Origin of the sequence: Pseudomonas sp. SORGH_AS_0211 (assembly GCF_031453455.1) — a bacterium.
Classification (GTDB): domain Bacteria; phylum Pseudomonadota; class Gammaproteobacteria; order Pseudomonadales; family Pseudomonadaceae; genus Chryseomonas; species Chryseomonas aestiva.
The window spans coordinates 57,672-170,986 of sequence record NZ_JAVIZV010000001.1 but is presented as its reverse complement, the minus strand read 5'-3'; the positions used below and the strand labels follow the sequence as shown (position 1 = coordinate 170,986).

106 protein-coding genes, 1 tRNA gene, 1 pseudogene and 1 riboswitch (1 of these 109 only partly in view) are annotated in these 113,315 nt (G+C 66.3%); of the genes and pseudogenes, 54 read left to right on the top strand and 54 right to left on the bottom strand.

Translation table 11 applies throughout. The features are described from left to right. From QE393_RS00805 to QE393_RS00785, 5 genes are all read right to left on the bottom strand, one after another. Positions 1-352, bottom strand: partial view of an EAL domain-containing protein gene (locus tag QE393_RS00805; RefSeq protein WP_310041625.1) — the 5' portion only. Its footprint begins 1,388 nt before the window's first position; 352 of the gene's 1,740 nt are visible here — the first part of the coding sequence; its start codon is at positions 350-352; its stop codon lies beyond the left edge, outside the window. A 143-nt stretch (positions 353-495) separates the two neighbouring features. After that, positions 496-1,206, bottom strand: coding sequence for a tRNA (guanosine(46)-N7)-methyltransferase TrmB (trmB, locus tag QE393_RS00800; protein WP_273810139.1), 711 nt, complete (start codon positions 1,204-1,206; stop codon positions 496-498). Between the two features lie 68 nt (positions 1,207-1,274). Further along, positions 1,275-2,057, bottom strand: a complete 783-nt coding sequence (locus tag QE393_RS00795; protein ID WP_133861468.1) for a thiazole synthase — start codon at positions 2,055-2,057, stop codon at positions 1,275-1,277. A gap of 19 nt (positions 2,058-2,076) precedes the next feature. Further along, positions 2,077-2,277: a sulfur carrier protein ThiS gene (gene thiS, locus QE393_RS00790; RefSeq protein WP_017640999.1), complete on the bottom strand. Its 201-nt coding sequence runs from the start codon at positions 2,275-2,277 to the stop codon at positions 2,077-2,079. 93 nt (positions 2,278-2,370) lie between these two features. Further along, a complete protein-coding gene (locus QE393_RS00785) occupies positions 2,371-2,748 on the bottom strand; it encodes a DUF423 domain-containing protein (RefSeq protein WP_273810141.1) in 378 nt (125 codons plus the stop codon). Positions 2,749-2,816: 68 nt separating this feature from the next. Here QE393_RS00785 and mtgA point away from each other — a divergent pair, with 68 nt between their 5' ends. Both mtgA and QE393_RS00775 read left to right on the top strand, forming a co-directional pair. Next, entirely contained in the window at positions 2,817-3,518 is a 702-nt protein-coding gene (gene mtgA, locus QE393_RS00780) for a monofunctional biosynthetic peptidoglycan transglycosylase (protein WP_273810142.1), read from the top strand. Then, the gene (locus QE393_RS00775) at positions 3,515-3,952 is read left to right on the top strand and encodes a GNAT family N-acetyltransferase (protein ID WP_273810143.1); all 438 of its coding nucleotides are present in this window, start codon (positions 3,515-3,517) and stop codon (positions 3,950-3,952) included. Before mtgA ends, QE393_RS00775 begins: the two co-directional genes overlap by 4 nt. Before the next feature lie 186 nt (positions 3,953-4,138). On the opposite strand, the gene rpoH is transcribed toward QE393_RS00775, so the two are convergent. The 4 genes from rpoH to ftsY form a co-directional block, all read right to left on the bottom strand. Next, complete coding sequence (gene rpoH / locus QE393_RS00770) at positions 4,139-4,993, bottom strand: RNA polymerase sigma factor RpoH (protein ID WP_064309252.1); 855 nt, start codon at positions 4,991-4,993, stop codon at positions 4,139-4,141. 161 nt (positions 4,994-5,154) lie between these two features. Next, complete coding sequence (gene ftsX / locus QE393_RS00765) at positions 5,155-6,165, bottom strand: permease-like cell division protein FtsX (protein WP_273810145.1); 1,011 nt, start codon at positions 6,163-6,165, stop codon at positions 5,155-5,157. Beyond that, positions 6,162-6,836, bottom strand: a complete 675-nt coding sequence (ftsE, locus tag QE393_RS00760; RefSeq protein WP_183633667.1) for a cell division ATP-binding protein FtsE — start codon at positions 6,834-6,836, stop codon at positions 6,162-6,164. The genes ftsX and ftsE overlap by 4 nt, the downstream gene beginning before the upstream one ends. Beyond that, on the bottom strand, positions 6,833-8,293 hold the full coding sequence (ftsY, locus tag QE393_RS00755; RefSeq protein WP_273810146.1) for a signal recognition particle-docking protein FtsY: 1,461 nt from the start codon (positions 8,291-8,293) through the stop codon (positions 6,833-6,835). Before ftsY ends, ftsE begins: the two co-directional genes overlap by 4 nt. Positions 8,294-8,495: 202 nt before the next feature. On the opposite strand from ftsY, the gene QE393_RS00750 reads away from it, so the two are divergent. The 6 genes from QE393_RS00750 (at position 8,496) to QE393_RS00725 (ending at position 13,801) form a co-directional block, all read left to right on the top strand. Beyond that, positions 8,496-9,857 carry a pitrilysin family protein gene (locus QE393_RS00750; RefSeq protein ID WP_273810147.1) on the top strand — a complete coding sequence of 454 codons (1,362 nt, stop codon included), beginning with the start codon at positions 8,496-8,498 and terminating at the stop codon, positions 9,855-9,857. Continuing rightward, positions 9,854-11,293: a pitrilysin family protein gene (locus tag QE393_RS00745; protein WP_273810148.1), complete on the top strand. Its 1,440-nt coding sequence runs from the start codon at positions 9,854-9,856 to the stop codon at positions 11,291-11,293. Before QE393_RS00750 ends, QE393_RS00745 begins: the two co-directional genes overlap by 4 nt. Before the next feature lies 1 nt (position 11,294). Then, positions 11,295-11,864, top strand: coding sequence for a 16S rRNA (guanine(966)-N(2))-methyltransferase RsmD (gene rsmD / locus QE393_RS00740; protein ID WP_273810149.1), 570 nt, complete (start codon positions 11,295-11,297; stop codon positions 11,862-11,864). Continuing rightward, positions 11,861-12,865, top strand: coding sequence for a hydrolase (locus QE393_RS00735; protein ID WP_273810150.1), 1,005 nt, complete (start codon positions 11,861-11,863; stop codon positions 12,863-12,865). Before rsmD ends, QE393_RS00735 begins: the two co-directional genes overlap by 4 nt. 99 nt (positions 12,866-12,964) lie before the next feature. Beyond that, on the top strand, positions 12,965-13,450 hold the full coding sequence (gene coaD / locus QE393_RS00730) for a pantetheine-phosphate adenylyltransferase (protein ID WP_007161641.1): 486 nt from the start codon (positions 12,965-12,967) through the stop codon (positions 13,448-13,450). Between the two features lie 99 nt (positions 13,451-13,549). Further along, positions 13,550-13,801, top strand: a complete 252-nt coding sequence (locus tag QE393_RS00725) for a YfhL family 4Fe-4S dicluster ferredoxin (protein ID WP_007161640.1) — start codon at positions 13,550-13,552, stop codon at positions 13,799-13,801. A gap of 23 nt (positions 13,802-13,824) precedes the next feature. Here QE393_RS00725 and QE393_RS00720 read toward each other — a convergent pair whose 3' ends face one another. From QE393_RS00720 to QE393_RS00635, 18 genes are all read right to left on the bottom strand, one after another. After that, positions 13,825-14,181 (bottom strand): multidrug transporter, encoded by a 357-nt coding sequence (locus QE393_RS00720; RefSeq protein WP_273810153.1) that lies wholly within the window; start codon positions 14,179-14,181, stop codon positions 13,825-13,827. A gap of 85 nt (positions 14,182-14,266) precedes the next feature. After that, the gene (lgt, locus tag QE393_RS00715; RefSeq protein ID WP_310041616.1) at positions 14,267-15,079 is read right to left on the bottom strand and encodes a prolipoprotein diacylglyceryl transferase; all 813 of its coding nucleotides are present in this window, start codon (positions 15,077-15,079) and stop codon (positions 14,267-14,269) included. 19 nt (positions 15,080-15,098) lie between these two features. After that, positions 15,099-15,878 carry a sulfite exporter TauE/SafE family protein gene (locus QE393_RS00710; protein ID WP_273810345.1) on the bottom strand — a complete coding sequence of 260 codons (780 nt, stop codon included), beginning with the start codon at positions 15,876-15,878 and terminating at the stop codon, positions 15,099-15,101. 76 nt (positions 15,879-15,954) lie between these two features. Then, entirely contained in the window at positions 15,955-18,234 is a 2,280-nt protein-coding gene (gene ptsP / locus QE393_RS00705) for a phosphoenolpyruvate--protein phosphotransferase (protein WP_133861481.1), read from the bottom strand. Between the two features lie 111 nt (positions 18,235-18,345). Continuing rightward, positions 18,346-18,819 carry an RNA pyrophosphohydrolase gene (locus QE393_RS00700; RefSeq protein ID WP_007161635.1) on the bottom strand — a complete coding sequence of 158 codons (474 nt, stop codon included), beginning with the start codon at positions 18,817-18,819 and terminating at the stop codon, positions 18,346-18,348. Between the two features lie 191 nt (positions 18,820-19,010). Beyond that, complete coding sequence (locus QE393_RS00695) at positions 19,011-20,534, bottom strand: MFS transporter (RefSeq protein ID WP_273810159.1); 1,524 nt, start codon at positions 20,532-20,534, stop codon at positions 19,011-19,013. Between the two features lie 110 nt (positions 20,535-20,644). After that, positions 20,645-21,658, bottom strand: coding sequence for an Ldh family oxidoreductase (locus QE393_RS00690; RefSeq protein WP_273810161.1), 1,014 nt, complete (start codon positions 21,656-21,658; stop codon positions 20,645-20,647). Positions 21,659-21,750: 92 nt separating this feature from the next. Next, on the bottom strand, positions 21,751-22,818 hold the full coding sequence (gene hemE, locus QE393_RS00685) for a uroporphyrinogen decarboxylase (RefSeq protein WP_273810163.1): 1,068 nt from the start codon (positions 22,816-22,818) through the stop codon (positions 21,751-21,753). 359 nt (positions 22,819-23,177) lie between these two features. Next, positions 23,178-24,596 (bottom strand): FAD-dependent oxidoreductase, encoded by a 1,419-nt coding sequence (locus tag QE393_RS00680; RefSeq protein ID WP_273810165.1) that lies wholly within the window; start codon positions 24,594-24,596, stop codon positions 23,178-23,180. A 90-nt stretch (positions 24,597-24,686) separates the two neighbouring features. Continuing rightward, positions 24,687-29,135, bottom strand: a complete 4,449-nt coding sequence (gene gltB, locus QE393_RS00675; RefSeq protein WP_273810167.1) for a glutamate synthase large subunit — start codon at positions 29,133-29,135, stop codon at positions 24,687-24,689. Between the two features lie 216 nt (positions 29,136-29,351). Then, positions 29,352-30,950 (bottom strand): AAA family ATPase, encoded by a 1,599-nt coding sequence (locus tag QE393_RS00670; RefSeq protein WP_273810169.1) that lies wholly within the window; start codon positions 30,948-30,950, stop codon positions 29,352-29,354. Between the two features lie 18 nt (positions 30,951-30,968). Further along, complete coding sequence (gene aroB, locus QE393_RS00665) at positions 30,969-32,063, bottom strand: 3-dehydroquinate synthase (protein WP_273810171.1); 1,095 nt, start codon at positions 32,061-32,063, stop codon at positions 30,969-30,971. Positions 32,064-32,115: 52 nt separating this feature from the next. Next, positions 32,116-32,634 (bottom strand): shikimate kinase AroK, encoded by a 519-nt coding sequence (gene aroK, locus QE393_RS00660; RefSeq protein WP_133861489.1) that lies wholly within the window; start codon positions 32,632-32,634, stop codon positions 32,116-32,118. Positions 32,635-32,639: 5 nt separating this feature from the next. Beyond that, a complete protein-coding gene (pilQ, locus tag QE393_RS00655; protein ID WP_405046218.1) occupies positions 32,640-34,889 on the bottom strand; it encodes a type IV pilus secretin PilQ in 2,250 nt (749 codons plus the stop codon). Beyond that, entirely contained in the window at positions 34,890-35,408 is a 519-nt protein-coding gene (locus QE393_RS00650; protein WP_133861491.1) for a pilus assembly protein PilP, read from the bottom strand. After that, positions 35,405-36,058 (bottom strand): type 4a pilus biogenesis protein PilO, encoded by a 654-nt coding sequence (gene pilO, locus QE393_RS00645; protein WP_133861492.1) that lies wholly within the window; start codon positions 36,056-36,058, stop codon positions 35,405-35,407. The genes QE393_RS00650 and pilO overlap by 4 nt, the downstream gene beginning before the upstream one ends. Beyond that, the gene (locus tag QE393_RS00640) at positions 36,055-36,642 is read right to left on the bottom strand and encodes a PilN domain-containing protein (RefSeq protein ID WP_017641026.1); all 588 of its coding nucleotides are present in this window, start codon (positions 36,640-36,642) and stop codon (positions 36,055-36,057) included. Before QE393_RS00640 ends, pilO begins: the two co-directional genes overlap by 4 nt. Continuing rightward, positions 36,643-37,707, bottom strand: coding sequence for a pilus assembly protein PilM (locus QE393_RS00635; protein WP_183633703.1), 1,065 nt, complete (start codon positions 37,705-37,707; stop codon positions 36,643-36,645). 167 nt (positions 37,708-37,874) lie between these two features. On the opposite strand from QE393_RS00635, the gene QE393_RS00630 reads away from it, so the two are divergent. After that, positions 37,875-40,295: a penicillin-binding protein 1A gene (locus QE393_RS00630; RefSeq protein WP_273810176.1), complete on the top strand. Its 2,421-nt coding sequence runs from the start codon at positions 37,875-37,877 to the stop codon at positions 40,293-40,295. Positions 40,296-40,348: 53 nt separating this feature from the next. Here the strand turns inward: QE393_RS00630 and QE393_RS00625 are convergent, their stop codons facing one another. The 3 genes from QE393_RS00625 to rpmE form a co-directional block, all read right to left on the bottom strand. Further along, positions 40,349-41,617, bottom strand: coding sequence for a malic enzyme-like NAD(P)-binding protein (locus QE393_RS00625; RefSeq protein ID WP_133861496.1), 1,269 nt, complete (start codon positions 41,615-41,617; stop codon positions 40,349-40,351). A gap of 112 nt (positions 41,618-41,729) precedes the next feature. Then, a complete protein-coding gene (locus tag QE393_RS00620; protein WP_273810178.1) occupies positions 41,730-42,557 on the bottom strand; it encodes a thermonuclease family protein in 828 nt (275 codons plus the stop codon). Beyond that, complete coding sequence (rpmE, locus tag QE393_RS00615; RefSeq protein ID WP_133861498.1) at positions 42,557-42,772, bottom strand: 50S ribosomal protein L31; 216 nt, start codon at positions 42,770-42,772, stop codon at positions 42,557-42,559. The genes QE393_RS00620 and rpmE overlap by 1 nt, the downstream gene beginning before the upstream one ends. 157 nt (positions 42,773-42,929) lie before the next feature. Between rpmE and QE393_RS00610 the strand changes: the two genes are divergently transcribed. The 6 genes from QE393_RS00610 (at position 42,930) to QE393_RS00585 (ending at position 50,292) form a co-directional block, all read left to right on the top strand. Further along, positions 42,930-45,143 (top strand): primosomal protein N', encoded by a 2,214-nt coding sequence (locus tag QE393_RS00610; protein WP_273810180.1) that lies wholly within the window; start codon positions 42,930-42,932, stop codon positions 45,141-45,143. Between the two features lie 96 nt (positions 45,144-45,239). Beyond that, positions 45,240-46,997: an arginine--tRNA ligase gene (gene argS / locus QE393_RS00605; RefSeq protein ID WP_310041612.1), complete on the top strand. Its 1,758-nt coding sequence runs from the start codon at positions 45,240-45,242 to the stop codon at positions 46,995-46,997. Positions 46,998-47,015: 18 nt separating this feature from the next. Beyond that, positions 47,016-47,753, top strand: a complete 738-nt coding sequence (locus tag QE393_RS00600) for an SPOR domain-containing protein (protein ID WP_273810185.1) — start codon at positions 47,016-47,018, stop codon at positions 47,751-47,753. A 100-nt stretch (positions 47,754-47,853) separates the two neighbouring features. Beyond that, on the top strand, positions 47,854-48,387 hold the full coding sequence (gene hslV / locus QE393_RS00595) for an ATP-dependent protease subunit HslV (protein WP_017641034.1): 534 nt from the start codon (positions 47,854-47,856) through the stop codon (positions 48,385-48,387). Between the two features lie 19 nt (positions 48,388-48,406). Then, positions 48,407-49,756: an ATP-dependent protease ATPase subunit HslU gene (gene hslU, locus QE393_RS00590; protein WP_310041610.1), complete on the top strand. Its 1,350-nt coding sequence runs from the start codon at positions 48,407-48,409 to the stop codon at positions 49,754-49,756. A 164-nt stretch (positions 49,757-49,920) separates the two neighbouring features. Beyond that, positions 49,921-50,292 (top strand): DUF971 domain-containing protein, encoded by a 372-nt coding sequence (locus QE393_RS00585; protein WP_310041609.1) that lies wholly within the window; start codon positions 49,921-49,923, stop codon positions 50,290-50,292. Between the two features lie 6 nt (positions 50,293-50,298). Here QE393_RS00585 and QE393_RS00580 read toward each other — a convergent pair whose 3' ends face one another. Further along, on the bottom strand, positions 50,299-50,577 hold the full coding sequence (locus QE393_RS00580; protein WP_310041608.1) for a polyhydroxyalkanoic acid system family protein: 279 nt from the start codon (positions 50,575-50,577) through the stop codon (positions 50,299-50,301). Positions 50,578-50,728: 151 nt separating this feature from the next. On the opposite strand from QE393_RS00580, the gene ubiE reads away from it, so the two are divergent. From ubiE to QE393_RS00535, 9 genes are all read left to right on the top strand, one after another. Next, entirely contained in the window at positions 50,729-51,499 is a 771-nt protein-coding gene (ubiE, locus tag QE393_RS00575) for a bifunctional demethylmenaquinone methyltransferase/2-methoxy-6-polyprenyl-1,4-benzoquinol methylase UbiE (protein WP_017641038.1), read from the top strand. Further along, positions 51,499-52,134 carry an SCP2 sterol-binding domain-containing protein gene (locus QE393_RS00570; protein WP_310041606.1) on the top strand — a complete coding sequence of 212 codons (636 nt, stop codon included), beginning with the start codon at positions 51,499-51,501 and terminating at the stop codon, positions 52,132-52,134. The genes ubiE and QE393_RS00570 overlap by 1 nt, the downstream gene beginning before the upstream one ends. Beyond that, entirely contained in the window at positions 52,131-53,729 is a 1,599-nt protein-coding gene (gene ubiB / locus QE393_RS00565) for a ubiquinone biosynthesis regulatory protein kinase UbiB (protein WP_158890937.1), read from the top strand. The genes QE393_RS00570 and ubiB overlap by 4 nt, the downstream gene beginning before the upstream one ends. Positions 53,730-54,058: 329 nt before the next feature. Beyond that, a complete protein-coding gene (gene hisI, locus QE393_RS00560; protein WP_133861506.1) occupies positions 54,059-54,460 on the top strand; it encodes a phosphoribosyl-AMP cyclohydrolase in 402 nt (133 codons plus the stop codon). After that, positions 54,453-54,785: a phosphoribosyl-ATP diphosphatase gene (locus tag QE393_RS00555; protein ID WP_007161606.1), complete on the top strand. Its 333-nt coding sequence runs from the start codon at positions 54,453-54,455 to the stop codon at positions 54,783-54,785. Before hisI ends, QE393_RS00555 begins: the two co-directional genes overlap by 8 nt. Positions 54,786-54,812: 27 nt before the next feature. Beyond that, positions 54,813-55,079, top strand: coding sequence for a twin-arginine translocase TatA/TatE family subunit (locus tag QE393_RS00550; protein ID WP_273810196.1), 267 nt, complete (start codon positions 54,813-54,815; stop codon positions 55,077-55,079). A gap of 9 nt (positions 55,080-55,088) precedes the next feature. Then, a complete protein-coding gene (tatB, locus tag QE393_RS00545; RefSeq protein ID WP_273810198.1) occupies positions 55,089-55,445 on the top strand; it encodes a Sec-independent protein translocase protein TatB in 357 nt (118 codons plus the stop codon). Beyond that, positions 55,442-56,239, top strand: coding sequence for a twin-arginine translocase subunit TatC (gene tatC, locus QE393_RS00540; RefSeq protein WP_273810199.1), 798 nt, complete (start codon positions 55,442-55,444; stop codon positions 56,237-56,239). The genes tatB and tatC overlap by 4 nt, the downstream gene beginning before the upstream one ends. Then, positions 56,236-56,946: a 16S rRNA (uracil(1498)-N(3))-methyltransferase gene (locus QE393_RS00535; protein WP_310041602.1), complete on the top strand. Its 711-nt coding sequence runs from the start codon at positions 56,236-56,238 to the stop codon at positions 56,944-56,946. The genes tatC and QE393_RS00535 overlap by 4 nt, the downstream gene beginning before the upstream one ends. A 70-nt stretch (positions 56,947-57,016) precedes the next feature. On the opposite strand, the gene mdoH is transcribed toward QE393_RS00535, so the two are convergent. The 4 genes from mdoH to pip form a co-directional block, all read right to left on the bottom strand. Continuing rightward, on the bottom strand, positions 57,017-59,614 hold the full coding sequence (mdoH, locus tag QE393_RS00530) for a glucans biosynthesis glucosyltransferase MdoH (protein WP_273810203.1): 2,598 nt from the start codon (positions 59,612-59,614) through the stop codon (positions 57,017-57,019). Further along, the gene (locus QE393_RS00525) at positions 59,607-61,127 is read right to left on the bottom strand and encodes a glucan biosynthesis protein G (RefSeq protein ID WP_178121676.1); all 1,521 of its coding nucleotides are present in this window, start codon (positions 61,125-61,127) and stop codon (positions 59,607-59,609) included. The genes mdoH and QE393_RS00525 overlap by 8 nt, the downstream gene beginning before the upstream one ends. A gap of 213 nt (positions 61,128-61,340) precedes the next feature. After that, the gene (gene dtd, locus QE393_RS00520) at positions 61,341-61,778 is read right to left on the bottom strand and encodes a D-aminoacyl-tRNA deacylase (protein ID WP_310041601.1); all 438 of its coding nucleotides are present in this window, start codon (positions 61,776-61,778) and stop codon (positions 61,341-61,343) included. Continuing rightward, positions 61,775-62,740, bottom strand: coding sequence for a prolyl aminopeptidase (pip, locus tag QE393_RS00515; protein WP_310041598.1), 966 nt, complete (start codon positions 62,738-62,740; stop codon positions 61,775-61,777). The genes dtd and pip overlap by 4 nt, the downstream gene beginning before the upstream one ends. A gap of 131 nt (positions 62,741-62,871) precedes the next feature. Here pip and QE393_RS00510 point away from each other — a divergent pair, with 131 nt between their 5' ends. Next, on the top strand, positions 62,872-63,675 hold the full coding sequence (locus tag QE393_RS00510; RefSeq protein WP_310041596.1) for a hypothetical protein: 804 nt from the start codon (positions 62,872-62,874) through the stop codon (positions 63,673-63,675). Between the two features lie 17 nt (positions 63,676-63,692). Here QE393_RS00510 and QE393_RS00505 read toward each other — a convergent pair whose 3' ends face one another. From QE393_RS00505 to QE393_RS00475, 7 genes are all read right to left on the bottom strand, one after another. Then, on the bottom strand, positions 63,693-64,187 hold the full coding sequence (locus QE393_RS00505; protein WP_273810208.1) for a YbhB/YbcL family Raf kinase inhibitor-like protein: 495 nt from the start codon (positions 64,185-64,187) through the stop codon (positions 63,693-63,695). Positions 64,188-64,204: 17 nt separating this feature from the next. Then, positions 64,205-64,768 (bottom strand): lipocalin family protein, encoded by a 564-nt coding sequence (locus QE393_RS00500; protein WP_208693824.1) that lies wholly within the window; start codon positions 64,766-64,768, stop codon positions 64,205-64,207. Then, on the bottom strand, positions 64,765-65,019 hold the full coding sequence (locus QE393_RS00495; RefSeq protein WP_133861518.1) for a hypothetical protein: 255 nt from the start codon (positions 65,017-65,019) through the stop codon (positions 64,765-64,767). Before QE393_RS00495 ends, QE393_RS00500 begins: the two co-directional genes overlap by 4 nt. A 64-nt stretch (positions 65,020-65,083) precedes the next feature. Then, a complete protein-coding gene (gene speA, locus QE393_RS00490; protein ID WP_133861519.1) occupies positions 65,084-66,997 on the bottom strand; it encodes an arginine decarboxylase in 1,914 nt (637 codons plus the stop codon). 86 nt (positions 66,998-67,083) lie between these two features. Continuing rightward, complete coding sequence (locus QE393_RS00485; RefSeq protein ID WP_273810213.1) at positions 67,084-67,428, bottom strand: translation initiation factor Sui1; 345 nt, start codon at positions 67,426-67,428, stop codon at positions 67,084-67,086. Between the two features lie 143 nt (positions 67,429-67,571). Next, positions 67,572-68,123 carry an NUDIX hydrolase gene (locus QE393_RS00480; RefSeq protein WP_273810214.1) on the bottom strand — a complete coding sequence of 184 codons (552 nt, stop codon included), beginning with the start codon at positions 68,121-68,123 and terminating at the stop codon, positions 67,572-67,574. Continuing rightward, positions 68,123-69,139 carry a DUF2333 family protein gene (locus QE393_RS00475; protein ID WP_158890967.1) on the bottom strand — a complete coding sequence of 339 codons (1,017 nt, stop codon included), beginning with the start codon at positions 69,137-69,139 and terminating at the stop codon, positions 68,123-68,125. Before QE393_RS00475 ends, QE393_RS00480 begins: the two co-directional genes overlap by 1 nt. A 268-nt stretch (positions 69,140-69,407) precedes the next feature. On the opposite strand from QE393_RS00475, the gene QE393_RS00470 reads away from it, so the two are divergent. From QE393_RS00470 to QE393_RS00415, 12 genes and pseudogenes are all read left to right on the top strand, one after another. Further along, on the top strand, positions 69,408-71,021 hold the full coding sequence (locus QE393_RS00470) for a PleD family two-component system response regulator (protein WP_273810215.1): 1,614 nt from the start codon (positions 69,408-69,410) through the stop codon (positions 71,019-71,021). 56 nt (positions 71,022-71,077) lie between these two features. Then, positions 71,078-72,850, top strand: a complete 1,773-nt coding sequence (dsbD, locus tag QE393_RS00465) for a protein-disulfide reductase DsbD (protein WP_310041592.1) — start codon at positions 71,078-71,080, stop codon at positions 72,848-72,850. A 116-nt stretch (positions 72,851-72,966) separates the two neighbouring features. After that, the gene (gene aroQ, locus QE393_RS00460) at positions 72,967-73,413 is read left to right on the top strand and encodes a type II 3-dehydroquinate dehydratase (protein WP_273810220.1); all 447 of its coding nucleotides are present in this window, start codon (positions 72,967-72,969) and stop codon (positions 73,411-73,413) included. A gap of 53 nt (positions 73,414-73,466) precedes the next feature. Next, positions 73,467-73,925, top strand: a complete 459-nt coding sequence (accB, locus tag QE393_RS00455) for an acetyl-CoA carboxylase biotin carboxyl carrier protein (protein ID WP_183633753.1) — start codon at positions 73,467-73,469, stop codon at positions 73,923-73,925. A 16-nt stretch (positions 73,926-73,941) separates the two neighbouring features. Further along, positions 73,942-75,288: an acetyl-CoA carboxylase biotin carboxylase subunit gene (gene accC / locus QE393_RS00450; protein ID WP_158890976.1), complete on the top strand. Its 1,347-nt coding sequence runs from the start codon at positions 73,942-73,944 to the stop codon at positions 75,286-75,288. Between the two features lie 213 nt (positions 75,289-75,501). Continuing rightward, on the top strand, positions 75,502-76,377 hold the full coding sequence (gene prmA, locus QE393_RS00445) for a 50S ribosomal protein L11 methyltransferase (protein WP_310041589.1): 876 nt from the start codon (positions 75,502-75,504) through the stop codon (positions 76,375-76,377). 109 nt (positions 76,378-76,486) lie between these two features. Next, positions 76,487-77,906 (top strand): annotated as a pseudogene (locus QE393_RS00440) (DUF3426 domain-containing protein). Positions 77,907-78,061: 155 nt separating this feature from the next. Beyond that, positions 78,062-79,054, top strand: a complete 993-nt coding sequence (gene dusB, locus QE393_RS00435) for a tRNA dihydrouridine synthase DusB (protein WP_273810225.1) — start codon at positions 78,062-78,064, stop codon at positions 79,052-79,054. Continuing rightward, entirely contained in the window at positions 79,051-79,368 is a 318-nt protein-coding gene (gene fis / locus QE393_RS00430) for a DNA-binding transcriptional regulator Fis (protein ID WP_026083845.1), read from the top strand. The genes dusB and fis overlap by 4 nt, the downstream gene beginning before the upstream one ends. A 66-nt stretch (positions 79,369-79,434) precedes the next feature. Next, positions 79,435-81,027 (top strand): bifunctional phosphoribosylaminoimidazolecarboxamide formyltransferase/IMP cyclohydrolase, encoded by a 1,593-nt coding sequence (gene purH / locus QE393_RS00425; protein WP_273810231.1) that lies wholly within the window; start codon positions 79,435-79,437, stop codon positions 81,025-81,027. Between the two features lie 85 nt (positions 81,028-81,112). Beyond that, positions 81,113-82,396: a phosphoribosylamine--glycine ligase gene (purD, locus tag QE393_RS00420; RefSeq protein ID WP_263259272.1), complete on the top strand. Its 1,284-nt coding sequence runs from the start codon at positions 81,113-81,115 to the stop codon at positions 82,394-82,396. 94 nt (positions 82,397-82,490) lie between these two features. Further along, positions 82,491-85,265: a hybrid sensor histidine kinase/response regulator gene (locus tag QE393_RS00415; protein WP_273810233.1), complete on the top strand. Its 2,775-nt coding sequence runs from the start codon at positions 82,491-82,493 to the stop codon at positions 85,263-85,265. On the opposite strand, the gene QE393_RS00410 is transcribed toward QE393_RS00415, so the two are convergent. Then, the gene (locus tag QE393_RS00410) at positions 85,249-85,644 is read right to left on the bottom strand and encodes an acyl-CoA thioesterase (RefSeq protein ID WP_064309293.1); all 396 of its coding nucleotides are present in this window, start codon (positions 85,642-85,644) and stop codon (positions 85,249-85,251) included. The two genes, QE393_RS00415 and QE393_RS00410, sit on opposite strands and share 17 nt — an antisense overlap. A 152-nt stretch (positions 85,645-85,796) precedes the next feature. Next, positions 85,797-85,939, top strand: a riboswitch (S-adenosyl-L-homocysteine riboswitch). 22 nt (positions 85,940-85,961) lie between these two features. Between QE393_RS00410 and ahcY the strand changes: the two genes are divergently transcribed. The 3 genes from ahcY (at position 85,962) to QE393_RS00395 (ending at position 90,343) form a co-directional block, all read left to right on the top strand. Continuing rightward, positions 85,962-87,368 carry an adenosylhomocysteinase gene (gene ahcY, locus QE393_RS00405; RefSeq protein ID WP_208693809.1) on the top strand — a complete coding sequence of 469 codons (1,407 nt, stop codon included), beginning with the start codon at positions 85,962-85,964 and terminating at the stop codon, positions 87,366-87,368. 52 nt (positions 87,369-87,420) lie between these two features. Then, positions 87,421-88,257 (top strand): methylenetetrahydrofolate reductase [NAD(P)H], encoded by an 837-nt coding sequence (gene metF, locus QE393_RS00400; RefSeq protein ID WP_133861534.1) that lies wholly within the window; start codon positions 87,421-87,423, stop codon positions 88,255-88,257. 184 nt (positions 88,258-88,441) lie between these two features. After that, a complete protein-coding gene (locus QE393_RS00395; RefSeq protein WP_310041583.1) occupies positions 88,442-90,343 on the top strand; it encodes a DEAD/DEAH box helicase in 1,902 nt (633 codons plus the stop codon). Between the two features lie 299 nt (positions 90,344-90,642). Here QE393_RS00395 and QE393_RS00390 read toward each other — a convergent pair whose 3' ends face one another. The 3 genes from QE393_RS00390 to QE393_RS00380 all read right to left on the bottom strand — a co-directional run bounded on the left by QE393_RS00390 (position 90,643) and on the right by QE393_RS00380 (position 92,068). Then, positions 90,643-90,930, bottom strand: a complete 288-nt coding sequence (locus QE393_RS00390) for a PA4642 family protein (protein ID WP_273810237.1) — start codon at positions 90,928-90,930, stop codon at positions 90,643-90,645. Between the two features lie 116 nt (positions 90,931-91,046). Next, positions 91,047-91,517, bottom strand: a complete 471-nt coding sequence (locus tag QE393_RS00385) for a WbuC family cupin fold metalloprotein (protein ID WP_273810239.1) — start codon at positions 91,515-91,517, stop codon at positions 91,047-91,049. After that, positions 91,514-92,068 carry a hypoxanthine-guanine phosphoribosyltransferase gene (locus QE393_RS00380; protein WP_273810240.1) on the bottom strand — a complete coding sequence of 185 codons (555 nt, stop codon included), beginning with the start codon at positions 92,066-92,068 and terminating at the stop codon, positions 91,514-91,516. The genes QE393_RS00385 and QE393_RS00380 overlap by 4 nt, the downstream gene beginning before the upstream one ends. A 255-nt stretch (positions 92,069-92,323) precedes the next feature. Here QE393_RS00380 and upp point away from each other — a divergent pair, with 255 nt between their 5' ends. Together upp and QE393_RS00370 are read left to right on the top strand one after the other, a co-directional pair. Beyond that, complete coding sequence (gene upp / locus QE393_RS00375; RefSeq protein ID WP_017641072.1) at positions 92,324-92,962, top strand: uracil phosphoribosyltransferase; 639 nt, start codon at positions 92,324-92,326, stop codon at positions 92,960-92,962. 2 nt (positions 92,963-92,964) lie between these two features. Further along, on the top strand, positions 92,965-94,230 hold the full coding sequence (locus tag QE393_RS00370) for a uracil-xanthine permease family protein (RefSeq protein ID WP_405046217.1): 1,266 nt from the start codon (positions 92,965-92,967) through the stop codon (positions 94,228-94,230). 19 nt (positions 94,231-94,249) lie between these two features. On the opposite strand, the gene QE393_RS00365 is transcribed toward QE393_RS00370, so the two are convergent. Together QE393_RS00365 and QE393_RS00360 are read right to left on the bottom strand one after the other, a co-directional pair. After that, complete coding sequence (locus QE393_RS00365; RefSeq protein ID WP_273810241.1) at positions 94,250-95,305, bottom strand: ferrochelatase; 1,056 nt, start codon at positions 95,303-95,305, stop codon at positions 94,250-94,252. After that, on the bottom strand, positions 95,302-96,210 hold the full coding sequence (locus QE393_RS00360) for a TIGR01777 family oxidoreductase (RefSeq protein WP_273810243.1): 909 nt from the start codon (positions 96,208-96,210) through the stop codon (positions 95,302-95,304). Before QE393_RS00360 ends, QE393_RS00365 begins: the two co-directional genes overlap by 4 nt. Before the next feature lie 65 nt (positions 96,211-96,275). On the opposite strand from QE393_RS00360, the gene QE393_RS00355 reads away from it, so the two are divergent. The 4 genes from QE393_RS00355 to QE393_RS00340 all read left to right on the top strand — a co-directional run bounded on the left by QE393_RS00355 (position 96,276) and on the right by QE393_RS00340 (position 100,822). Then, on the top strand, positions 96,276-97,373 hold the full coding sequence (locus QE393_RS00355; protein ID WP_273810244.1) for an NAD(P)/FAD-dependent oxidoreductase: 1,098 nt from the start codon (positions 96,276-96,278) through the stop codon (positions 97,371-97,373). A 125-nt stretch (positions 97,374-97,498) separates the two neighbouring features. After that, complete coding sequence (locus tag QE393_RS00350) at positions 97,499-98,470, top strand: DUF523 and DUF1722 domain-containing protein (protein WP_273810246.1); 972 nt, start codon at positions 97,499-97,501, stop codon at positions 98,468-98,470. 10 nt (positions 98,471-98,480) lie between these two features. Then, positions 98,481-99,404 (top strand): MerR family transcriptional regulator, encoded by a 924-nt coding sequence (locus QE393_RS00345; protein ID WP_273810248.1) that lies wholly within the window; start codon positions 98,481-98,483, stop codon positions 99,402-99,404. Next, positions 99,401-100,822: a deoxyribodipyrimidine photo-lyase gene (locus QE393_RS00340; protein ID WP_310041576.1), complete on the top strand. Its 1,422-nt coding sequence runs from the start codon at positions 99,401-99,403 to the stop codon at positions 100,820-100,822. The genes QE393_RS00345 and QE393_RS00340 overlap by 4 nt, the downstream gene beginning before the upstream one ends. Positions 100,823-100,850: 28 nt before the next feature. Here the strand turns inward: QE393_RS00340 and QE393_RS00335 are convergent, their stop codons facing one another. The 6 genes from QE393_RS00335 to hemA form a co-directional block, all read right to left on the bottom strand. After that, complete coding sequence (locus QE393_RS00335) at positions 100,851-101,375, bottom strand: acyloxyacyl hydrolase (RefSeq protein WP_133861545.1); 525 nt, start codon at positions 101,373-101,375, stop codon at positions 100,851-100,853. 152 nt (positions 101,376-101,527) lie between these two features. Then, positions 101,528-102,319 (bottom strand): glutamate racemase, encoded by a 792-nt coding sequence (gene murI / locus QE393_RS00330; RefSeq protein ID WP_273810253.1) that lies wholly within the window; start codon positions 102,317-102,319, stop codon positions 101,528-101,530. After that, on the bottom strand, positions 102,312-103,067 hold the full coding sequence (locus QE393_RS00325; RefSeq protein WP_310041573.1) for a molybdopterin-synthase adenylyltransferase MoeB: 756 nt from the start codon (positions 103,065-103,067) through the stop codon (positions 102,312-102,314). Before QE393_RS00325 ends, murI begins: the two co-directional genes overlap by 8 nt. Beyond that, positions 103,061-103,891, bottom strand: a complete 831-nt coding sequence (prmC, locus tag QE393_RS00320; protein WP_310041571.1) for a peptide chain release factor N(5)-glutamine methyltransferase — start codon at positions 103,889-103,891, stop codon at positions 103,061-103,063. The genes QE393_RS00325 and prmC overlap by 7 nt, the downstream gene beginning before the upstream one ends. Positions 103,892-103,893: 2 nt before the next feature. Then, positions 103,894-104,976: a peptide chain release factor 1 gene (gene prfA / locus QE393_RS00315; RefSeq protein ID WP_310041569.1), complete on the bottom strand. Its 1,083-nt coding sequence runs from the start codon at positions 104,974-104,976 to the stop codon at positions 103,894-103,896. Continuing rightward, on the bottom strand, positions 104,973-106,241 hold the full coding sequence (gene hemA, locus QE393_RS00310; RefSeq protein ID WP_133861550.1) for a glutamyl-tRNA reductase: 1,269 nt from the start codon (positions 106,239-106,241) through the stop codon (positions 104,973-104,975). Before hemA ends, prfA begins: the two co-directional genes overlap by 4 nt. Before the next feature lie 245 nt (positions 106,242-106,486). Here hemA and QE393_RS00305 point away from each other — a divergent pair, with 245 nt between their 5' ends. The 8 genes from QE393_RS00305 to ychF all read left to right on the top strand — a co-directional run bounded on the left by QE393_RS00305 (position 106,487) and on the right by ychF (position 113,276). After that, positions 106,487-108,211 (top strand): tetratricopeptide repeat protein, encoded by a 1,725-nt coding sequence (locus tag QE393_RS00305; RefSeq protein ID WP_310041568.1) that lies wholly within the window; start codon positions 106,487-106,489, stop codon positions 108,209-108,211. After that, on the top strand, positions 108,208-108,828 hold the full coding sequence (lolB, locus tag QE393_RS00300; protein WP_017641087.1) for a lipoprotein insertase outer membrane protein LolB: 621 nt from the start codon (positions 108,208-108,210) through the stop codon (positions 108,826-108,828). Before QE393_RS00305 ends, lolB begins: the two co-directional genes overlap by 4 nt. Next, entirely contained in the window at positions 108,825-109,685 is an 861-nt protein-coding gene (ispE, locus tag QE393_RS00295; protein WP_310041565.1) for a 4-(cytidine 5'-diphospho)-2-C-methyl-D-erythritol kinase, read from the top strand. The genes lolB and ispE overlap by 4 nt, the downstream gene beginning before the upstream one ends. Positions 109,686-109,710: 25 nt before the next feature. Then, positions 109,711-109,785, top strand: a tRNA-Gln gene (locus QE393_RS00290). A 41-nt stretch (positions 109,786-109,826) separates the two neighbouring features. Next, a complete protein-coding gene (locus QE393_RS00285; RefSeq protein WP_007161553.1) occupies positions 109,827-110,768 on the top strand; it encodes a ribose-phosphate pyrophosphokinase in 942 nt (313 codons plus the stop codon). A 122-nt stretch (positions 110,769-110,890) separates the two neighbouring features. Continuing rightward, positions 110,891-111,514, top strand: coding sequence for a 50S ribosomal protein L25/general stress protein Ctc (locus tag QE393_RS00280; RefSeq protein ID WP_273810263.1), 624 nt, complete (start codon positions 110,891-110,893; stop codon positions 111,512-111,514). A 34-nt stretch (positions 111,515-111,548) separates the two neighbouring features. Continuing rightward, complete coding sequence (gene pth, locus QE393_RS00275) at positions 111,549-112,133, top strand: aminoacyl-tRNA hydrolase (protein WP_308709789.1); 585 nt, start codon at positions 111,549-111,551, stop codon at positions 112,131-112,133. 42 nt (positions 112,134-112,175) lie between these two features. Next, positions 112,176-113,276, top strand: a complete 1,101-nt coding sequence (ychF, locus tag QE393_RS00270) for a redox-regulated ATPase YchF (protein WP_310041558.1) — start codon at positions 112,176-112,178, stop codon at positions 113,274-113,276. Positions 113,277-113,315: the final 39 nt, after the last annotated feature.

Below are 113,315 nucleotides of genomic sequence, written 5' to 3'. Positions count from 1 at the left end.
GGCTGATCTCCATCGGCGTCGCGCGCTTGGCCGAGACATGGAAACTGGCCTCGGACAGCGCGTAGCCGTGGCGCTCGAAGGCCTGGATGGCCGCCTCGGGCAGCTTGATGTAATGCGAGAGGTACTGACCCGACACGCTCTTGCCAGCGCTGAGCATCAGTTTGCACAGCGCCTCGTTGGCCTCGATGATCTGGCCGCTTTCACTGAGCACGGCCATGGCATCGCGGCACAGCGCGAAGGCCGAGGCCATCAGGTCCAAGGAGCGCTCGGTACGCTGGCGGGCGCTGCGCTCGACCTCCAGCTGGCGCAGGGCGTCCATTTCGGCCAGGGTACTCTCCGACCGATGGATCACCGTCCAGGCCCCGGCAGTTCGTGCTTATCGGCTGACATCTCGCTTGTCCATACACATGACGACAGGCTCAGCCCATCAAGGCAAAACGCCATCATGCCAATAGCCTGCCGACGGCTCAACCCCTGCTCATCAGCGACGCGCGGTCAGTCGAGTCGTTCGAACTTCAAATCCCAGACCCCATGCCCCAGCCGCTCGCCACGGCGTTCGAACTTGGTGATGGGTCTTTCCTCGGGGCGCGGCACATAGCCCGAGGCGTCGCCGAGGTTACGGTAACCCGGGGCGGCGTTCATGATTTCGAGCATGTGTTCGGCATAGGCCTGCCAATCGGTGGCCATGTGCAGGACCCCGCCGACCCTGAGCTTCTGCCGGACCAGTTCGGCGAAGGCCGGTTGGACGATACGGCGCTTGTGGTGACGGCTCTTGTGCCAGGGATCGGGAAAGAACAGCAGCACCCGATCCAGACTGGCATCGGCCACGCACTGCCGCAGCACCTCGAGGGCATCGCAGCTGTAGACCCGCAGATTGGTCAGTCCCTGGGTCATGGCACCATTGAGCAGCGCGCCCACGCCCGGGCGATGCACCTCGACACCGATGAAATCCTGCTCCGGCGCAGCAGCAGCCATTTCCAGGGTGGAATGCCCCATGCCGAAGCCGATCTCGAAGGTGCGCGGCGCCTGGCGCCCGAACACCTGATCGAAATCCTGGAGGCCGTCGGTCAGCTCCAGACCGAAACGCGGCCAACCCTGGTCGAGACCGCGTTGCTGGCCTTCGGTCATGCGGCCGGCGCGCATCACGAAGCTCTTGATGGTGCGCCGGGGGCGGTCGGGAGTCTGGTCGTCTTGATGATCGGTCATGGCGTTATCGATAGTGGGAAAAAGAGACGCCCGGCACAGGCCGGGCGCGTGACAGAAGGCGCCAGGTCCTAGTTGACCAGGCCGTCCAGCGGCGAGGAGGCCGTGGCATAGAGCTTGCGCGGCATGCGCCCGGCCAGATAGGCCAGGCGACCGGCGACGATGGCGTGCTTCATGGCTTCGGCCATCAGCACCGGCTCGCGAGCATGGGCGATGGCGCTGTTCATCAGCACCGCTTCGCAACCCAGCTCCATGGCGATGGTGGCGTCGGAGGCGGTACCCACCCCGGCATCCACCAGCACCGGCACCTTGGCCTCTTCGAGGATGATGCGCAGGTTGTAGGGATTGCAGATGCCCAGGCCCGAGCCGATCAGACCGGCCAGCGGCATGACGGCGATACAGCCGATGGCCTCCAGCTGGCGCGCCACGATCGGATCGTCACTGGTGTAGACCATGACGTCGAAGCCGTCGGCGACCAGCGTCTCGGCGGCCTTGAGCGTCTCGATGACATTGGGGAACAGGGTCTTCTGGTCGGCCAGGACTTCCAGCTTGACCAGGTTGTGACCGTCGAGCAACTCGCGCGCCAGGCGGCAGGTGCGCACCGCTTCCACCGCGTCATAGCAGCCGGCGGTGTTGGGCAGGATGGTGTAGCGCTCGGGCGAGATCACGTCGAGCAGATTGGGCTCGCCGGGAGTCTGGCCGATGTTGGTGCGACGCACCGCCACGGTGACGATCTCGGCACCGGAGGCCTCGATGGCCACGCGGGTCTCTTCGAGATCGCGGTACTTGCCGGTGCCGACCAGCAGGCGCGACTCATAGGTGCGCCCGGCCAGGGTAAAGGGAGTGTCTTTCATCTGGATTCCTCTTGCGCGGCTAGCCGCCGCCGATGGCGTGGACCACTTCCAGCCGGTCGCCGTCCACTAGGGCGGTGGTGGCGTGCTGGCTGCGCGGCACGATGTCGAGGTTGCGTTCCACCGCCACTCGCCGCCCGGTCAGGTCGAGACGCACGAGCAGGTCGGCGACGGTGGCGCCGTCCGGCAATTCAAGGGATTCGCCGTTCAACAGGATCTGCATGGCAAAGGCATCGTCACGGGGTGAGCCGGCATTCTACGCCGGTCGGGCGTGCATTGCAGCGGCGCCGGGCCGGGACCGACGGCCAGCGCGCGGTCAGAGGCTGCCCAGCCGCCAGGCCAGGATGGCCAGGCAGGCCCAGCCGGCGAGAAAGCACAGCCCGCCGAAGGGGGTGATGATGCCCAGCCGCGCGATGCCGGTCAGCGTCAGCAGATAGAGGCTGCCGGAAAACAGCAGGAAGCCGGCGATGAAGAAGCCACCGGCCCAGACCACCAGGCGCCCCTGGAAGTGCAGCGACAGGAGGGCGACGCCGAACAGCGCCAGGGCATGGATGAGCTGATAAAGCACGCCGGTCTGGAACACGGCCAGGTAGTCGGCGCTCAGCCGGCCCTTGAGTCCGTGGGCGGCGAAGGCGCCGAGTCCGACACCGGTGAAGCCGGCCAGGGCCGCGAACAGCAGGAAGAGACGCAACATGGGTTTTACCGGGCGATGGAAGAGCAGCGCTGGTTATAATGGCCCGCTAACCGCCAAAGACCAAGCCGATGCTGCTCACCCTCCTCCGCCGTCTCCTGCGTATCGCCCTCTGGTTCGCCGTCCTCAGCGCCGCCCTGGTGCTGATCCTGCGCTGGGTGCCGCCGCCGGGCAGCATGCTGATGGTGGAGCGCAAGGTCGAGTCCTGGATCGACGGCAAGCCCATCGATCTGCAGCGCGACTGGCGACCCTGGAAGGAGCTGCCGGACGATCTCAAGATGGCGGTGATCGCCGGTGAAGACCAGCACTTCGCCGAGCACTGGGGCTTCGACATGGCGGCGATCCGCCATGCCTTCAGCCACAACGAAGCCGGTGGCTCCCTGCGCGGCGCCAGCACCATCAGCCAGCAGACCGCCAAGAACCTCTTTCTGTGGAGCGGCCGCAGCTATCTGCGCAAGGCCTTCGAAGCCTGGTTCACCGTGCTGCTGGAAACCTTCTGGTCCAAGCAGCGCATCCTCGAGGTCTATCTCAACAGCGTGGAATGGGACGACGGCGTGTTCGGCGCCGAGGCCGCGGCCCGTCACCATTTCGGCATAGGCGCGCCCTACCTCTCCGACCGCCAGGCCAGCCTGCTGGCCGCCGTGCTGCCCAATCCCCGCGAATGGAGCCCGAGCCGCCCGAGCGCCTACGTCGCCGAACGCGCCGCCTGGATCCGCCAGCAGGACCGCCAGCTGGGCGGCAGCGACTACCTGCGGCGGATGACCGGGCAATGATCCAGGTTGGTTCGCCAGCGGATTTCGCACGCCTGCTGGTGGTCTGGGAGGATTCGGTGCGGGCCACTCATGACTTTCTCGAGGAGGCTGACATTGCTTCCTTACGTACCTTGATCCGCGACCAGGCCTTGCCTGCCGTTCAGCTACGGATCTATCGCGATGACCAGGGCATCATCCAGGGTTTCGCCGGTATCGACGGCGATTCCCTGGAAATGCTCTTCGTCTCAAGTGCAGCCCGAGGCACCGGGATTGGCCGGCAACTGGTCGAAAGGGTCATCGCTGAACTTGGCATTCGGCGCGTCGCGGTAAACGAGCAAAATCCTCAGGCACTGGGCTTCTATCGTCGCCTGGGCTTTGAGCAGGTTGGCCGGTCCCCGGTTGACGGTCAGGGCCGCCCTTTTCCGCTGTTGCTTCTGCGTCTGACAAGAACATAGCGTGAAAACCGGCATAGCTTTTTCCACAGCCGTACAGCTCAAGCAAGCAAACCGTCTAGCGCTACGGATCGCACTTGGAAAACGCTGCGCGGTTTTCCACGCTACCCGAGCATTCGACCGCGACGGTCCTTCTCCCGGGCATAAAAAACCGCACCCTGGGGCGCGGCTTTTCGATCAAGAACTGGATCAGGCGGCGATATTGCCCTTGAGCTTGTTCATCGCGTTCTTTTCCAGCTGACGGATACGCTCCGCCGAGACATTGTACTTGGCCGCCAACTCGTGCAGCGTCGCCTTTTCCTCGGCCAGCCAGCGCTGGTAGAGGATGTCGCGGCTGCGATCGTCCAGGTGTTCCAGCGCCTCGTGCAGATTGGCCGTGGAACTGTCGGTCCAGTCGGCTTCCTCCAGCTGACGCGCCGGATCGTAACGGCTGTCTTCCAGGTACTGGGCCGGCGACTGATAGGCCGCGTCGTCATCGGCATCGCTGGCCGGATCGAAGGCCATGTCATGCCCGGTCAGGCGACTTTCCATCTCGCGCACTTCCCGGGGTTCGACACCCAGGGTTTCGGCCACGCGATGGACCTCGTCGTTGTTCAGCCAGGCCAGTCGCTTCTTCTGACTGCGCAGGTTGAAGAACAGCTTGCGCTGCGCCTTGGTGGTGGCGACCTTGACGATGCGCCAGTTGCGCAGAATGAATTCGTGGATTTCGGCCTTGATCCAGTGCACGGCAAAGGACACCAGGCGTACGCCCATTTCGGGATTGAAGCGCTTCACGGCCTTCATCAGGCCGACATTGCCTTCCTGGACCAGGTCGGCCTGGGCCAGACCATAGCCGGAATAGCTCTTGGCGATATGCACCACGAAACGCAGATGCGCGAGCACCAACTGCCGGGCGGCCTCGACGTCTTCCTTGTAGAAGAGGCGCTCAGCCAGTTCACGCTCCCGCTCCGGCGTGAGCAGCGGAATGCTGTTCACCGAATGCACATAGGCTTCCAGGCTGGCGCCGGGGACCAATGTGGGAACAGGTTGCAACGAAGTGGTCATGCGAATCCTCCGATTCACTAAGCACTGGGCAGTCTAACACTGATTTTTTGGACAGCGCCAGACTAGCCGAGGTTCCCTTAACCCCAGCTGAAAAAGGCCATGAAATGCTTGTGTCATCAGGGGTTTAGACCGTTTCCGCAGGTCTCGGAAACGGCCATTCGTCAGCGTGGGGCGAGTTCGCGCAGGTGGCGGGCAACCGCCAGCCAGGCGCCGATGTAGCCGAGCAGCACGGCGCCGATCAGCAGCTGCAGCCCGTCCTCGACGGCGACGCTGCCCAGGGCGAAATCACTGCCGTAGAGGCCGGCCAGATCCAGCACCGCGGCGTTGAGCCAGCTCAGGCCGAACACCAGCAGGGCCCAGGCGGCGACGCCGGCGCCCAGGCCGAACAGCGCCCCCATGTAGAGGAAGGGCCGGCGCACATAGCCATCGGTGCCGCCCACCAGCTTGACCACCTCGATCTCGGTGCGGCGATTCTCGATGGCCAGGCGGATGGTGTTGCCGATCACCAGCAGCAGGGCGATCACCAGCACCACGGTCAGGCCGAAGACGAAGCGCTCGCCGAGCTTGAGGATGGCGGTGAGCCGCTCGACCCACTGCATGTCCAGCTGCACCTGCTGCACGCCGTTCATCTCGGCCAGCTGGCTGCGCAGCATGTCGAGACGACTCTTGTCGATTTCCCTGGGCGTCACGGCGATGACGCCGGGCAGCGGATTCTGCGGCAATTCGCGCAGCGCCTCACCCAGGCCGGCGTCCTGCTGCAATTCCTTCAGGGCATCGTCCGGACTGATCCAGCGCGCCTCGGCCACATCGGGCAGGACCTTGATCTGGCTCATCAGCACCTCGGCCTGGTCCTGACCGGTGCGCAGGTCGAGGAACACCGAGATCTGCGCCGCGCGCTGCCAGGAGCCGCCGAGTCGCTCGACGTTCTTCAGCAGCAGCGACACGCCCATGGGCAACGCCAGGGCGATGCCCATCACCAGGCAGGTAAGGAAGGTGCCTATGGGCTGCTGCACCATGCGCCTGAGGCTGTCCCTCAGACCGGTGCGGTGGGCTTCGAGGTAGGCATGCAGCGGGCTGCGCCAGTCGCTCTTGGGTTTCTGCGGGGCCTGGCGCTGCGGACGCTGGGGCTTGCCGCCCTGTTCCTGGCCACGGGGCAGTTCGTTGCCACTCATGACTGGCTCTCCTCTTCGTCACCGATCAGGCGACCGCGCTGCAGGGTCAGCATGCGATGGTGCAGGCGGGCGATGAGCGCATGGTCGTGGCTGGCGATCAGCACCGTGGTGCCGAGGCTGTTGATGTCCTCGAAGACGCCCATGATCTCCGAGGCCAGGCGCGGATCGAGGTTGCCGGTGGGTTCGTCGGCGAGCAGCAGGGCCGGACGATGCACCACGGCGCGGGCGATGCCGACCCGCTGTTGCTGGCCGGTGGACAGCTCGGCCGGATAGTCGTCGAGCTTGTCCTTGAGGCTGACCCGCTCCAGCGCCGCGGCGACGCGCTTGGCGATCTCGGGCTTGGACAGGCCGAGGATCTGCAGCGGCAGGGCGACGTTGTCGAACACGGTACGGTCATGGAGCAGCTGGTGGTTCTGGAAGACCACGCCGATCTGCCGGCGCAGAAAGGGAATCTGCGCATTGGTGATGCGCGAGATGTCCTGGCCGGCCAGGGTCAGCTTGCCGCCGGTGGGCCTTTCCATGGCCAGGATCAGTCGCATCAGGGTGCTCTTGCCGGCGCCGGAATGACCGGTGACGAAGAGGATCTCGCCACGTTCGGCACGGAAGCTCAGTTCCTGCAGGCCGACGTGACCGTTGGGATAGCGCTTGGAGACGCGGTCGAACTGGATCATGAGACGCCCCGCTCCGCGAACAGGGCCTGGACGAAGGGGCGCGCCTCGAAGGGCCGCAGGTCGTCGATGCCTTCGCCGACGCCGACATAGCGGATCGGCAGGGCGCTCTGCTTGGCCAGGGCGAAGATCACCCCGCCCTTGGCGGTGCCGTCGAGCTTGGTCAGCGCCAGGCCGGTCAGGGGCACCGCATTGTGGAACTGCCTGGCCTGGTTGAGGGCGTTCTGGCCGGTACCGGCGTCCAGCACCAGCAGGGTCTCGTGGGGCGCCTCCGCGTCCAGCTTGCCGATCACCCGGCGCACCTTGCGCAGCTCTTCCATGAGGTTGTCCTTGGTGTGCAGCCGGCCGGCGGTGTCGGCGATCAGCACATCGATGCCGCGGGCCTTGGCGGCCTGGACGGCATCGAAGATCACCGAGGCGGAATCGGCGCCGGTGTGCTGGGCGATCACCGGGATGCGGTTGCGCTCGCCCCAGACCTGCAGCTGCTCGACCGCCGCGGCGCGGAAGGTATCGCCGGCCGCCAGCATGACCTTCTTGCCGTCGTTCTGCAGCCGCTTGGCCAGCTTGCCGATGGTGGTGGTCTTGCCGGCGCCGTTCACGCCGACCACCAGGATGACGTAGGGCTTGTGCGAGGTATCGATCACCAGCGGCTGCTCCACCGGCAGCAGCATCTCGGTGAGCTCCTGCTGCAGCGCCTGGTAGAGGGCCTCGCTGTCGGCCAGCTGCTTGCGCGCCACCTTCTGGGTCAGGTTGCGCATGATGACACCGGTGGCCTCGACGCCGACGTCGGCGGTCAGCAGGCGGGTCTCCAGCTCTTCGAGCAGGTCGTCGTCGATGGCCTTCTTGCCGAGGAACAGGCTGGCCATGCCCTCGCCGAGACTGGCGCTGGTCTTGGACAGGCCCTGGCGCAGGCGCGCGAAGAAGCCCAGCTTGGCGGGTTCGGTCGGCGTGGCGGCGACGGCTGGCGGAGCGGGCTCAAGCTCGGGCTCGGGCTCGACCACCACGGGCTCGGGACGGAGCGGGACAAGGGGCGCTACCGGTATGGCCGGGACGGGAGCAGGCTCAGGCTCAGGCGCCGGCACAACCGGGGGCAGCGGCGCGACCGGCACAGCTAATGGCTCGGGCTCTACCTCCGGCGCCATCAGCGGCTCGACCTCGACCGGCGGCACGATGGGATCGGCCACCAGTGGCTCGACCAGCGCCGTGAGCGCCACCGGCGACGGCGCCTCCTCTTCGGCGACCGGCACCGGGGTCAACGAGGGGATCGCCTCCGGCGGCTCGGGCACCGGCTCCGGGTGCTGCACCGGCTCGCTGGCCAGCGAGCCGGGCAGGCGCTCCTCGGCCTCGGGCGCGGGGGCTTCGGCAGGCGTCTCTACGGGTTCGGCAGTCTTCTTGCGGAACCAGCCGAACAGGCCTTTCTTCTCCGTGGGGGGAGACTTCTTGTCGTCGGATCCAAACATGCAGGGCTCTGTATCGAACGGACGAGCCGGCTGCGGGAGCTCCGCCAGGCGGGGCTCGACCGTCAGGCATGGCCGTCGGGAAAAGGGATGCGTATCCTAGCAGCCTGCCGGGCGGAAGACCTCCCCGTCGGCGAAAAACGCGCGACCGTCCCCAGGACGCAGCCGCTTCGTCCCCTACCGCGCTACAAGGCCTGCTCTCGCGATGCCCGCCTCCCGCTCCCGTCGGACCGCCCTGGTCGTCCTGCTCAGCCTGCTCCCCACCCTCGCCCTGGCCACGGCCAGCCGGCAGAACACCGAGGAATTCACCCTCGACAACGGCCTCAGGCTGGTGGTCCGCGAAGATCACCGGGCGCCGGTCGCCGTGGTGCAACTCTGGTATCGCGTGGGTTCGAGCCTGGAGGCGCCCGGTGCGACCGGCTTGTCCCATGCCCTGGAACACCTGATGTTCAAGGGCAGCCGCAAGCTCGACGCCGGCGAGGCCTCGCATCTGCTGCGCGACCTGGGCGCCGAGGAAAATGCCTTCACCACCGACGACTACACCGTCTATTACCAGCTGCTCGCCCGAGATCGCCTGCCGGTGGCCCTGGAGCTGGAAGCCGATCGCATGCAGCACCTGCGGCTGACGCCCGACGAGGTCAGTCGCGAGCTGGAGGTGATCAAGGAGGAACGCCGGCTGCGCACCGACGACCGCCCCGAGGCACTGTCCTTCGAACGCTTCAAGGCCGCCGCCTACCCGGCCAGCGGCTATCGCAACCCCACCATTGGCTGGCCCCAGGACCTGCAGCGCCTCGGCGTGGACGACTTGCGCCGCTGGTACCAGACCTGGTACGCGCCCAACAACGCCACCCTGGTGGTGGTCGGCGACGTCGACCCCCAGGCGATCCGTGCCGAGGTGCAGCGCTGGTTTGGCACCATCCCGCGCAGCGACCTGCCCGCGCCGCACCGCCCGCTGGAACTGCCGGCGCCGGGCGAGCGCCGCCTGGACCTGCAGGCCCGCGAACTGCCCAGTCTGCTGATGGGCTTCAACGTGCCCAGCCTGGCCACCGCCGCCCAGCCGCGCGATGCCTATGCGCTGCAACTGCTGGCCGCCCTGCTCGGCGGCGGCTCGGGCGCACGGCTGCCCAGTCGTCTCGAACGGGGGCAGGAAGTGGCCAGCAGCGTGCGCGCCGCCTATGGCGCCTACACCCGTGGCGACAGCCTCTTCCTGCTCAGCGGCACCCCCAACACCCAGCGCGGCAAGACCCTCGACCAGCTGGAAGGCGCCTTCTGGGCGCAACTGGACCTGCTCAAGCGCGAGCCGCCCAGCACCGAGGAACTGGCCCGGGTCCGCGCCCTGCTGGTGGCCGGGCTGGTCTATGGCCGCGACTCCATCACCGCCCAGGCCAGCAGCATCGGTCAGCTGGAAAGCGTCGGCCTCGGCTGGCGCCAGGGCGATCGGTTGCTCGACGAACTGGGCCGGGTCACCCCCGACGACCTGCGTCGGGTGGCCCGCACCTACTTCACCCGCGAGCGCCTGACCCTGGCCCAGCTCAAGCCCACAGCCACCGCGGAGAATCGTCCATGAAACCGCTGCTCTGGCTGTCGCTGTGCCTGCTCGCCGGTTGCCAGTCCCCTACCCCGGCCGGCGACCTGGCGCGCGCCTATCCGGCCGTGGACAGCCTCAGGACGCTCAAGGACGCACCGCCCCTGGGTCGCCAGCTGGACATCCAGCGCTGGCGCACCGCCGAGGGCGCCCAGGTGCTGTTCGTGCCGGCGCCGGAATTGCCGATGTTCGACGTGCGCCTGATCTTCGCCGCCGGCAGCAGCCAGGACGGCGCCACCCCGGGCCTGGCCATGCTGACCAACGGCCTGCTCAACGAAGGCACCCCGGGACGCGATGCCGGCGCCATCGCCGACGGCTTCGAGCGCCTGGGCGCCGATTTCAGCAACGGCGCCTATCGTGATCAGGCGGTGGTCGGACTGCGCACCCTCGCCGATCCGGCTCACAGCGAACCGGCCCTGGCGCTGCTGGCCGAGGTGGTCGGTCGTCCGACCTTTCCCACCGAGGCCATCCAGCGCATCCGTGACCAGCTGCTGACGCTGATCGCCGCCAGTCGCCGCGAACCGGCCAGCCTGGCCGGCGAAGCGCTGCAGGAGCGCCTCTACGGCAATCACCCCTATGCCCATTCGCCACAGGGCAGCGCAGCCGGAGTGGCCCATCTCGATGCGGCCAGCCTCAGGGCCTTCCATGCCCGTGCCTATGCCGCCGGCAATGCGGTGATCGCCCTCACGGGCGACCTGGATCGAACTCGCGCCGAACAGATCGCCGCCCGGCTGTCGCGCGCCCTGCCCCGCGGCCCGGCGCTGCCGCCACTGCCGGTGCCAGCGCCTGTCGAACCGGTCCGGGTGCAGCTGGAGGTCCCGGCCCAGCAGACGCGCCTGCTGCTCGGCCAACTCGGCATCACCCGCCGCGATCCCGACTACGCCGCCCTCTTCGTCGGCAACCAGATCCTCGGCGGTGGCGGCTTCGGCAGTCGGCTGATGACCGAATTGCGCGAACGCCGCGGCCTCACCTACGGCGTCAGTTCGGGCTTCACCCCCATGCGTCAGCCGGGTCCCTTCACCATCGGCCTGCAGACCCGCGCCGAACTGGGCGATGCCACCCTGGCGCTGGTCCGCGACCTGCTGCGCGACTACCTGGCCCAGGGCCCCACCCAGGCCGAACTGGACCGCGCCAAGCGGCAGATCGAAGGCAGCTTCCCGCTGGCCAACGCCAGCAATGGCGCCATCGTCGCCCAACTGGGCAACATCGGCTTCTACGACCTGCCCAGCAGCTACCTGGACGACTTCCTCCAGCAGGTGCGCCGCCTGACGGTGGAACAGGTGCATGCCGCCCTGCAGCGCCATCTGGACCCGGAAAAGTTAGTCGTGGTCAGCGCCGGCCCACGGGTCGCCCAGCAGCCGCTACCGCCGCCCCGCCCTCTTCCCAATCTGCCGCCCTGCGGCGTTCCGGAGCACTAGCATGGCCCAGAAGACCGCCAACCAACTGCGCATCATCGGTGGCGACTGGCGCAGCCGGCGCTTCGTCTTTCCCGATGCCCTGGGCCTGAGACCCACCCCGGACCGGGTCCGCGAGACCCTGTTCAACTGGCTGGCCGCCGTCACCCCGGGCGCGCGGGTGCTGGATCCCTTCGCCGGCAGCGGCGCCCTGCTGCTGGAAGCCCTCTCCCGCGGCGCCGGTCAGGCGCTGGCCTTCGACCTCAATGCCCAGGCCGCCAACGCCCTGCGCGGCCATCTGCAGGCCCTCGGCTGCGCCCACGCCGAGGTGCGCCAGACCGATGCCCTGCAGGCGCTGGGCAAGCCGGCGGAGGCGCCCTTCGACCTGGTGTTTCTCGATCCGCCCTTTGGCAAGGACCTGCTGGAGCCGGCCTGCACGGCCCTGGAAACCCGGGGCTGGCTGGCCGCGGACGCCTGGATCTACACCGAGAGCGAGACCCAGCCCTCGCGCCTGGCCCTGCCCGCGACCTGGCAGCTGCACCGCGAGAAGAAGACCGGCAACGTCCACTACGCCCTCTGGCACCGCCAGGCGTGAACAGCGCACCCTTTCGCCCGGCGCGCTGGCTGCCCGGCCCGCACCTGCAGACCCTCTGGGGCTCGCTGTGGCGCCGCCTGCCGCCCATCACCCGGCCGCGGGAACGGCTGTGGCTGGAGGACGGCGACTTTCTCGATCTGGACTGGTACCACGCCGAGGATCCGCGCGCGCCGCTGGTGCTGATCGCCCACGGCCTGACCGGCAGCTCCGGCTCCCACTACGTGCTCGGCCTGCAATTCGCCCTGGCCGCCCGCGGCTGGGCCAGCGTCGGCCTCAACTGGCGAGGCTGCTCCGGCGAGCCCAACCGCCTGCCGCGCGGCTATCACTCCGGCGTCAGCGAAGACCTGGCGGCGGTGGTGCGCCATCTGCAGGCCAGTCGTCCGGAGGCGCCGCTGTATGCGGTGGGCTTTTCCCTTGGCGGCAACGTGCTGCTCAAGTACCTGGGCGAGCGCGGCGTTGACAGCGGTCTCACCGCCGCGGCGGCGGTCTCGGTGCCCTTTCGCCTGGACCTCTGCGCCGATCGCATCGGCCTCGGCTTCTCGCGCATCTATCAGCGGCACTTCATCCGCGAACTGGCGCGCTACGTGCGCGACAAGCAGGCGCTGTTCGACCGTGAGCGCCATCCCGAGCAGCACGAGATCCTCGCGCGCCTGGGGCCGCCCGAGGGGCTCAAGACCTTCTGGGACTTCGACGACCGCTACACCGCGCCCCTGCACGGCTTTCGCGATGCCCGGGACTACTATCGCCAGGCCTCCAGCCGCTACTACCTGGGGGGAATCCGCATCCCCACCCTGCTGATCCAGGCCGAGGACGACCCCTTCATCGGCACCGACGCCCTGCCCGCCCGCGCCGAACTGGCGCCCGACACCCTGTTCGAGCGCCTGCCCCATGGCGGCCACGTGGGTTTCGTCGGCGGCGCCTTCCGCGACCCGGACTATTACCTGGAAAGGCGCATCCCCGACTGGCTGGTCAGCCAGCGGGCAGCGCCATCCGGCCGATAAACGCCCACGGGTCGGCGATCCCGGCGGCTGTCGCCTTGGCCTCACTCCGCCCCTGAGCTACCATCCAAGCCCCAACAGCTTCGCCCCCAGGACAGCGTCATGAACCGAGTGCTATACCCCGGCACCTTCGACCCCATCACCAAGGGCCATGGCGATCTGGTGGAGCGCGCCTCGCGGCTGTTCGACGAAGTCGTGGTGGCGGTGGCGGCCAGCCCCAAGAAGAATCCGCTGTTTCCGCTGGAGCGCCGGGTCGAGCTGGCCAAGGCGGTGACCGCGCACCTACCCAACGTCGAGGTGATCGGCTTCAGCTGCCTGCTGGCCACCCTGGTGGAGCAGCAGAAGGCGACCATCATCCTGCGCGGCCTGCGCGCCGTGTCGGATTTCGAATTCGAATTCCAGCTGGCCAACATGAACCGGGTGCTCGCGCCCCAGGCGGAAAGCATGTTCCTGACCCCGTCGGAACACTATTCCTACCTGTCCTCCACCCTGGTGCGGGAGATCGCGGCGCTCGGCGGTGACGTGACCAAGTTCGTCCATCCCACCGTGCATCAGGCGTTGCTGGAGCGTTTTGCCCCGGCCAGCTGATTAACCCCAAGGACTGTCGGGTGCAGCCGGCGCGCGGATGGGGCAAAATGCGCGCCTGACTTTTGGATCGCTGCGCGTTCGCGCGGCGTGGAGCCGACGATGTCCCTCATCATTACCGACGATTGCATCAACTGCGACGTGTGCGAGCCCGAGTGCCCGAACGGCGCCATCTCCCAGGGTGCGGAGATCTATGTGATCGATCCGAACCTGTGCACCGAGTGCGTGGGCCACTATGACGAACCCCAGTGCCAGCAGGTCTGCCCGGTGGACTGCATCCCCCTCGACGAGAACCATGTCGAGACCAAGGAGCAGCTGCACGACAAGTATCTGAAGATCAGCGGCCAGGCCTGAGCGACCTGGCCTGGCGCCAGGGCCTATTCGGTACGCCCGTACCCGCTCTGGGTGCACCCCAGGCAGCGCACGAAGGCCGCCTTGCCCGGCTCGACCACCAGCGCCTTGCCGGCCTTGCCGATGTTACCGCCGGCGGCGGTGAACGGCAGACTGACCACGAAGACGCCCGCACCGATCACGGTGGCGGCGATGAGTAGTGGTCGCGCGATCAGCAGATCGCCGATCATGGAAAAGGCGGCGGGAGCCTGGGCCTCACCGAACGCCTGGTCGGCGGTCTGATATTCGGTGACGTCACCCTGGGCCTGTTGCGCCTGCGCCGGCAGGACCTGCATCGTCAGGGCCAGCGCCAGCGCGGCAGCCAGGCTACGGAACGGATTCATACGGCTGATCCCTTGCGCGGTTGTGATGGTGTTCCCTGAACTATAACAGGCCGCCCGCACTTGTCATGCGGGCGGCCCCCAGACGTCATTCGGCGCGGACGACCGGCTGCGGCGCACGGCGGTAGGCATAGACCATCAGCGCGATACCGCCGAGCACCATGGGTACGCAGAGTACCTGTCCCATGGTCAGCCAGCCCCAGGCCAGATAGCCGAGCTGGGCATCGGGCACCCGGACGAATTCGACGATGAAGCGGAAGATGCCGTAGCAGAGCACGAACAGGCCGGACACGGCCATGGTCGGCCGCGGCGTGCGCGAGTACAGCCAGAGAATGACGAACAGCGCCACGCCTTCCAGGGCGAACTGATAGAGCTGGGAGGGGTGGCGTGGCAGCTGGGCCGGATCGCTGTAGGGCGGGAAGATCATCGCCCAGGGCACGTCGGTGGGCTTGCCCCAGAGTTCGGCGTTGATGAAGTTGCCGATGCGGCCGGCACCGAGGCCGATGGGTACCAGCGGCGCGATGAAGTCCATCAGCTCGAAGAAGCCCTTGTTATGGCGCTTGCCGAACCACCAGACCGCCAGGATCACTCCGAGCAGGCCGCCGTGAAAGGACATGCCGCCCTTCCAGACCTCGAAGATCAGCGTCGGATTGGCGATGTACTCCGCCAGGTTGTAGAAGAGCACGTAGCCGAGCCGGCCCCCGGCGATGACCCCCAGCGCCACCCAGAACACCAGGTCGGACAGGGTCTCGCTGGTCCAGCGCGGATCGAAGCGATCGAGTCGCCGCTTGGCCAGCCACCAGGCACCGCCGATGCCCACCAGGTACATGAGCCCGTACCAGTGGATCTTCAGCGGCCCCAGCGACAGGGCCACCGGGTCTATTTGCGGATACGGCAGCATGGTGCCTCCTTGAAAGGGATCAGAGTAAGAAGTTGAGACCGACGCCGAACAGCAGCAGGGCGAACAGGCGCTTGAGCAGCCGGGGCGAGAGGCGATGGGCCAGTCGCGCACCGAAACGGGCCGAGAACATGCTGGTCAGGGCGATGCCCAGCAAGGCCGGCAGATAGACGTAGCCCAGACTCCAGGCGGGCAGACCCGGCTGCTGCCAGCCGACCAGGATGAAGGACAGCGCCCCGGACAGGGCGATGGGCAGGCCACAGGCCGCCGAGGTGGCCACCGCCTGCTGCATCGACAGGCTGCGCCAGACCAGGAAGGGCACGGTGAGCGAACCGCCGCCGATGCCGAAGATCGCCGAGGCCCAGCCGATCACCACCCCCGCCACCGTCAGCACCGGCTTGCCGGGCTCGCCGGCCTGGCGCCTGGGGCGCAGGTCCAGCGCCAGCTGGAGGGCGATGAGAACGGCGAAGGTGCCGATGATCTTTTGCAGCAGCGGGCCATGGATGGCGGCGGTCAGGGCGCCCAGGGCGCTGCCGAAGACGATCCCCAGGGCCATCCAGGCGAACAGCCGCCAGCGGACGGCGCCCAGCCGATGATGGGCCCAGACGGAATTCAGCGAGGTGAAGACGATGGTGGCCAGCGAGGTGCCCACCGCCAGGTGGGTGAGGATGTCCGGATCGAGGCCCTTGGCGGTAAAGCTGTAGACCAGCACCGGCACGATGATCAGGCCACCGCCGACCCCGAACAGACCGGCCAGCAGCCCGGCGCAGGCGCCGAGCACCAGGAAGAGCAAGAGATCCATCATCACCTCGGGCGCAAGAGGCGGCATGGTACGCCGCTACCTGTCAGGCGGGAAGCAGCCTTCCCGCCTGACACGCTCAGCTCTGGACGCTGGCTGCCGGGTTGATCACCCGGCCCAGTCCGAGATTGCGCAAGGCCAGGTGCAGGGCGCTGTGGATGACCTGGGGATTGTCGATCTGGCGCATCTGCTGCACCAGCTCGCGGGCCTTTTCCAGGGTGACCTGGCGCAGCAGCCACTTCACCTTGGGCAGGTTGGTGGCGTTCATCGACAGGGTATCGAAGCCCATGCCCATGAGCAGCACCGCCGCCGCCGGATCGCCGGCCATCTCGCCGCAGATGCTGACCGGCACCCCTTCGGCATGGGCGCCGTCCACCACCTGCTGCAGCGCCTGCAGCACCGCCGGGTGGAAGTAGTCGTAGAGGTCGGCCACCCGCGGGTTGTTGCGATCCACCGCCAGCAGGTACTGGGTCAGGTCGTTGGAACCCACGGAGATGAAGTCCACCTGGCGCGCCAGGTCGCGGGCCTGGTAGACCGCCGAAGGCACCTCGACCATGACGCCCACCGGCGGCATGGGGATGTCGACGCCTTCATCACGCACCTCGCACCAGGCGCGGTGCAGCAGGTGCTGGGATTCCTCCACCTCGTGCACGCCGGAAATCATCGGCAGCATGATGCGCAGGTTGTTCAGGCCTTCGCTGGCCTTGAGCATGGCGCGGGTCTGCACCAGGAAGATTTCCGGGTGGTCCAGGGTGACGCGGATCCCGCGCCAGCCGAGGAAGGGATTGTCTTCCTTGATCGGGAAATAGGACAGCGCCTTGTCCCCGCCGACGTCCAGGGTGCGCATGGTCACCGGGGCCGGGTGGAAGGCGGCCAGCTGCTCGCGATAGATGGAGAGCTGTTCCTTCTCGCTGGGAAAGCGCTCGTTGACCATGAAGGGCACTTCGGTGCGATACAGCCCGACGCCTTCGGCGCCGCGCTGCTGGGCACGCGCCACGTCGGCCATCAGGCCGGTGTTGACCCACAGCGGCATGCGGTGGCCGTCGAGGGTCTCGCAGGGCAGGCTGCGCAGGGCGTCGAGGCCCTGGGTCAGCTGGCGCTCCTCTTCCACCACGTCGCCATACTGCTTGATCAGCGTCGGCGACGGATTGGTGAAGATCTCCCCATGGTAGCCATCGACGATGAGGTCGATGCCGTCCACCTTGGAATACGGCAGGTCCACCGCGCCCATGACGGTGGGCACGCCCATGGCGCGCGCCAGGATGGCGACGTGGGAGTTGCCCGAGCCAAGCACCGAGATCAGGCCGACCAGACGCCCTTCGGGCACCTCGCCGAGCATGGCCGGCGAGAGCTCCTCGCTGACCAGGATGGTGTTTTCCGGATAGATCAGGCAGGCCTGGTGGGCCTGCTGCAGATAGGCCAGCAACCGTCGACCGAGGTCGCGCACATCGGCGGCGCGTTCGCGCAGATAGGCGTCGTCCATCAGCTCGAAACGCTGAACGTGCTCCATCACCACCTGGCGCAGGGCGCCCTGGGCCCACTGGCCGCTCTTGATGATGGTGGTCACCTCGTTACCGAGGGCGGCGTCGTCGAGCATCATCAGATAGACGTCGAACAGCGCCTGCTCTTCCTTGCGCAACTGGGTGGACAGGCGCTTGGACAGCGCCTTCATGTCCGCCCGTACGCCTTCGATGGCGGTGCGGAACAGCTGCAACTCGGCATCGATGTCGGTCACGGTCTTGTCCGGGACCACTTCCAGGTCGGCCGGTGGCAGGACCACCACGGCCTTGCCGACGCCGACTCCGGGCGAACCGGGGATGCCGACGAAACGGGCCTCCTGGATACCCCGGCCCTGCCGGTCCAGCCCGCGGATGGTTCCAGTGGCCTCGGCATGGGCGATCACCCCGGCGAGCTGGGCGCTCATGGTCACCAGGAAGGCCTCCTCACCCTCGTCGAACTGGCGACGCTCCTTCTGCTGCACCACCAGCACGCCCATGACGCGCCGGTGGTGGATGATGGGCGCGCCAAGAAAGGAGGCATAACGTTCTTCGCCGGTCTCGGCAAAGTAGCGAAAGCGCGGGTGACTGGCGGCGTCTTCGAGATTGAGCGGCTCTTCACGGGTCCCGACCAGGCCGACCAGGCCCTCGTTGGGGGCCATGCTGACGCGACCGATGGACTTCTTGTTGAGGCCTTCGGTGGCCATCAGCACGAAGCGGTTGGTGTCCGGATCCAGCAGATAGACGGAGCAGACCTGCGACTGCATGGCCGCGCGGACGCGCTGCACGATGATGGACAGTGCCGACCCCAGATCCTTGGCGGCATTGACCTCCTGGACGATCTTGCGCAGAACTGCAAGCATCTAGCGCCTCCGCAGCCGACGCCCGGCAGAGCCGCCGGCGTGCATCACGTGTCGTTCATCCTGCATGACCACAGCTTCTCCTCACCTCTTTCGCACCGGCCGTACCGGTAATCAGGCCAGCAAGCGGGGTGCCAACTCCTTGAGCGCCCGCCGATAGACCTCTCGCTTGAAGGTCACCACCTGGCCCAGTGGGTACCAGTAGCTTACCCAGCGCCAGCCATCGAATTCCGGCTTGCCCGTCACATCCATCCGCACCCGCTGCTCTTCCGCGGTCAGCCGTAGCAGAAACCACTTCTGCTTCTGGCCGATGCACAGCGGACGGCTGTGGGTGCGCACCATGCGCTGCGGCAGACGATAGCGCAACCAGCCCCGGGTACAGGCCAGGATGCGGACGTCATCGGGGCTCAGCCCCACCTCTTCGTTCAGCTCCCGGTACAGCGCCTCTTCGGGCGTTTCCCGGTCGTCTATCCCACCCTGGGGGAACTGCCAGGCATCCTGATTGATGCGGCGGGCCCACAGTACTTGGCCGGCATCGTTGGCGAGAATGATGCCGACATTGGGGCGAAAACCATCAGCGTCGATCACGGCTGCCACCCTTGAAAAATGTCGTTGCCCGCATTGTTCCACAAAGCCCGACAGCCCAGCAATGCAAGCTCCGGACCGACTGGGGCGCGGCCGACCGGCGCAGGCTCCCGGCGGCTGCCGCGACCTGCAAAAGCCCGCATTATGGTGGTCGCTAGCTGAACGTCGGCTTAAGGGCCGGCAAACGTCGCGCTTCAGCGAAAATGCCGTTGCACGGCCATGTAGAGGGCCAGTGCCAGACCGATCCAGCCGACCAGCCAGAAATAGTCGAGATAGCCCAGCACCTGGCTCTGGCGGGTGACCAGACTGGAGATCTGCGCCAGGGCGCTGTCGGCGCCGGTGGCTTGCCGATAGCGTTCGCCATAGGCCTGGTAGTTCTGCGCATAGGGATTGATCGCGGCGCTGAGCACCGAGGCGTGAAAGGCGTCGCGCCACTGCAGGAAGACGTTGGAGAGCACGATGCCCATGGGCATGACCAGTTGCTGGGTCATGTTCTTGATCTGGTAGGCCTGGCTGAAATAGGCCGGCTCGACGCGCATGAAGGTGTACATGATGATCACCGCGAAGGTGCCGATCAGGTAGGTGCCATGCATCATCAGCCCCGGGACCAGCTGCTGGTAGAGGGGCACGTCGGCGTGCTGGCGCACCATCCAGAAGCCATAGCCGGCCAGCAGCAGATAGCCCGCCACCAGGTACTTGCGAAAGCCGCCCCAGGGAAAGCGCTCGCGCAGCCGCACCGAGGTGATCATCAGCAGCGGCGCCAGACCGCACAGCCAGCCCAGCGCCATGACGCCCCCGGCGGTATAGACCGGCAGTTGCAGGCCGTTGACCACGTACTGGGGGATGATGAAGTTGTAGGCGCCGAGCAGGAAGTAGTTGAGCATCATGAACAGCATGCCGGCGAGAAAGCCCGGGGTGATGGCGTGCTTGAAGTCCAGAGTCGGCCGCGCCAGGCCGCGCTCGTAGTAGACATAGAGTCCGAGGATGGCCGTTCCCAGCAGCAGCTCCAGGGCTAGCCACAGCCCATCGCTGAAGAAGTCGAAGGCCAGTCGCTGGGTGGTGGTGGTCAGCAGCAGGCTGCCAACCGCCAGCAGCACCATGGACGCCAGCGAAGGCGCTCCGGAATTCTGCAGCGGATGGGAGCGCCGCGGCAGCGACAGCCAGACGCACACCGCCACCAGCGCGCAGGCCAGCGCCGGCACCATGAAGATGGCGCGCCACTGATGACCTTCCAGCAATTCCGCGGTGGTAAAGGACGCGAGCGCACCACCCAGGGGCACGCCGGAGGCGAAGGCGCGGATCCCGGTCGGCAACTGGGGACCGGAGAAATACATCTGCACCAGTACCCGCGCCCCGGCAAAGAAGGTGGCGGCGCCGGCGCCCATCAGCACTCGCCCGACGATGAAAGTCGGCAGATCGGTGGCAACCAGGCAGCACACCTGGCCGACCAGGTGGATGCCGACGGCGGCGAAGATCAGGTTGCGATAGCCCAGGCGCTGGGCGAACCACTGGTGCGGGGCGCTGGTGACGATGACCGCGGCGCTGTAGCAGGCGGTGGCCAGGGTGTAGCTGCGCGGGTCGATACCCAGGCCGCCGTAGACATAGCGATTGGCCAGGGCGATCGACAGGTTGTCGAGAAAGTACACCAGCACCATCAGGGTGATGCTCAGCAGCAACAGGCCGCGGTGATGGGGGCGATCGGTGTCGTCGGCGTACATGAAGACCCAGGCTGGCACTAAGGGGGCCAGTCGTGGACCCTGCGTCCGGGGCGGGGTTCAGAGACCGCGTTGTCGCAGCCTCCTCCAGGTGATGCGCATCGCGTCCCGGCTCAGCCGGGTAGCAGGGCCCGGACGTCGGCCAGGAGTTCGTCCGGCACCTCCACCCAGCCACGGGTGGTATTGCGAGCCCGCGCCTGGTAGCGGCGCTGTGACGGCAGGCGGGCGCCCTGGGCCTCGATGCCGGCGAACAACTGCTCGGCGCGCTGCTGGTAGTCGGCTACCGCGGCGCCGAGAAAGCGCTGGGGATCGAAGGCCAGGATGAGTTCGCCGTGATAGGGCAGCCCGCCCGCGCCGGCGTCGACAACGGAGGACTCCGGACTGGTGAGATCGCCGATCAGCGGGCCGGCGAGCAACTCGATCATGGCCGACAGCGCCGAGCCCTTGTGACCGCCAAAGGTGAGCATGGCACCCTCCTCCAGCACGGTGCGGGCATCGCTGCTGGGAACCCCCTCGGCGTCCACGCCCCAGCCCTCGGGCAGGGCCTTGCCGGCGCGACGATGCAACTCGATCTCGCCGCGGGCCACGGCGCTGGTGGCGAAGTCGAAGACGAAAGGCGGCCCTTCCGGCCGTGGCCAGCCGAAGGCGATGGGATTGGTCCCGAACAGCGGGCGACGACCGCCGGCCGGGGCGACATAGGCCTGGGTCGGATTGCAGGCCAGGGCCACCAGCCCCCTGGCAGTGAGGGCTTCCATCTCCACCCAGAGCGCCGAGAAGTGCACGCAGTTGTTGATCGCCAGGGCCGCCAGACCACAGGCACGAGCCTTGGCTTCCAGCAACGGCAGGCCCGTGTGAAAGGCCAGCGGCGAGAAGCCACCCCCGGCATCGACCCGGACGATGGCCGGAGCCACGTCTTCTACCGTCGGCTCGGCATCCGCCACCACCTTGCCGGCCTTGAGCGTCTTGACGATGCCCAGCAGCCGATAGATGCCGTGGGAGGCGCAGTCGTCACGCTGGCCGGCCACCATCATGGCGGCGATGGCCGCGCGCTGCGGCTGGCTGAAGCCATGGGCCGCGAGCACCTCTTCGGCCAGGTGCTGCAGCTCTTCCGGGGTCATCTGGGCCATGGCGGCGCTCCATCGGGGAAACCCCGACTATGCCGTAACCGGCCACGACCCGCTCGTTCGACTTGGGACCGGTCGTGCCGATCCCGGCACAGTCAGCCCTGGTGGTAGCGCTCCGACAACTCGTGGACGGCTTCGATGAAGGCACCGGCATGGGCCGGGTCCACCTCGGGGGTGATGCCATGGCCCAGGTTGAAGACGTGGCCGCTGCCCTGGCCATAGCTTTCCAGGATACGTCCCACCTCGGCGCGGATGGCCGTCGGCTTGGCGTAGAGCACGCTGGGATCCATGTTGCCCTGCAGGGCGACCTTGTTACCGACTCGCCGGCGGGCTTCGCCGATGTCGCAGGTCCAGTCCAGGCCCAGGGCCTCGGCACCGCTGTCGGCCAGGCTTTCCAGCCAGAGACCGCCATTCTTGGTGAAGAGGATCACCGGTACCTGCCGTCCTTCATGCTCGCGGATCAGCCCGGCGACGATCTTGCGCATGTAGGCCAGGGAAAATTCCTGGTAGGCCGCAGCGGACAGGTTGCCGCCCCAGGTATCGAAGATCTGCACCGCCTGGGCGCCGGCGCGAATCTGGCCGTTGAGGTAGGCGGTGACCGATTGGGCCAGCTTGTCCAGCAGCAGGTGCAGGGCCTCGGGGGTGTCGTAGAGCATGGCCTTGGCCTTGCGGAAATCCTTGCTGGAGCCGCCTTCGATCATGTAGGTGGCAAGGGTCCAGGGGCTGCCGGAAAAGCCGATCAGGGGTACCCGGCCGTCCAGCGCCGTACGGATGGTGCGCACGGCGTCCATCACGTAGCCCAGGTCGGATTCGGCATCGGGGATCGGCAGCGCCTCGATGTCGGCCGGCGTGTTGATCACCTTGCGAAAGCGCGGCCCCTCGCCGGTCTCGAAATAGAGGCCCTGACCCATGGCGTCGGGAATGGTGAGGATGTCGGAAAAGAGGATGGCGGCATCCAGCGGATAGCGCTCCAGCGGCTGCAGGGTCACCTCGCAGGCGAATTGCGGGTTCTTGCACAGACTCATGAAGTCACCGGCGCGGGCCCGGCTGGCGCGGTACTCGGGCAGGTAGCGCCCGGCCTGGCGCATCATCCACACCGGGGTGACGTCCACCGGCTGCTTGAGCAGGGCACGCAGGAAACGGTCGTTCTTCAGGGCAGTCATGGCGACATCCGGCAGCAAAAGTGCCGGCATTGTCGCAAAGCGGCTGGCAAAAGGCACGGCGCCAGGCAGAGCCTTTTGTCTATCGGGGTGATGGAGAGCCGCTGGGTGACGGCACTCAGCGCGGCCGGCACGACACGCATGGAAAACTCTGCTCGATTTTTAATCCTACGGCTCGGCGGGCAATCGCGGCCATGCCGGTGCGCCGTAGCGACCGCTCCTACAGAGTGATGCTTTTCGCAGGAGCGGCCCATGGCCGCGATTGCTTGGCGGAGACTGCACGGAATCCCGTGCCGACAGGATCCCATCCACAAAAAAGCCGACCGGCTTGCAGCGGTCGGCTCCTGTCCAACGGCCTGGGCTCAGACGCCCAGGTAGTCGAGGATGCCCTCGGCGGCGTTGCGGCCTTCGAAGATGGCGGTCACCACCAGGTCGGAGCCACGCACCATGTCGCCACCGGCAAAGATCTTCGGGTTGCTGGTCTGGTGCTTGAACTCGTGCAGCCCAGGGGCGACGACGCGCCCCTGGCTGTCGAGGTCGATGCCGAACTGCTCGAACCAGGGCGCGGGACTTGGGCGGAAACCGAAGGCGATGACCACCGCATCGGCCGGCAGGATCTCCTCGGAGCCCGGAATCGGCTCGGGACTGCGGCGACCGCGGGCATCGGGCTCGCCCAGGCGGGTCTCCACCACCTTGACGCCTTCCACCTTGTCCTCGCCGATGATGGCGATGGGCTGGCGATTGAAGAGGAACTTCACGCCCTCTTCCTTGGCGTTCTTCACTTCCTTGCGCGAGCCTGGCATGTTGGCGGCGTCGCGGCGGTAGGCGCAGGTCACGCTCTTGGCGCCCTGGCGAATGGAGGTGCGGTTGCAGTCCATGGCGGTGTCACCCCCCCCCAGCACCACCACGCGCTTGCCCTTCATGTCGACGAAGTCGGCCGCATCCTTTTCGAAGCCCAGGTTGCGATTGACGTTGGCCACCAGGAAATCCAGGGCGTCGTGCACCCCGGGCAGGTCTTCGCCGGGGAAGCCGCCCTTCATGTAGGTGTAGGTGCCCATGCCCAGGAAGACCGCATCGAATTCCTCGAGCAACTGGTCCATGGTCACGTCCTTGCCCACCTCGGTGTTGAGGCGGAATTCCACGCCCATGCCGCCGAAGACCTCGCGGCGGCGGCTGAGCACGGTCTTTTCCAGCTTGAATTCGGGGATGCCGAAGGTCAGCAGGCCACCGATCTCGGGGTGCTTGTCGAATACCACCGGGGCCACGCCGTTGCGTACCAGGATGTCGGCACAACCCAGGCCGGCCGGACCGGCACCGATCACGGCGACGCGCTTGCCGGTCGGCTTGACCTTGGACATGTCCGGGCGCCAGCCCATGGCGAAGGCGGTGTCGGTGATGTACTTCTCCACCGAACCGATGGTCACCGCGCCGAAACCGTCATTGAGGGTACAGGCGCCCTCGCAGAGCCGATCCTGCGGGCAGACCCGGCCACAGACCTCGGGCAGGGTGTTGGTCTGGTGCGCCAGCTCCGCCGCCGCCAGGATGTTGCCTTCGGAGACCAGCTTGAGCCAGTTGGGAATGAAGTTGTGCACCGGGCACTTCCATTCGCAATAGGGGTTGCCGCACCCCAGGCAGCGGTGCGCCTGCTCGGCGGCCTGCTGCGGCTTGAAGGGATCGTGGATCTCGACGAATTCCTTCTTGCGCTGGCGCAGCAGCTTCTTCTTCGGATCCTTGCGACCGACCTCGATGAACTGGAAGTCGTTGTTCAGACGTTCAGCCATTTCCAAACCTCTTGAAGCGACGCCCCTTCAGCAGGGCGCCACGAGCTATCACGGTGAAACCGGCGCCTTGAGGCGCCGGCATCGAAGTCGTTATTCCGGACGGGCGCGAGTGCTGACCAGCAGCGACGCCAGGCTGGCCGCCTTGGGCTTCACCAGCCAGAACTTGCGCAGGTAGTCGTCCAAGTTCTCATGGAGATGGCTGCCCCAGGCACTGCCGGTCTCGCGCACGTATTCGGCCAGCACCCCTTCCAGGTGGCTGCGATAGGCTTCCATGGCCTCGCTGTTGATGCGCTGGATCTCCACCAGTTCGTGGTTGACCCGGTCATAGAAACCGTTGTCCAGGTCCAGCACATAGGCGAAGCCGCCAGTCATGCCCGAACCGAAGTTGTAGCCGGTCTTGCCCAGCACGCAGACGAAGCCGCCGGTCATGTACTCGCAGCAGTGGTCGCCGGTGCCTTCCACCACCGTGTGGGCCCCGGAGTTGCGCACCCCGAAGCGCTCACCGGCGGTGCCGGCGGCGAACAGCTTGCCACCGGTGGCGCCATAGAGGCAGGTGTTGCCGATGATGGCCGATTCCTGGCTCTTGAAGCCCGCGCCCTGGGGCGGGGTGATGACCAGCTTGCCGCCGGTCATGCCCTTGCCCACGTAATCGTTGGCATCGCCTTCCAGATACATGTGCAGGCCGCCGGCGTTCCAGACGCCGAAGCTCTGGCCAGCGGTGCCCTTGAAGCGGAAGGTCAGCGGCGCCTTGACCATGCCCTGGTTGCCGTGACGCCGGGCGATTTCGCCGGAGACACGGGCACCGATGGAGCGGTCGCAGTTGCCGATGCTCAGGCTGAAGTCACCGCCTTCGAGCTTTTCGATCCCGGGCAGCGACAGGCGCACCATTTCTTCGGCCAGCAGGCCCTGGTCGAACGGCGGGTTCTTTTCCACCTGGCAGTATTGCGGCTTCTCGGCCGGGATGTGATCGCTACCCAGCAGCGGCGTGAGATCCAGGTGCTGCTGCTTGGCGGTCTCGCCCGGCAGGATTTCCAGCAGATCGGTACGGCCGATCAGCTCGCCCAGGCTGCGCACGCCCAGCCTGGCCAGCCACTCGCGGGTTTCCTCGGCGATGAAGGTGAAGAAATTCATCACCATCTCCACCGTGCCGATGAAGTGCTCCTTGCGCAGCCGGTCGTTCTGGGTGGCGACGCCGGTGGCGCAGTTGTTCAGGTGGCAGATGCGCAGGTACTTGCAGCCCAGGGCGATCATCGGCGCGGTGCCGAAGCCGAAGCTCTCGGCGCCGAGGATGGCCGCCTTGATCACGTCCAGGCCGGTCTTGAGGCCGCCGTCGGTCTGCACCCGCACCTTGCCGCGCAGGTCGTTGCCGCGCAGGGTCTGGTGCGCCTCGGCCAGGCCCAGTTCCCAGGGCGAACCGGCGTACTTGATGGAGGTCACCGGCGAAGCGCCGGTACCGCCGTCGTAGCCGGAGATGGTGATGAGGTCGGCATAGGCCTTGGCCACACCAGCCGCTACCGTGCCCACGCCGGGCTCGGACACCAGCTTGACCGACACCAGCGCCTTGGGGTTGACCTGCTTGAGGTCGAAGATCAGCTGCGACAGGTCTTCGATGGAATAGATGTCGTGGTGCGGCGGCGGCGAGATCAGGGTCACGCCGGGTACCGCATAGCGCAGCTTGGCGATCAGGCCGTTGACCTTGCCGCCGGGCAGCTGACCGCCCTCGCCCGGCTTGGCGCCCTGGGCCACCTTGATCTGCAAGACCTCGGCATTGACCAGGTACTCGGGGGTGACGCCGAAGCGGCCGGTGGCCACCTGCTTGATCTTGGAGCTCTTGATGGTGCCGTAGCGCGCCGGATCCTCGCCACCCTCACCGGAGTTGGAGCGCCCGCCCAGGCGGTTCATGGCCTCGGCCAGGGCCTCGTGGGCCTCCGGCGAGAGGGCGCCCAGGGAGATGCCGGCCGCGTCGAAGCGGGTGAAGATGTTGGCCAGCGGCTCGATCTCGTCCAGGGCCAGGGGCTGGTCGCTGGTCTTGACCTTGAGCAGGTCGCGGATCATCGCCACCGGGCGCTGGTCCACCAGCGCGGTGTATTCGCGGAACTTGGCATAGTCGCCCTGTTGCACGGCGGCCTGCAGCAGATTGACCACGTCCGGGTTGTAGGCGTGGTACTCGCCGCCATAGACGAACTTGAGCAGGCCACCCGGCTGGATCGGCTTGCGGTTGTTCCAGGCTTCGCCGGCCAGCAGCTTCTGCTCGGCCTCCAGGTCGACGAAGCGCGCGCCCTTGATGCGGCTGGTGACACCGGGGAAGCAGAGGTCGGTGACCTCGTCCGCCAGGCCCACGGCCTCGAACAGCTGGGCGCCGCGGTAGGAGGCGACGGTGGAGATGCCCATCTTGGAGATCACCTTGAGCAGGCCCTTCGTGATGCCCTTGCGGTAATACTTGAACACCTCGTAGAGGTCGCCCAGCACCTCGCCGGTGCGGATCAGATCGCCCAGCACCTCATAGGCCAGGAACGGATAGACCGCGGTGGCGCCGAAACCCAGCAGCACGGCGAAGTGGTGCGGATCACGGGCGGTGGCGGTCTCCACCAGGATGTTGCTGCTGGTGCGCAGCCCCAGGTTGACCAGGTGGTGATGCACGGCGCCGGTGGCCAGCACCGCATGTACCGGCAGCTTGCCCGGCTCGATGTGGCGGTCGGTCAGCACCAGCAATACCTTGCCGGCGCGCACGGCCTCCTCGGCCTGCTCGACGATGTTGCGCAGCGCCGCCTCGAGGCCCATGGACTCGGGATAGTTGAGGTCGATCTTGACATGCTCGAAGCCGGGCTTGGGCATGTTGAGGATGGTCCGCCACTTGGCCGGCGAGACCACCGGACTGCTCAGGATGGCGCGATCGGCGTGCTCGGCGGTTTCCTCGAAGACATTGCGCTCGGCGCCCAGGCAGGTCTCCAGGGACATGACGATGGACTCGCGCAGCGGGTCGATCGGCGGGTTGGTGACCTGGGCGAACTGCTGGCGGAAATAGTCGTAGGGCGAGCGGATGCGCCGCGACAGCACCGCCATCGGGGTGTCGTCGCCCATGGAGCCCACGGCTTCCTGACCCTGCTCGCCCAGCGGCCGCAGCACCTGGTCACGCTCCTCGAAGGTGACCTGGAACATCTTCATGTACTGGCGCAGCTGATCCTGGTCGTAGAAGGCCGAACCGTGATCGTTGTCGTCCAGGGTCGCCTGGATGCGCATGGCGTTCTTGCGCAGCCACTGCTTGTAGGGATGGCGCGCCTTGAGGCGGTTGTCGATGTCGTCGGTCTGCAGCACCTCGCCGGTCTCGGTGTCCACGGCGAGGATCTGCCCCGGGCCGACCCGGCCCTTGGCGATGACGTCGTCGGGCTGATAGTTCCAGACGCCGACTTCCGAAGCCAGGGTGATGTAGCCGTTCTTGGTGGTCACCCAGCGCGCCGGGCGCAGGCCGTTGCGGTCGAGCAGGCAGACCGCGTAGCGGCCTTCGGTCAGGACCACGCCGGCCGGACCGTCCCAGGGCTCCATGTGCATGGAGTTGAATTCGTAGAAGGCGCGCAGATCGGCGTCCATGGTCTCGACGTTCTGCCAGGCCGGCGGAATGATCATGCGCACGGCGCGGAACAGATCCATGCCGCCGGTCACCAGCAGTTCCAGCATGTTGTCCATGCTGGAGGAGTCGGAACCGACGCGATTGACCAGCGGACCGAGCTGGTCGAGATCCGGGATCAGTTCGTTGACGAACTTGGTCCGCCGCGCCTGGGCCCAGTTGCGGTTGCCGGTGATGGTGTTGATCTCGCCGTTGTGGGCGAGATAGCGGAAGGGCTGCGCCAGCGGCCACTTCGGCAGGGTGTTGGTGGAGAAGCGCTGGTGGAACACGCAGATGGCGGTGGCCAGACGCGGATCGCCGAGGTCCGGATAGAAGGCGGCGAGATCCGCCGGCATCATCAGGCCCTTGTAGACGATGACGCGGGACGACAGGCTGCAGATGTAGTGCTCGGTATCTTCGGCGTTGCGCACCGAGGAACGGCGGCGGGCGGAGAACAGCTTGACCCCGAACTGCTGGTCGTCGAGGCCCGGACCGGCGACGAACACCTGCTCGATGCGCGGCAGGCGGGCCAGGGCCAATTCACCCAGCACCGAGGTGTCGATGGGCACCTTGCGCCAGCCGACCAGGGTCAGGCCGGCGGCCTCGATCTCCAGGTTCATGTTGGCACGGGCCCGTTCGGCACGGGCCTCGTCCTGGTTGAAGAACACCACGCCGGCAGCGTACTGCTCGGGCAATTCGGCGCCGAACTGCTCCCGGGCGATGGCGCGCAGGAAGGCGTCCGGCTTCTGCATGAGCAGACCGCAACCGTCACCGGTCTTGCCGTCCGCGTTGATACCGCCCCGGTGGGTCATGCAGGTCAGGGCTTCAATGGCCGTTTCCAGCAGGTCGTGGCTGGGCTCGCCCTGCATATGGGCGATCAGGCCGAAGCCGCAGTTGTCCTTGAAGCTATCGGGATTGAACAGGCCTGCTTTCATAGCGCTCTCACCGGCAATCAGGTTATTGCGAAGGCATCACAAAACGGTCCGCTTATTTGAACTTTTTTCGGACAGTCAAAGGCTGACCAGTGTAGCGAAAAAATCGCTTACGACAAACACTGATGACACCTGATGAAAACTTGGTGACGCAAAAAAGAAAGCCCCGGCATCACGCTCGTGATAGCACCGGGGCTTTATTTGCATCTCGGGCAAGAATCAGCGACTGGTGGCGATGTCCTGCTGGATGCTGGCGAAGGTCCGCGGCCAGGGTTTGCTGGCCTGTACCTTGGCTGGCAGCTGCTTGACCGCCGCTTCCGCCGCCGCCCGATTGGCGAAGTTGCCGTAGGTCACCACATAGAGCGCCTTGCCCTGGTAGCTCTTCTTGAAATAGCGGAAGTTGCCACTGTCGGCCTGGGCGGCGATGAAGTCCTGCGCGGCCTTTTCGGTGCTGGTGCCCACCACCTGCAAGGCGTATTTGCTACCGGCCTGGCTGCCGTACCAGCCCGCCGCGGCGCTGCCGGCGTGAGCAGGCGTCGCCGTCGGGGCCGGCTTGGCCGGTGCCGGCGCGGCGGCAGCCGCAGGCGCAGTATGCCGGGGCGCCGGGGCGGCCACTGCCGGCGCGCTGGGCGCCGGCGTGCGTGCCGGCGTCCGGCTGGGCAGTTCGTCTTCGTCACTGACCGGCGGGGCCTCGGTGGTCACGGTCGGCGGCACGCCGCCAGCGCCCATGTCGTTACCCGCCGCGGTACCCGCCTGCCGGCCACCGGCCGCTTCCGCCAGGGGTTCACGGATGACCGGCTGCGACTCACCCACCAGCGGCAGGGGCAGTGGCTTGGAAGAGCCGTCGAACTGGATGGGCGCCCCCTGGGCGTCCTTGCCGGCAGAGGCGGTGTTCTGGCCGCCCATGGGCAGGTCCTGTCCGGCCGTGCCGGTGGCCGGGGTCTCGCTCTTGCCGCCCTTCAGCGACAGCGCCGCGGCGCCGACAGCCAGCACCACCACCCCGAGAATGACCAGATGCTTGCGCGGCAGCGCCGCCAGCAGATTGCGTGAGCCTTTCGCCGGTGCGGCGGCCTTCTTGCGCCGGGCGCTCATGCCAGCCACCAGGACATCCCGGGCTTCTTCGTTGAGCCGACCGGGCCAGCCGCCGGAGCGCTGGTGGATGGTCGCGAGTTGCTCGTCGGTAAAGATCTCCAGACCCTGACCGGCACCCTCCAGGCGCTGGGCCAGGTATTCCTCGGCCTCGCTCTCGCTGTAGGGCAGCAACTCGATGGCGTGATAGCGCTCTTCGCCCTGGGCGATGTCTTCCAGGCGCATCACCACTTCCGCTTCGCCGAACAGGAAGACGTGTAGGCGCTCCTTTTCGCCGCCACCCGCCAGTTCCAGCAGGGCTTCCAGCGCGGGGGTGGCCAGCGCCTCGGCATCATCCACCAGGATGTAGACCTCCTGCCCCGCCAGGCGCACTTCCGCCGCCTGCGCGAGAATGGCCGCCGGGGTCTGGCTGTCGGCGCCCACGCCCTTGGCGACCTGGGCCAGCACGGTGCGAGCGTCGCCACCGTTCTGCGCGGAAATCACCACGCAGTGCACGGCTTCCTTCTTGGTGCTGGCCGCCAGCGCCTGGCGCAGCAGCGTCTTGCCACTGCCCTCGGGGCCGCTGACCACCAGCAGCAGCTGGCTGTAGCGAGCCAGATGATGCAACTGGCCCAGTACCGGCTTGCGCTGCGCCGGAAAGAATTTGAAACCGGGAACGCGGGCGGCGAACGGGTCGTGAGTGAACTGATAGTGACCGAGGAAGGCTTCGTCGGCGTGCAGATTGGACATGGGACTCTCTTGTTCTCCTTACTGGGCGGTCAGCGCTTGGTAATCGGTACGCAGCGTCTGCTCGAGAATGTCGCGGGCGAAGTCGGCGGTCACCACGGCCTGGCCCAGATCACTGAGCAGTACCAGCCGGAGTTGTCCATCCAGGACCTTCTTGTCCACCGCCATGAGGCGTTCGAAATCGGCCGGCTGCATGTCCGCCGGCGGTACCACGGGAAGCCCTGCCCGGACCAGCAGGCGCAGGGCGCGGTCGCGCTGGGCAGCCGTGAGCCAGCCCAGCAGCAGGGACATCTGCAATGCCATTACCATGCCGGCGGAAACCGCCTCGCCATGCAGCCAGACGCCATAGCCCTGGTGGGTCTCGATGGCGTGACCGAAGGTATGGCCGAGGTTGAGAATGGCCCGTAGGCCCGACTCGCGCTCGTCGCTGCCGACCACCTGGGCCTTGGCCGCGCAGGACCGCTCGATGGCTTCGGTGAGGGCCCGCTGGTCCAGCGCCAGCAGCGCCTCGACATGCTCTTCGAGCCAGCCGAGGAAAGGTTCGTCGCAGATCAGGCCGTACTTGATGACCTCGGCCAGACCCGCCGACAGTTCGCGCGCCGGCAGGGTCGCCAGGCTGTCGGTGTCGATGACCACGGCCTTGGGCTGGTAGAAGGCGCCGATCATGTTCTTGCCCAGCGGGTGGTTGATGCCGGTCTTGCCGCCCACCGAGGAATCGACCTGGGACAGCAGCGTGGTGGGCACCTGGATGAAGTCCACCCCGCGCTGATAGCAGGCCGCGGCGAATCCGCCCATGTCGCCGATCACCCCGCCACCGAGGGCGATGAGGGTGGTCTTGCGATCATGGCGATCCTGCAGCAGGCCGTCGAAGATCAGCTGCAGGGTTTCCCAGTTCTTGTGCGCCTCGCCATCGGGCAGCACGATCGAGCTGACCTGGCGGTCGCCGAGGGTGCGCAGCAGGCGCTCCAGATAGAGCGGTGCGATGGTTTCATTGGTGACGATCGCCACCTTGCGCCCGGCGAGATGGGGCAGGAAGCAGTCCGGTCGATCCAGAAGGCCCTGGCCGATGTAGATCGGGTAGCTGCGCTCACCGAGCTCGACGTGAAGAGTCCGCATGCCGTCACCTTGATTCAAAGGGCGCCTAGCATAGCGCAGAACGCTTGCGGCTTTAATGCGGCGCCAGGGCTTTCAGACGGTCGAGTATCTGCAGCACGACCAGCCGGGGTGGCCGCTCGTCGGTCTCGATGATGATATCGGCGATCTCGCGGTACAGCGGGTCGCGCATGGCCATGAGATTGCGCAGCACCGCCGCGGGATCGGCGGTCTGCAAGAGGGGACGGTTGCGATCGCGGGAGGTACGCTCGATCTGCTGCTCGATGGAGGCATGCAGATAGATGACGCGCCCGCCGTGCTTGAGCGCCTGGCGATTGTCCTCGCGCAGTACGGCACCACCGCCGGTGGCCATCACCAGGCCGTTTTCCGCGCACAGTTCGGCGATCGCGGCGCGTTCGCGCTCGCGAAAGCCCTGCTCGCCTTCCACATCGAAGATCCAGGGGATGTCGGCACCGGTGCGTTCTTCGATTACCTTGTCGGAATCCTTGAACGGCAGCCGCAATTCCTTCGCCAGGAGCCGGCCGATGGTGCTCTTGCCCGAGCCCATCGGTCCTACGAGAAACAGATTACGCACTTATGTCATCGACCAACCGCTATCGCCTGGTTGTTCATGATACGCGGCGTGAGGAAGATCAGCAGCTCGACTTTGCTGTCGGTGACCGAATCCCGGCGGAACAGGCGGCCGACATAGGGAATATCCCCCAGCATCGGCACCTTGGTGGTGGACTTGGTCTGGGTATTGGAGAACACCCCGCCCAGCACGATGGTCTCGCCATCGCTCACCAGCACCTTGGCATTGACCTCGTTCTTGCTGATCGGCGGCACGCCATTGAGCGCATTCTGGTAGTCAGGCGCATCCTTGTTGACCTTGACCTCCATGATGATGCGGTTGTCCGGGGTGATCTGCGGCGTGACCTCCAGCGACAGGGCGGCCTGCTTGAAGCTGGTGCTGGTGGCACCGCTGGAGCTGGCTTCCTGGTAGGGGATCTCGGTACCGCGCAGGATCTTGGCGGTCTCCTTGTCCGAGGTCACCACCTTGGGCTGGGAGATGATCTCGCCATTGCCGCTGGATTGCAGGGCGGACAGCTGCAGGTCGAGCATCTTGCCACCGACCATGAAGCCGACGCCGATGCCCGAGGTACTGCCGGAGACGCCCATGTCGACGAAGGGGGTGGGCGCCACACCACTCGCGGAGGTGAAGCTGCCTACGGTACTGGTGCCCGGCAGGAAGACCTGACCGGTGGTGGAATCGACGGTGGTAGCGCCGTCCTTGCCATAGACCGCGAAGTTGCCAGAACTGGCGTTGCCGCCCCAGCGCACACCCAGCTGCTTGCTGTAGTCGACGTTGGCTTCCACCAGCCGCGCCTCGATCATTACCTGGCGCACCGGGATGTCCAGCTGCGAGACGATGCGCCGGAGTTCGTCCAGGCGATTCTGGGTCTGGTAGGCGATGATGCTGTTGGTGCGTTCGTCCACCGAGATGGAACCGCGCTCGTCGGCGGTCTTGTCGGCGCTGGTCACCGACTGGAACAGCTTGGCGATATCGGCGGCCTTGGCGTAGTTGACCTGGATCAGGTCGCGACGCAGCGGGGCCAGCTGCTGGATCTGCTTTTGGGATTCCAGCTCCTGACGCTCACGGGCGGCGATCTCGTCGGCCGGTGCCACCAGCAGCACGTTGCCGATCTGACGCTTGTCGAGACCCTTGGTCTTGAGGATCAGATCCAGCGCCTGGTCCCAGGGCACGTTCTGCAGGCGCAGGGTGATGTTGCCCTGCACGGTGTCGCTCGCCACCAGGTTGAGGTTGGTGAAGTCGGCGATCAGCTGCAGCACCGAGCGGACGTCGATGTCCTGGAAATTCAGCGACAGTTTCTCGCCGGTATAGGTGAAGCGATCGGCTGCGCGCTTTTCCTTTTCCTCGGTGGTGAGCGGCTTGACGCTCAGGGTCAGACGATTGTTGGTCTGGTAGGCCAGGTAGTCGTAGGTCCCGGTCGGTTCGATGACGATGGACGCCCCGCCGCTGTCAGCGGAGGCGTTGACGAACTGCACGGGGGTGGCGAAGTCCTTGACGTCTAGGCGTACGCGCAGCTCTTCGGGCAGCTGGGTACCGGCGAAGGTCAGGCGAATCTTGCCGCCCTGCTCCTGGATATCCGGGTTGATGCCGGTCTCGCTCAGGTCGATGACCACGTTGCCCTCGCCCTGGGGACCCCGCTGGAAATCGATATGGCGGATCGCCTTGCCGCGCAGTTGCGGCCGCGGCGCGGTCATGGCCGCCACGGTGGAGGTGGCCTGGGTCGGCGGCAGCGGCGTGCGGGCGACCGCGCCGGGCAGGGGTGCGGCCGAAGGTGCGGTCACCGTGGCAGGCGCGGCGGCGCGTGGCAGGTTGGGCGTCAGATTGGCCTGGGCGTTGGCCACCTGGCGACCCGCGGTGCCCCCGATGGTGACGAACAGGTTGCGACCGTCGGCCCGGGTGTCGTAGCTGGCCAGGTTGGTGAGGTTGATGATCAGGCGGGTGCGATTGCCCGCCTCCACTACCGTCACGCTGCGGGCATTGCCATTGCCCAGCTCGCGGCTCTTGGTGCCCAGCTTGTTGGCCACGCCGGGCAGGTCCAGGGCGATCCGCGCCGGCTGCTCGATGGTGTAGCCCTTGGGCACCGGCACCGGCTGATCGAAGGTCAGCTTGAGTTCGATGCGATCCCCGGGCAGGGAGGCGACGTTCAAAGCCTGCAGATCGGCTGCCAGGGCCTGACCGGCCAGGCTGCTCAGCAGCAGGGCCAGGCCCAGCCCCAGTCGTCCCGCGATAGTAGTGTTCACAGTGCTCGCCCTGCCCATTTAAGTCTTTTCCTTCAAGGTGATGGTGCGCGGCCGTTCCAGCCAGCCACCCTCGCCATCCGGGACGATTTCGATCACGTCGATCTCGCCATCGGTAATCTTGGTGATGCGTCCGTCGTTGCGCCCCAGGTAGTCGCCCACCTTGACGCGATGCACGCCCCCGGCGCCGTTGACCAGCGCATAGCGGCCGCTGGCATTGGCCAGGATGCCGACCATGCTGAAGGTCTCGATGTTGAAGCCTTCGAGAAACTGCTTGGGTCGATTCGCGTCCGGCTTGATGTTGCCGGTTCCGCGCTGGCGCACCGTGGGATCGATGCGTACCGGCGCCTGGAAGGGGCTGCGCAGCGCCGCGGCGGCGTAGGTGAAGGGTTCGTAGGCGCGAAACTGCGGCAGCGGCTCGATGGAACCGCGCGGCTTGGCCCGGGTTTCGTCCATGAAGGCCTGCAGATCGCTGGTATCGCTGGAACCACAGCCGACCAGCACGCCGGTCAGCAGACAGAGCAACAGGGGCGTCCTCATTTGCCGAGCCCCTTGTCGTTGTACCTATAGGTCTTGGCCAGGACGTTCATGCGCAACTTGCCACCGCCTCCGGAGACCGTACCGCCGCCATTGGCATTCTTGTCGTCCACCGGCTTGAGGTCGAAGTCGTGCAGGGTGACGATGCGCGGCAGGCTGGAGACGCTGCTGACGAAGGTCGCCAGGTCGTGATAGTTGCCCACCACGGTGATCTGGATCGGCAACTCGACATAGAACTGTTGGGTGACTTCGGGCAGGAGCTTGATCTGCTCGAATTCCAGGCCGCTGCCGAGACCGGTGCGGGTGATGTCCTCCAGCAGCGCCGGCACCTCCGTATCGCCGGGCAGTTGCCGCAGCAGGGCACCAAAGGACTCCTCCATCTCCACCATCTGCTGCTTGTAGGCATCCAGATTGGCGGCCTGGAAGGCCTTGCTGGCGTATTGCTGCTTGAGCGTCTCTTCCTGGTTGCGCTGGCTGTCCAGCTGGGCCTGCATGTCGCTGAGATGGAACTGATAGCCAAGCAGGAGCACCACCAGCACGATCAGCAGGCAGGCGATGACCTTGACCGGCTTGGGCCAGGAACCGAGGTTCTCCAGGCTGAGTTCGTTGATATCGACCTTGCGCAGGCTGGCCAGGGAATCGGCGAGACTCATGGTTTGCCTCCCTTGGCGAGCGGGGCCGGCGCAGGAGCGCCGGGCTGGGTCTGCTTGACGGTGAGCTGGAAGGTGTTGGCCTGGTCCACCGCTCCGGCAGTGGTCGCCTTGACCTCGATCAGCGTAGGCGACGCGAACCAGTCGGAAGCATCCAGGTTACGCATCAGGTTGGAGACCCGGTTGTTGGATTCCGCCTCGCCGCTGATCGACAGGGTGTCACCCTGCATCTTCAGCTCGCGGAAGTACACGCCGTCCGGCAGGGTACGCACCAACTGGTCGAAGACGTGGCCGATGACCGGGCGGTTGCCCTGCAGGTCCTGGATGATCTTCATCCGCGCCAGCAGCTGCTGACGACGGGTCTTGAGTTCGCTGATCTCCTTGATGCGCACGTCCAGCTGAGCGATGTTCTGCTGGATGAAGGCATTGCGCGCCTCCTGACGGGCGATCTCGCCGGACAGGTACTGATCCCCGAGAAACACGGCGCCGCACGACAGCACGAAGATGCCGCCCAGGATCACCAGGAACTGCTTGCGCCTTTCTTCGCGCAGCTGCTCCCGCCAGGGCAAGAGGTTGATGCGGGCCATCTAGTCGAAACTCCTCATGGCCAGGCCGCAGGCGATCATCAGCGCCGGGGCGTCACCCGCCAGGGCCGCCGCATTGACCTTGTTGCTGACGGTCATGTCGGCGAAGGGATTGGCCAGGACCGTCGGGGTGCCGATTTTCTGCTGGATCAAGCGGTCGAGTCCGGAAATTGACGCGGTTCCTCCGGCAAGCAAGATGTAGTCCACATCATTGTATTGCCCGGCGGCGAAAAAGAACTGCAGCGAGCGCGCCACCTGTTGCACCACCGCCTCGCGGAAGGGCGTCAGCACCTCGCTCTGGTAGTCGTCCGGCAACCCGCCCTGCTTCTTGGCCAGACCGGCCTCCTCCACCGACAAGCCGTAGCGACGCTGGATCTCTTCGGTGAGCTGACGACCGCCAAACAGCTGCTCGCGGGTGTATATGGTCTTGCCGTTGTGCAGCACGCTCAGGGTGGTCATGGTGGCGCCGATGTCGACCACCGCCACGGTGAGGTCGTCGACATGGCCGCCAAGCTGGTTGGCCAGCAACTGGTAGGCGCGCTCCAGGGCATAGGCCTCGACGTCGACCACCTTGGCGGAGACGCCGGCCAGCGCCAGGGCCGCCTCGCGGACCTCGACGTTTTCCTTCCGGCAGGCGGCCAGCAGTACCTCGACGCGCTCGGCGTTGCGCGGCGACGGCCCCTGCACCTCGAAGTCGATGGCGACCTCGTCCAGCGGGTAGGGAATGTACTGGTCGGCTTCCAGCTTGATCTGGTTTTCCAGCTCGTCGTCGGTCAGGCCGGCATCCATCTCGATGGTCTTGGCGATCACCGCCGAGCCGGAGACGGCCACGGCAGCGCTGCGCGCGGAACTGCGCGCCTTGACCAGCACCCGGCCGATGGCCAGGCCCACGCCTTCGAGTTCGGCGATGTTCTTTTCCACCACGGCATTGGCCGGCAGGGGCTCGACCGCATAGGCTTCCACCCGGTAGCGCCCGCCTGAACGGCTCAACTCGATGAGTTTCACGGATGTCGAACTGACGTCGATACCCAGCAGCGTATTCGCCTTCTTTCTGAATAGCCCTAGCACATCAGTTCCCTATGAGCGACGGTGGTCTTCCGCGGACGGGCATTAGATAACAGACTTGACACCCGAGCAAATAGCGGCCAACCGCCAAACGCGCCTATAATGGCGACGCCGTGTAGGCTGACCCTCACCTGTCGCCCTTTCCTTCTTTCCATTCGAAAAGTCTCTTGATGCGTGTTCTGAAATTTTTCTGGTGGTCGTTGGTCGCCCTGGTCTGCAGCCTTTTGCTGGGTCTCAGCGGTGCCTTCCTCTACCTCAGCCCCAGCCTGCCCTCCATCGATGCCCTGCGAAACGTGCAACTGCAGATCCCTCTGCGGGTGTACAGCGCGGACGGCAAACTCATCGCCGAATTCGGCGAAATGCGCCGCTCGCCGCTGCGGTTCAACGAGATACCGCCCAATTTCATCCATGCCCTGCTCTCCGCCGAGGATGACAACTTCGCCAATCACTATGGCGTGGATGTGAAAAGCCTGGCGCGAGCGGTGAGCCAGCTGGTCAAGACCGGACACATCCAGACCGGCGGCAGCACCATCACCATGCAGGTCGCCAAGAACTACTTCCTGACCAGCGAACGCAGCTTCTCGCGCAAATTCACCGAGATCCTCCTGGCGCTGCAAATCGAGCGCCAACTGAGCAAGGACGAGATCCTCGAGCTCTACGTCAACAAGATCTACCTGGGCAACCGCGCCTACGGTATCGAGGCCGCCGCCCAGGTCTACTACGGCAAGTCCATCAAGGACCTGACCGTCGCCCAGATGGCGATGATCGCCGGTCTGCCCAAGGCGCCGTCGCGTTACAACCCGGTCGCTAATCCTGAGCGTAGCCTGGAAAGACGCAACTGGATCCTCGAACGCATGTTCAAGCTCGGTTATATCGATCAGGCGGCCTACCAGGCCGGCATCGCCGAGCCGCTCGAGGCCTACCACCACGTCGCCGTGCCTGAACTCAACGCCCCCTACATCGCCGAAATGGCGCGGGCGGAAATGGTCGGTCGCTATGGTGGCGATGCCTACACCGATGGCTATCAGGTCTACACCACCATCGACAGCCGGCTGCAGACGGACGCCTTCGAGGCCGTGCGTGACGGTCTGACCGACTACGACCGCCGCCATGGCTATCGCGGCCCCGAGGCCCAGTGGCCCAACCGCAGCCGGGCCGAGTGGGCCGCGCTGATCCAGAAGCAGCGCATCGTCGGCGGCCAGGATCCGGCCCTCGTCACCCAGGTGGAGAAGAGCGGCATCCTGGTCCTGACCCGCGAGGGCAAGGAAGAGGCGGTCTCCTGGGACTCGATGAAGTGGGCACGCCCCTACCTCAGCGCCAACAGCCTGGGGCCGCGCCCGAACGGTCCGGCCGACGTGGTCAAGGTCGGCGACCTGATCCGGGTGCAGCGCCAGGACGATGGCAGCCTGAAGTTCTCGCAGATTCCCAAGGCGCAGAGCGCCCTGGTGTCGCTCGACCCCCAGGATGGCGCCATCCGCGCCCTGATCGGTGGTTTCTCCTTCGAGCAGAGCAACTACAACCGCGCGACCCAGGCCCGCCGCCAGCCCGGCTCCAGCTTCAAGCCGTTCATCTATAGCGCGGCCCTGGAGAAGGGCTTCACCGCCGCCAGCCTGGTCAACGATGCGCCCATCGTCTTCATGGACGAGAATCCCGACGAAGCCTGGCGACCGAAGAACGACAACAACACCTTCCTCGGCCCCATCCGCCTGCGCGAGGCGCTGTATCGCTCGCGCAACCTGGTGTCCATCCGGGTACTGCAGGCCATCGGCATCGACTATGCGCTGGATTACGTCAGTCGCTTCGGCTTCGAGCGCGACCAGTTGCCGCGCAACCTGTCCCTCGCCCTCGGCACCCCGGGCCTGACGCCGCTGGAAGTGGCCACCGGCTGGTCGGTGTTCGCCAACGAAGGCTACAAGGTGACGCCCTACGTGGTCGATCACGTGACCGATCGCGACGGCAAGGTGGTCTATCGCACTGCCGCGCCGCGGGTGCCCCAGCAGGTGCAGGCCAAGGCCGCAGCCGGCGTGGAGGTCACGCCGGCGGCCGATACCACCGCTGCCGATCCGGCCAATCCGGCGCCGGTGTTCGCGCCCCAGGTCATCGACCCGCGCAACGCCTTCATCATGAACAGCATGCTGCAGGACGTGATCAAGCGCGGCACCGGGCGCAAGGCGCTGGAACTGGGTCGCAACGACCTGGCCGGCAAGACCGGCACCACCAACGAATCCAAGGACACCTGGTTCTCCGGCTACAACGGCGACTACGTGACCACGGTCTGGGCCGGCTTCGATCAGCCCGAAACCCTAGGTCGCCAGGAATTCGGTGGCACCGTGGCCCTGCCGATCTGGATGAGCTACATGGGCGCGGCGCTCAAGGACAAGCCGCCGCATCAGCTCAAGGAACCGGACGGCATCGTCTCCATCCGCGTCGATCCCACCACGGGCCGCGCCGCGCCGCCCGGCACGCCCAACGCCTACTTCGAGCTGTTCAAGAGCGAGGACACCCCGCCGAGCCTGGACGAGCTGCCGCCCGGCGTCGCGCCCGGCACGCCGCTGCCCTCCAGCGAAAACGTGCCCATGGACATCTTCTGATCTGCGCCCAATAAAAAACCCCGCCAAGGCGGGGTTTTTTATTGCGTCGCGCCTTACTTGGCGAAGACGTCATCCACCGACTTCAGCGGATAGTTCGCCGGATAGGGCAGCGTGGCCACGCCGGTCTCGATGGCGGCCTTGGCCACGGCATCGGATACCAGGGTGATCAGGCGCGCGTCCATCGGCTTGGGAATGATGTACTCGCGACCGAAGCTCAGGCTGTCGACGTTGTAGGCCGCGCAGACTTCCTTGGGTACCGGCAGCTTGGCCAGATCACGCAGGGCCAGGGCAGCGGCGATCTTCATCTCCTCGTTGATGACCCGGGCGCGAACGTCCAGGGCACCGCGGAAGATGAAGGGGAAGCCCAGCACATTGTTGACCTGGTTCGGATAGTCGGAGCGACCGGTGGCCATGATCACGTCGTCGCGGGTGGCGTGGGCCAGCTCGGGGGTGATTTCCGGATCCGGGTTGGAGCAGGCGAAGACGATGGGGTTGGCCGCCATGCGCTTGAGGCCTTCCGCCGACAGCAGGTTCGGACCGGACAGACCGACGAAGACATCGGCGCCTTCGAGGGCGTCGTCCAGAGTGCGCTTGCTGGTCTCGGTGGCGAAGGCCGCCTTGTACTGATTCAGGTCGCTGCGGCCGCTGTGGACCACGCCCTGACGGTCGATCATGTAGATGTTCTCGACCTTGGCGCCCATGCTGGCCAGGAGGCGCATGCAAGAGATGGCGGCAGCGCCGGCACCCAGGCAGACGATCTTGGCGTCTTCCAGGCGCTTGCCGGCGATTTCCAGGGCGTTGAGCATGCCGGCGGCGGTGACGATGGCGGTGCCATGCTGGTCATCGTGAAAGACCGGGATGTCGCACTGCTCGATCAGGGCGCGTTCGATCTCGAAGCACTCGGGCGCCTTGATGTCTTCGAGGTTGATGCCGCCGAAGGTGATGGAGATGCGCTTGACGGTGTCGATGAAGGCCTGGGGGCTCTCGGCGTCCACCTCGATGTCGAAGACGTCCACACCGGCGAAGCGCTTGAACAGCACGCCCTTGCCTTCCATCACCGGCTTGGAGGCCAGCGGGCCGAGGTTGCCCAGGCCGAGGATGGCGGTACCGTCGGAGATCACCGCGACCAGGTTGCCCTTGCCGGTGTAACGGTAGGCCAGTTCGGGATCGCGACCGATCTCGCGGACCGGTTCGGCGACGCCGGGGCTGTAGGCCAGGGACAGGTCACGGGCGGTCGCGGTGGGCTTGGTCAGCTCGACGCTGAGTTTGCCGGGGCGCGGCTGGGCGTGGTATTCGAGGGCGGCGGTTTTGAGATCAGACATTATTGGTATATCCGCGTGGTGTGGGTCTTGGGTCGGGCGAGAATACGCAAAGACTCAAGGTGCCACAAGCAATCGGCCATATGCCTGAAATCAATCGCAATACGACTTTCGGCTAAAACGATTCAACCCGCAAACCCAGCATGTGCGGGTCGCTCAGGGTCATCAGCCAGCGCCCGCGGCCCGCTTCCTGGCGCCGACTGCGATCGACGATCCAGCCTCGGGCTTCGAGGTCGCGCCCCGTCCATTGGCGCAGCGGCACCTCGTCGAAGGCCGCGACGAAGCGCTCGGGGACATTGACCACCAGATCGCCTTCGAACTGCAGCCAGAGGCCGCCACGATTGCGCTCGACGTCCAGCAGACGCCCCTGCACCACGGCAAAACCATCCTCTTCTATGCGGGTCGAGGCGATCGTCGGATCCTGCTTCCAGACGCCCCGTCGCGCCTTGCGCGCCTGGCTTTCCGCGGCGGCCTGACAGGCGGCCAGCCGGGTATTCGGGGCGATGGCGACGGCATAGCCGAGGCCCTCGGCGATCAGCCGGGCCTCCAGGTTGCCGCCCTGGCGATCGAAGAGGTGCGCCAAGGTACGGCCGTAATGATCGGTCGCCTCGCTGCCCGGCACCAGCCGCAGACGCTCGTCGCTGGCCGCGACCAGCGCCTGCAGCCGCTGACGCGCCGCCTCGGCATAGGGCTGGGCGGTACCGCCGGATTTGCCCAGCTCCGGGGCATTGACGCCGATCAGGCGCACCGAACGACCGTCGACCAGGCGCAGGGTATCGCCGTCCACCACCTGGCGGACCACGACCTCCTGCCCACCCGGCAGCAGCGGACAGTCCGCCGCCTGGGCCGCTGGCGCGCCAACCAGGCCACAAACAAAAAAGGCGCCCCAGAGGGACGCCTTTTTCAGTGTCGAACCATACGGAGATGGCCGACGGCAGCGCATTACTTGTTGCTGCCGAACACGCCGAAGCGCTGCTTGAAGCGATCGATACGGCCGCCAGCGTCCAGGACCTTCTGCTTGCCAGTGTAGAACGGGTGGCATTCGGAGCAGACGTCCAGGTGAATGTTCTTGCTCAGGGTCGAGCGGGTCTTGATGACGTTACCGCAGCTGCAGGTGGCTTCGATGGCATCGTACTGCGGATGGATATCAGCTTTCATGGGACTATCCTCGGGGTCTAGCTGTGCCGCCACCCGGCGCCATTGCCGGATACCGCACAGATTTGGGCTGCAAATCATACCAGAGCAGATAGGAGGTGCAAGCAGCCCCCTCACCGCCCGTCTGCTACCATCGGGCTTTCCTCCTGCGAGCCCTGCCGTGCCCCTGATCCTGCGCCTGGCGCTGCCCTCCCCGCTGCGCCGCCTGTTCGACTATCTGCCGCCCAAGGGAGCGGTCGAGGAGCAGTTGCGCCCGGGCGTGCGGCTGCGGGTGCCCTTCGGTCGCCGCGAGGTGGTCGGGGTGCTGATCGAGGTGGCCCGGGAAACCGAGGTGCCGCCGGACAAGCTGCGCAAGGCGCTGCAACTGCTCGACGAGCGTCCGCCATTGCCCAGCGCGCTGTTCGAGCTCTGCCAGTGGTCTGCCCAGTACTATCAGCACAGCCTCGGCGACACCCTGAGCTGGGCACTTCCTGCCCTTTTGCGTCAGGGAGAGCCGGCCGAGCGACGACTGCAGCGCTTCTGGATCGCCCAGCCCGATGCGCGCCCGGAAGATCCGCGCCTGGCCCGGGCGCCGCGCCAGCGCGAGGCACTCAAGACCTTGCGCCAGCACCCCCACGGGGTGCTGCACGAATTGCTCGGCCAGCTCGGCCTGGTCAAGGACAGTCTCGATCTCCTGCAGGCCAAGGGCCTGGTCAAGGTGGAGACCCGCTATCACCAGCCGACCCGGCACCAGGGTTCCTGGCTGGCCCAGGCCGAGCTGCCACTCAACGGCGAGCAGCGGCTGGCCTACGAAGCGGTCCGCGCCGGCAGCGGCTTCCACTGTTATCTCCTGGAAGGGGTGACCGGCAGCGGCAAGACCGAGGTCTACCTGCAACTGATCCGCGCCACCCTGGAAGCGGGGCGCCAGGCGCTGCTGCTGATCCCCGAGATCAACCTGGGCCCCCAGACCCTGGGGCGTTTCGAGCAGCGCTTCAATGCGCGCATCGCCCTGCTGCACTCGGCGCTGACCGATCGCGAGCGCATGGACATCTGGCTGGCGGCTCGCGATGGCGAACTGGACATCGTGGTCGGCACCCGCTCGGCGCTGTTCACCCCGCTCAAGCACCCTGGGCTGATCATCGTCGACGAGGAACACGACGCCTCCTATAAACAGCAGGAGGGCCTGAGGTACCACGCCCGCGACCTGGCGGTGGTTCGCGCGCGCTTCGAGAATCTGCCGGTGGTGCTGGGCTCGGCCACCCCCTCGCTGGAAAGCCTGCACAACGCCGACCAGGGGCGCTATGCCCACCTGCGCCTGTCGCTGCGTGCCGGTGGCGCCCAGCCGCCGCGCTTCGAGCGCCTGGACGTGCGCAGTCGTCCGCTGGACAGCGGTCTGTCCCAGCCACTGCTCAAGGCCATGGGCGCGACCCTGGAGCGCGGCCAGCAGGTGCTGGTGTTCCTCAATCGCCGCGGCTTCGCCCCCACCCTGCTCTGCCACGACTGCGGCTGGCTGGCCCAGTGCCCGCGCTGCGATGCACGCATGACCTATCACCGCGGCTCCGGCGAATTGCGCTGCCACCACTGCGATCAGCGCCAGACGCCGCCGCGGCATTGCCCGTCCTGCGGCAAGCTCGACCTGCGTCCGGTAGGCGCCGGTACCGAACGCGCCGAGGAACGCCTGCAGCTGCTGTTTCCGGACGTCCCGGTGCTGCGCATCGACCGCGATACCACGGCGCGCAAGGACGCCTTGGGCAAACTCCTGCGCACCATCCACAGTGGGGTGCCCTGCATCCTGGTCGGCACCCAGATGCTCGCCAAGGGGCACCACTTCCCCAAGGTGACCCTGGTGGCCGTGCTGGACGCCGACAGCGGGCTGTTTTCCGCAGACTTTCGTGCCAGCGAGCGCATGGCCCAGCAGATCGTCCAGGTGGCCGGTCGCGCCGGTCGCGCCGAGGAGCCTGGGCAGGTGCTGATCCAGACCCATCTGGCCGATCATCCGCTGATGGTGCAACTGGCCGAGGAGGGCTATCCGGCCTTTGCCCGCCAGGCCCTGCAGGAGCGCCGCGCCGCCGGGCTGCCGCCGTTCGCCTATCTGGCGCTGCTGCGCGCCGATGCCCATCGCCAGGATCAGGTGGAGAATTTCCTGGAGGCGGCCTATCACGTCGCCGAGGGCCTGGCGGTCAATCTCGCCCTGCCCCAGGTGGAGCTGCTGGGGCCGGTACCGGCGCCGATGGAGCGCCGCGCCGGCCGCCACCGGGCCCAGCTGCTGCTGCAGAGCAGCAGCCGCGCGCCCCTGCATCGCCTGCTGGGCATCTGGGTCGTCCAGCTAGAAAGCCTGCCTGAAGCCCGTCAGGTACGCTGGTCGCTGGACGTGGATCCCATCGATCTCTTCTAGTGGCATTGGCTTACCATTGGCAAGGCCGGGCTCGCCACGGATAATGCCGGGTTTTCATCGCAGTGCGCGCTCGGCGCACGCCGAAGGCCAATGACCATGAAAGACAGCATCCGCCAGCTCATCCAGCACGCCCTCGACCGCCTGATCGCCGACGGCACCCTGCCGGCTGACGTGGCCCCGGCCATCCAGGTCGAAAACACCAAGGACAAGAGCCACGGCGACTTCGCCAGCAACGTCGCCCTGCTGCTGGCCAAGCCGGCCCGCGCCAAGCCCCGCGACCTGGCCGAAAAGCTGCTGGCCGCCCTGCCCGCCGATCCGGCGGTCAGCAAGGTGGAAATCGCCGGCCCCGGCTTTCTCAACTTCTTCCAGAATCACGCGCAACTGGCCGCGCGCCTGGATGCGGCCTTCGCCGATCCGCACCTGGGGGTATCCATTCACGAGCCGCATCAGCGCGTGGTGGTGGACCTTTCCTCGCCGAACCTGGCCAAGGAGATGCACGTCGGTCACCTGAGATCCACCATCATCGGGGACGCCGTGGCGCGGGTGCTGGAATTCCTCGGCGACGAGGTGATCCGCCAGAACCACGTGGGTGACTGGGGCACCCAGTTCGGCATGCTGCTGGCCTACATGGAAGAACAGCCGCAAGCCGCCGAAGGCGAACTGGCCGATCTCGAGGTGTTCTATCGCGCGGCCAAGGGACGCTTCGACGCCTCGCCGGAATTCGCCGCTCGCGCGCGCGAACTGGTGGTCGCGCTGCAGGCCGGCGATGCCCACTGCCTGCGGCTCTGGGAACGCTTCAACGCCGTCTCCCTGTCCCACTGCCAGGAAGTCTACGACCGCCTCAACGTCCGCCTGACCCCGGCCGACGTCAAGGGCGAGAGCGCCTACAACGACGATCTGGCCCAGGTGGTGAGCGATCTGGACGCCGCCGGCCTGCTCACCGAAAGCGATGGCGCCCGCTGCGTCTTTCTCGAGGAATTCAAGAACGCCGAGGGCAATCCGCTGCCGGTGATCGTGCAGAAGGCCGGTGGCGGCTATCTCTATTCCACCACCGACCTGGCCGCCATGCGCTACCGCAGCCGCCAGCTGCACGCCGACCGCGCGCTGTACTTCGTCGACCAGCGCCAGGCCCTGCACTTCCAGATGGCCTTCGAGGTGGCGCGCCGCGCCGGCTTCGTCGCGCCGACCATGCAACTCGAGCACATGGGCTTCGGCACCATGAACGGCGCCGACGGCCGTCCGTTCAAGACCCGTGACGGCGGCACCGTCAAGCTGGTCGACCTGCTCGACGAAGCCGAGGAGCGTGCCTATCAGCTGGTCAGGGAGCGCAATGCCGGTCGCGCCGAGCGTGGCGAGGTACCCTTCAGCGAGGACGAATTGCGCCATATCGGCCGCGTGGTAGGCATCGCCTCGGTCAAGTACGCGGACCTGTCCAAGCACCGCACCAGCGACTACAGCTTCAACTTCGAACAGATGCTCAGCTTCGAGGGCAATACCGCGCCCTATCTGCTATACGCCTACACCCGCGTCGCCAGCGTGTTGCGCAAGGCCGAGCAGAGCGAACCCGCCGGCAGCATCCGCCTGGACGCCCCGCAGGAGCAGGATCTGGGTGGCCGCCTGGCGCAATTCGGCGAAATCCTCGCCGGCGTCGCCGACAAGGGCACCCCGCACCTGCTGTGCAGCTATCTCTACGACCTGGCCGGCCTGTTCTCCAGCTTCTACGAGAATTGCCCGATCCTGACCGCCGAGGACCCCGAGCTGCGCCAGAGCCGCCTGCGGCTGGCCGCCCTCACCGGGCGCACCCTCAAGCAGGGTCTGGAACTGCTCGGCCTGCACACCCTGGAACGCATGTAAGAGACGGATCACCGCCTGATGGCCACCAAGAAAGCCCCACCCAAGCGCGGCGCCAGTCGCAACACCTCGGCTCCCAAGAAACAGCCCCTGCCCGGCTGGGTCTGGCTCGCGTCGGGTCTGGCCATCGGGGCCTTCGTGGTGTTCCTGATGAAGCTCGAACCGGGCAACAAGGCGGTGCAGCGCACCAAGCCGGAAGAAGGCCGCCCGGCCGCCACGGCGGGCAATGGCAAGTCGGCGACCGCCGCCGGCAAGACCGAGGGCACGCCGCCCACGCCGATCAAGCCCAAGTACGACTTCTATACCCTGTTGCCCGAATCCGAGGTGATCGTGCCGCCGGACGCCGTGCCGCGCAATCCGGCCGCCAAGCCGACCACCCCGGCCAAACCGGATGCCGCCGCGACCCCGGCGCAACCCGGCCAGCCGGCGACCGCAACGTCGACCACGCCCGCGACCACCGCGGGCCAGCCGGCCGCCACGCCGCCCAAAGAAGCCACCACCAAGGCCCAGCCGCCGGTGACCCTGTTCTTCCTCCAGGCCGGTTCCTTCCGCACCCAGGCCGATGCCGACCGGGTCCGCGCCCAGATCATCATGCTCGGCCAGGACGTGCGCGTGGAATCGGGCAAGGTCAAGGACGACACCTGGTACCGGGTATTGGTCGGTCCCTACAGCGATCGCGACCAGCTGACCCAGGCGCAGAAACAGCTCGCCGGCAGCGGCTTCAAGAATCTGTTGCTGCAACAGCGACGCGGTCACTGATCGGATCAATCCCCCGTCGCGGCGCTTGAAGGGCGTCGCGGCCATCCCCATATCTCTGCGTAACCGGGGCCGACGCCCCAAGCAACGCGGAGAGATTCTCTTGACCACCATCGTTTCTGTACGCCGCAACGGCAAGGTCGTGATCGGCGGCGACGGCCAGGTTTCCTTGGGCAACACCGTCATGAAAGGCAACGCCAAGAAAGTCCGGCGGCTGTACCGGGGCGAGGTGCTGGCCGGTTTCGCCGGCGGTACCGCCGACGCCTTCACCCTCTTCGAGCGCTTCGAGGCGCAACTCGAGAAGCACCAGGGCCACCTGGTCCGCGCCGCCGTCGAGCTGGCCAAGGACTGGCGCACCGACCGTGCCCTGCGCCGTCTGGAAGCCATGCTGGCGGTCGCCAACAAGGACGCCTCCCTGATCATCACCGGCAACGGCGACGTGGTGGAGCCCGAAGAAGGCCTGATCGCCATGGGCTCCGGTGGTGCCTATGCCCAGGCCGCCGCCCGCGCCCTGCTCATGCACACCGACCTCAGTGCCCGCGAGATCGCCGAGACCTCCCTGAATATCGCCGGTGACATCTGCGTGTTCACCAACCGCAACCTGACCATCGAGGAGCTGGACGCGCCTCAGGCGTGATCCGGTTTAGAGACTGCCCATGTCCATGCCCCCCCGCGAGATCGTCCACGAACTCAACCGCCACATTATCGGCCAGGACGACGCCAAGCGCGCCGTGGCCATCGCCCTGCGCAACCGCTGGCGGCGCATGCAGCTGCCCGCCGAGCTGCGCCCCGAGGTCACCCCCAAGAACATCCTGATGATAGGCCCCACGGGTGTGGGCAAGACCGAGATCGCCCGGCGCCTGGCCAAGCTGGCCAACGCGCCCTTCCTCAAGGTGGAAGCCACCAAGTTCACCGAGGTCGGCTATGTCGGCCGCGACGTCGAGTCCATCATCCGTGATCTGGCCGACGCCGCCGTGAAGATGCTGCGCGAACAGGAGATGGTGCTTAACCGCCATCGCGCCGAAGACGCTGCCGAAGAGCGCATCCTCGATGCCCTGCTGCCGCCGGCGCGTCCTTCGGTGGGCTTCAGCAACGAACCCCAGCCGACCGCCACCGATAGCAACACCCGCCAGCTGTTCCGCAAGCGCCTGCGCGAGGGCCAGCTGGACGACAAGGAAATCGACATCGAGGTGGCCGATGCCCCCGCCGGCGTCGAGATCATGACCCCGCCCGGCATGGAGGAGATGACCAGTCAGCTGCAGAATCTCTTCGCCGGCATGCACAAGGGCAAGACCAAGCAGCGCAAGCTCAAGGTCAAGGAAGCGCTCAAGCTGGTGCGTGATGAAGAAGCCGCCCGCCTGGTCAACGAGGAAGAACTCAAGGGCCGTGCCCTGGAAGCCGTCGAGCAGCACGGTATCGTCTTCATCGACGAGATCGACAAGGTCGCCAAGCGCGGCAACACCAGCGGTGCCGATGTTTCCCGCGAAGGCGTGCAGCGCGACCTGCTGCCGCTGATCGAAGGCTGCACCGTCAACACCAAGCTGGGCATGGTCAAGACCGACCACATCCTGTTCATCGCCTCGGGCGCCTTCCACCTGTCCAAGCCCAGCGACCTGGTCCCGGAGCTGCAGGGTCGCCTGCCGATTCGCGTCGAACTCAAGGCGCTGACCCCGCAGGACTTCGAGCGCATCCTCACCGAGCCGCACGCCTCCCTCACCGAGCAGTATCGCGAACTGCTCAAGACCGAGGGGCTGCTGGTGGAATTCGCCGCCGACGGCATCACCCGCATCGCCGAGATCGCCTGGCAGGTCAACGAGAAGACCGAGAACATCGGCGCCCGGCGCCTGCACACCCTGCTGGAACGTCTGCTGGAAGAGGTGTCCTTCAGCGCCGCAGACCTCGCGGGCCAGCAGAATGGCGAGCCCATCGTCATCGACGCGGCCTATGTGAACGGCCACCTGGGCGAACTCGCCCAGGACGAAGACCTGTCGCGCTATATACTGTGACGGTAGGTTGGGAGCCTAGGTAACCCGTGTGGCTGCTCTAGGCCCCTCGTCATCGCGGCCTTGGCGGCCCGCCGATGCGGCCGCTCCTACAGGATTGCGTAGGGGCGGCCCATGGCCGCGATGGCTTCAAGCAATGGCCAAATCGCCGCCCAGAGAAACTCAGCATGCGTATCCCCACCGCCATCCAGCTCCACAAGGCCTCCAAGACCCTCAGCGTCAGCTATGGCGCGGAAACCTTCGAGCTGCCCGCCGAATTCCTGCGGGTGCACTCGCCTTCGGCCGAGGTCCAGGGACACGGCAATCCGGTATTGCAGTGGGGCAAGCAGCAGGTCGGCATCAGCGCCGTCGAACCGGCCGGGCGCTACGCCATCAAGCTGACCTTCGATGACGGCCACGACAGTGGTCTGTTCAGCTGGGACTATCTCTATGAACTGGGCAGTCGCCGCGACGAACTCTGGGCCGACTACCTGGAACAGCTGGCCCGCGCCGGCAAGACGCGGGACCCACACGTCAGCGCGGTCAAGCTGATGCTCTGAGCGGACTCAGGTCGTCAGGGCCTTGTCCAGCTTGCGCTCGATCTCTTTCTCGATCTGGCCACTGAGCATCGAGAACATCATGCCCAGGGTCGCCAGCACCCGCACCCGGTCTTCACCGACCTCGATCCGTCCATCCACGCCGCTGCGCGTGAATGTCAGGGTATCGCCTTCCCAGGCGCAGGCCACCCCATAGTCACGCGTGAGTTTTTCGGCCAGTTGATCGGCCTTCTGGCGAACGCCTTCCAAGCCAAGCGAATGGCTGCGTTCGATGGTGATCTGGGACATCGGGGAACTCCGGATAAGGGGCCCTGACTATAGCGAGGGCCCGCCACGTCGCCAATCGCGAGAACCGAGCGGTCAGCCCCGGTTTTAGCCGGGCATGCCGGGCGATCGGCCTGCTAGAATGCCCTCTTGTCCCTGTCCCAGGTGTAGCCCCATGAGCGATCCGCGCAAAGGCCCCGAGGCCGAATCCCAGACCCACTTCGGCTACCAGAGCGTTCCGGAGAGCCAGAAGGCTTACAAGGTCGCGGAGGTCTTCCATTCGGTGGCGGCCAAGTACGATGTGATGAACGATCTGATGTCGGCGGGCATCCACCGGCTGTGGAAGAGATTCACCATCGAGCTCTCCGGCGTGCGCCGCGGCAACCGCGTGCTGGACATCGCCGGCGGCACCGGCGACCTGACCAAGCAGTTCGCCCGCCTGGTCGGCCCCACCGGCGAGGTGGTCCTGGCCGACATCAACGATTCCATGCTCCGGGTCGGCCGCGACCGCCTGCTCGACGAAGGCGTCGCCAGCAATGTGCGCTTCGTCCAGGCCGACGCCGAGAAGCTGCCCTTCCCCGACAACCATTTCGACTGCATCACCATCGCCTTCGGTCTGCGCAACGTCACCCACAAGGACCAGGCCCTGGCCTCGATGCTGCGCGTGCTCAAGCCGGGTGGCCGCCTGCTGGTGCTGGAATTTTCCAAGCCCACCAACCCGCTGGTGTCCAAGGCCTATGATGCCTATTCCTTCGGCTTCCTGCCCTTGATGGGCAAGCTGGTGGCCGGTGACGCCGAAAGCTATCGCTACCTGGCGGAGTCCATCCGCATGCACCCCGATCAGCAGACCCTCAAGGCCATGATGGAAGAGACCGGTTTCGCCCGGGTTACCTTCCACAACATGACCGGCGGCGTGGTCGCCCTACATCGCGGCATCAAGCCCTGATGGCCCTCGTCACCCAGGCATTGCTGGCCGCGCTGGAGCGCGGCCTGAATCCGCTACTGGCGCTCGACCCCGTGGCCTTGCCGCGGCTGGCCGGCCTGACCGGCCGGGTGATCGCGATCCAGACCCGGCAACCGGCGCTGCGCCTGTACGTCCTGCCCGCGGGTGACGGCCTGCACTTCGCCGCCCATCACGAAGGCGATATCGACTGCACCCTGAGTGCCCCGGCGACACGTCTGGCCGAACTGGCCCTGGCCCGTGACAAGCAGCGGGTGCTGCACCAGCTGGACGTGCGTCTGGAGGGCGACAGCACCCTGCTGATCGAACTGGCCGACATCCTGCAGAAGCTGGAGCTGGACTGGCAGCACGAGGTCAGTCGCTGGCTCGGTCCGCTGCCGGCCGCGTTGCTGGGCGATCTGGCCCGGCGCGGCCAGGCGCTCTGTGAACAGAGCCGTGACAGCCTGCAACTGACGCTGTCCAACTGGCTGAACGAGGAGAGCCGCCAACTGGTGGGTCGTCTCGAAGGTGAGGCCCGCTTCGCCGAGATCGATGCCCTGCGCCTGGACGCGGATCGTCTCGACGCCCGTCTCGCCCGCCTGGGCACTGCCCGCAACGCCAGGGATAACCCCGACGAATGAAGCTGTTCGCTGCCCTCAACCGCCTGTTGCGGATCTTCTTCGTGGTCATCCGCTATCGGCTTGACGACATCGTCTATGCCCTGCCGCTGCCCTGGTACCTGCGCGCCACCCGCTATGTGCTGCCTTGGCGCTGGTTGCCGCGACCGAGCAAGACCCTGCCGCGCGGCGCCCGTCTGCGCCTGGCGCTGGAAGGTCTGGGACCGGTGTTCGTCAAGTTCGGCCAGATCCTTTCCACCCGGCGCGACCTCATGCCCGAGGATATCGCCGACGAACTGATGTTCCTGCAGGACAAGGTCCCGCCCTTTCCGCCGGAAAAGGCCGTGGCGCTCATCGAGTCCCAGCTCGGCGTACCCATCAAGCAGGCCTTCGCCCGCTTCGATCACCAGCCGCTGGCCTCGGCCTCGGTGGCCCAGGTCCATGCCGCCCAGCTGCGGACCGGTGAAGAGGTGGTGGTCAAGGTGGTGCGCCCGGGGCTGAAGAACATCATCAGCCAGGACATCGCCTGGCTGTTCCTGCTGGCGCGCCTGGCCGAACGGCTGTCCGCCGAAGCCCGCCGCCTGCACCCGATGGACGTGGTCAGCGACTACGAGAAGACCATCTACGACGAGCTGGACCTGTTGCGCGAAGCGGCCAACTCCAGCCAGCTCAGACGCAATTTCGACGGCTCCGAGCGCCTCTACGTGCCCCAGGTGTACTGGGACTGGTGCCGCGAGCGGGTGCTGGTCATGGAGCGCATCTACGGCATCCCGGTAACCGACCTGGCCGCCCTACGCGACCAGGGCACCGACTTCAAGCTGCTGGCCGAGCGAGGCGTGGAGATCTTCTTCACCCAGGTCTTCCGTGACAGCTTCTTCCACGCCGACATGCACCCGGGCAACATCTTCGTCAGCACCGCCAAGCCCTGGGATCCGCTCTACATCGCGGTGGACTGCGGCATCATCGGCAGCCTGACCCCCGAGGACCAGGACTATCTGGCACGTAACCTCTGGGCCTTCTTCCAGCGCGACTACCGCAAGGTCGCCCAGCTGCACATCGACTCCGGCTGGGTACCGGCCAACACCCAGGTCAACGAACTGGAAGCGGCCATCCGCACCGTCTGCGAACCCATCTTCGAGAAGCCGCTCAAGGACATTTCCTTCGGCCAGCTGCTGCTGCGGCTGTTCCAGGTGGCGCGCCGCTTCAACATGGAGATCCAGCCGCAGCTGGTGCTCCTGCAGAAGACCCTGCTCAACATCGAAGGCCTGGGCCGCCAGCTCTATCCGGACCTGGACCTCTGGTCCACCGCCAAGCCCTACCTGGAAAAGTGGATGCGCAAGCGGCTAAGTCCGCCGCAGGTCGCCCGCAATATCCAGCAGCAACTGGAACAGATCCCCCATCTGGCGCAGATGGCGCGCGATACCCTGGAACGCATCACCCAGCCGCATCGCAAGGATCCGCCCAATCCCTGGGGCAGACGCAACGACGACTGGATCGTGCGGGTGATCGGTGCGGTCCTGCTGGTGGGTGCGGCGCAGCTGGGTCTCGAACCCCAGCCCCACGCCTGGCCGGCCTGGGCCATGCTGGTCGGCGGCCTGGTTCTGGTGATCAGGCGCTGAACTGCTTAAGCTGTAACCGTCCCGTCATTTTTATCGGGCGAAATACACGCCCTCAGCCACTGGTGCCCTGCCGCTGTATTCGAGTTGCGTCTTGTGCGAGGCTAGGGCCTGTCTGAAAAGTTGCCGAGCGAAGGTCAGGCAAGGCGCAACGACCAACGGGAGTAACAGCCAAGGGCTGGCCCGAAGGGTGAGCGCCAGCGAAGCAAATCCGTGAGGAAGTGGACCGGGCTCGCGCTCGAGTTTACGAACGGTAAATGAGCATTCCGACCGGGCTGGCGATCCAGCGGATTTTTAACGCCGCACCCTAATTCATAGTATTGAACAGACTCATGAGCGACTGGTTAGACGAGATCCACTGGAACAGCGACGGCCTGGTACCGGCCATCGCCCAGGACCCCACCTCGGGGCGCATCCTGATGATGGCCTGGATGAACCGCGAATCCCTGGCCCTGACCGCCGCCGAAGGCCGTGCGGTCTACTGGTCGCGCTCGCGCAATCGCTTGTGGCGCAAGGGCGAGGAGTCCGGTCACGTACAGCGCGTCATCGAACTGCGCCTGGATTGCGACGCCGACGTGGTGGTGCTGCAGGTGGAGCAACTTGGCGGCATCGCCTGCCACACCGGTCGGGAGAGCTGCTTCTATCGCGTGCTGCGCGATGGCGAGTGGACGACCGTCGACCCGGTGGTCAAGGATCCCCAAGCCATCTATGCCGGAGGGCACGGCCATGACTGACACCCTCGCGCGTCTGGCGCAGGTGCTGGAAGAACGCAAGCAGGCCGCCCCGGATTCCTCCTATGTGGCCAGCCTCTATCACAAGGGCCTGAACAAGATCCTGGAAAAGGTCGGCGAAGAAAGCGTCGAGACCATTCTCGCGGCGAAAGACGCCGCCATCAGCCAGCAGTACGACGACGTCATCTACGAGACCGCCGACCTCTGGTTCCACAGCCTGATCATGCTCTCGGCCCTCGGCCAGCATCCCCAGGCCGTGCTGGACGAACTGGATCGTCGTTTCGGCCTCTCCGGGCACGCCGAAAAGGCCGCCCGCACTCAATCCTGACCCCAAGCTTCGCAACGAGGAAAGACCATGGGTATCTTCGACTGGAAACACTGGATCGTCATCCTGCTCGTCGTGGTGATCGTCTTTGGCACCAAACGCCTGAAGCATCTGGGCTCCGACGTGGGCGAGGCCATCAAGGGCTTTCGCAAGGCCATGCATACCGACGAGGACGACAAGGCCGAACAGCCGTCGCCGACCACCAGCACGGCCAACCCCAACGCTCCCCTGAATCGCCCCCAGACCTTCGACGCCGAGCATCGCAAGGTCGAAGAGCCGGTGGTGCGCAAGGACTAAGGCCCCGCCATGTTCGGAATCAGCTTTCCCGAAATGATGCTGGTGGGGTTCGTCGCCCTGCTGGTGCTGGGCCCGGAACGCCTGCCGGGTGCCGCACGCACCGCGGGGCTGTGGATCGGTCGCCTGAGGCGCAGCTTCAACAGCATCCGCCAGGAAGTGGAGCGCGAGATCGGTGCTGACGAAATTCGCCAGCAATTGCGCAACGAGCATATCCTGTCCATGGAACAGCGCGACAACCGGCCCAAGCCTGCCGCTTCCACGCCGGAAGCCCAGACACCGCCCACCGCCGCTGCTCCGCCCATGCCCCAGGACGTGGTTGCCGAACGCCCGCAGGATCCGCCCCAGACGCCGCCAAGAGCACCATGAGCGACAAGCCCTCCGAACACGATGACCAGGAAATGCCCCTGGTCTCGCACCTCACCGAATTGCGCACCCGTATCCTCAGATGCGTGCTGGCGACCTTTCTGATCTTCCTCGGCCTGTTCTACTTCGCCCAGAAGATCTATGCCTTCGCTTCCGAGCCGATCCGCCGCGTCCTTCCCGAAGGCGCGACCATGATCTCCACGGACGTCACCTCGCCCTTCCTCGCCCCCTTCAAGCTGACCCTGGTGGTGTCGCTGTTCATCGCCATGCCGGTGATCCTGCACCAGGTCTGGGGTTTTATCGCGCCGGGTCTTTATCGCCACGAGAAGAAGGTCGCCATCCCGCTGCTGATCTCCAGCATCGTGCTGTTCTATGCCGGCATGGCCTTCGCCTACTTCCTGGTGTTCCCGATCATCTTCCACTTCTTCAGCAGCATCACGCCGGAAGGCGCCGTGATGATGCCGGATCTAAATGCCTACCTGGATTTCATCCTGACGCTGTTCTTCGCCTTTGGCGTGGCCTTCGAGATTCCGGTGGCCACCGTGCTGCTGATCTGGATCGGTGTGGTCGACGTCGCCTATCTGAAGAAGATCCGCCCCTACGTCATCATCGGCTGCTTCGTGGTCGGCATGATCCTGACCCCGCCGGATGTCTTCTCCCAGACCATGCTGGCCGTGCCCATGTGGCTGCTGTTCGAGATCGGCCTGCTGTTCGGTCGCTTCGTGCAGAAGCGCGAGCGCCCGCTCAGCGACGAAGATGCCAGTCCCGACGCCCAGCCGCCCGCTGAACGCCCGTGAACCTGATCCTGCTCGAGGCGGCCGACTTCACGGCCGCTGACCGGGTCGTGCTGCGCGATCCGCGCCGTCTCGCCCATCTGCGCGAGGTCCACCAGGCGGCCGCCGGCGACCGGATGCGCGTTGGCCTGCTGAACGGCCTGATGGGTACCGGCCATATCGAGTCCCTCGATGCCGGCCAGGCCTGCCTGAACGTCACCCTCGATCAGCGGCCACCGGCCAAGCTGCCGCTCACCCTGCTGCTGGCCCTGCCCCGCCCCAAGATGCTGCGCCGGGTGTTGCAGACCGTGTCCGCCATGGGCGTCGCACGGCTGGTACTGCTCAACAGCTATCGGGTGGAAAAGAGCTTCTGGCAGACGCCGTTCCTGGCGCCCGAGGCCATCGAGGAGCAACTGCGCCTCGGGCTGGAGCAGGCCCGGGACACGGTGCTGCCGGAGGTGCTGATCGAAAAGAGATTCAAGCCCTTCGTCGAGGATCGCCTGCCCGCACTCGCCGCCGGCACCCGTGGCCTGGTCGGGCATCCGGGCATCTATCCCGCCTGCCCGCGTGCCCTCGACGAGCCCGTGACGCTGGCGATAGGCCCCGAGGGCGGCTGGATACCCTACGAGGTCGAGAAGCTGCAGGAAGCGGGCCTGGCGCCCGTGCAGCTCGGTGAACGCATCCTGCGCGTCGAGAACGCCGTACCCGCCCTCCTCGCCCGCCTGTTCTAGCCTGATCACGGACAAGAAAAAGCCCCGGTGTCTCGCGACACCGGGGCTTTTTCGTGGGCGGAGCGCCTCCTCAGGAGGCGGGCCGCGGGGTCATGCTGGCCGGACTGGCTGTGGCATCCGCGGCCGAATCGCTGTGGGAGCGTGGCCGCAGGGTGGCATAGGCCTCCCGCCAATTGCGGTGCTCTTCGGCCTTCCAGACCTGCAGGTGCAGTTGCGCCATGCCGTCCGGATCGCTGAGCAGACGCCACTGGTCGTCGCCCTTGGTCTTTTCGGGGCCGGCGGCCAGCACCCGCGCCACCCGCTCTTCGCGCAGCCGGCGTGCCGGCTCCACCACCTTGCCATGGCGACCACGGGCCATGCCGATGGCCAGGGCATTGAGCACCGGATCGACAGTGGCGCGCAGGAAGCCCTTGGTCAGGGCGTTGCGATTGTTCAGGTGCAGGTACTCGTCGGTCGCCACCAGCTCGCGCGGCGGTGCGTACTCTTCCGGGATCAGGAACAGATGATGCCGGCGACTGCCAAGCCCCAGGTTGGTCCGGCTGGAGATCACCGACACCGGCGCCGACAGGATCAGCGACACCACAATGGGCGACAGCCACCAGAGGAAGCGCGGGTCCAGCCAGGCCACCCCGGCGGTCCAGATCAGGCCGAGCAGCATCTGCGAGCCATGGCGGCGGAAGGCTTCGCTCCAGGGCGTGTCGTTGTCGTCACGCTGGGGCGAATTCCACTGCACCGACCAGCCGAGGAAGGCGGCCGTCACGAACACCGTGTGGAAGAGCATCCGCACCGGTGCCAGCAGCACCGAGAAGAGCATTTCCAGCATCATGGAGAGGAACAGCCGCAACCCACCGCCGAATTCCTTCGCGCCCTTGGCGATGATCAGCACCACGCTGAGCAGCTTGGGCAGGAACAGCAGGATGAGGGTGGTGGAGAACAGGGCTATGGCCTGCTCCGGATGCCACTGGGGCCAGACCGGGAACAGCTGGCGAGGCTGGAAGAAGTACTGGGGTTCCAGCAGCTTGTGGATCGCCAGCAGCGCCGTGGACAACACCAGGAAGAGGAACCACAGCGGCGCCGACAGGTAGGACATCACCCCGGTGAGGAACACCGCGCGGTGCACCGGGTGCATGCCCTTGACCAGGAACAGCCGGAAGTTCATCAGGTTGCCATGGCACCAGCGGCGGTCACGCTTGAGTTCGTCCAGCAGGTTGGGCGGCAGTTCTTCGTAGCTGCCCGGCAGGTCATAGGCGATCCACACGCCCCAGCCGGAGCGCCGCATCAGTGCGGCTTCGACGAAGTCGTGGGAGAGAATCGCACCGGCGAACGAACCCGTGCCCGGCAGCGGCGCCAGGGCGCAATGGTCGATGAACGGCTTGACCCGGATGATGGCGTTGTGACCCCAGTAGTGGGATTCACCGAGTTGCCAGAAGTGCAGACCGGCGGTGAACAGCGGTCCGTACACCCGGGTGGCAAACTGCTGCAGACGCGCGTACAGAGTATCCATGCCGGACGCCTTGGGCGCGGTCTGGATGATGCCGGCACGGGGATTGGCTTCCATCAGCCGGACCAGACTGGACAGGCATTCGCCACTCATCACGCTGTCGGCGTCGAGCACCACCATGTACTTGTACTGACTGCCCCAACGACGGCAGAAGTCGTCGATGTTGCCGCTCTTGCGCTTCACCCGACGCCGGCGGCGACGATAGAAGATGTGGCCGAAGCCGCCGACCTCGCGGCACAGCTCCAGCCAGGCCTTCTCTTCGGCCACGCATTTGTCGGGGTCGTTGCTGTCGCTGAGGATGAAGAAGTCGAAGTGCTCCAGCTCGCCGCTGGCGCGGACCGACTCGTAGGTCGCGCGCAGACCGGCAAAGACCCGCGGCACGTCTTCGTTGGCAATGGGCATCACCAGGGCGGTACGCGACTGGGGATCGATCGGCTCGGTGCCGGTGGAGCTGGCCGAGATGCTGTACTTGTCACGTCCGCTGAGCAGTTGCCAGAAGCCCATCAGGGCGGTCCAGAAGCCGGCGGAGACCCAGCAGAACAGCAGGGCGAAGAGCAGCAGGATGCTGGTCTGCACTACATAGGGCAGTACCTGGCGAATGGACTCGCCCCAGCCCTGGCGGTAGACCTCGCTGAGATCGACCAGCGCCCAGCCCTGATAGGGCAGCACCGCCTTCATGTACCAGGTGGCGATGCCGGTCTGCACCAGCATCAGGATGAGCAGGATGAAGCGCCGGAAGGAACCCACCTTGCGCCAGTGCGCATGGGCATCGGCTTCGGGATCGGGCTGCCAGCGACTATGGTCCTTGCGGCCGAGCAGACGCTTCCAGCTCCGCGCCACGGGATTGGTGCGCCAGGGATCGGGCACCATCATGGAGCGGGTCATGGGCGGGGTGGCCTTGATGAAGACACGCCCCTGGGCATCGCTGCCCAGCAGCTCGCCATCGTCCAGCGTCTCGTCCCAACCGGCGGCCAGGCGCGCCTCGGTGGAAGCGATCACCGCGTCGGCGCCCTGGGCGCCCTCGCCGCGGGCACCGGCCAGTTGCCGGTGCAGCGACTCTACGTCGGCCGTCTGGTCCAGCGCCTGCCGCTGCCCGGTGGGCAACGGCAGGTGTTCGAGGTAGTCGCCAGTGGCGGCGACCGAGGTATCGCGGGTGGTGTTATTCATTGGCAGGTAGCTGGTAAGTCCAGGTTTCGCTGAGCGGTTTGTCACCCTGGGCGAGGTTGGCGCGCATTTCCACCGGTTTGGTCTGATCCTTGACCTTGAGTCTCAGGGTCAGGCGATAGCCCTTGGTAACCGGGTTGTAGCGCACAGAGTTCTCGACCAGTTCACCGTTGGCGTCCAGGCTGACCTGGGAGCCGACCTGCGAATCCTCGGGCAGATCGTCGAGATTCGGCCCTTCGAAATCGATGATGTAGGCCAGGCTGCCATCGGTCTGACGGACCAGGTTGGACTGCCGCACATCGCCGGTGGACAGGCGGGTCTGAGCGACCCAGGCCAGGTCCTTGGTGTGCAGGTTGGGTTCGTCGGTGGTGAAGTGCAGGCGATAGCTGACATCGATCGGCTGGCCCTTCTCCGGCAGGGTGTCCGGCGTCCAGAAGGCCACGATGTTGTCGTTGGTCTCGTCCGGGGTGGGGATTTCCACCAGTTCGACATGCCCCTTGCCCCAGTCGCCCTTGGGCTCGACCCAGCCACTGGGACGCTTGTCGTAGCGCTCGTCCAGATCCTGGTACTTGTAGAACTCGTGGCCGCGCTGCAGCAGACCGAAACCACGCGGATTCTCGATGGTGTAGGTGCTGACCGAGAGCCGACGCGGGTTGTTCAGCGGACGCCACAGCCACTCGCCGTTGCCGGCGTGGATCGCCAGGCCGTTGGAGTCGTGCAGGGCCGGACGATAGTTGACCTGGGCGCTCGGCTGGTTGGGGCCGAACAGGTACATGCTGGTCAGCGGCGCGATGCCAAGCTTGTTGACGTTGTCGCGCAGGAACACCTTGGCTTCGACGTCGACGGTGCTGTCCTTGCCAGGCGTCAGCACGAAGCGATAGGCACCGGTGGCCCGCGGCGAATCGAGCAGCGCATAGATCACCAGGTTGCGACGATCCGACTGGGGCTGTTCGACCCAGAACTCGGTGAAGCGCGGGAATTCCTCGCCGGACGGCAGGGCGGTGTCGATGGCCAGACCACGGGCGGACAGGCCATAGACCTGGTTCTTGCCGATCACGCGGAAATAGCTGGCGCCGAGCATGGTCATCAGCTCGTCATGCTTGTCCGCCTTGTTCAGCGGATAGAGCACCTTGAATCCAGCGAAGCCGAGATCCTTGAGCTGGGCCTGATCGATCTGCAGATTGCCGAAGTTGAACATCGAGGGATCGTATTTGATCTCTTCGACATTGTTGGCGGTGACCTCGTTGATCTTCACCGGCACGCTGTAGTGCATGCCCTCGTGATAGAAATTCAGCCGGAAGGGCGTCTTGGCATCCTTCCAGTAGGCCTTGTCCTGATTGAAGGTGATCTGCTGATAGTCGGCATACTTCATGCCGCTGAAGGATGCGGGCAGGTTGCTCTTGGGGGCGACGAATTTCTGCCCGGAGAGTTCTTTGGCCTTGGCGGCCACGTCGTCCAGGCTGAAGGCCAGGGCCTGGGCACTGAACAGACCCAGTGCGACGGAGAGCCCGATCAGGGCGAAGCCCTGCTTGCCCGGCTTAACTTTGGAATGAGATAACACGCAGCCTCCTAAATCAGCGTACGAATACGTTCGGCGACGGGTGGTCGCGAAACGGATAGGCAGTGGTCCGACTCCCTCGGGGGTCAATGATTCCCCAGTTGGACGACCGTTCAAACTCGAACTGCGCAATCATAGACACTTGGCAGGGCGCTGTAAGGGGCGCCCTCACTAAATCGACAATAAAAATGTCACCGGTCCGTCGTTGACCAGGGAAACCTGCATGTCGGCACCGAAACGACCGGTCTGGACCTCGGGCTGGAGGTCACGGGCGAGGCCTACCAGGTGACCGAACAGCCGTTCGCCCTGGGCCGGGGGCGCGGCGGTGGAAAAGCTCGGCCGCCGTCCGCTGCGGGTATCGGCAGCCAGGGTGAACTGGGAGACCAGCAGCAGACCGCCGCCGACATCCTGCAGGGACAGATTCATGCGCTGTTCGCCGTCGGCGAATATCCGGTACTCCAGCAGCCGCTTGAGCATCCGAGCACAGGCCGCTTTGTCATCCGCGGGTTCGATGCCGACGAAGACCAGCAGACCCGGGCCTATGGCGCCGACCGTCTCTCCCTCCACCTCGACGCTGGCGCGGATGACCCTTTGCAGCAGCGCCTTCACTCGGCCTCCTGGGGCAGATCGAGCAGCTCACGGGCGATCTGGTCGGTCGCCCGCACCAGGGCGTCGCAGATACCGGGCTCGCTGGCCGCATGACCGGCATCGCGGATGATCTGCAATTCGCTGCCCGGCCAGCCGTGGTGCAGGGCCCAGGCATTGTCCAGGGGGCAGACCATGTCATAGCGGCCGTGCACGATCACCGCCGGGATATGGGCGATCCTGGGCATGTCGCGCAAGAGCTGGTCGGGTTCGAGAAAGGCATCGTTGATGAAGTAGTGGCATTCGATACGGGCGATGGCCAGGGCATGCTCGCTGAACTTTTCCAGCACGTCGGGATTGGGCCTCAGGGTTACCGTACGGCCCTCCCAGCATGACCAGGCGCGAGCGGCGGACATCTGCGCCAGTTCGTCCGGACCGGTCAGGCGGCGATAGTAGGCCTGGATGAGATTGCCGCGTTCTTCCTCGGCGATGGGATGCAGATAGTCCTGCCAGAAGTCGGGAAAGAGCCGACTGGCGCCCTCCTGGTAGAACCAGTGCAGATCCACCGGGCGGCAGAGAAAGATGCCGCGCAGGACCATGGCCTTGACCCGCTCGGGATGGCGCTGGGCATAGGCCAGCGCCAGGGTAGAGCCCCAGGAGCCGCCGAACAGCACCCATTGCTCGATGCCCAGGTGCTCGCGCAGGCGCTCGATGTCCTCGACCAGGTGCCAGGTGGTGTTGTTCTCCAGGCTGGCATAGGGGGTGGAACGACCGCAGCCGCGCTGATCGAAGGTGACGATGCGATAGAGATTGGGATCGAAGAAGCGCCGGCTCAGGCGATCGCATCCGGAGCCGGGTCCGCCATGGATGAACAGCACCGGCAGACCGTCGGGCGAGCCACTCTCGTCGGCATAGAGCACATGGGGGGCTTCGACGGCCAGCTCGTGGCGGGCGTAAGGCTTGATTTCCGGGTACAGATTCAGCATATCGCGCTCCGCGGGGCAGGGTCGGCCCCTTCATCATAGACCTGCACCTTACCGGGTTTCCACGCTGCCCGGGCTTGCCTCGCGTCCAGCGGCGCCCGCACCATCGACAGCCCGTCGCCAAGGAGATCGCCATGTCCCATGCCAAGCTGCAATTGCTGCTGATCGATCCGCAAAACGATTTCTGCGACCTGCCGGGGGCGGCCCTGCCGGTGCCCGGCGCGGTGGCCGGGCTGCAGCGTGTCGCCGCCCTGATCGAACGCCTGGGTGCCCGGCTCTCCGCGGTCCGGGTGACCCTGGATTCCCACCAGCCGCTGCACATCGCTCATCCGCACGGCTGGCAGGATGCCCAGGGCCGGCCGCCGGCGCCCTTCACCCAGATCAGCGCGGACGACGTGGCCAGCGGTCGCTGGCAGACCCGCGATCCGGCCGAGCGCACCAGTGCGCTGGCCTATGTGCAGGCCCTGGAAGCCGGTGGTCGCTATCGCCTGGTGATCTGGCCGGAGCACTGCCTGGTGGGTGGCTGGGGTCATGGGGTACAGCAGGACGTGCACCAGGCGCTCAATGGCTGGGGACGGCAGCAGGGACGCCTGGTGGAATTCATCGCCAAGGGCGGCAATCCCCACACCGAACATTATTCGGCCCTGCGCGCCGAGGTCCTGGATCCGGCGGACCCGGGCACTGCAGTGGACGCCGGACTGATCGCCCGGTTGCTGTCCGCCGACACCCTGCTGGTGGCGGGCGAGGCGCTGTCACACTGCGTAGCCAGTACCCTGCGCGATCTGCTGGAATGCTGGCCGCGGGAACGACGCCAGGGCCTGGTGCTGCTCACCGACTGCAGTCATCCGGTGCCGGGCTTCGAAGCCCAGGGCGAGGCGTTCCTGGCCGAGATGCGTGCGGCGGGCATCCGCCTGGCGACCTCGACGGACGAGTTCTAGCCCGTCCGCCCTTTGCCTCACTTGATCTCGTAGAGACCGGTGTAGGTCGCCGAAGCCAGCTGGTTGAGATGGATCATGAAGCGGCCGACCGCGTTGGTGGCGTCCGCCGGAACCGGCAGCTGATCGACCTTGAGCGCATGCAACTGGAAGATGTAGCGGTGCGGCTTGTCGCCCTTGGGCGGCGCCGCGCCACCAAAGCCACGGGTGCCGTAGTCGTTGATCAGTTGCAGCGCACCTGCGGGCAGGCCCGAACCATCGGCGCGACCGGCGCCTTCCGCCAGACCCTGGGTGCCGACCGGGATGTTGACCACGACCCAGTGCCAGAAACCGCTACCGGTGGGGGCATCGGGATCGTAAACGGTCAGCGCGAGGCTCCTGGTATCGGCAGGTAGATCGGCCCACTGCAAGGCGGGCGAGATGTTCTCGCCGTGGGCACCGAAATCGGCCACGTCGAATTCGTGGCGCTTGGGCATGAAGGCGTTATCGGCAAAGGCGTCGGTCCAGAGTTTCACGGAGTTGCTCCTGAGGCCTAGGGCATATGGGCGTCGGTCTCGCGCCAGACCAGACGATTGAGGTTGTAGCCTTTCTCGCGGGCGATACGCAGCAGCTTTTCGCTCTGCGCCGCGGAAATCTCGGGCTTGCGCGCCAGCAACCAGAGGTACTTGCGATCCGGGCTGCCGACCAAGGCGGTCTTGTAGTCGTCATCGACATAGAGGATCCAGTAGGGTCCCTTGGCCACATTGGGCAGCACGCCACTGAACCAGGTGTCGAAACGCACTTCCAGGCGATCGGTCACGCCCGGCTTGATCGGGGTGGCGGTACCCGTGGCTTCCTGGACCTTGCCGCTCAGGGTGCGGCAGCGATTGAACACGGCCACCGAACCATCGGCCATGACGTGATAGTTGGCGTCGGACTGAGCGCACTTGCGCTGGAAGAACATCGGCAGCCGCGCCACCTCGTACCATTGTCCCTGGTAACGCTGCAGATCGACATTGCCCGCGGTGAGCGGCGGGACTTCGCGCGGACCGCTGGCGCAGGCCGCGAGCAGTCCGGCGGCGCCCACCAGCAGGAGAATCTTGGTAGAGGTTTTCATCGCAGACCCTGCCCGGCGAACATCGCCACCTTGTCGTTGAGATACTGCACGCTGATGAAGGAACCGCGATCGCCCCAAGTACAGGTGGTAACGCCCAGGGCGCCCGCGCATTCCGTGGGTGCACCCAGGACCTGCTCCACCTCGGCCTTGGTCTGGCCGGCCTTGAGCCGGGAATAGTTTTCCTGATTGACCTTGCCGCAGCCGGCCAGCAGCAGACCGCCCACCAGCAACAGCGCCATGCGCCCCTTCATAACTGCCTCCTCTCATCCTGACGGCAAGGCTATAGAGCCCGCCCGGCCGCAAGGGTTCGCTTGGTCAACTGGCGAGATAGGAGGAGCGGGTCAGCCCCAGGCGCATGGCATCGAGGAACTGGGTGCGTTCGCGCGCGGTGAGGCGCGCGCTGGCGACCTTGTCGCGGTAGTAGGTCATCAGTTCCTCGGGCGAGAGGTGCACGTACCTGAGCATGTCCTCGATGGTGTCGTGGGTCTCGATGCCGCCGTGGCGAACGCTGCCGTCGGCGTCCTGGTAGACGTTCACCGAGTCGGTGTCGCCGAACAGGTTGTGCATGTCGCCGAGGATCTCCTGATAGGCGCCCACCAGGAACACCGCCAGCAGATAGTCTTCGCCTTCGCGCACCTCGTGCACCGGCAGGCTGGTCTCGATGCTCTGCTCGTCGACGTACTGCTTGATCTTGCCGTCCGAGTCGCAGGTCAGGTCCTGCAGCACGGCACGGCGCACCGGCTCCTCGTCCAGGCGGGTCAGGGGGACGATGGGTAGGATCTGGTCGATGGCCCAGGTGTCGGGCAGGCTCTGGAACACCGAGAAGTTGCAGATGTACTTGTCGGCCAGCTTGTCATTGAGCTCGTCGAGCACCTGGCGATGGGAGCGCTGGCGTGCCTTGAGCTGGTTGTAGAGGCGGCGGCAGATGGCGAAATAGCACTGCTCGGCCAGCGCCTTGTCGCTCAGGCTCAGGGTGCCGGAGGCGTACTGGGCGGCGGCTTCGCTGACGTACTGGGTGGCGCGCCAGTAGGTCTCGGTGACCATCTCCGGATCGGTGTCGCCAAGCAGCTCGGCCAGCCACTGCACCACCTCGGCCTTGCCTTCGAAGCGCTCGCTGGCCGGCACGCTGTCGTTGTGGCGCTCGACGTCGGTGACCTGCATCACCAGCATGGCGTGGTGCGCGGTCATGGCGCGGCCACTTTCCGAGAAGATGTTCGGATGCGGCAATTCCTGCTGGTCGCAGAATTCCTTGAGCATGCCGACCACGGTACCGGCGTAGTCGTCCATGTCGTAGTTGATCGAGCTGGCGTTGCGCGAATGGGTGCCATCGTAGTCCACGCCCAGACCGCCACCGACGTCGATGTGATCCAGTGGCAGGCCCAGGGCGCGCAGCTCGGCATAGTAGCGGATGGCTTCGCGGAAGCCCTGGCGATAGTCGGCCAGGTTGGCGATCTGCGAACCCATGTGGAAGTGCAGCAGGCGCACGCCCTGCTCCAGGCCGGCGGCGCGGAAGCGCTCGATCACCGACAGCAACTGGGCAGCGGAGAGACCGAACTTGGACTTCTCGCCACCAGTGTCGGCCCACTTGCTCGACGCCAGGGACGACAGCCGCACCCGCAGGCCGACCTGGGGCGTGACCTTGAGCTCGGCCGCCTCCTCGATCACCAGCGGGACCTCGGATTCCTTCTCGATGACGATGAAGACGCTGTGGCCCAGTTTCTGGCCCATCAGCGCCAGGCGGATGAATTCACGGTCCTTGTAGCCGTTGCAGACGATGGTACCGCCCTTGGGCGCCAGCGCCAGCACCGCCATCAGCTCCGGCTTGGAGCCGGCTTCCAGACCGATGGAGACGTCGCGGGTGGCGATGATGTTTTCCACCACCGCTTCCTGCTGGTTGACCTTGATCGGGTAGAGGGCGGTGTAGCGGCCCTGGTAGTCGAGGCGCTCGATGTTGCGATCGAAGGCGCCGGTCAGGTGGCGCACCTGGCCCTGGAGAATGTCGGGGAAACGCACCAGCAGCGGCAGCGACAGCCCCGCTTCGCGTAGCTGACCGACCAGCACATGGAGGTCGATCGGCTGGCCGTCCGGGCCGTGGGGGCGGACTTCGACGTTGCCGGCATCGCTGATGGCGAAGTAGCCGGCACCCCAGTGGCGAATACCATAGACGCTGCGGCTGTCCGCCACGGTCCACTGGCTGCCGTCATCTTTGCGCGTGCGTCGTGGGGACATTCGCGGGAATCTCCTGTAGGGAATCATGCTTTGGATGGACCGCCACCAGGGGCGGTAAGTTGTACGCAGAGGCTGGAAGGCCTGGCCTAGCCGCCCGACCGCTTGGTCTTGAAGCCGCGTTTTTCGAGTTCGCCGAGCAGCAGGTCGACATGGTCGCCCTGGATCTCGATGACGCCATCCTTGAGCGCCCCGCCGGTGCCGCAGCGGCGCTTAAGCGCGCTGGCCAGGTCCTTGAGTGCTTCCTCGCCCAGGGGGACGCCGCTGACCGTGGTCACCGTCTTGCCGCCGCGGCCCTTGGTCTCGCGCCGGACGCGGGCGATGCCGTCGCCGGCCGGGGCCGATGCCTGGGGTTCTTCCGGGCGAATGCGGCCGACGTCGGTGGAGTACACCAGCCGGCTGAGATCCGCCAGCGACGAGGTTTTCTTGCTCAAGGGACGGTCCTCCCAGTCTGGTTCAGACGCCGGGCGCCTGGAGGAAACCTTGGATGCAGCGCCGGCCGGCACGGGCCGCGCTGGTCCGGGGCCGCGCAATGTAGCAGCATCGCCCGCGGATGCTAAGGCGCGAATGCGAGAAATTAAGGCAGGGATGCGACATCCGCCCGGCTGGTGGCCAGGCGCAGGGCCTCCAGCGAATCCGGGCAATAGGACCGCTGACGAGCCTCGGCGAGAATCGCCGCCGGAGCCAGGAAGCGTGCCTCCAGTACCTCTTCCGGCTGCAGCCGCAGCGGGTTGTTCCAGTGGGCGCTGAACACCCCGCCCCAGAGGCGATTGCCCGGCTCCTCGAAATAGAAGGTGCCGTGCTCGCGCAGCGGCACACCGCTGACCCCCAGCTCCTCGGCCAGCTCCCGCGCCGCCGATTGCGCATAGCTCTCGCCCGGCGCCACCATGCCGCCGGCGGCCACGTCCCAGTAGCCCGGGTAGAGCGCCTTGCTCAGGGTGCGCCGGTGAACGCAGAGCTCGCCGCTGTCATTGAACAGCAGGATGAAGGTGCAGCGACCGATCAGGCCGCGGGCACGCAATTCTGCCCGTGGCAACTCACCCTGGATGCGGTCGTCGCGGTCGACCCAGACCACCCGTTCCCGGTCGGAGGCGGCGCGATGCGCCGCTTCGCGGGCGTCCGGCGTCATCAGCCCTGTTCCAGCAGCTGGCGCAGGTCGATGATCGCGGCATTGGCGCGGGAGATGTAGTTGGCGATCACCAGCGAATGGTTGGCCAGGATGCCGAAGCCGCTGCCGTTGAGGATCATCGGACTCCAGACCGGCTGCTGCGCCGCTTCCAGTTCGCGGATGATCTCGCGCACGTTCACCGTGGCGTTCTTCTTGGCCAGGGTGTCGGCGAAGTCCACCTCGATGGCGCGCAGGATGTGCGACAGCGCCCAGGCCTGACCGCGGGCCTCGTAGAAGACATTGTCGATCTGCAGCCAGGGCGTCTCGACGCGCTGCTCGTGCACCTCCGGCACCTGGCCGGCGGGGATGTCCTGGTTCGGCCGTACCTCGGCGTCCAGGCGCACCCGGCCGACGCTGGCGGACAGCCGCTGGGACAGCGAACCCAGGCGGGTCTCGACGTCACCCAGCCAGTTGCGCAGGTTGTCCGAGCGCGAATAGAAGTAGGCGGTGGGCTGGCCCTGGGTATTCTGGCCCCCCAGGCGCGCCAGGTAGCGATCCAGGGAAGCGATGCCGGCGCGGTATTCCGACTCCGACGAGGGCATGGCCCAGCTGTGGTTGTCGAAGTTGAAGCGGGGCTCGGCCTGGGCCAGGTCGACGTCCTCGGTGGACTGCGACTGGGAACGGGCGAAGTCCTTGCGCAGGGCGCGCGCCAGATCGCGGGTCTGCACCAGCACGCCGTATTCCCAGGATGGCATGTCGTCGAGCCAGAGGCCCGGCGGGAAGATGTCGTTGGAGAGATAGCCGCCCGGCTTGTCCAGCAGGGTGCCAGCCACCTGCTTAAGGGTCTCGACCGTGGTGTAGCCGAGCACCAGCTTGCGACCACTGGCCGCGGCCGCCTCCTGGGCATGCTGCTGCACCGGGAAGAAATCCGGTTCGCGACTCCAGTACCAGCCTATCGCCAGGGTGACCAGCAGGTAGAGCGCGATCAGCACTGCCACCAGCCGGAGCCATCCCGACCTCAAGTTCCACTCCCGCATGGGCAATTCCTTGCAATGATTTCAAAGATGTTGGCGCTTGGACCCCCGCCCGCGACGCCGGTTGCGCCGCCATCGCCGGCGGTGCGGGCGCGACGCACCTGGGCAGCCGCTTCCGAGACTAGGGTAACAGGCGACGGACGCTACTCCAGAAGCGACCGACAGTGTCCATGCGAGCGGCATAGCCGCCGCTAACCAGGGTACCGCCTCTCCCCTGCCAGCCAGCAATTGGTAGCATAGGGCCACCACCTCAAGAATGACGGAACAATTCGTGAGCGAACCAGATGATCCGAGCCGGGACCGCCTCAAGCTGCACTTCGCGCAACGGGTCATCCACCAGTCGCGCCAGGTGCTGGAGATCTGGCAACGGCTGCAACGAGACGAGTGGACGGCCGGCAGCCTGGTCGAGCTGACCGACGCCAACGCGCGCCTGCTGCAATATGCCAAGCGCTTCGAGCAGCAGGGTCATGCCGAGCTCGCCGAGGCCATCGGTGCCTCCCTGGCCCAGGTCACCGCCAATCGCGGTCGCCTCAACAGCCAGGCCATCACCGAACTCAGCCAGGCCATGCAGAGCCTGTCGCGCACCGGGCTGCGCCAGGGCGACCAGCTGGAGACCACCAGCCTGCCGCCGCTGCGCAAGCCGATCTACATCGCCCTGCTCGACAGCGAGCGCGCCGAGCGTCTGGCGCAGCAGATGGAATACTTCGGCGTCACCATCCAGATCATCCATGGCGCCGACGACTTCCGCGCGATGATGGACAACCGTCATCCGGCGGTCATCGTCATGGACGTGGACTTCGGCGGCGCGGGCGCCGGCATCCAGCTGGCGCTGGAAGCCCAGAGTGGTCTGGAGCGCAAGCTGCCGGTACTGTTCTACAGCCACCAGGAAGCCGACACCCCCTTCCGCCTGGCCGCGGTGCGCGCCGGCGGCCAGGAGTTCTACACCGGCACCCTGGATTCGGCGCGGCTGCTGGAAAAGATCGAGACCCTCACCCGCACCGTCTACTACGATCCGATCCGCGCCCTGGTGGTGGACGACTCCCGCGCCCAGGCCATGGCTACGGAAATGGCGCTCAACAGCGCCGGGATCGTCACCCGCACCCTGATGCAGCCCGGCGCGGTGATGGCGCACCTGGCCGAATTCGTGCCCGATCTGATCATCCTCGACATGTACATGCCCGAGTGCACCGGCACCGAGCTGGCCAAGGTCATCCGCCAGCACGAGCGCTATGTCAGCGTGCCCATCATCTATCTGTCGGCCGAGGACGACCTCGACAAGCAGCTGGACGCCATGAGCGAGGGCGGCGACGACTTCCTCACCAAGCCGATCAAGCCACGCCACCTGATCGCCACGGTGCGCACCCGTGCCGCCCGGGCACGCAGCCTGCAGGCGCGCATCGTCCAGGACAGCCTTACCGGCCTGTACAACCACACCCACACCCTGCAGCTGCTGGAAGACGCCTGCTTCCGCGCGCGGCGCAGCCAGCGGCCGATCACCTTCGCCATGCTGGACATCGACCACTTCAAGCAGGTCAACGACCACTACGGCCACCCCATGGGCGACCGGGTGATCAAGAGCCTGGCGCTGTTCCTCAAGCAGCGCCTGCGCAAGTCCGACCATATCGGCCGGTATGGCGGCGAGGAATTCGCCATCGTACTGCCCGATACCGACCTGGTCACCGCCACTCGCCTGATCGACGAGATCCGCCAGCGCTTCGCCGAGATCCACTATCCGGCGCCGCCCAAGGAACTCAGCTGCACCTTCAGCGCCGGCGTGGCGCAACTGCAGCCCGGACAGGAGATGCCCGCGCTGGCCAAGCAGGCGGACGAAGCCCTCTATGCCGCCAAGCATGCGGGACGCAATTGCGTGCGCCAGTACGTCTAGCCAGACCAACCGGATGCCTCTGCTATGATCGGCCGCTGCCGATCGCCGAGAAGCCCATGCGTGCCCTGCTGTTCCTGCTCACCCTGCTGCTGACCCTGCCCGCCGCCGCCGGCCTGTTCGATGCGCCGCGCCCGACGGCCGCGCTGGGCCTGGACGGTCAGCGTCCCAGTCAGCAATTCCTGCCGGTGGATCAGGCCTTTCGCCTGGAGCAGCGTCGCGACGCCGAGGGCCGCGCCCAGGTGCGCTTCATCATCGCCGAGGGCTATTACCTCTATCGGCAGCGCTTCGCCTTCGACGCCGACCCCGGCCTGCTGACCGCGCCGGTGGCCCTGCCACCCGGCGAGCCCAAGCACGATGAGTGGTTCGGCGACGTCCAGGTCTATTATGCCGGCGTCGACATCCCCCTGCCCCTCGCGCCCGACCGCGGCGGCCAGATCAAGGTGACCTACCAGGGTTGCGCCGATCGCGGGCTCTGCTATCCGCCGGAAACCCGCACCCTGGCTATCACCGGCCCCGCGGCCGCCTCTGCGGCGAGCCAGGCGGTCGCCGCCCCCACCCCCGAACCGGTGGGGTGGAACAGAATCCTGCTGGCCTTCCTCGCCGGCCTGGGACTGACCTTCACCCCCTGCGTCCTGCCGATGTTGCCCATCGTTTCGGCGGTGGTCCTGGCCGGCAAGGCGCGCCCGGGACGTGGCCTGCTGCTGGCGCTGGCCTACGTGGTGCCCATGGCCCTGAGCTTCGCCGCCCTGGGCGCGCTCATGGGCGTCTTTGGTGCCAGTCTCAATCTCCAGGCGCAATTGCAGTCGGCCTGGGTACTGGTTCCCTTCGCCGCGCTGTTCGCGCTGTTCGCCCTGGCCATGTTCGGCCTCTTCGAACTGCGCCTGCCGGCGGCCCTGCGCGAGCGCCTGGAACAGCTCGCCAGCGGCACCCGTGGCGGCTCCCTGGGCGGCGCGGCCACCCTCGGCGTGCTCTCCAGCCTGATCGTCTCGCCCTGCGTCTCGGCGCCCCTGGCAGGCCTCCTGCTCTATATCAGCAGCACCGCCGACTGGCTCGGCGGCGGCCTGGCACTGTTCGCCCTGGGCCTGGGCATGGGCGCCCCGCTGATCCTCATCGCCGCCGGCGGTGGCGCCCTGCTGCCCCGCAGCGGCGCCTGGCTGGTGGGCATGCGCAATGCGTTCGGCGTACTGCTGCTGGCGGTCGCCCTGTGGCTGCTCGAACGACTCCTTCCGGGGCCCCTGGCGCTGGCGGCCTGGGGCCTGCTGGCCGCCGGGGTCGGGCTGTTCCTCGGCGCCCTGGAATTCGTCCCCAAGCCGCCCCGCCAGCGCCTGTCGCAACTGGCGGGCCTGGCCCTGGTGGTCTATGGCGCAGCGGCCGGCATCGGCGCCCTGCGCGGCGCCAGCGATCCCCTGCGGCCGCTGGGCGACGCCGCGGTACCCGCGGTACCCGCGGTAGCTGCCCGCGCGGAGGTCATGCGCAGCCTGAGCGATCCCGCCGCCCTGGCGAGCAGCCTCGGTAGCGGGCGACCGCTGCTGGTGGACGTCTATGCCGACTGGTGCATCAGCTGCAAGCTGATCGAGCGCGAAGTCTTCGGCAACCCCGAGATCCAGGCGCAACTGCGCGACTTCACGCTGATCCGTTTCGACATGACGCAAAGCACCCGGGAACAGCGCCAGTGGCTGGAGCAGCACGGCCTGTTCGGCCCGCCGGCGATCCTGTTCTACGATGCAAGAGGCCGGGAGCAGGGCAAGGCGCGCATCGTCGGCGAAATCGATGCCGCGGGCTTTCTCGCCCGACTCGACGAAGCAAAAAGGCTTATCACCAGCGATTAAAAGAATTTCGCCCAACGTGCGGGCATTTCCGGCAAACGTCTAGCGACTGGACAGTCACCTCCGGTTGCGGCATAGTCCGCGGCCAATCTGGTTGCGAAATCGCGAGGCAAGTGGCTATGGCGCATCTGCTGGTACTGCACGGGCCCAACCTGAATCTGCTGGGTACCCGCGAGCCGGGCGTCTACGGGGCTACCACCCTGGCCCAGATCAACGCCGACCTCGAAGCCCGCGCCACTGCGGCGGGGCATCGCCTGCAGTCTCTGCAAAGCAACGCCGAGCACCTGCTGATCGAACGCATCCACACCGCGCGCGACGAAGGGGTGGATTTCATCCTGATCAATCCGGCTGCCTTCACCCATACCAGCGTCGCCCTACGTGACGCCTTGCTCGCGGTGAGCATCCCATTCATCGAAGTGCACCTGTCGAACGTGCACAAGCGCGAAGCCTTCCGCCACCACTCCTATTTTTCCGATGTGGCGGTCGGTGTGATCTGCGGGCTCGGCGCCAGTGGCTATCGCCTGGCGCTGGAAGCCGCCTGCGAACAGCTCGCCGCCCGCGGCTGAGCGCGACCCAATATCCAGAACATCACCTGAACCCGAGGGGAGAGCCAACGCCAATGGACATCCGTAAAGTCAAGAAACTGATCGAGTTGCTGGAAGAGTCCGGTATCGACGAGCTGGAAATCCGCGAAGGCGAAGAGTCCGTCCGCATCAGCCGCAACACCGGCCGCAACCAGGGCATGCAGACCGTCTACGCCGCCGCCCCCGCGCCAGTCGCCGCTCCGGCTGCCGCTCCGGCCGCTGCCGCGCCTGCTACCGAAGCCGCCGCTCCGCAACTGACCGGTAACGTGGCTCGCTCGCCCATGGTCGGCACCTTCTACCGCGCTTCCTCGCCCACCACTCCGGCCTTCGTCGAAGTCGGCCAGCAGGTGAAGAAAGGCGACATCCTGTGCATCGTCGAAGCCATGAAGATGATGAACCACATCGAAGCCGAAGCCAGCGGCACCATTGGCCAGGTGCTGGTCGAGAACGGTCAGCCCGTCGAATTCGACCAGCCGCTGTTCACCATTGTCTAAGCCCGTGGAGCCCACGATGCTGGAAAAAGTCCTGATCGCCAACCGCGGGGAAATCGCCCTGCGCGTGGTGCGTGCCTGCAAGGAGCTGGGCATCAAGACGGTGGCGGTTCATTCCACCGCCGACCGCGAACTGATGCATCTGTCCCTCGCCGACGAATCGGTGTGCATCGGCCCGGCCCCCTCGCCCCTGTCCTACCTGAACATCCCGGCCATCATCAGTGCCGCGGAAGTCACCGGCGCCACCGCCATCCACCCGGGCTACGGCTTTCTCGCCGAGAACGCCGACTTCGCCGAGCAGGTGGAGCAGTCCGGATTCGCCTTCGTCGGCCCCACCGCCGACGTGATTCGCCTGATGGGCGACAAGGTGTCCGCCAAGAACGCCATGAAGCAGGCCGGCGTGCCCACCGTACCGGGCTCCGACGGCGCCCTGCCGGATGACGAGGCCGAGTGCCTGCGCATCGGTCGCGAAGTCGGCTATCCGGTGATCATCAAGGCCGCCGGCGGCGGTGGTGGTCGCGGCATGCGCGTGGTCGAGGACGAGGCCGAGCTGATCAAGTCGATCAAGCTGACCCAGACCGAAGCCGGCGCCGCCTTTGGCAATTCCATGGTCTACATGGAGAAGTTCCTCGGCAATCCGCGTCACGTGGAAGTCCAGGTGCTCTCCGATGGCCAGGGCAACGCCGTGCACCTCTACGATCGCGACTGCTCGCTGCAGCGTCGTCACCAGAAGGTCATCGAGGAGGCGCCTGCGCCCCAGATCGACGAGAAGGCCCGTGAAGAAGTCCTGGCACGCTGCGTCAAGGCCTGCGTCGACATCGGCTACCGCGGCGCCGGCACCTTCGAGTTCCTCTACGAAGACGGCCGTTTCTACTTCATCGAGATGAACACCCGCGTGCAGGTGGAGCATCCGGTGACCGAGATGATCACCGGTGTCGACATCGTCAAGGAGATGCTCAGCATCGCCGCTGGCAACCCGCTGTCGATCAAGCAGGAAGACATCAAGATCACCGGTCACGCCATCGAGTGCCGGATCAACGCCGAAGACCCCAAGACCTTCATGCCCTCCCCGGGCCTGGTCAAGCACTACCATGCACCGGGCGGCAACGGCGTGCGGGTGGATTCGCACCTGTACAGCGGCTATAAGGTTCCGCCGAACTACGATTCGCTGATCGCCAAGCTGATCACCTGGGGCAAGACGCGCGAAGAGGCCATGGCCCGGATGCGCAACGCCCTGGACGAGCTGATCGTCGACGGCATCAAGACCAACGCCGATCTGCACCGGATGCTGACCCGCGACCAGGCCTTCGGCCAGGGCGCGGTGAACATCCACTATCTGGAGAAGAAGCTCGGCATGCGCCATTAAGGACGTGACGGCTGCGCGTCGGCCGGGCTGCGTTGGAAATCGCCTCGGAATGCTCATTTACCCTGTGTAAACTGCGCTTCCTCGGCGATTGCCGCCTTGCCTGACCTAGCTCGCTCGCTCGCCCCGTCGGCTTCTTACCTAGTAAACGGGCTGCCCTCGGGCAGCCCGTTTTCATTTACCCTCCCCGCTTTGACCCGATTCAGGTAGCCCATCATGTCCTGGCTGCAAGTCCGCCTCGCCCTCACCCCCGCCCAGGCGGAAACCTACGAAGACCTCATGCTCGAACTGGGCGCCGTCTCGGTGACCTTCATGGACGCCGAGAACCAGCCGATCTTCGAGCCGGATCTCGGCACCACCCCGCTGTGGTCCCAGACCCACCTGCTGGCGCTGTTCGAAGGCGATACCGACGCCGCGGCCCTGGAACAGCGTGTGCAGCTGCTGGCCAACGGCCTGACCTACGAGGTGGAGCGCCTGGAAGACCAGGAGTGGGAACGCAGCTGGATGGACAACTTCCAGCCCATGCGCTTCGGCCAGCGGCTGTGGATCGTCCCCAGCTGGCACGAGGCCCCGGAACCCGAAGCGGTCAATCTGCTGCTGGATCCGGGCCTGGCCTTTGGCACTGGCACCCATCCCACCACCTCGCTGTGCCTGCAGTGGCTGGACGGCGAACCGGTCGCAGGTCGGCAGGTACTGGATTTCGGCTGCGGCTCGGGCATCCTCGCCATCGCCGCCCTGCTGCTGGGCGCCGAGCGCGCCGTGGGCACCGACATCGACGTCCAGGCCCTCGAAGCCTCGCGGGAGAACGCCAACCGCAACGGCATCGACCCGACCCGCTTTCCGCTCTACCTGCCCGCCGATCTGCCAGGCGAGCAGGCCGACGTGGTGGTGGCCAATATCCTCGCCGGCCCGCTGGTCGGCCTGGCCGAGCAGATCACCCGCCTGACCCGCATCGGCGGTCGCCTGGCCCTCTCCGGCATCCTCGCCGAGCAGGCCGAGGATGTCCGCGCCGCCTACGCCGGCTGCTTCGACCTGGAACCCACCGCCACCCTCGACGGCTGGGTGCGCATCAGCGGGACCCGCCGCCGCTGATCCGCCAAGGCGCCACCGGTCCGCTCACCCGGCGGCCCGGTGGAGGCCCTTCTTTCGCCAGGGCCTTCGGGTACACTAGCGCGCTTCACTCCCTGGCTGTCGCCTCGCCATGACCGAATCCCTCGTCGCCCAGTGTCCGCATTGCCATACCCGCTTCCGTGTCACCCAGGAACACCTGGCCGCCGCGGATGGCGACGTACGCTGTGGCGTCTGCCTGGAAGTGTTCAACGCCAGCAACCAGGCTGCGCCCCTGACGGCCCCTGAGCCCGCGGCCGAGCCGGCGCCCACGCCCAGCGAAGCGGCCTGGCCCCATGACGAACTGGACCTGAGCCACCTGGAGCTGGACGCCGAGGTCGCCCGCCTGGGCGCCCTGGAAGAACAGCGCCGCGCGCCGGTCACTCCGCTGGCCTCTCCCGCCGTGACCACGCCGCGGGAAGAGCCGGTACCGGCCCTGGGACTGGCTGCCCACCGCCCCCGGGACGACGAAGATGCCTACGAGCTGCCGTCGCTCGGCGCCGTCTCCGCCGAGCGCGAACCCGAGCCGGAGTCGCTGCGACTGCAGGCCGCGCCCGAGGTGGAGCCGGAGGCCGAGCCACTGCCCCTATCCCTTACCGCCGCCGAGCCGGAACCGCAGCTCGAACCCGAGCCGGCCTTCGCGCCGGAGCCCAGGCCGGAGCCCAAGCCCGCCATCAGCGCCTTGCCTGCCGCAGCGCCGGCGGCCCCGCTCGCTGCCGTGCGCGCCCCGTTGAAGCCTGCCCCGGCGACGCCGCCCGCGCCCCTCACCGCCGCGCCGACCGAACGCCAGGAGCCGGCGCTCGGCCGGGTCGAAGCCGACGACGACGAACGCGCCGAACCCGGCCTGGGCCGCCTCGACGACTGGCAGGAGCCAACTGCCGAATCCCTCAGCGCCGCTCGCGACAGCGACGACGAGCCGCCGCCGGCCAAGGCCGCGAGCGGCCTGCGCAGCGAGCCGGAATGGCAGGACGATCCGCTGCTGGACCTGCACGACGAACCGCTGCAGCTGGACAGCCACCCACAGCGCCCGCGCTGGGGTCGCCGCCTGCTGTGGATCCTGCTCTGCCTGCTGGCGCTGCTCGGCCTGGCCGGCCCAGTACGTCTATTACCACTTCGACGAACTGGCGCGGCAGGACAGCTATCGCCCGCTGTTCGTCCAGGCCTGTGCCAGCCTCGGCTGCAAGGTGCCGTCCAAGGTCGATGTCCAGCAGATCCGCAGCAGCAACCTGGTGGTGCGCAGCCACCCGCAATTTTCCGGGGCGCTGCGCGTCGATGCCATCCTCTACAACCGGGCACCCTTCTCGCAGCCCTTCCCGCTGCTGGAATTGCGCTTCGCCGACCTCAATGGCCAACTGCTCGCCAGCCGCCGCTTCAAGCCGGGCGAATACCTGAATGGCGAACTGAAAGGCCAGGACGAGATGCCGCCGCAGACGCCGATCCACATCGCCCTGGACATTCTCGACCCCGGTCCGCGAGCCGTGAATTACAGCCTGAGCTTCTTCTCGCCGGAGTAGCTCCAGGGTGAATTGCTCATAAACTAGCCAACTCGCGCTTTATCCGGAGGCGGCGAGCGGGTATCATTCCCAACCCTTTTCAAGCACAGCAGCCCCTGTCCGCGGCCGGTTTCCGGCGCAGGCGGAACAGGCGCCTATTCGCCAGGGAAAAAGATATGTCGATGGTACGCATCGGCCCTTATACCTTGCCCAATCCGCTGATTCTCGCGCCCATGGCCGGGGTCACCGACCTGCCCTTCCGTCGCCTGTGCCTGGCACTCGGCGCCGGCATGGCCGTGTCGGAAATGGTGACCAGTGACGTGCGACTCTACGACAGCCGCAAGTCGCGGCTGCGCCTGATCCACGCCAGCGAGCAGGAACCACGTTCGGTGCAGATCGCCGGCGGCGATCCGGCGATGCTGGCCGAGGCGGCCCAGCGCAATGTCGAACTGGGTGCCCAGATCATCGACATCAACATGGGCTGCCCGGCGAAAAAGGTCTGCAACAAGGCCGCCGGCTCCGCGCTGATGAAGGATGAGGCCCTGGTGGCCGAGATCCTCGCTGCCGTGGTGGCCGCCGTCGACGTCCCCGTGACCCTGAAGATCCGCACCGGCTGGAATCCCGACAATCGCAACGGCCTGCGCATCGCGCAGCTGGCCGAAGCCGCGGGCATCCAGGCCCTCGCCGTGCATGGCCGCACCCGGGACGACCGGTTCCTCGGCGCCGCCGAGTACGACACCATCGCCGCCATCAAGCAGGCGGTCGGTATCCCGGTGTTCGCCAACGGCGACATCGACAGCCCGGAAAAGGCCCGCTGGGTGCTCGAACACACCGGCTGCGACGGCCTGCTGATCGGCCGTGCCGCCCAGGGGCGCCCCTGGATCTTCCGTGAGATCGCCCACTACCTGGCGACCGGCGAGCACCTCGCGGCGCCCGGTGATGCCGAGGTGGAGGCCATCCTGCTGGCGCATCTCGACGCCCTACATGCCTTCTACGGCGCGGAAATGGGCGTACGCATCGCCCGCAAGCACGTCGGCTGGTACCTGGCCGACCGGCCGGGCGCCGCGGAATCGCGCGCCCAGTTCAACCGACTGCAAGACACCCAAGCCCAGCACGCCAGCATTCGCGCGTTCTTCGCGCAGCCCCCGACCGGGAAGCAGGTGGCATGAATTCGATGACCGAGACTTTGACTGGAACAGCGCCCGTGAGTGACAACGGCGACCTCAAGCAGCACCTGACCGCTCCCCTGCAGGAGGGTCAGACGCTGCGCGACAGCGTGGAAAAGGCGCTGCGCAACTATTTCGCCCACCTCGATGGGCAGCCGGTGACCGACGTCTACAACATGGTGCTCTGCGAAGTGGAAGCACCCCTGCTCGAAAGCGTGATGAATTACGTCAAGGGCAACCAGACCAAGGCGTCGGAGATGCTCGGGCTCAATCGCGGCACCCTGCGCAAGAAGCTCAAGCAGTACGACCTGCTCTGATCCGCCTCATCGCCGGCGGGCCAGAGGGCTTGACCGGCGGTCTCTATCCTCCTGATGGACATGACCATGACCGACCAGACCTCTCGCCTCCCCGTCCGCCGTGCGCTGATCAGCGTGTCCGACAAGACGGGCGTCGTCGACTTCGCCCGCGAACTCGCGGCCATCGGCGTGGAAATCCTGTCCACCGGCGGCACCTACAAGCTGCTGCGCGATGAAGGCATCCCGGCGCTGGAAGTCGCCGACTACACCGGCTTCCCGGAGATGATGGACGGTCGCGTCAAGACCCTGCACCCCAAGATCCACGGCGGCATCCTCGGTCGTCGCGGCGTCGACCACGAGGTGATGAGCGAGCACGGCATCCGCCCGATCGACCTGGTCGCGGTCAACCTCTACCCCTTCGCCGCCACCGTGGCCAAGCCCGGCTGCAGCCTGGCCGACGCCATCGAGAACATCGACATCGGCGGCCCGACCATGGTCCGCAGTGCGGCGAAGAACCACAAGGACGTCGCCATCGTGGTCAATGCCAGCGACTACGAGTCCATCCTCGACGACCTCAAGGCCGGTGGCCTGACCTATGCCCAGCGCTTCGATCTGGCGCTCAAGGCCTTCGAGCACACCGCCGCCTACGACGGCATGATCGCCAACTACCTGGGCAGCATCGACCAGCAGGCGGAGACCCTCTCCACCGAAGGCCGCGCCGCCTTCCCGCGGACCTTCAGCGCCCAGTTCATCAAGGCGCAGGACATGAGATACGGCGAGAATCCGCACCAGCAGGCAGCCTTCTATGTCGAGCACGCCAGCGAAGCCTGCGTGGCCACCGCCACCCAGCTGCAGGGCAAGGAACTGTCCTTCAACAACGTCGCCGACACCGATGCCGCCCTGGAAACCGTCAAGAGCTATGGGGAACCGGCCTGCGTCATCGTCAAGCACGCCAATCCCTGCGGCGTGGCCGTCGCCAGCGACATCCGCCAGGCCTATGAACTGGCCTATGCCACCGACAGCGAATCGGCCTTCGGCGGCATCATCGCCTTCAACCGCGAACTGGACGCCGAGACCGCCCGCGCCATCGTCGAGCGCCAGTTCGTCGAGGTGATCATCGCCCCGCGCGTCAGCGCCGAAGCCCGCGAAGTCGTCGCGGCCAAGGCCAACGTCCGCCTGCTGGAGTGCGGCGAGTGGCCCGCCGAGCGCAAGCCCGGCCTGGACCTCAAGCGCGTCAACGGCGGCCTGCTGGTGCAGAGCCGTGACATCGCCATGATCACCGCCGCCGACCTCAAGGTGGTGACCCGGCGCGCGCCCGGCGAGCAGGAGCTGCAGGACCTGATCTTCGCCTGGAAGGTGGCCAAGTTCGTCAAATCCAATGCCATCGTCTACGCCAAGGGCCAGCAGACTGTGGGCATCGGCGCCGGCCAGATGAGCCGTGTCAACTCGGCGCGCATCGCCGCCATCAAGGCCGAGCACGCCGGTCTGGCCGTAGCCGGCGCGGTCATGGCCTCGGACGCCTTCTTCCCCTTCCGCGACGGCATCGACAACGCCGCGGCCAACGGCATCACCGCGGTGATCCAGCCGGGTGGCTCCATGCGCGACGCCGAGGTGATCGCCGCCGCCGACGAAGCCGGCATCGCCATGGTCTTCACCGGCATGCGCCACTTCCGCCACTAAGGCCCGCCACGGCGGGGGCCGCAGCCTTCGCCGTCGACCCATTTGCGTGGCGGACGTGCCCAGCGTCCGCCCAGAGGAAAGCTTCATGAACGTACTCATCATCGGCAGCGGCGGTCGCGAACACGCCCTGGCCTGGAAGGTCGCCCAGGACACCCGGGTCACCAAGGTCTACGTCGCGCCCGGCAACGCCGGCACCGCTACCGAAGCCAAGTGCGAGAACGTCGCCCTCGACGTCCTGGCCCTGGAGCAACTGGCCGATTTCGCCGCGGCCAACGTCGAGCTGACCATCGTCGGCCCCGAGGCGCCGCTGGTGGCCGGAGTGGTCGACCTGTTCCGCAGCCGTGGCCTGCCCTGCTTCGGCCCCACCGCCGGCGCGGCGCAACTGGAAGGCTCCAAGGCCTTCACCAAGGATTTCCTCGCGCGCCATCAAATCCCCACCGCCGCCTACGCCAACTTCACCGAGGTGGAGCCGGCGCTGGCCTATCTGCGCGAGCAGGGTGCGCCCATCGTGATCAAGGCCGATGGCCTGGCCGCCGGCAAGGGCGTGATCGTCGCCATGACCCTGGCCGAAGCCGAGGACGCCGTGCGTGACATGCTCTCCGGCAATGCCTTCGGCGATGCTGGTGCGCGCGTGGTGATCGAGGAATTCCTCGATGGCGAGGAAGCCAGCTTCATCGTCATGGTGGATGGCAAGAACGTGCTGCCGATGGCCACCAGCCAGGACCACAAGCGCGTCGGCGACGGCGACAGCGGTCCCAACACCGGCGGCATGGGCGCCTACTCCCCGGCGCCGGTGGTGACCGCGGCGGTCCATGACCGGGTCATGCGCGAGATCATCGAGCCTACCGTGGCCGGCATGGCCAGCGAAGGCAATGTCTACACCGGCTTCCTCTATGCCGGCCTGATGATCGACCAGAGTGGCGCGCCCAAGGTCATCGAATTCAACTGCCGGTTCGGCGATCCCGAGACCCAGCCGGTGATGCTGCGCCTGCAGTCCAGCCTGGTGCTGCTGGTGGAGGCCGCCCTGGCCGAGGCCCTCGACAAGATCGAAGCCTGCTGGGATCCACGTCCGAGCCTGGGCATCGTCCTGGCCGCCGGCGGCTATCCGGGCGACTACGCCAAGGGTGACGCCATCGCCGGTCTCGAGGCCGCCGCAGCGCTGCCGGGCAAGGTGTTCCACGCCGGCACCGGCCTGCGCGACGGTCAGGTCGTCACCGCCGGCGGTCGGGTGCTGTGCGCCACGGCTCTGGGCGAAACGGTCTCCGCCGCCCAGCAGAACGCCTCTGCACTGGCCCGGGAAATCTCCTGGCAGGGCTGCTTCTACCGCAGCGACATCGGCTACCGCGCCATCGCTCGCGAGCGACAGTGAAGCTCGCCTAAGAGATCAGCCTGTTACACTGTTACGTCAACAGACGTGACGGGCTGGTCTATACTCGACGTCCGCATTTGCGAAGGGAACTCTCGTGCACCGGCTCTGGATCGCCATAGGCTTTGTGGTCAGCTGGCTGCTGTTGCTGCTAGTGGCCAATTCCGTGCAGGCCGAGAATTCGCCGGATGCGGGCTGGGCGCAGTACGAGGACGTTACTGGCGAATTCTCGCTCGATGATGTCCGTGATCGGCTGTCCGCCTTCAAACCGCTGACCACCGCCAGGGCCCACCGCCCGGCCGGTTCCGGCGCGCTCTGGCTGCACACGCGCATCCAGCCCGATACCCAGCAGCGGCTGCTGCGCATCATTTCGCCCAACGTCGGCTATCTGGATTTCTTCGCCTATCGCGATGACCAGCTGCTCAGCGAGATCCGCGATGGCCTGTCGCGGCCGCTGCTCAATCCGCAGCAACTCAGTCGCGACTTCGTCTTTCCGATTCCACAGAGCGATCAGCCGCTCGACCTCTTCCTGAGATTCGAATCGCCCCAGCCGATGCGGATCGCCCTGACCCTGAGCAGCAGCGCCGAAGCCGAGATCACCCATCGCCTGGTGATGTTCGGCGTGTTGCTCGGCTGCCTGGCCATGCTGGCGCTGTACAACGGTGCCCAGCTGCTCTACCACCGCAGCCGCGCCACCAGCGCCCTCACCCTGCTGCTGGTGATGCTGGTCTGCGTAGCCCTGAACATCTTCGGACTGAGCAAGTTCTTGCTGGGCACCTTCAAGGGCCAGACGCCGCTGCTGACCGATCTGTCGGTGCTGGCCTGCAGCGCCGCCGGGCTGAATCTCGTGGGTGCCTTCTTCGGCTGGCGACGGCTGCCGCTCTGGGTCCGCCGCACGCTGCGGAGCCTGCTGGCCCTGGTCGGCCTGGCCGCCATGGTGCGTATCGCCGCCGGCGAACTCTATGTCGGCGACTGGCTGATGGCGGTCAATGGCCTGGCGTTGTGCGCCTGCCTGATCATCGCTCTGGAGCGCTGGCACCAGGGCGCCCGCTATGCGCGGCTGCTGGTGATGAGCTGCGCCCTGCTGGCCCTGGCCGGGCTGATCGCGCTGCCGATCCTGGCCGGCTACGCCAATCCGCCGGTATGGATGGGCCGCGGCCTGATCGCCAGCTGCATGCTCAGCGGCATCCTGCTGACCCTGGCCCTGGAGGAGCGGCGTCGCTATCTGCGCGAGGAACATTTCACCCGCACCCGCGACAGAGCCACGGACCACGCGGAGCTCAAGGGCAAGGCCGAATTTCTCTCGCGCATCAGTCACGAGATCCGCACGCCCATGAATGGCGTGCTGGGCATGACCGAATTGCTGCAGGGCACGGCGCTGTCGGCCAAGCAGCGCGACTATGTGCAGACCATCCACAGCGCCGGCGCCGAGCTGCTCAATCTGATCAACGAGATCATCGACATCACCCGCCTGGAAAGTGGCCAGATCGAACTCGAGGAGGTCACCTTCGACCTCAATGCCCTGCTCGACGACTGCCTGGACATCTTCCGGCCGCGTGCCGAGGAGCACCGGGTCGAATTGCTCAGCTTCATCCAGCCCCAGGTGCCGCGCCGTTTCATCGGCGACCCGACCCGCCTGCGCCAGATCCTGCTCAACCTGCTGGAAAACGCCTTCCAGCGCACCGAGGAAGGCGAGATCCTGCTGGTGATCTCCCTGGAAGAGGCCACCGGCCAACCGCCGCGCCTGCGCATCTCCGTGCAGGACAGCGGCACCCCGCTGGACGCGGCGCTGAGTCGCCAGCTGCTGTCCACCCACCTCGACCGCCGCGACTTCCTCGCCAGCGACACCGACAGCCTGGATTTCGGCCTGATCATCGCCCGCCAGCTGGTGCTGCTGATGCAGGGCGACTTCGGCATCCAGAACAACGCCGAAGGCGGTTCCAGCTTCTGGATCAGCCTGCCCATCCCGGCTCAGGCGCTGGTCCTGTCGCGCGGCGACAGCGACTATCCGCTGCAGGACGTGCGGGTGCTGGTGGTCGATGACAACGAACTCTGCCGCAAGGTCCTGCAGCAGCAGTGCAGCGCCTGGGGCATGCAGGCGGTGACCGCCGCCTCCGGGCGCGAGGCCCTGGCCCTGCTGCGTACCCAGTCGCACCTGCGGGAATACTTCGATGTGGTGCTGCTCGATCAGCAGATGCCGGGCATGACCGGCATGCAGCTCGCCGCGCGCATCAACGAGGACGAGAATCTCAACCACGATCTGCTGCTGATCATGCTCACCGGGCTGAGTAATGCGCCGAGCAAGGTCATCGCCCGCAACGCCGGCATCAAGCGGGTGCTGGCCAAGCCGGTGGCCGGCTATACCCTCAGGGCCACCCTGGCCGACGAACTGTCGCGCCGCGGCCAGCGGGTCAGCGAACCCGAGCCCCAGGAACAGCCCAGCGGCATCCCCAGCGACTTCCGCGTGCTGGTGGCCGAGGACAACAGCATCTCGGTCAAGGTGATCCGCGGCATGCTGAAGAAGCTCGGCGTCGAACCCGATACCGTGAGCAACGGCCTGGAGGCCTTCGAAAAGCTCCAGCAGAACACCTATGACCTCATCCTGATGGATTGCGAGATGCCCCTGCTGGACGGCTTCGGCGCCACCCGCCGGCTACGTGCCTGGGAACAGCAGAATCATCGTTCGCGCACCCCGGTGGTGGCCCTGACCGCGCATATCCTCGCCGAGCACAAGGATCGCGCCCAGGAGGCCGGCATGGACGGCCACATGGGCAAGCCGATCGAACTCTCGCAACTGCGCGAACTGCTGCTCTACTGGGCCGAGCGGCGGCGCCTGGACGTGACCCGCGCCGGACTCAAGGCGACTCCTTGAACCTGTCCTCGACGTAGGTAATCCGGGTCTTGCCGTGGGGCACCGGATTGCCTTCCTCGTCGAGATTGACGAAGACGATCTTGTCGATGGTGAGGATGCTCTTGCGGGTGATCTTGTTGCGCACCTCGCATCTCAGGGTGATGGAGGTACGCCCGAACTCGGTGGCGGTGATGCCCAGCTCGATGATGTCGCCCTGACGCGAGGCGCTGATGAAGTTGATCTCCGAGATGTACTTGGTCACCACCTTGGGATTTTCCAGCTGCACGATGGCGTAAATCGCCGCCTCCTCGTCGATCCACTTCAGCAGACTGCCGCCGAACAGGGTGCCATTGGCGTTGAGGTCTTCGGGTTTCACCCACTTGCGGGTATGGAAGTTCATCAGGGCTCCTTGAATTTCCAGGGGGGTTGGGGCATCAGATCAGGGTGCGCGCGGTAGATTCCGGTCGACATGAGGCAGAGCGCCACCCTTTGGGTTTATCGCGATCCTCGTTATACTGCCCGCGCATCGCGGCCACCAGGCCGCCCCGCCTTCCGTTCGAGGGGCGCTGCAGCACGCTGCGTTATCCCATCCTAGCCGACCCGCCGCTGGCGCGGGCATCACGGCCGGCATGACGTCAGACGTTGTCAGGCTCGAACGGAGCGTTATCAGAACGCATCAACGGCGCCCATTCGCACCTAACGAATGGAGACTCTTCAATGAGCGCTGTCCTCACGCCTGCCGCTTTCAACGATTTCAAGGTCGCCGACATCTCCCTGGCCGACTGGGGTCGTCGCGAAGTCATCATCGCCGAATCGGAAATGCCCGCCCTCATGGCGCTGCGTGGCAAGTACGCCGGCGAGCAACCCCTGGCCGGTGCCAAGATCCTCGGCTGCATCCACATGACCATCCAGACCGCCGTGCTCATCGAGACCCTGGTAGCCTTGGGCGCCGAAGTGCGCTGGTCCAGCTGCAACATCTTCTCCACCCAGGACCAGGCCGCCGCCGCCATCGCCGCCGCCGGCATCCCGGTGTTCGCCTGGAAGGGCGAGACCGAAGCCGAATACGAGTGGTGCATCGAGCAGACCATCCTCAAGGACGGCCAGCCCTGGGACGCCAACATGGTGCTGGACGACGGCGGTGACCTGACCCAGATCCTGCACGACAAGTATCCGCAGGTGCTGGAGCGCGTGCACGGCATCACCGAAGAGACCACCACCGGCGTGCACCGCCTGCTGGACATGCTCAAGGACGGCACCCTCAAGGTCCCGGCGATCAACGTCAACGACTCGGTCACCAAGAGCAAGAACGACAACAAGTACGGTTGCCGCCACAGCCTCAACGACGCCATCAAGCGCGCCACCGACCACCTGCTGTCCGGCAAGCAGGCGCTGGTGATCGGCTACGGCGACGTGGGCAAGGGCTCGGCCGCCTCGCTGCGTCAGGAAGGCATGATCGTCAAGGTCTCGGAAGTCGACCCGATCTGCGCCATGCAGGCCTGCATGGACGGCTACGAGCTGGTTTCGCCCTATGTCGACGGCCTGAACGACGGCACCGAAGCCTCGGTGGATCGCGCCCTGCTGGGCAAGATCGACCTGATCGTCACCACCACCGGCAACGTCAACGTCTGTGACGCCAACATGCTCAAGGCGCTGAAGAAGCGCGCCCTGGTGTGCAACATCGGTCACTTCGATAACGAGATCGACACCGCCTTCATGCGCCAGCACTGGGGCTGGGAAGAGGTGAAGCCGCAGGTGCACAAGATCCACCGCACCGGCCTGACCGTCGATTCGGCCAACGACGACTACCTGATCCTGCTGGCCGAAGGCCGCCTGGTGAACCTGGGCAACGCCACCGGCCACCCCAGCCGCATCATGGACGGCTCCTTCGCCAACCAGGTGCTGGCGCAGATTCACCTGTACCAGGAGAAGTTCGCCGACCTGCCGGTCGCCGAGAAGACCGCCAACGTCACCGTCATGGTCCTGCCCAAGAAGCTCGACGAAGAAGTGGCGCTGGAAATGGTGAAGGGCTTCGGGGGCGTGGTGACCCGCCTGACCGAAGCCCAGGCCAAGTACATCGGCGTGACCCAGGAAGGCCCCTTCAAGCCCGACAGCTACCGCTACTGATGGCCAGGCCACCCGCTCCCCGGAGCGGGTGGCCGCCGACGAGAGAGACGACGTGAAACCCAGTCTGAGTTTCGAATTCTTTCCCTGCAAGACCGAAGCGGGCCACGAGAAGCTGATCGCCACGGCGCGGCAACTGGCGAGTCATGGGCCGGAGTTCTTTTCCTGCACCTATGGCGCCGGCGGTTCGACCCGCGACGGTACCTATCGCACCGTGCGCCAGCTCAACGACGAGGTCGGGGTGCCGACCGCACCGCACCTGTCCTGCGTCGGTGACAGCAAGGCCAAGCTGCGCGAGTTGCTGCAGCAGTACCGGGAAGCCGGCATCAACCGCATCGTCGCCCTGCGCGGCGACCTGCCGTCCGGCATGGGCCTGTCCGGCGGTGGCGAATTGCGCCACGCCAGCGATCTGGTCGCCTTCATCCGCGAGGAAACCGGTGATCACTTCCATATCGAAGTCGCCGCCTATCCGGAAACCCATCCGCAGGCGCGCAGCTTTACGGATGACGTGCGCAATTTCGTGTACAAGATGCAGGCCGGTGCTGACCGCGCGGTCACCCAGTACTTCTTCAACGCCGATTGCTACTTCCATTTTGTGGAACGTGTCCGCAAACTGGGAGTCGAAGCCCCAGTGATCCCTGGCATCATGCCGATCACCAACTACAGCAAGTTGGCGCGCTTCTCCGATGCCTGTGGCGCTGAACTGCCACGCTGGCTGCGGAAGCAACTGGAAGCCTACGGTGACGACACCCAGAGCATCCAGGCCTTTGGCGAAGAAGTCATGACCGACCTCTGCGAGCGACTGCTCGAAGGTGGGGCACCCGGTGTGCACTTCTATACCCTGAACCAAGCGGAGCCGTGTATCGCCATCTGGCGAAACCTCGGTTTTTGAAGGCGGCCAGGCGAACTGGCGGCGACTTTACCCAATCGTGATTACCGCTATCGGTCATCGTCCGACTCGTCATCCAGCGCAGGATGACGAGGGTGGGCGAGACGTCCCAAGCCTTTCGGACGTCAACCGGCAGCGCAACCGCGCCCCCACGTCGGCGGGACGCCGACAGAGACAGGAACCCCGCATGTCCTTCATTTCCCTCGGTCTCTCCGAGGCCCTTGCCCGCGCTGTAGAAGACGCTGGCTACACGAATCCCACGCCTGTTCAGCAACGCGCCATTCCGGCCGTCCTGCAGGGTCGCGATCTGATGGTGGCTGCCCAGACCGGCACCGGCAAGACCGGTGGCTTCGCGCTGCCGGTGCTCGAGCGCCTGTTTCCCAACGGTCATCCCGATGGTCACCACTATGTGGCCAAGCAGCCCCGCGTGCTGGTGCTGACGCCGACCCGTGAACTGGCCGCCCAGGTCCACGACAGCTTCAAGGTGTACGCCCGCGACCTGCCCATGCGCAGCGCCTGCGTCTTCGGTGGCGTCGGCCTCAAGCCGCAGGTCACCGCCCTGGCCAAGGGTGTCGACGTGCTCGTCGCCTGCCCGGGTCGTCTGCTGGACCTCGCCGGTCAGCAGAGCGTCGATCTGTCCGCCGTCGAGGTCCTGGTGCTGGACGAAGCCGACCGCATGCTGGACATGGGCTTCATCCACGACGTGAAGAAGGTCCTGGCCCGTCTGCCGGCCCGCCGCCAGAATCTGCTGTTCTCGGCCACCTTCTCCAAGGACATCACCGACCTTGCCGGCAAGCTGCTGCAGGATCCCGAGCGGATCGAGGTCACCCCGCCGAACACCACCGTCGAGCGCATCGAACAGCGGTTGTTCCGCATCCCCGCCAACCAGAAGCGCGCCCTGCTCGCCCACCTGATCACCCTGGGTGCCTGGGAACAGGTGCTGGTGTTCACCCGGACCAAGCACGGCGCCAACCGCCTGGCCGAGTACCTGAACAAGCACGGCCTGCCCTCGGCGCCGATCCATGGCAACAAGAGCCAGAACGCGCGCACCAAGGCCCTGGCCGACTTCAAGAGCAACGAGGTTCGTGTCCTCGTCGCCACCGACATCGCCGCCCGTGGCCTGGACATCGACCAGTTGCCCCACGTGGTCAACTTCGAGCTGCCCAATGTCGAGGAAGACTATGTCCACCGTATCGGCCGTACCGGTCGGGCCGGTCGTAGCGGCGAAGCCATTTCGCTGGTCTCCCCGGACGAAGAGAAGCTGCTCAAGGCCATCGAGCGCCTGACCAAGCAGAGCATCCAGGACGGCGACATGCAGGGCTTCGACCCGCAATCCGTGCCGCCCGAGCAGCCGGAAGTCCGGGCACCCCGCGAACCGCGCGGCAAGCCGCAGCAGAATCGCCAGAAGAAGGCCGACAAGCCGGCGCGCAGCGAAGGCAGAGGCCAGAATCAGGGTCAGGCTCAGGCCCAGAACCCGGGCAAGGCCGCCGGTGGCGAGCAATCCGGCGCCCAGCCCCAGGGCGAGCGCAAGGGTCGTTCCCGCAATCGTCGCGACCGCCGCGATCGCGATGACGCCAGCCAGGACAAGGCCGCCGTGCAACCCGGCCAGGCCGTTGCCCAGCAGCCGCGCAATCGTGATCCGGAGGAATTTCTGGATGACGCCTACGACAACTTCGGCAACAGCGTCGACTACGTGAGCCCCTACCAGGGCAAGGGCCGCAAGGGTCCGCGCAGTGGCAACGGCGGCAGCGCGCCGCGCGCCGCCACGACCGGCGGCCAGGGTCAGCCCCGTCAGGGTCAAGGCCAGGGCCAGGGCGCTGCCCGCGGTCCGCGCAGCCAGCAACAGCAGCAGCCCGGCAAGCGTCGTGGCCAGAACGGCCAGCCCCGTGCCGCCCGGCCCTATGAAGCCGCGCCCAGCGAGCCACGCGCCTATGCCACGGAAGAGCGGGCGTCGAACAAGCCGCAGCCGAAGATCGTGCACAAGCCGTCGCGTGCCGATCGCCTGCCGACCCTGGAGCAGCTGGAAGAGATGCCAAGCCGGCCGCGCAGCGAGAAGCCTGCGCTGCTGACCCGCAACCGCGACGCCTGATGGCCGACGGGCCGCTCAGGCGGCCCGTTCACCAGGCAAAAAGAAACCCCGCCATGGCGGGGTTTCTTTTTGCTGCCTGCTCGAGAAGTCACCGAGCGAAGGTCAGGCAAGGCGCAACGACCAACGGGAGTAACAGCCAGAGGCTGGCCCGCAGGGTGAGCGCAAGCGAGTCGAATCGGCGAGGAAGCGGACCGGGCCCGCGCTCGAGCTTACAAAGGGTAAACGAGCATTACGACCGCGCTGGCGGGCCAGCCGGTTTTTAACGCAGCATGGCCGGGCTCAGGCACTTATCAACCGAATCAGGCGTGGGCGGCGCGCAGGGCGTCGATATAGGGCTCGGCCTGGCGATGGCTGCGGATCAGCTCGATGAAGTCTTCGCCCTGGTCGTTACGGGCATCCAGGTCGTAGCCGGCCTCGACGAAGAAGCCGACGAAGCGCTCGAAGTCATCCGGGCGCAGGCCGCGATAGGCCTTGACCAGCTTGTGCAGAGACGCGGGGGTATCGTCCGCCGGCTCGACCGCGAGAAACAGCTTGATCTGCTCGTCTCTGATCTCTTCACCGATGACCTGCTTTTTATCCTTGCGCATCCTTTGGCTACCTGTGCTGGGGGATTCTTTGGAGAAAAGAGGGCCGATTCTAACCCCGCCCCTCGCCTGCCCGCCAGTGACAAAACCGCGGCAATACCGCGACCCGGATCGAAAGTTCAATCGAACTGGGCGCGCATCCAGCTGCGATAGCGCTCGGCATCGGGTGCGCCTTCCAGCGGTGCCCAGGCCGGTCGTTCACCCTCGCCCAGGGGCACGAAGGGCCCGGCCTTGCATTCGAAGAACAGGCAGTCGCCATCCAGGGCAACTAGCGCATGGAAGTGCCCGGGAGCGAGATCGACACCCGGGCAACCGGCGCGCTGGGACAGTTCGCGGCGCAGCAGCACCTGCCCGTCTTCGCCGAAAGTCAGCAGCCCGAGCCGGCCCTGCAGCACCAGCAGACTCTCGGCCTTGCGCGGATCCAGGTGGCGATGGGGCGGTATGTAGCTGTCTTCGCACATCCCCACCACCAGGCGATGGCAGGGTTCGTCCATGCAATGCAGGTTGTGATGGGCGCGTCGTCGCGGGCTCGCCGCCGCCTGCCGGAGCAGGTCGGCGAACAGTCCCTGATCGAACAGCCGCGCGGTCACAGCCCCTTCACGGCATAGATGCCGGGCGCATTGCGCCAGTAGCCCTTGTAGTCCATGCCGTAGCCGAAGATGTATCGATCGACGCAGGGCAGCCCGACATAGGTGGCTTCCAGGCCCTTGACCTTGCGGTCGTGGGTCTTGTCGATCAGCACCGCGGTATGGACTTCGCGGGCGCCGGCATGGCGGCAGAAGCCGATGATGGCCTTGAGGGTATGGCCCTCGTCGAAGATGTCGTCGACGATCAGCACATCGCGATCGATGAAGGACACCTCGGGCTTGGCCTTCCAGAACAGCTCGCCGCCGGTGGTCTCGTTGCGATAGCGGGTGGCGTGCAGGTAGGACATTTCCAGGGGGAAATTTAGCCGGGTGGCCAGCTTGCCGGTCAGGATCAGGCCGCCGTTCATCACGCAGAAGATCACCGGATTGCGCTCGGCGAGATCGGCGGTGATGGACGCGGCGATCCGGTCGATGGCCGCTTCGACCTGGGCTTCGTCATACAGGCAATCGGCCTCCTGCATGACCTGGCGGATGTGGGCGAGATCGGCGGACATGGGGCTACTCCGGGGGACGGGGCGCCTGCCTGATGGCGGGCGCGGATAAAAGGCGGCAAAGGTACAGACACCGCGAACCGATCTCAAGCGCCGCCAGGCGGCTACTATTGTCGCAGGGTACTGCCCACCTCGAGTCGGATGCTTTAATGTACCGCGATTTTTTTGTGCGCCTGCCCTCCCCGCGGCAGGCCTTCGGGGCGCCGGTCGTACCGAAAACGTCCTCGATCCGCTGCCCTACCGTCTCTGGAGAATTCCATGCCCGTCCACGAAATCCGCCATCCGCTCATCCGTCACAAGCTCGGCCTGATGCGGCGCGCCGACATCAGCACCAAGAACTTTCGCGAACTGGCCCAGGAAGTCGGCGCCCTGCTGACCTACGAGGCGACCAAGGACCTGCCGGTGGAAGAGGTGGACATCGAAGGCTGGTGCGGCACCGTCAAGGTGGAGAAGATCTCCGGCAAGAAGGTCACCGTGGTGCCCATCCTGCGCGCCGGTATCGGCATGCTCGACGGCGTGCTCAGCCTGATCCCTAGCGCCCGGGTCAGCGTGGTGGGCCTCGCCCGCAACGAATCCACCCTGCAGGCCCATACCTACCTGGAAAAGCTGGTGGGCGAACTGGACCAGCGGATGGCCATGATCATCGATCCCATGCTGGCCACCGGCGGCTCCATGATCGCCACCATCGACCTGTTGAAGAAGGCCGGGGCCAAGGAAATCCGCGCCCTGGTGCTGGTGGCGGCGCCCGAAGGCATCGCCGCGGTCGAGGAGGCCCATCCGGACGTGCGCCTCTATACCGCCTCCATCGACGAGCGCCTCAACGAGCACGGCTACATCCTGCCGGGCCTGGGCGATGCCGGTGACAAGATCTTCGGCACCAAGCAGAAGGACGCCTGAGCGTGACCGCGCGGGAACCGCTCTGGCGGGAGATCCTGGTCGGCGCCCAGATGCTCTTCGTGGCCTTTGGCGCCCTGGTGCTGATGCCGCTGATCACCGGCATGGACCCGAATGTGGCCCTTTTCACCGCAGGCTTCGGCACCCTGCTGTTCCATCTGGTCACCGGCCGCCAGGTACCGGTGTTCCTGGCATCGAGCTTCGCCTTCATCGCGCCGATCATCGCCGCCAAGGCTGAATTCGGTCTGCCGGCGGTGCTCGGCGGGGTGGTGGCGGCCGGCTTCGTCTACACCTTCCTGGGCCTGGCGGTGAAGGTGCGCGGCGTGGGCTTCATCGACCGCCTGCTGCCGCCGGTGGTGATCGCCCCGGTGATCATCTCCATCGGCCTGGGGCTGTCACCGGTGGCGGCCAACATGGCCATGGGCAAGGCCGGGGACGGCAGCGCCCAGCTGGTGCCCTATGCCACGGCGATGATGATCTCCATGCCGGCGCTGGTCACCACCCTGCTGGTGGCCATCTACGGCAAGGGCATGTTCCGCCTGGTGCCCATCCTCGCCGGGGTCTTTGTCGGCTACGCGCTGGCCTTCGTCTTCGGCATCGTCCATACCGAGGGCATAGCCGCGGCGCCCTGGCTGGCGATCCCGGCCTTCGTCGCGCCGGAATTCCACTGGGGCGCCATCCTGTTCATGGTGCCGGTGGCCCTGGCGCCGGCCATCGAGCACGTCGGCGGGGTGATCGCGGTGGGCGGCGTGACCGGCAATAACTACCTCAAGCAGCCGGGGCTGCACCGCACCCTGCTGGGTGACGGTCTGGCCACCTCCGCCGCCGGGCTGTTCGGCGGTCCGCCCAACACCACCTATGCCGAGGTGACCGGCGCGGTGATGCTGACCAAGAACCATAATCCGCGGGTCATGCTGTGGGCCGCCGGCTTCGCCATGGTGCTGGCCTTCGTCGGCAAGTTCGGCGCGGCGCTGCAGACCATCCCGGTGCCGGTCATGGGCGGCATCCTCTGCCTGCTGTTCGGCTCCATCGCGGTGGTGGGGCTGAACATCCTGATCCGCCACCAGGTGGATCTGTCCGAGGCGCGCAACCTGGTGATCGTCTCAGTGACCCTGGTGTTCGGCATCGGCGGCATCGTCTTCGGCAACGGCGAGATCGGCCTCAAGGGCATCTCCCTCTGCGGCCTGATCGCCATCGGCCTCAACCTGGTCCTGCCCGGGCACAACGCCTGGAAAAAGGATGCCGAACCGCCAGAGCGTCCGCTGCTCTGACGGCCAGCCCAGGATGCCGTTACGCCGGCATCCTGGGTTGTTCGATCGGCTGCGGCGGCAGCTCCGCCACCTCCTCGCAGAGCTCCACCAGCGCCCGGGCCCAGGCCGGGTCGTCGTTGACGCAGGGAATCAGCACCAGCTCCCGGCCACCGGCCTCGATGAACTGCTCGCGCCCGCGATCACCGATCTCTTCCAGCGTCTCGATGCAGTCGGCGACGAACGCCGGGCACATCACCAGCAGGCGCTTGACCCCCGCCTTGGCCAGCGCGTCCAGCCGCGCCTCGGTATAGGGCTCGATCCACTTGTCCTTGCCCAGCCGCGACTGGAAGGACACCGACCACTTGCCATCGGGAATGCCCAGGCGCCGGGCCACCAGCTCGGCGGTGCGCTGGCACTGGCTGCGGTAGCAGACGGCCAGGGCCTTGGCGGTGACCTTGCTGCTGTCGGGCGCGCGCAGGTTGTGCGTGCGATCCTTGACCAGCTTGCGGATGTGCCGCTCGGGAAGCCCGTGGAAGGACAGCAGCAGGTGGTCGTAGGGCTCCCGCAGATAGGGTTCGACGCTGGCCGCCAGCGCCGCCTGGTATTCCGGACGGTCATAGAACGGCGGCAGGATCTTCAGCGTCAGCGGCAGCTGGTGCGCCTCGATCACCCGTCGCGCCTCGACGATCGCGGTGGTGGTGGTGCTGTCGGCGAATTGCGGATAGAGCGGCGCATAGGTCACCTCGCGGATGCCCTGGCTGGCCAGGCGCTTGAGCACCGTTTCCACCGAGGGCTCGCCGTATCTCATGCACAACTCCACCGGACCGTGCCGCCAGAGGGGCCGTACGGCCTCCTGCAGCCGGCGGCTGAGCACGATCAGCGGCGAGCCGTCCTCCCACCAGATCGACTCATAGGCCTCGGCCGAGGCGGCGGGTCGCTTGATCAGCACCAGGGATACCAGCAGCCGGCGCAGCGGCCAGGGCAGATCGACCACATAGGGGTCCATCAGGAACTGGTTCAGATAGCGCTTCACGTCGGGGACGTGGGGCGAATCGGGCGAACCCAGGTTGGCGAGCAGCAGAGCGTTGGTAGTCATCGTGAATCCTTGGCAGCGAGCAGGTCGGCCAGGGCCGCATCCAGCTCGGGATAGCGAAAGACATACCCGGCCGCGAGCAGGCGCTCGGGTCGGGCGCGCTGGCCACCCAGCAGGAGGATGGACAGCTCTCCCATCAGGCGCAGGGCGAAGGCGGGAATCAGCAATCGCGCCGGGCGCCGCAAGGCCCGTCCCAGCGCCTCGGTGAACTCCCGGTTGCGGACCGGCTGGGGGGCACAGAGATTATAGGGACCCTGGGCATCGCTTCGGTTGAGAAGAAAATCGATGGCCCCGATTTGATCCTGTAAATGAATCCAGGGCATCCACTGGCGTCCGTTGCCCAGGCGCGCGCCGAGACCGAAGCGGAAGGGTGGCAGCAGGCGCAGCAGGAAGCCGTCGTCGGCGGCCAGCACCAGGCCGGTGCGCAGGTTGACCACGCGGATGCCCAGCTTCCCGGCTTCGTTGGCGACCTGCTCCCACGCCAGGCACAACTCGCCGGCGAAGTCGGGACCGGCCAGGCTGTCCGCCTCGCTCACCGGCTTTTCGCCGCTGTCGCCATAGAAGCCGATGGCCGAGCCGGACAGCAGGACCGCGGGTTTTTGCGGACGGCCACGCAGCCACTCGATCAGGCGCTCGGTGGTGCCGATGCGGCTCTGCCAGAGTTCGGCCTTGCGACCTCGGGTCCAGGGCTTGTCGGCGATGGGGGCGCCGGCCAGGTTGACCACCGCATCCAGGTGTTCGTCGCCCAGCGCCGCCAGTTGGTCGATGCCGCGCACCCCGGGTCCGCATTCGCGCGCCACCCGCCCCGGGTCGCGACTGAGCACGGTGAGTTGGTGCCCGGCGGCCGCCCATTGGCGGCACAGCGCGCGGCCGATCAATCCGGTGCCACCTGTCAGCAGGATATGCATGTCGTCACTTCCTTCTCGTATTGCCCTGCCGCCCGTATGCATCTGAACGAAGGGAAGAGGATTGTTTGGTATGGTCGTGGGTCGAAAGATCCAGAACGGTTGCCAGTCGTAGCCGTAGAGCCCTTGCGCGCGCAAACGTTCGACAAGGGCGAATCGTCAGACAAGCGAGGTCCATCATGACTGCCCCCATCGCCATCGTTGGCGCAGGAATAGCCGGACTTGCCGCGGCCCAGACGCTGATTCGCGCCGGGCAGCAGGTCCAGATCTTCGACAAGAGTCGCGGCAGCGGCGGCCGCATGGCCAGCAAGCGCAGCGAAGCTGGCGCCCTCGACCTGGGCGCCCAGTATTTCACCGCCCGCGACCGGCGCTTCATCGACGCCCTCAACGAGTGGCGTCGAGCCGGTTGCGCGGCCGAATGGAATCCGGCGCTCTACCAGTATCGCGACGGTCGCCTGAGTCCGTCCCAGGACGAGCAGCCGCGCTGGGTCGGGGTGCCGCGCATGAGCGCCATCACCCGCCACCTGCTGGCCGATCTGCCGGTCACCTTCGACTGCCGCATCACCGAGGTCTTTCGCGGGGCCCAGCACTGGCACCTGCTGGATGCCGGCGGCGAGACCCACGGCCCCTTTGCCCAGGTCATCATCGCCATGCCGGCGCCCCAGGCCACGGCGCTGCTGTCCAGCGTGCCCAAGCTGGCGGCCACCGTGGCCGGTGTCAGCATGGAGCCGACCTGGTCGGTGGCCCTGGCCTTTCCCACGCCCCTGCAGACCCCGGTGGAAGGCTGCTTCGTGCAGGGCAGCGAACTGGACTGGCTGGCGCGCAATCGCTGCAAGCCCGAGCGCGACACCACCCTGGACACCTGGGTCCTGCATGCCACCAGCGCCTGGAGCAAGGCGCACCTCGACGCCTCGAAGGACGAGGTGATCGAACGCCTGCATGGCGCCTTCGCCGAGCTGATCGGCTGTCCGTTGCCGGCGCCGACCTTCAGCCTGGCCCATCGCTGGCTCTATGCCCGCCCCGCGCAACCCCACCAGTGGGGCGCCCTGGCCGATCCCGACATGGGCGTCTTCGTCTGTGGCGACTGGTGCTCCAGCGGTCGGGTGGAAGGTGCCTGGTTGAGTGGTCATGAGGCCGCGCAGCAGCTCCTGGGCAGTCTGGATTAATCGACGAAGCGCACGCCGTCTGTAACCTGCGGCGAATCTTTTGCCGCAGCCCCCTGTCGAAAGTTGCACCAAACTTGTACAAATAGGAAAACCTTGTACAAGAAAATACACGACAGGGGATCTCCATGGTTGCCAATGCCTCCTCCAGCCTGCCCCGCCCGCGCCTGGGTATCAGTGCCTGCCTGCTGGGTGACGAAGTCCGCTACAACGGTGGACACAAGGAATCCCGGCTCTGCAGTCAGACCTTCGCCGAGCATTTCGACTTCGTCCGGGTCTGCCCGGAAATGGCCATCGGCCTCGGCACGCCTCGCGAACCCATTCGGCTGGTGGGTGACTCCCAGGCGCCGCGCGCCGTGGGTACCGTCAACCCCAGCCTGGACGTGACCGCCGCTCTGACCGGCTACGGGGAAAAGATGGCGGGCGAGCTGACCGACCTGTCCGGCTTCATCTTCATGCAGAAATCGCCCTCCTGCGGCATGGAGCGCGTCAAGGTCTACCACGCCAACGGCCAGGGCAGCGACACCGATGGCCGCGGCCTGTTCGCCGCCGCCATCATGCGTCTACGACCGGACCTGCCGGTGGAAGAAGCCGGTCGGCTGAACGATGCGGTGCTGCGGGAAAACTTCGTCACCCGCGTCTTCGCCCATGCCCATTGGCAGCAACTGCTGCAACAGGGTCTGACGGCGCGGGCGCTGCTGTCCTATCATTCGCGTTACAAGTATCAGCTCATGGCCCACGACGCCCATCGTGCGCGGGCCCTCGGTCAGCTGGTCGGCAGCATCGGCCAGCGCAATCTGGACGAGCTGGGGCAGGAGTATTTCAGCGGCCTGATGGCTGCCCTGAAGAAGTGCGCCACCCGTGGTACCCATTGCAATGTGCTCTATCATTTATTCGGTTATCTGCGTCGGGTCCTGAGCGACAGCGAGAAGCAGGAAATGCAGTTGCTGATCGAGCAGTACCACGAGGGCATCGTCCCCCTGGTCGTGCCCCTGACGCTGCTCAAGCACCACTTCCGCCAGCATCCGGATCGTTATGTGAACGAGCAGGCCTATCTCCAACCGCACCCCGAACGTCTGAGTCTGCGAAATGCCATCTAGCGCCACTCCCTTGCCTTCGTCGTCGAACGGCGAAGATCAGGACTACCAGTCCGCTCTCCACGAGGGCTGGCTGCCCATCCGGGAAATCGCCCGGCGCACCGGTGTGAACGCCGTGACGCTGAGGGCCTGGGAGCGGCGCTATGGCTTGCTGGTCCCCAAGCGCACGCCCAAGGGCCATCGCCTCTATAGCGAAGCCCATGTGGTCCGCGTGCAGCAGGTCCTCGCCTGGATCGCCCGCGGTGTGGCGGTCAGCCAGGTCAAGGGGCTGCTCGACGAGCAACGGCCCGCGGTGATCCCTAGCGATACGCCCTGGCAGGCCATTCACCAGGAGATGATCGACGCCATCGGCCGACTGGCCTCGCGTGCGCTGGACGAAGCCTATAACCGCGCCGCCTCGCTCTATCCACCCCGGGTGCTGCTGGACCAGTTGCTCTGGCCGCTGCTGCGGGAGCTGGAACGCCTGAGCCAGGCGACCGACGATGGTCGTCTGCAACAGGTGTTCTTCCAGTCCTGGCTGCGCAGCAAGCTGGGTGCGCGGATCTATCACAGCCAGCACAGCCTCAGAGGCGCGCCCCTGGTGCTGCTCAATCTCGACGAAACCCCGATGAACACCTCGCTGTGGCTCTGCGCCTGGCTGATCAGCGCCGCGGAATGCCCGGTAGAACTGGTGGAGTGGTCGGTCCCCGCGGGCAATCTGGATCGCCTGGTCGAACAACTCGAACCCCGGGCACTGGTCCTCTGTCGCGACAGCCGTCCCGACAGCGAGCTGCGTCGTCAGCTGCAGACCTTCGCCAATCGCCATGCGCGTCCCTGCCTGACGCTCGGTGCGCTGGGCGAATCCCTCACCGCCGATGCCGCGCCGGCGCGCAGTCCGGGCGAAGCCTTCGATCGCCTGCAGAGTGCCGGGCTGCTGCGTCAGGAACGCCATGCATGAGTCAGCTCGTCTGGTTTCGAACTGACCTGCGCACCCTCGATCATCCCGCTCTTCACGCCGCCGCCGAACAGGGTCCGGTGGCAGCCGTCTTTCTGCTGAGTCCCGTCCAGTGGCAGGCGCACGACGAGGCGGCGGTCAAGGTCGATTTCTGGCTGCGCAATCTTGCCGAACTGGGCAAGACGCTCAAGTCCCTCGGCATCCCCTTGCTGGTCCGCAGCGCCGAGCGCTGGGAGCAGGCGCCCCAGGTGCTGCTCGACCTCGCCCGGGAGCTGGGCGTGGAGCGCCTGCATTTCAATGACGAATACGGGGTCAACGAAGCCGTCCGCGACGACGCCGTGGTCAGGGCCTTCGCAGACGCGGGCCTGGCGACCCATCGCTATCTGGACCAGACGCTGTTCGCGCCGGGTACAGTACTGACCAAGAGCGGCGGCTACTTCAAGGTTTTCGGCCAGTTCAGGAAGACCTGCCTGGCACGCCTGGAAACCGGCCTGCCGACACCCCTGCCCGCCCCGGGCAGGCAGCGGAAGCACCCGATCCCTTCGGACGAGCTGCCCACCGCGGTCGAGGGTTTCGCGGCCACCGCCGCCGACCTGCAGGGGCTATGGCCGGCAGGGGAAGAGGAAGCACTGCAGCGCCTGGAAGCCTTCATCCGGGATGATCTGGAAGACTATCAGCGGGCGCGGGACATTCCCTGCGAACCCGGTACCAGCCAGTTGTCGGCCTATCTCAATGCCGGGGTGCTGACGCCCCGCCAGTGCCTGCAGGCAGCCGTGCGGGCCAACGAGGGTCTGCTCAGCGGCGGCAAGCAGGGGGCGGCCACCTGGATCACCGAGTTGCTCTGGCGCGAATTCTATCGTCACGTACTGGTGGGCTACCCCCGGGTTTCCCGGCACCAGCCATTCAATCGAGACCTGACCGCCCTGCCCTGGCGCGACGACCCCGAAGGCCTCGCAGCCTGGCAACAGGGGCGCACCGGGATTCCCATCATCGATGCCGCCATGCGCCAGCTCCTGCAGACCGGCTGGATGCACAATCGCATGCGCATGCTCACGGCCATGTTCCTGTGCAAGAACCTGCTGATCGACTGGCGCGAGGGTGAGCGCTGGTTCATGCGGCATCTCATCGATGGCGACCTGGCCTCCAACAACGGCGGCTGGCAGTGGAGCGCCTCCACCGGTACCGATTCGGTGCCCTATTTCCGGGTATTCAACCCTCACACCCAGGCGTTGAAGATCGATGCGCGAGGCGACTATGTGCGTACCTGGGTGCCGGAACTGGCCGACCTCAGGGGCAAGGCCGTGCATACCCCGGGAGACCGCTACCTGACGCCCCTGGTGGACCTGGGCGAGAGTCGCCAGCGCGCCCTGGCCGCCTACCGCGGCATGGCGCGCAGGACGGACACGAAAAAGCCGGACTAGGTCCGGCTTTTTTCATCCAAGCCCTGGATCAGAGGGTGTGGCTGTAGAACAGCGCATAGGACTCGATGCCATCGTTGGGCTGCTTGATGCCGGCGTTGGAGTAGTGGGTCGCACGGATGCCGACGCGCTGGGTGTCGCCGATCTTCAGGCCCAGGCCGATGCGGTCTTCGAAGTTGAAGGCCGAGCCCAGGTCCTGCTCGCCAACCTTGGTGCTGGAGAAGACGGCGACGCCGATACCGGCTTCGACGAAGGGCTTCACCTGGCCCTGGCCGAATTCGTAGACGAACACCGGGGCGAAGGACAGCGAATGCTGGTCGGAAGACCGGCCGTTGTCACCTTCCCAGTAGGTATAGCCCGCATCCCAGTAGCCGGTCAGGCGACCGGTGGAGCTCTGCCACCAGCTCCTGTCCCAATTCCAGCCGGCACCGATACGGTAGGTCATGCCGCTCTGGCTGGTGGCACCGACTGCCCCGGTGATTTCCACAGCCTGTGCCGATGCGATGCCACCCAGTGAAAGCGCGGCGGCTACTGCGAGGGAAAGCAATTTGTTCATGAGAGTGCCCTTATGGATGTTTCTAGTTTTTACGAACTGCGAGCATTGACCATCAAGACGTGAAGGTGTTCGCAGCCCTGGATATCTTTACCTACAAGGTCGGATGCTAGTCGCTGGACCGGCATTTGGCGAGCGAAACCCTGACGGGAAAGTCAGACGAACGCCTTTACCTCGGCCCCTGCCGGCCAGAGTTGCGGCAACACGGCGCGAAGCTCGGCGGGATCGCCCGAGGTCCAGAATCGCGTAGGCCCGGCCGGCCCTTCCGCCAGACGCTCGTCCACCGCCAGCAGACTCTGCAGGCGCCGCGCCACGGCGGCGCCGGTGTCCACCAGGATGACCTGCGGCGGCACCAGTTCGGCCAGCAAGGGACGCAGGAAGGGATAGTGGGTGCAGCCCAGGATCAGGGTGTCGCACTGAGCCGCCAGCAAGGGGGTGAGAAAGCCCTGCAGCAGGCGCCGGGTCTCGGGGCCGTGCAGATCGCCACGCTCGACCTGTTCCACCAGTCCCGGACAGGGCTGGGTCAGCACCTGGACGCCCAGGGCGAAGCGGTCCAGCAAGGCGGCGAACTTGGCGCTCTGCAGGGTACCGGTGGTCGCCAGCACCCCGACCCGGCCATTGCGGGTCGCCGCCGCGGCGGGCTTGACCGCGGGTTCCATGCCGACGATGGGCCAGCGGGGATAGCGTTCGCGCAGATCGGCCACCGCCGCCACGGTGGCGGTGTTGCAGGCCACCACCAGGGCCTTGGCGCCCTGGGCGTACAGCCGCGCCGCGATCAGCTGGCAGCGCTCGCGGATGAAGGCAGGGGTCTTTTCGCCATAGGGGATATGGCCGCAATCGGCGACGTAATGCAGGGTTTCCGCCGGCAGCAGCTGGCGGATCTCCGCCAGCACCGACAGGCCGCCGACGCCCGAGTCGAAGACCCCGACCGGCGCCTCGTCAGCCATGGCGGGCGCCGCACACCGGGCAACCCGGATCGCGCTTGACCCGCAATTCGCGGAAGCGACTGCCCGCCGCATCCACCAGCAGCAGTCGACCGACCAGGGGCTCGCCGAAGCCGGCCAGGAGCTTGAGCGCCTCCAGCGCCTGCAGACTGCCCACCAGGCCGACCACCGGCCCCAGCACCCCGGCTTCGCTGCAACTGAGTTCCGCCTCGCTGCCCTCGCCATAGAGGCAGTGGTAGCAGGGGCTGTCGGCGCGTCGCGGATCGAAGACGCTGAGCTGGCCCTCCAGGCGAATGGCCGCACCGCTCACCAGCGGCCGCCCCGTGGCCACGCAGGCGGCATTCACCGCCGCCCGGGTGGTGAAGTTGTCCGAGCAGTCCAGCACCAGATCCACCATGGCGATGCGCGTCGCCAGGCTGTCGGCATCCAGCGCTTCGCGCAGCGGCACCAGGCGCACCTCGGGGTTGAGCGCCGCCAGGCGTTGCAGGGCGGAATCCACCTTGCCCTGGCCGATGCGGCTTTCGTCGTGCAGCACCTGGCGCTGCAGATTGCTCAGGTCGACCTGGTCGAAGTCGGCCAGGTGCATTTCGCCGACGCCGGCGGCGGCCAGATAGAGCGCCACCGGCGAACCCAGACCGCCGAGGCCGACGATGAGTACCCTGGCGTCTTTCAGCCGCAATTGTCCGGCGATATCCACCTGGGCCAGCAGGATCTGCCGGCTGTAGCGCAGCAGCTCACTGTCGCTCAGCATGGCCGACGCCCTCCGCTGATGCGTTCGTGACCACCCAGGTCCTGGCGACTCTCGACCTCGACGAACCCCTGGCGAACCAGCAGATCGCGCACCGCGGCGGCCTGGTCGAAGCCGTGCTCCAGCCACAGCCAGCCACCCGGCTGCAGGTGCGCGGGCGCCGCCGCGACCAGTTCGCGGATATCGTCCAGGCCATCGACGCCGGCCACCAGGGCGCTGCGCGGCTCGAAACGCACGTCGCCCTCGTCCAGATGGCGATCGCTGCCGGCGATATAGGGGGGATTGCTGACGATCAGGTCGAAGCGCTGCCCGGCGAGGGCGGCGAACCAGTGACTCTGCTGAAAAAGCGCATTGCCCAGGCACAGGCGCTGGGCATTGCGTCGTGCCAGCTCCACCGCCGCCGCGATACGATCCACGCCGCTGACCCGCCAGCGCGGCCGTTCATGGGCCAGGGCCAGGGCGATGGCGCCCGTGCCGGTGCCCAGGTCCAGTACCCGCACCTCGTCGGCCAGGGGCAGTGCCAGGGCGGTTTCCACCAGTACCTCGGTATCGGGACGGGGGATCAGGGTATCCGGACTCACCTCCAGGTCGAGCGACCAGAAGCCCTGCTGGCCGAGAATATAGGCCACCGGTTCACCCTGCCGGCGTCGTTCGAGGTTGGCCTGGAAGCGTGCCAGGGCCTCGCGCGGCACCAGTTTTTCCGGCCAGGTGCGCAGGTAGCTGCGCGGCTTGTCCAGGGCGGCGGCCAGCAGCAGTTCCACATCGAGGCGGGCGCTGGGCGAATCCGGCAGCTGGCTTTCGCGCAACAGGGCGCCGATGGTGGCCATGCTTAGTCTCCCAGCGCCGCCAGCTGGTCGGCCTGGTATTCCTGCAGCAGCGGATCGATGATCTGCTGGACGTCGCCATTGACCACTTCGCCCAGCGAATAGAGGGTCAGGTTGATGCGGTGATCGGTCACTCGACCCTGGGGAAAGTTGTAGGTGCGGATGCGCTCGGAGCGGTCGCCCGACCCCACCAGCAGCCGGCGGGTGTCGGACATTTCCTTGTGCGCCGCCGCATCCTGCTGGTCATTGAGCTTGGCCGACAGCCAGGCCATGGCCTTGGCGCGGTTCTTGTGCTGGGAGCGCTCTTCCTGGCACTCCACCACGATGCCGGTGGGCAGGTGGGTGATGCGCACCGCGGAGTCGGTCTTGTTGACGTGCTGACCGCCCGCGCCGGAGGAGCGATAGGTGTCGACGCGCAGATCGGCCGGATTGATCTCGATGGCCTGCTGTTCGTCCGGCTCCGGCAGCACCGCCACGGTGCAGGCCGAGGTGTGGATGCGGCCCTGGGATTCGGTCTCCGGGACCCGCTGCACCCGGTGCGCACCGGACTCGAACTTGAGCTTGGCGTAGACGCTGTCGCCCTCGACCCGGGCGATGACTTCCTTGAAGCCACCGTGCTCGCCCTCGTTCTCCGAGAGCACCTCGAGGCGCCAGCCCTGACGTTCGGCATAGCGCGAATACATGCGGAACAGATCGCCGGCAAAGATCGCCGCCTCGTCGCCGCCGGTACCGGCGCGGATTTCCAGGAAGACGTTGCGGCCGTCATTGGGATCGCGCGGCAGCATCATGCGCTGCAATTCGTCTTCCAGTTCCTGCAGCCGCGCCCTGGCGGTGCCGACCTCTTCCTCGGCCATCTCGCGCAGATCCGGATCGCTGTCCTTGAGCAGCGCCTGGGCGCCCTCCAGGTCGGCCTGCACCTTGCGGTATTCGGTGAACGCCTGGTTGACCGGCTCGAGTTCGGCGTATTCCTTGGAATAGGCGCGGAACTGGGTCTGGTCGCTGATGACTTCGGCGTCGCCCAACAGCGCGGTCAGCTCCTCGAAGCGGTCCTGCAGACCGTCGAGCTTGTGCAACAGAGAGGTCTTCATGTCTTGTCCAAACCCTCGTCGAGGGCGAAGAGTTCCTGAGCCAGGGTCAGCGCATCGACGCGCCCCTCGGCGGATAGTTTCTTGAGCTGCACGCTCGGCGCGTGCATCAGCTTGTTGGTGAGGCTGCGTGCTAGGGCCGCCAGAGCTTCCTGAGGATCGACGCCATTGGCCAGCTGGCGCTGGGCACGCGCCAGTTCGTCGTCGCGGATCTGCTCGCCCTGCTGGCGATAGGCGCGGACCACGTCCACCGCGGCGCGCTCGCGCAGCCGCTGCATGAAGTCCTCGACCCCGGCCAGCACCAGCTTCTCGGCAGCCTGGGCAGCGCCCTGGCGACTCTTGAGATTTTCCGCCACCACCTCGTGCAGGTCGTCCACCGTATAGAGGTAGACGTCCTCCAGCTCGCTCACCTCCGGCTCGATGTCGCGCGGCACCGCGATGTCGACCATGAAGATGGGCTTGTGGCGACGCTGCTTGAGCGCCCGCTCCACCGCGCCCTTGCCGAGGATGGGCAACTGGCTGGCGGTGGAACTGATGACGATGTCGCTGTTGACCAGCTCGTCGGGAATGTCGGCCAGCAGCACGGTATGGGCGCCGAATTCTTCCGCCAGGTGACTGGCGCGCTCCAGGGTGCGGTTGGCGACGACGATGCGCCGCACGCCCTGCTCGTGCAGATGGCGGGCGACCAGGGTGATGGTCTCGCCGGCGCCGATCAGCAGGGCCTGGCTGCGGCTGAGGTCGCTGAAGATCTGCTTGGCCAGGCTGACCGCGGCAAAGGCCACGGATACCGGGTTCTCGCCGATCGCCGTGTCGGTGCGCACCGCCTTGGCGGTATTGAAGGTGGCCTGGAACAGCCGCCCCAGCAGCGGACCGACGGTGCCGGCCTCACGCGCCACGGCATAGGCCGACTTGAGCTGGCCGAGGATCTGCGGCTCGCCCAGCACCATGGAGTCCAGCCCCGCGGCCACCCGCATCATGTGGCGGACCGCGGCCTCGTCCTGGTGCAGATAGATGCTGGCACGCAGGTCTTCCAGGGGCACCCGGTGGTACTGGGCGAGCCAGGCCAGCACGGCCTCCGCCAGGCTGGGCTCCAGCTCCAGGTAGAGTTCGCTGCGATTGCAGGTGGAAAGAATCGCCGCTTCGCGACTGTGGGTGGCCTGCTCCAGCTGGCGCAGGGCCTCGACCGTCTGCTCCGGAGTGAAGGCCACACGTTCGCGCACCTCAACCGAGGCGGTCTTGTGATTGATGCCGAGCGCGAGAAAGGCCATGGACGCAAGCAGTCGAACGGATTGGGAAAGCCGAACATTGTCCTACGCGCGAGCGGTGGCGACAACCAGCAGCGACGAGACGTCGGACAATCGCCGTCATAGCCTGAGCGAATGAATCTTGCCGGGCAAAAGGCGTCAACAGCCTCGACCACCGCACTTCTCGGCCGGCCGCTGCGCATGCGCGACGCGGCCACGGCGACTCTTGTGGCATGATGGACCGACTGTAAAAAGGCCGCCTCGACCCTATGACCAGATACCTTGCGCTGCTGACGACCGCCCTGCTGCTCGCCGGCTGCCAGAACCTCGGCCGTCAGCCGACGCCCGCTGCCGCCATCCCGCCGCCCACCGCCAAGACCAGCACGCCGCAACCGGCCGGCTCCTTTCGCGAAGACACCCTCTATGACCTGCTGGTCGGCGAATTGGCCGGGCAGCGCAATCGATTCGACATCGCCCTGACCAACTATGTCGAGCAGGCCAAATCGACCCAGGACCCGGGGGTCGCCGAGCGGGCCTTCCGCATCGCCGAATACCTGGGCGCCGATACCCCGGCGCTGGAAACCGCGCAGATCTGGGCGCGCAACGCCCCCGATAACCTGGATGCCCAGCGCGCCGCCGCCATCATGCTGGCCCGCGCCGGTCGCTATGACGAATCCATGGTCTACATGGAGCGCGTGCTCCAGGGCCAGGGCGACACCCACTTCGATTTCCTCGCCCTCTCGGCGGCGGAAACCGACGAGACCACCCGCGCCGGGCTGCTCAAGAGCTTCGATCGGCTGCTGGCCAAGTATCCGCACAACGGCCAGCTGCTGTTCGGCAAGGCGCTGCTGCTGCAGCAGGACGGCCGTGCCGACGAGGCTCTCAAGCTGCTGGAGCGCAATCCGGCGGCCAGACGCGAAGTCGCGCCGCTGCTCCTGCGCGCCCGCCTGCTGCAGAGCCAGGACCGCAGCGCCGAGGCCCTGCCACTGCTCGAAGCCGGCATCCGCCAGCACCCGGAAGACCGCCGCCTGCGCCTGGCCCATGCCCGGCTGCTGGTGGAGCTGGATCGCCTGGACCAGGCCAAGCGCGAGTTCGCCGAGCTGGTCACCCAGTTCCCGGATGACGATGACCTGAGATTCTCCCTGGCGCTGGTCTGCCTGGAAGCCCAGGCCTGGCGCGAAGCCCAGATCTATCTCAAGGAACTGATCGACCGCGGCAGCCATGTGGATGCCGCGCACCTGAACCTGGGTCGCAGCTACGAAGAACTCGACCAGCCCGAACAGGCGCTGGCCGAATACACCCAGGTCGGGCCGGGCACCGACTACCTGGCCGCCCAGCAGCGCCAGGCGGAGATCCTGCTCGGCAGTGGCCGCATCACCGAGGCCCGTCAGCGCCTGGCCGAGGCGCGCAAGCGCCAGAGCGAATATGCCGTGCCGCTCTATCTGCTGGAAGTCGAAGGCCTGGCCAGCGCCGACCAGACCGCCCTTGCCGACCAGACCGTGCAGCAGGCCCTGCAGCAGTATCCCAACGACCTCAACCTGCTCTACGTCCGCTCCATGCTGGCGGAAAAGCGCGGCGACCTTGGTCAGCTGGAAAGCGATCTGCGCTACATCATCGCCCATGACCCCGACAACGCCATGGCGCTCAACGCCCTCGGCTACACCCTGGCCGACCGCACCCCACGGCTGGCCGAGGCACGCCAGCTGATCGACAAGGCGCACCAGTTGAGTCCGGACGACCCGGCCATCCTCGACAGCATGGGCTGGATCCGCTATCGCCAGGGCCAGCTGGCCGACGCCGAACGCTTTCTGCGCCAGGCCTACGAACGCTTCCCCGACGCCGAAGTGGCGGCCCACCTGGGCGAGGTGCTCTGGGCCCAGGGCAAGCGTAGCGAAGCGCGCAAGGTCTGGCGCGTGGGCCTCGACGCCGACGCCGATGACGCCATCCTGCGCAGCACCCTCAAACGCCTGACTGGAAGCGAAACCCTCCGATGATCCGCGTGCGTACCCTCTTCACCCTGTTGCTGCTCGCCCTGCTGGCCGGTTGCGCCAGCACCTCTCGCCAGGAAGCCGTGGAAGGCCAGGGCAACGCCGCCCAATGGCAGGCTCATAAAAAACGTATCGCCGCCCTCGACGGCTGGCAGATCGACGGCAAGGTCGGCATCCGCGCCCCGCGCGATTCCGGCAGCGGCACCCTGTTCTGGCTGCAGCGCCAGGACTACTATGACATCCGCCTGGCGGGCCCCCTCGGCCGCGGCGCCACCCGCCTCACCGGGCGCCCAGGCGCCGTCACCCTCGATGTCTCCGGCCAGGGCAGCTACCAGGCCGACTCCCCCGAGGCCCTGCTGGAACAGCAACTCGGCTGGCGCCTGCCGGTCTCGCACCTGCTCTGGTGGGTGCGCGGCCTGCCGGCGCCGGACAGTCGCAGCCAGCTGACCCTGGACGCCGACAGCCACCTGGCACGCCTGGTACAGGACGGCTGGACCGTCGAATACACCCGCTACACCGAGCAGAACGGCTACACCCTGCCCGAGCGCTTAAAGCTCACCGGCAAGGACCTGGAAGTCATCCTGGTGGTGAAGACCTGGCAGCCGCGCGAGCTGGGCAAATGACCGCAGCGCCTGCCTTCACCCTGCCGGCGCCGGCCAAGCTCAATCTGTTCCTGCACATCCTCGGCCGCCGTCCGGACGGCTATCACGAGCTGCAGACGCTGTTCCAGTTTCTCGACTGGGGCGACGACCTGGGCTTCGCCGGACGGGATGACGGCGAATTGCAACTCCACGACGGCCTGCCGGGCGTCGCCCCCGCGCAGAATCTCATCCTGCGCGCCGCCCGGCTGCTGCAGCAGGAAAGCGCCACGACCAAAGGCGCCGACCTCTGGCTGACCAAGCGCCTGCCCATGGGCGGCGGCATCGGTGGCGGCAGTTCGGATGCCGCCACCACCCTGCTCGGCCTGAATCACCTCTGGGGCCTGGGCGCCAGCCTCGACGACCTGGCGGCGCTGGGGCTGCGCCTGGGTGCCGACGTGCCGGTATTCGTCCGCGGCCAGGCCGCCTTCGCCGAGGGCGTGGGGGAAAAGCTCACCCCGGTCGCCCCCCCGGAACCCTGGTATCTCGTGGCCGTGCCGCAAGTCTCTGTAAGTACAGCAGAAATTTTTTCAGATCCGCTGTTGACACGGGACACTCCCGCCATTAAAGTTTGCGCCGTTCTCAAGTGGTCAGGTCGAAACGACTGCCAGAGTACGGTCGAAAGGCGTTACCCAGAAATTCGTAACGCTTTGATCTTGCTAAACAAATTTGTTTCAGCTAGATTAACCGGCACTGGAGGTTGCATATTTGGAAGCTTTCCAAATAAGACCGAAGCTGATACAGTAGCTAGCCAGCTACCAGCATCACTTCCAGGCTTCGTAGCCAAAGGTAGCAACACTTCCATGTTGCACCGGGCGCTGGCAAGCCTGACCAGAGAATGAGTACAGCTAGTACTCTGCAAGATACAGGGGCGTCGCCAAGCGGTAAGGCAGCAGGTTTTGATCCTGCCATGCGTTGGTTCGAATCCAGCCGCCCCTGCCATTTTCCTTCCAAGACCCACCTCAAGCCGCAGGAACTGCAGCGTGTCCAAGATGATGGTCTTCACGGGGAACGCCAACCCCGATCTGGCACGGCGCATCGTGCGCCAGCTGCATATCCCTCTCGGTGACGTCTCCGTCGGAAAATTCTCCGATGGCGAGATCAGCGTCGAAATCAACGAGAACGTACGGGGCAAGGATGTCTTCATCATCCAGCCCACCTGCGAGCCGACCAACGACAACCTGATGGAACTGGTGGTGATGGCCGATGCCTTCCGCCGCTCCTCGGCCACTCGTATCACCGCAGTCATCCCCTATTTCGGTTATGCACGTCAGGATCGCCGTCCGCGTTCCGCACGCGTCGCCATCACCGCCAAGGTCGTGGCCGACATGCTGACCGTGGTGGGCATCAATCGCGTGCTCACCGTCGATCTGCACGCCGACCAGATCCAGGGCTTCTTCGATATTCCCGTGGACAACATCTATGGCTCCCCCGCTCTGGTGGATGACATCGAAGACCAGCGTTTCGAAAATCTGATGATCGTCTCCCCGGATATCGGTGGCGTGGTGCGTGCGCGTGCCGTGGCCAAGAGCCTGGGTGTTGACCTGGCGATCATCGACAAGCGTCGTCCCAAGGCCAACCAGTCGGAAGTGATGCACATCATCGGTGACATCCAGGACCGCACCTGCGTGCTGGTCGACGACATGGTCGATACCGCTGGCACCCTGTGCCATGCGGCCAAGGCCCTGAAGGAACACGGCGCCGCCAAGGTCCTGGCCTACTGCACCCACCCGGTGCTGTCGGGTCGGGCCATCGAGAACATCGACAACTCCGTGCTGGACGAGCTGGTGGTGACCAACACCATTCCGCTGTCCGCCGCGGCTCAGGCCTGCAGCCGTATCCGCCAACTGGACATCGCGCCGGTGGTGGCCGAGGCGGTACGCCGGATCAGTAACGAAGAATCCATCAGCGCGATGTTCCGTTAAGGAACAGCCGCTCTGGAAGCGCCCCGGAAGGTCGAGGAGACCCCCCGGGGCTTTTTAGTCGGTAGGGCCGTAGAACTGGTCGCAAGTCTCGGACTGCCGATTCCTTATCCTGGAGATTCACAATGGTTGATTTCACCCTGAATGCCGAAGTGCGTTCCGACCTGGGGAAAGGTGCGAGCCGCCGCCTGCGTCGTAATGCCGGTAACGTTCCCGCCGTGATCTACGGTGGCGAAAAGGCCCCGACGTCCATCACCCTGGTCGGCAAAGACCTGGCCAAGATGCTGGAAAGCGAAGCCGCCTTCGCCAGCGTCATCACCCTGAAGGTTGATGGCAGCAACGAAAGCGTGCTGGTCAAGGCCCTGCAGCGTCACCCCTCCAAGGGCTACGTCATGCACGCCGACTTCCTGCGCGTCGTCGCCGGTCAGAAGCTGACCGCTCACGTGCCCCTGCACTTCATGAACCAGGAAACCTCCGTGGGCGTGAAGCAACAGGGTGGCGAGATCCTGCACACCATCAACGAAGTCGAAGTTTCCTGCCTGCCGAAAGACCTGCCGGAATTCATCGAAGTCGACATGGCCAAGGTCGAGCTGGATCAGATCGTTCACCTGAGCGACCTGAACGTCCCGGCTGGCGTCGAGCTGGTGTCCCTGGCCCACGGCAGCGATCTGCCGGTTGCCAGCATCCACATGCCGCGCATCCGTGAAGAAGCTGCTGACGGCGCTGCCGAAGAAGGCGCTGCCGAGTAAGTTCTCGCACGCCTGAAAGAGAAGGGCTCCTGACATGACTGCCGTCCAACTGATCGTCGGCCTGGGTAATCCGGGCCCCGAATACGACCAGACTCGGCACAATGCAGGGGCCCTTTTCGTTGAGCGACTGGCAGCCGCCCAGGGCGCGAGCCTGGCTGTCGAGCGCAAGTATCATGGCCTGGTGGGGCGCTTCCGCCACGCGGGCAACGATGTTCGTCTGCTCATCCCCACCACCTACATGAACCGCAGCGGCCAGGCCGTGGCGGCGCTCGCCGGCTTTTTCCGCATCCCGCCGGCAGCCATCCTGGTGGCCCACGACGAACTCGACCTGCCACCCGGCACCGCACGCCTCAAGACCGGCGGCGGCCATGGGGGGCATAACGGACTGCGCGACATCATCGCCCAGCTCGGCAATCAGAACGGCTTCCAGCGTCTGCGCCTGGGCATCGGCCATCCGGGGCATGCCAGCCTGGTCTCCAACTTCGTGCTGGGCCGCGCACCGCGCAGCGAGCAGGACCTGCTCGACACCAGCATCGATGCCGCCCTGGAGGTGGTTCCGGAGTTGCTGACCGGCGACCTGACCCGCGCCATGCAACGCCTGCACAGCCGCAAGGCCTGACCTACCCTACCCTCTTCCTTTTCTTCCGCGAGGACACACACCATGGGATTCAATTGCGGCATCGTCGGCCTGCCCAACGTCGGCAAGTCCACCCTGTTCAATGCCCTGACCCAATCCGGTATCGCGGCAGAAAACTTCCCCTTCTGCACCATCGAGCCCAACAGCGGCATCGTGCCCATGCCCGATGCGCGGCTGAACGCCCTGGCGGAGATCGTCAAGCCCGAGCGGGTGATCCCCACTACCATGGAGTTCGTCGATATCGCCGGGCTGGTGGCGGGTGCCTCCAAGGGTGAAGGCCTGGGCAACAAGTTTCTCGCCAACATCCGCGAGACCGACGCCATCGCCCACGTGGTGCGCTGCTTCGAAGACGAGAACGTGATCCACGTGTCGAATTCGGTGGATCCCAAGCGGGACATCGAGGTGATCGACCTGGAGCTGATCTTCGCCGACCTCGACAGCTGCGAGAAGCAACTGCAGCGGGTGACGCGCAACGCCAAGGGCGGTGACAAGGAAGCCCTGGCGCAGAAGGCCCTGCTGGAACAGCTGGTCCCGCACTTCGAAGCCGGCAAGCCTGCCCGCAGCCTGCTGAAGGGCCTGGACGAGGAGCAGAAGCGGCTGGTGCGCAGCTTCCACCTGCTGACCAGCAAGCCGGTGATGTACATCGCCAACGTCGCCGAAGACGGCTTCGAGAACAACCCGCACCTGGATGTGGTCCGTGCCATCGCCGAGGAAGAAGGCGCCGTGGTGGTGCCGGTGTGCAACAAGATCGAGGCGGAGATCGCCGAACTGGACGACGACGAGGAAAAGCAGATGTTCCTCGAGTCCATGGGCATGGAAGAGCCGGGCCTGAACCGGGTGATCCGCGCCGGCTACGAACTGCTCAACCTGCAGACCTACTTCACCGCCGGGGTGAAGGAAGTGCGCGCCTGGACCGTCCGCGTCGGCGCCACCGCGCCCCAGTCGGCCGCCGCCATCCACACCGATTTCGAGAAGGGCTTCATCCGCGCCGAAGTGGTGGCCTATGCCGACTTCATCGCCTTCAAGGGCGAAAACGGCGCCAAGGAAGCCGGCAAGTGGCGCCTGGAAGGCAAGGACTACATCGTCAAGGACGGTGATGTCATGCACTTCCGCTTCAACGTCTAAGCGGCGGCGAACGCCAGAACCCCCTCCTCACCGCAAGGT

Bases quoted from the DNA above. Each gene is read 5' to 3' on its own strand.
- trmB (WP_273810139.1), bottom strand. From the start codon at position 1,206: ATGACCGATCATCAAGACGACCAGACTCCCGACCGCCCCCGGCGCACC.
- QE393_RS00795 (WP_133861468.1), bottom strand. From the start codon at position 2,057: ATGAAAGACACTCCCTTTACCCTGGCCGGGCGCACCTATGAGTCGCGC.
- thiS (WP_017640999.1), bottom strand. From the start codon at position 2,277: ATGCAGATCCTGTTGAACGGCGAATCCCTTGAATTGCCGGACGGCGCC.
- QE393_RS00785 (WP_273810141.1), bottom strand. From the start codon at position 2,748: ATGTTGCGTCTCTTCCTGCTGTTCGCGGCCCTGGCCGGCTTCACCGGT.
- mtgA (WP_273810142.1), top strand. From the start codon at position 2,817: ATGCTGCTCACCCTCCTCCGCCGTCTCCTGCGTATCGCCCTCTGGTTC.
- QE393_RS00775 (WP_273810143.1), top strand. From the start codon at position 3,515: ATGATCCAGGTTGGTTCGCCAGCGGATTTCGCACGCCTGCTGGTGGTC.
- rpoH (WP_064309252.1), bottom strand. From the start codon at position 4,993: ATGACCACTTCGTTGCAACCTGTTCCCACATTGGTCCCCGGCGCCAGC.
- ftsX (WP_273810145.1), bottom strand. From the start codon at position 6,165: ATGAGTGGCAACGAACTGCCCCGTGGCCAGGAACAGGGCGGCAAGCCC.
- ftsE (WP_183633667.1), bottom strand. From the start codon at position 6,836: ATGATCCAGTTCGACCGCGTCTCCAAGCGCTATCCCAACGGTCACGTC.
- ftsY (WP_273810146.1), bottom strand. From the start codon at position 8,293: ATGTTTGGATCCGACGACAAGAAGTCTCCCCCCACGGAGAAGAAAGGC.
- QE393_RS00750 (WP_273810147.1), top strand. From the start codon at position 8,496: ATGCCCGCCTCCCGCTCCCGTCGGACCGCCCTGGTCGTCCTGCTCAGC.
- QE393_RS00745 (WP_273810148.1), top strand. From the start codon at position 9,854: ATGAAACCGCTGCTCTGGCTGTCGCTGTGCCTGCTCGCCGGTTGCCAG.
- rsmD (WP_273810149.1), top strand. From the start codon at position 11,295: ATGGCCCAGAAGACCGCCAACCAACTGCGCATCATCGGTGGCGACTGG.
- coaD (WP_007161641.1), top strand. From the start codon at position 12,965: ATGAACCGAGTGCTATACCCCGGCACCTTCGACCCCATCACCAAGGGC.
- QE393_RS00725 (WP_007161640.1), top strand. From the start codon at position 13,550: ATGTCCCTCATCATTACCGACGATTGCATCAACTGCGACGTGTGCGAG.
- QE393_RS00720 (WP_273810153.1), bottom strand. From the start codon at position 14,181: ATGAATCCGTTCCGTAGCCTGGCTGCCGCGCTGGCGCTGGCCCTGACG.
- lgt (WP_310041616.1), bottom strand. From the start codon at position 15,079: ATGCTGCCGTATCCGCAAATAGACCCGGTGGCCCTGTCGCTGGGGCCG.
- QE393_RS00710 (WP_273810345.1), bottom strand. From the start codon at position 15,878: ATGGATCTCTTGCTCTTCCTGGTGCTCGGCGCCTGCGCCGGGCTGCTG.
- ptsP (WP_133861481.1), bottom strand. From the start codon at position 18,234: ATGCTTGCAGTTCTGCGCAAGATCGTCCAGGAGGTCAATGCCGCCAAG.
- QE393_RS00695 (WP_273810159.1), bottom strand. From the start codon at position 20,534: ATGTACGCCGACGACACCGATCGCCCCCATCACCGCGGCCTGTTGCTG.
- QE393_RS00690 (WP_273810161.1), bottom strand. From the start codon at position 21,658: ATGGCCCAGATGACCCCGGAAGAGCTGCAGCACCTGGCCGAAGAGGTG.
- hemE (WP_273810163.1), bottom strand. From the start codon at position 22,818: ATGACTGCCCTGAAGAACGACCGTTTCCTGCGTGCCCTGCTCAAGCAG.
- QE393_RS00680 (WP_273810165.1), bottom strand. From the start codon at position 24,596: ATGGCTGAACGTCTGAACAACGACTTCCAGTTCATCGAGGTCGGTCGC.
- gltB (WP_273810167.1), bottom strand. From the start codon at position 29,135: ATGAAAGCAGGCCTGTTCAATCCCGATAGCTTCAAGGACAACTGCGGC.
- QE393_RS00670 (WP_273810169.1), bottom strand. From the start codon at position 30,950: ATGTCCAATCTGCACGCCGACGAAGCCTTCCTCGGTCACTATCAGTTC.
- aroB (WP_273810171.1), bottom strand. From the start codon at position 32,063: ATGCGGACTCTTCACGTCGAGCTCGGTGAGCGCAGCTACCCGATCTAC.
- pilQ (WP_405046218.1), bottom strand. From the start codon at position 34,889: ATGGGCAGGGCGAGCACTGTGAACACTACTATCGCGGGACGACTGGGG.
- QE393_RS00650 (WP_133861491.1), bottom strand. From the start codon at position 35,408: ATGAGGACGCCCCTGTTGCTCTGTCTGCTGACCGGCGTGCTGGTCGGC.
- pilO (WP_133861492.1), bottom strand. From the start codon at position 36,058: ATGAGTCTCGCCGATTCCCTGGCCAGCCTGCGCAAGGTCGATATCAAC.
- QE393_RS00640 (WP_017641026.1), bottom strand. From the start codon at position 36,642: ATGGCCCGCATCAACCTCTTGCCCTGGCGGGAGCAGCTGCGCGAAGAA.
- QE393_RS00630 (WP_273810176.1), top strand. From the start codon at position 37,875: ATGCGTGTTCTGAAATTTTTCTGGTGGTCGTTGGTCGCCCTGGTCTGC.
- QE393_RS00625 (WP_133861496.1), bottom strand. From the start codon at position 41,617: ATGTCTGATCTCAAAACCGCCGCCCTCGAATACCACGCCCAGCCGCGC.
- QE393_RS00620 (WP_273810178.1), bottom strand. From the start codon at position 42,557: ATGCGCTGCCGTCGGCCATCTCCGTATGGTTCGACACTGAAAAAGGCG.
- rpmE (WP_133861498.1), bottom strand. From the start codon at position 42,772: ATGAAAGCTGATATCCATCCGCAGTACGATGCCATCGAAGCCACCTGC.
- argS (WP_310041612.1), top strand. From the start codon at position 45,240: ATGAAAGACAGCATCCGCCAGCTCATCCAGCACGCCCTCGACCGCCTG.
- QE393_RS00600 (WP_273810185.1), top strand. From the start codon at position 47,016: ATGGCCACCAAGAAAGCCCCACCCAAGCGCGGCGCCAGTCGCAACACC.
- hslU (WP_310041610.1), top strand. From the start codon at position 48,407: ATGTCCATGCCCCCCCGCGAGATCGTCCACGAACTCAACCGCCACATT.
- QE393_RS00585 (WP_310041609.1), top strand. From the start codon at position 49,921: ATGCGTATCCCCACCGCCATCCAGCTCCACAAGGCCTCCAAGACCCTC.
- QE393_RS00580 (WP_310041608.1), bottom strand. From the start codon at position 50,577: ATGTCCCAGATCACCATCGAACGCAGCCATTCGCTTGGCTTGGAAGGC.
- ubiE (WP_017641038.1), top strand. From the start codon at position 50,729: ATGAGCGATCCGCGCAAAGGCCCCGAGGCCGAATCCCAGACCCACTTC.
- QE393_RS00570 (WP_310041606.1), top strand. From the start codon at position 51,499: ATGGCCCTCGTCACCCAGGCATTGCTGGCCGCGCTGGAGCGCGGCCTG.
- ubiB (WP_158890937.1), top strand. From the start codon at position 52,131: ATGAAGCTGTTCGCTGCCCTCAACCGCCTGTTGCGGATCTTCTTCGTG.
- hisI (WP_133861506.1), top strand. From the start codon at position 54,059: ATGAGCGACTGGTTAGACGAGATCCACTGGAACAGCGACGGCCTGGTA.
- QE393_RS00555 (WP_007161606.1), top strand. From the start codon at position 54,453: ATGACTGACACCCTCGCGCGTCTGGCGCAGGTGCTGGAAGAACGCAAG.
- QE393_RS00550 (WP_273810196.1), top strand. From the start codon at position 54,813: ATGGGTATCTTCGACTGGAAACACTGGATCGTCATCCTGCTCGTCGTG.
- tatB (WP_273810198.1), top strand. From the start codon at position 55,089: ATGTTCGGAATCAGCTTTCCCGAAATGATGCTGGTGGGGTTCGTCGCC.
- tatC (WP_273810199.1), top strand. From the start codon at position 55,442: ATGAGCGACAAGCCCTCCGAACACGATGACCAGGAAATGCCCCTGGTC.
- mdoH (WP_273810203.1), bottom strand. From the start codon at position 59,614: ATGAATAACACCACCCGCGATACCTCGGTCGCCGCCACTGGCGACTAC.
- pip (WP_310041598.1), bottom strand. From the start codon at position 62,740: ATGCTGAATCTGTACCCGGAAATCAAGCCTTACGCCCGCCACGAGCTG.
- QE393_RS00510 (WP_310041596.1), top strand. From the start codon at position 62,872: ATGTCCCATGCCAAGCTGCAATTGCTGCTGATCGATCCGCAAAACGAT.
- QE393_RS00500 (WP_208693824.1), bottom strand. From the start codon at position 64,768: ATGAAAACCTCTACCAAGATTCTCCTGCTGGTGGGCGCCGCCGGACTG.
- QE393_RS00495 (WP_133861518.1), bottom strand. From the start codon at position 65,019: ATGAAGGGGCGCATGGCGCTGTTGCTGGTGGGCGGTCTGCTGCTGGCC.
- speA (WP_133861519.1), bottom strand. From the start codon at position 66,997: ATGTCCCCACGACGCACGCGCAAAGATGACGGCAGCCAGTGGACCGTG.
- QE393_RS00480 (WP_273810214.1), bottom strand. From the start codon at position 68,123: ATGACGCCGGACGCCCGCGAAGCGGCGCATCGCGCCGCCTCCGACCGG.
- QE393_RS00475 (WP_158890967.1), bottom strand. From the start codon at position 69,139: ATGCGGGAGTGGAACTTGAGGTCGGGATGGCTCCGGCTGGTGGCAGTG.
- dsbD (WP_310041592.1), top strand. From the start codon at position 71,078: ATGCGTGCCCTGCTGTTCCTGCTCACCCTGCTGCTGACCCTGCCCGCC.
- aroQ (WP_273810220.1), top strand. From the start codon at position 72,967: ATGGCGCATCTGCTGGTACTGCACGGGCCCAACCTGAATCTGCTGGGT.
- accB (WP_183633753.1), top strand. From the start codon at position 73,467: ATGGACATCCGTAAAGTCAAGAAACTGATCGAGTTGCTGGAAGAGTCC.
- accC (WP_158890976.1), top strand. From the start codon at position 73,942: ATGCTGGAAAAAGTCCTGATCGCCAACCGCGGGGAAATCGCCCTGCGC.
- prmA (WP_310041589.1), top strand. From the start codon at position 75,502: ATGTCCTGGCTGCAAGTCCGCCTCGCCCTCACCCCCGCCCAGGCGGAA.
- dusB (WP_273810225.1), top strand. From the start codon at position 78,062: ATGTCGATGGTACGCATCGGCCCTTATACCTTGCCCAATCCGCTGATT.
- fis (WP_026083845.1), top strand. From the start codon at position 79,051: ATGAATTCGATGACCGAGACTTTGACTGGAACAGCGCCCGTGAGTGAC.
- purH (WP_273810231.1), top strand. From the start codon at position 79,435: ATGACCGACCAGACCTCTCGCCTCCCCGTCCGCCGTGCGCTGATCAGC.
- purD (WP_263259272.1), top strand. From the start codon at position 81,113: ATGAACGTACTCATCATCGGCAGCGGCGGTCGCGAACACGCCCTGGCC.
- QE393_RS00410 (WP_064309293.1), bottom strand. From the start codon at position 85,644: ATGAACTTCCATACCCGCAAGTGGGTGAAACCCGAAGACCTCAACGCC.
- ahcY (WP_208693809.1), top strand. From the start codon at position 85,962: ATGAGCGCTGTCCTCACGCCTGCCGCTTTCAACGATTTCAAGGTCGCC.
- QE393_RS00395 (WP_310041583.1), top strand. From the start codon at position 88,442: ATGTCCTTCATTTCCCTCGGTCTCTCCGAGGCCCTTGCCCGCGCTGTA.
- QE393_RS00390 (WP_273810237.1), bottom strand. From the start codon at position 90,930: ATGCGCAAGGATAAAAAGCAGGTCATCGGTGAAGAGATCAGAGACGAG.
- QE393_RS00380 (WP_273810240.1), bottom strand. From the start codon at position 92,068: ATGTCCGCCGATCTCGCCCACATCCGCCAGGTCATGCAGGAGGCCGAT.
- upp (WP_017641072.1), top strand. From the start codon at position 92,324: ATGCCCGTCCACGAAATCCGCCATCCGCTCATCCGTCACAAGCTCGGC.
- QE393_RS00365 (WP_273810241.1), bottom strand. From the start codon at position 95,305: ATGACTACCAACGCTCTGCTGCTCGCCAACCTGGGTTCGCCCGATTCG.
- QE393_RS00360 (WP_273810243.1), bottom strand. From the start codon at position 96,210: ATGCATATCCTGCTGACAGGTGGCACCGGATTGATCGGCCGCGCGCTG.
- QE393_RS00350 (WP_273810246.1), top strand. From the start codon at position 97,499: ATGGTTGCCAATGCCTCCTCCAGCCTGCCCCGCCCGCGCCTGGGTATC.
- QE393_RS00340 (WP_310041576.1), top strand. From the start codon at position 99,401: ATGAGTCAGCTCGTCTGGTTTCGAACTGACCTGCGCACCCTCGATCAT.
- QE393_RS00335 (WP_133861545.1), bottom strand. From the start codon at position 101,375: ATGAACAAATTGCTTTCCCTCGCAGTAGCCGCCGCGCTTTCACTGGGT.
- murI (WP_273810253.1), bottom strand. From the start codon at position 102,319: ATGGCTGACGAGGCGCCGGTCGGGGTCTTCGACTCGGGCGTCGGCGGC.
- QE393_RS00325 (WP_310041573.1), bottom strand. From the start codon at position 103,067: ATGCTGAGCGACAGTGAGCTGCTGCGCTACAGCCGGCAGATCCTGCTG.
- prmC (WP_310041571.1), bottom strand. From the start codon at position 103,891: ATGGCCACCATCGGCGCCCTGTTGCGCGAAAGCCAGCTGCCGGATTCG.
- prfA (WP_310041569.1), bottom strand. From the start codon at position 104,976: ATGAAGACCTCTCTGTTGCACAAGCTCGACGGTCTGCAGGACCGCTTC.
- hemA (WP_133861550.1), bottom strand. From the start codon at position 106,241: ATGGCCTTTCTCGCGCTCGGCATCAATCACAAGACCGCCTCGGTTGAG.
- QE393_RS00305 (WP_310041568.1), top strand. From the start codon at position 106,487: ATGACCAGATACCTTGCGCTGCTGACGACCGCCCTGCTGCTCGCCGGC.
- lolB (WP_017641087.1), top strand. From the start codon at position 108,208: ATGATCCGCGTGCGTACCCTCTTCACCCTGTTGCTGCTCGCCCTGCTG.
- ispE (WP_310041565.1), top strand. From the start codon at position 108,825: ATGACCGCAGCGCCTGCCTTCACCCTGCCGGCGCCGGCCAAGCTCAAT.
- QE393_RS00280 (WP_273810263.1), top strand. From the start codon at position 110,891: ATGGTTGATTTCACCCTGAATGCCGAAGTGCGTTCCGACCTGGGGAAA.
- pth (WP_308709789.1), top strand. From the start codon at position 111,549: ATGACTGCCGTCCAACTGATCGTCGGCCTGGGTAATCCGGGCCCCGAA.
- ychF (WP_310041558.1), top strand. From the start codon at position 112,176: ATGGGATTCAATTGCGGCATCGTCGGCCTGCCCAACGTCGGCAAGTCC.